Below are 115,343 nucleotides of genomic sequence, written 5' to 3' on the forward strand. Positions count from 1 at the left end.
GTAAAGATTCGCACCTTTTTACCGGATTCTTTAATTGCCAAAAGTTGGTTTCTCACTTCATAAAATTCAGAAAGTGTCCATTCGAGTGGAGGAAGGGAGATATCTAAAGTTTTGATTTTTCCATTCTTTTGGATGAGTTTGAGAAGGATGAGAAGTTCGAGTCTTGTGACTGTTTCTTCCTTACCTTGTAATTTTTTGACAAAATAGGATTTGTAAGAATCTTCAAAAACCGCAGGGAATTCGAGTTCATAGACCTCTTTCCCTGATTGGAAAATAAGGCTTAGACGTAGGTAAATCTGGTACAGAAGGCGAAAGGGTAAGAAAATTACCAAAAAAAGAATTCGAAACACGGGCGAACCTCTTCCGTCATTTCTTAAAATTCTTTCCAGAATGAAAGAGGAAAACAACCTATCCGATGTGGATTCCTTTATTCGTATTCGTGGCGCCCGAGAACATAACCTTAAAAACTTAAACCTAGACATTCCTCGAGACAAACTTGTGGTCATCACTGGACTTTCGGGTTCGGGAAAGTCTTCCTTGGCCTTTGATACCATTTATGCTGAGGGACAACGTCGGTATGTGGAATCCCTTTCTAGTTATGCCCGTCAGTTCCTCGGGCAAATGGAAAAACCGGAAGTTGATCAAATCGAGGGATTAAGTCCCGCAATCTCCATTGAACAAAAAACAACACACAGAAACCCGCGTTCTACGGTTGGGACAGTCACGGAAATTTACGACTATTTACGACTGTTATATGCAAGAGTAGGGAAACCTCATTGTCCTAAATGTGGAACACCAATTTCTAGTCTTTCGGTCGATCAAATCACAGACAGGATCAATTTATTCCCGGAAGGAACCAAACTCCAAATTATGGCCCCGGTCATCCAAGGGAAAAAAGGGGAACACCGCGAAGTTCTCGAACGTTTTAAAAAGGAAGGTTTTAATCGGGTTCGTGTGAACGGAGAAGTTTATTCCCTTGAGGATGAAATTCCCTTAAAGAAAAACTTCAAAGCAGATATAGATATTGTTGTAGATCGGATCGTAATGAAACCAGGAATCCAATCCCGGTTGTCTGATTCTGTGGAAACGGCTCTTAAGACGGCAGATGGAATTGTAGTGGTGGAAGATGGAGAAAAAGACCATCTATTCTCACAAAAACTTTCTTGCCCCAAGTGTGATGATGTCAGCATTCCAGAGCTCACTCCCAGGTTATTTTCTTTTAACTCTCCATTTGGCGCTTGTTCCAATTGTGATGGGCTCGGTGCCCTTCTTGAATTTGATGAATCCCTTCTTGTTACTGATAGAGAGGCATCTCTTGCGGAAGGTTGTATTGAGGCTTGGGGTGGTTCTAAATCCAATTCTTATTGGTACGTGGCCACCATACAAGCGTTATCTAAAAAACTGAAATTCAATTTAAACACCGCTTGGAAAGATTTATCAGAGAAGGTTCGAAACACCATTCTACATGGGGATGCTTCGATTCATATCGACTATGATTTCCGCGGAGCCAATTCTCATTATGAATTTTCCAAAAATTATGAAGGTGTGATTCCGAATCTGAAACGTCGTTACAAAGAAACCAAATCTGATTCGATGCGCCAGTGGTTTGAATCGTTTATGACAAATCATGATTGTGATGAATGTAACGGTCGGCGACTACGACCCGAAGCTCTTGCAGTCAAAGTTCAAGGTGTTGGAATTGATGTTTATACCGGTTATTCGATTGAAAAGGCTTTAGAGTTTACCAAGTCATCGGAATATAAAGGAGCAGAAGACACCATATCTAAACCAATTTTGAAGGAAATCTTACAACGCCTTCATTTTTTAAACGATGTGGGTGTTGGATACTTAAACTTAAGTCGGTCTGCAGGAACACTATCTGGTGGTGAGATGCAAAGGATACGCCTTGCAACCCAAATTGGTTCCCGCCTAATGGGCGTTTTGTACATTTTGGATGAACCATCGATTGGCCTCCACCAAAGAGACAATACGAAACTTGTACAAACCTTAAAAGGGCTTCGTAATTTGGGAAATACGGTTCTTGTTGTAGAACATGATAAAGAAACCATGGAAGAGGCTGATTTTATTGTCGATATGGGTCCAGGTGCTGGAGTCCACGGAGGGGAAATTGTAGCTTTCGGAACACCTGAACAAATCAAAAAAGACAAACATTCGGTCACAGGAAAATTCCTTTCGGGAGAAAAAAGAATCTCCATGCCAGAGACAAGACGTATTGGTAATGGAAAATTCCTAAAAATTACAGGTGCTAGTCACAACAATTTAAAAAATATTGATGTATCGATCCCTCTTGGAACTTTAACGGTTGTTACAGGGGTTTCTGGATCTGGAAAGTCCACTCTAATTAATGAAATTCTCTATAAGGAACTAGCAAGTTCTGTGATGGGGATGAAACTCATTCCAGGAAAACATAAAAAAATAGTTGGGAAAGATCAGATCGACAAAGTTATTAATATTGATCAGTCGGCAATTGGAAGAACTCCTCGTTCCAATCCAGCAACTTACACAGGTTTGTTTACTTTTGTTCGAGATTTATATAGCGGACTCGAAGAGGCCAAAGTCAGAGGTTATGGACCTGGCCGATTTAGTTTTAATGTGGCTGGTGGACGCTGCGAAAAATGTGAAGGGGACGGAATCTTAAAAATTGAAATGCATTTTCTTCCCGATATTTATGTCGAATGTGAGGTTTGTAAAGGTAAACGATACAACCGCGAAACTTTGGAAGTAAAATACAAAGGGAAAAACATAGCTGATATATTGGAAATGACAATTGAGGAAGCTGTTGTCTTTTTTGAAAATATTCCAAACCTAAAACGTAAGTTAGATACTCTTATGGATGTGGGTCTAGGTTATATCAAACTAGGACAAGCTGCCACTACCTTTTCCGGCGGTGAAGCACAAAGGATCAAACTTTCTACGGAACTGTCTAAACGCCCTACGGGAAAAACTCTTTATATTTTGGACGAACCCACAACGGGTCTCCATTTCGAAGACATCGAAAAGTTACTTTCTGTCCTCCAAGTCCTTGTTGATAAAGGAAATTCAATGGTCATCATTGAACACAACTTAGATGTGATCAAAGCGGCCGATTATCTCATTGATATTGGTCCTGAAGGTGGTGACGGTGGCGGTGAGGTGATTGCTACGGGAACTCCTGAAGAAGTAGTTACCGTAAAACGTTCGTTTACTGGTCATTACTTAAAGAAAGTATTGGAAGAAGAGAAGGCACTTGATCTTAAGTATTCTAAAAAAAAATCTAAATAATCCGCTGTGTCACTCGGTTCAGAAAATTTAATTCTAAAATACGGTGTATCTGGTTCTTCTTACCCCAAAGATACTGGTGGACCAGAAACAGGATTCTATCGGAGTTGGAAACCCTATCTCATTCAGGAGGGTTTTTATCATTTCCTTTTGGGCCTTGAGTCCTATTTAGAATTTCAAAAGAAACTTTCATTACTCGCGGAAGAACCAGTGGGAGTATCCTTGGCCCTTTCTTGTATGGTGGAGGTAAATGTGGCAGGGGGGATCCTTCTCCAATCCGAAACTACAAAGCAAAATCGATTCCAAAATGAAAACGCAAAGGATAAGCAAACTCTTACGAATCTGGAAGGTTCCCATTGGGCTGCCTTTCAAAACGAAACACCTACAAGGATTTATGCTGTCGGGGTAAGTGAGCCGGGTTGGGAAACCAAACTTCGAAAGTTGAAGTCCAGACTAGAGAATGGAAAACTCTCCGGGACAAAATCATTTATCACAAACGGTGGAGAAGCAGACGTTATTTTTTGGGTCACCAAAAGAGAAGCTGAAAATCCAGTTTATTCGGTTCGGCGAAACATTGCCGAGAGTAATGTGGCAGTGGAAAATCAAATGATAGAGGAAAGTTTTCATACAGATTTCACACCGTTAGTAAGCCATCTAAAACTGACGTTATGCGAATATCCCATATTAGATTCGGATCTGATTTTAGAAAATTATGGGAAACTGGGTATGGAACTTCGTTTAAAGGAACTTCTATCTTTGGTTTCTTTACTCATAGGAAAAACCAAATCGGTATCTAAAGAAAATAAAAGGATCGCAGAAGAGAGAGAAATCCTGATCCGTTGGAGAGAAACCTTTCTTTCTCCATTGAATGGCAATCCGGAGGCAGAATATTTACTCACTGGATTTCCCTATCCAACAGATGCTTTACTTCTTGCCCTTACATCGCATTGGAATCTGGCTTCCCCAAAAGAACTAAAGTCGATTGATCCTGATTACCAACTTTTTGTTTGGGAAGACTCTTTTACGAATTATTTAGTCCAAAAGAAAAATAGAAAATCTTCTTAGTGGTGGTCGTGTGCATGCCCGTGGCTATGACCATGATGACCAAACTCTCGTTCTGTTTCTCTCACTGAGATTGCTTGTAATTTAGCTTTTAAGTCAGCGGAAAGAATTTCGACTGATACAAAAGGAACTCCAAATTCAGTTTTTAAAACTTGGTGGATTTCCAAAACAATTTTGTCTCTGTTTGCGTCTTGTTTCACTAATATTTGTATTTCTACAGAAAAAATACCGGAAGTGAGTTTGCGAACCGTAATGTTTTGCACCGATTCAATCCCTATTAAAACACGAATGTGTTCGAGTAAATGATCTTTATCAAAATCACTTGTATCCGCTTCTATCAATATCTCAATCGATTCTTTTACAATCCCGAATGAAGTTTTAAGAATGAAGATTCCAAGAATGATACTTAAAAAATGATCTACTTCTCGGTAACCAGTGAACTGGATGATGAGAGCTCCTACGACAACAGAGAAAGTTCCTAGTAGATCACTTAAGACATGTAGGTAAGCTGATTTTAAGTTGAGGCTATCTTTACTCACCCCGGCAAGTAAGGCCGCAGAAACTAAATTGATACAAAATCCAATCAGAGAGTAAGTGAGCATTGTACCTGCTTCTACGTGAGTTGATCCAGAAAATCGGCTTAAACTTTCATAAAGAATAAAGGCCGCAATTCCAATGAGCAGGAGTCCATTAAAAAGGGCCGCTAGAACCTCAAATCTGTGAAATCCAAAAGGGTATTTTGGGGTTGGTTTTTTCGAAGCAATCAGGAGAGCAAAAAGGGAAATTAGATGGGCAAATACATCTGTTATGATATGACCTGCATCGGCAAATAGAGCAAGGCTTCCACTCTCTCTGGAACCAATCCATTCAATGATAAAAATGAGAACTGATAATAAACCCGATAGGCTTAAGAATAACACCAATCGGGATCTTTTCGGTCTGGGTTTAGTCATTATTTGTGTTGAGTGAACCTGTCGCTCTTGGAACCACCACAATATCCACTCGGCGATTTAAGGCTTTGTTTTCCTTTGTAGTGTTTGGAACAATGGGTTGGAACTCACCATAACCCGCACTGGAAAAATTCTTCGGATTTAGATTTTTGTTTTGTAACATATATTCTAAAACGGATAATGCTCGTTCGCTGGAAAGATGCCAATTATTTCTGAACTTTGTTTTGATTGGGACATTGTCTGTATGTCCCTCCACAACTATGTAATTTTCCGGATAAGCAGCCAAAATTTCACGAATTTTTTCAATGGCAGGAAGAATGGCTGGTTTTAATTCAGAAGAACCACTATCAAAAGAAATTTTATCATCAATATTGATAATCAGTTTGTTATGAAATCGTTTGAGTCGGATCTGACCTGAGGTGATTTCTTTTGCTAACTTTTCTTCAAACTCTTTGGTTTGTTCGGCAAGTCGCTCTAATTCTCTTTTTTGTTCTTTGGTAAGTTTACGTAGGTTTCCGAGTTCTTCTTCTAAATTGCGAATCCTCTCTCTCAATTCATCCATTTTTGATTCGTAACTTTCACGGAGTTTCTGTTCTTTTTGAAGGCATTCCCGTTCTCGGTCTTCGAGTTTTTTCTTCAGTGCATCCAAATCAGCTCGATCTTTTTCTTCTCGTTTACGATTTTCATCGGCGAGGAGACGTTCTTTGTCCGTCCCTTTCTTTTCTAAACTACGAAGGCGCATATCATAATCGCGCATCTTATCCGAATACTCGTCCTGTTCTTTGGCACGATTTCGTTTTTCCAATTCCAAATCTTCAGTGAGATTTCGGTTTTGGATTTGAAGTTCCTTTTTTTCTTCTTCTAAACGGTTCAGTTCATTTTGATGTTGTTTGCGAATATCAGCAAGTTCCAATTCCAAAGCATATTTTTCTTTGTAGATTTGGTTGTATTCGTAAGGAAAATAAACCCAGTCCGCCGAGAGCCCGGAAACAAAAACAAAACTGAAAACAAAAAAATAGAAAAAACTGAAATTACTTCGCATCGTCAAAACTATCCTCTAAATTGACTTTTGGCAAACTAGGGGCTTCCGTTTTGACACGTTCCCAATCAGAGACACGCCTGCGAGCATCCGATTTTTTCTCCGCATATTGGGTTTCATAAATTTCTTTTTTGATGTATTCTGGATCTGCAGGTGTTTTTCCTTGGGATTCTTGGAACTTAACGGCAATTTCAGAACGCACTAATTCTAGTTCGGCGATAAGTTCCCCTAGAGCCGCTTCTTTCATTTCTAAATAAGCTTTGTCTTCTTTTTCTTTTTGGATCCAAGTTTTGTATCGGGTTTCTTCTTTGGCACGTTCCAATTCATGACTTTGGCTTTCTTCTAGATAACGTTTGGAAGTTTGTGAGTCTTCCTTCAATACAAAATAAGTTTCTTTGGTCCGGGCCAAATCTCGTTGGGAGCTATGTTTTGCAACTTTTGCCTGGGAGATTTTTATGGCTTGGCCCGTGAGGTTGTTCGCCTTTCTTTGGGCCGAGACCTCATTGTTTAGTTTGATGATTTTATCTGTAAGGACTTTTGTGGCGTTTTTTTGTTCCGCATTCATTACCTCATCACGCACATAGGCATCAGGAACCTTGTTGATCTTTGGTTCGAAGAGGACACATTGGGAAAAAACAAGGAGAAGAAAAAGATTCGTTTTCAAAATTCGAACTCGTGCCGACATAGGATATAGCCTATGCTCCACGTGACATAACCGTCAATTGCAAATTTCAGGAAATCCGCTGATTTATGGAAGAAGAAAGAAAGAAAGAGTCCGAATTCCGTATCAAAATCGACAGGGACAGCGATTCCTATGATGAGTTTGTCGGTCAGATCAAAGACCTGATTGGGGCTGAAGATTCCAAACAATTAAAATCAATGCTCGATGGGGCTCACCCCGCCGATATCGTTACCTTATTTCGTGATTTAGAAAGAGAAGAGGAATTGTATTTATTCCGTCTCCTTCCCGCAGAAGACCAAGCATACTCTCTCATCAAAATGGAAGAGGAAACTCTGGAATCTTTTTTGGAAGAACTTTCTGTAGATGAAATTTCAAATACCCTAAATCATATTGAAACAGATGAAACTACTTATTTATTAGCTTATCTTCCCGGAGCCAAGCGCGAGTTAGTTCTTGCGAATTTAAGTAAAGCCGCTAGTTTTGAAATCAGATCGCAATTGGGATTTCGGGAATATTCTGCCGGCCGATTAATGTCCAAAGACTTTGCAACGGTATCCATTACGGAAAACGTTCGTAAAGGAATTATCAATGTCCGTAAAAAAGCCAAAGAAATCGAAATTTACCAAGTTTATGTTACTGATGAAGATGGTGTTCTTGAAGGTTTTATTCCCCTAAAAGATTTATTCCTCACACCAATTAATACCAAGGTCGCAAAGATCACTAATTTCTCTGTATTTGCTTTTCATTATGATGTGGACCAGGAAGAGGTCGCCAATACATTCAAAAAATACGATTTAGTGAGTGCTGCTGTAACAGATGATTTAGGCCGGATCATTGGCCGAATCACTGTGGATGATGTGCTTGAAATCGTTGAGGAAGAGGCATCGGAAGATATCCTTCTCATGGCCGGGGTATCAGAGGATGAAAGATTATCCACCCCCATTTTACAATCGGTAAAACGCCGGATTGTTTGGTTGAATGTAAACTTACTTACGGCATTTGTTAGCTCCACTGTGGTTGCTTTTTTTGAAGATACCATTTCACAGATTGTGGTCCTAGCCACCCTTATGCCCATTGTGGCAGGGCTTGGTGGGAATGCAGGAACGCAATCAGTAACGGTTGTTATTCGTAATATTGCTACAGGAGATCTTTCTTTTTCTAATTGGTGGGAGGCAGTTCGTAAAGAATGTACCATTGGTGTATTGAATGGACTTGTTCTTGGTACTGTTACTGGATGTATGATATTTTTAGTGAAGGGTAATCTTGTTCTTGGACTTGTGGTGGGAACGGCTATGTTTGTGAATATGATTGTTGCTTCGCTCACAGGTTCTCTTGTTCCCATCGCTCTTAAGGCGATGCGTGTGGATCCAGCCATTGCTTCTTCTATTTTTGTTACGGCAACCACCGATGTTTGTGGATTTTTCTTTTTCCTCGGACTTGCCACAGTGTTTGCAAAATATTTAATTTAGGGATTGTCCTTTCTATTTTAAATTCTTGCCACTCAAGAGAAACCCCCAAATACTGATGTCGAAATGAAATTCTTGCATTTGTTTGTACTGGCTTTTTTATGTTTTCTTCTCATCCATTGCCAATCGACTCCTTCTACAGATACAAAACCTGAAGTCACTGGAGAAATTCTCCCAACAAAGGATGTCCTTCCACCACCAGGTGGTGAAGGGGAAATCATTTTAAACGAAAAAGGAGAAGAGGTTCAAAACCATACAGGGGAACTTCCTTTTTTCCAGAAAAAAAGTGACCAACCAACAGAACTATTCCGAGTTTTCATAGCTTCCGATTCTTATGCCGTAAGGCAAATCCGCCATTCTGATAAAATTCGTAGAAAACCAGATCCAGGTGGTGATGAACTTTCTAAAGAGGAAATGAAGAAGTTTGACCTTCTGACCTTTGTTGACGATGGGATGATCACTATTGGACTGAATAGCGTAACAGGTAAATTGGAATCCATCGCCTTTGACCGCCGGGTACCAAGGATCAACGACATTGCGAAGATCATTCAAAATGACGCTTCTCGTTTTAATTATGAACATTCTTCGAAAGATGGAACTCCTATCATCACGAAGTTTTTGATTAGTTACCAAATTCGTCTCTATCCAGGAAAGACTAGAGATGAAATCAAACAGATGTTACAGAAGAAGAAATAAATTTATCGATTTGGCAAAAGCGGGCGAATTGGAAATTCCTTCGCCCTTTTCTTTCCTAAAACCTCAAACAAATTTCACCACTTAAAGTTCCCTTGTTTTTCGTATTGAAAAGGAATGGTTTCTTGTACGGCAGGAACTTTCAGCCCCGAATCTCCTTTTAAGTCAAACTGTGCCGTTCGTGATTGGATGGTTTTATAGAGAGAGGAGCTAATGGAAGTTATTGGAAACTTTGTCGCTACTTTGACCGTTGAAGTTTTTCCCGAATTTATAATTTCTTTTGGAGTTCCATTTAAGAATTTTTCACCGGCTAGATTTAAGTCATAGGTAAGTCCCGTAAGGTTTAAGTTGGAAGCTGCTTGGTTAGAAAATACAAAATCAAATTCTGTGTTTAGATCCAATTTCAGACCAGAAAGACCAGCTTTGGCTGCAGAAGTAGCAGGTTGTTTTGTTCCTCCTAGAAGTCCCTTTAAAAATCCAGTTGCTGTGTCAGCAAGTGCCCCTGTATTGGATGCACTCAGAATATCAGCTTCGGTTGGCATAAGAATTTTGAAATTTTGAATTTCTACGTTAGGAAGGATGGCTGGGATTTCCCGTTTTTTGACAAAAGGAAAACTAAGGGAATCTTTTCCTAGAAGTTGCCACTGTTTAGGAATGGGAACTTTCATATTTCCTTCGGCACTTACTTCCAACAGAGGTTTGTTTGGAAATTTTTTATAAAGATTGAGTAAGTCTGTATATTTGAGTTTCACTTCCAATGGAAGTTGTTTTGTTTTTTTCCCTTCGATAGCACCAAGGTCTGTTTTGATTTGAGAGAGTTTTAAACCTTCAATTTTAATATCCATATCAAGCAATGAACTCGGAATGGAAACAGGATACGGATTTTCCACGGAAGTCACAACGTTCAGAGTGATGTCCGTGAAAGTAATACTTTTGATCGATAAAGAATCAAATTCAAAGGCAGGCATCGGAATTTTATCTTGGATCACACCAAGAACAGAACACTGAAGAGTTAATAAAGAAAGGATAAGGGGTGCGACCAATTTCATCTTCAAAAATATCCTCTGAAATAAAAACTTTGTCAAGTGAATTGGATTTTCATTACCACAGGTGCATGGTCAGAGAGAACGGGTTCTTTGGCAATATGAACGGATTCAATTTTATACTTAGGGGATTTTGTAATGAAAAAATAATCAATCCTCCAACCTTTATTGTTTTTTCTTGCTTGAAAACGATAGGTCCACCACGAGTAATCATCCCGAACTTCTGGGTTCACCACGCGAAAACAGTCGAGAAAACCTAACTCTAAAAATTTTGAAACCCAAGCCCGTTCCTCTGGCAGAAATCCGGAGCTCTTTTGATTTCCTTTGGCATTGTGGATATCGATTTCGGTATGGGCAATGTTGACATCCCCGCAGACTATCAGTGGTTTTTTCTTTTTAGTATAGGGTTTAGCCATTTCAAAGAAGGAATCTAAAAATTGGTATTTTATCTTTTGGCGTTCTTCCCCGCTGGTTCCGGAAGGGAAGTAGAGATTCCAAAGAAAAAAATCGGGAAATTCTAGAAGTAATGACCTTCCTTCAGATAAATAGATTCCATCACCAAATCCGACAGTGACCGATTTTGGTTTTAGTTTGGTAAGAACTGCCGTTCCGCTATATCCAGGTTTGTCCGCAAGACAACTATGCACTTCATACCCTAAATCGCGAAATTCTTTGCGGTCAATTTCGGTCACAGGGGCCTTGGTTTCTTGAAAACAAATAATGTCAGGATTTTCCTGACAGATAAAATCGAGCAAACCTTTGCTCAAACTGGAACGAATTCCGTTGCAATTTAACGTGATGATTTTCATCTAGAATTGAGATCGATTGTATGGCGTAATAAGTCGATACTAAAAAAGGCATGATAGAAATTTCCGCAGAAATTCCGTTCCTCCGAACGTCCAAACTCGCGTTTCTCTTCTGGGATGAATCTCCTAGTAGTTTAGAAACTTGGGACTGGAACGAGGGGATTACTATATTCTTTCAAACTCGGCGTGCCGGTGAATTGGAGTTTCGTTTTGGGCCTCCTCTTTGGGGAATCCCTACAGAGACAAATCGTCTCGAGTTTCCTTTTGTTTCCATTCATAATATTGCAACAAACAAGTATTTGGCGAATGAACTTGCAGATTTAGGGGAAGATAAAACTGTTTACGTTTTAGTTCCTAAGGGTTCGGAATTAGAGGCGAGATCTGTATTTGCTCGTTTGGAATATCTATGGGATGATAAAATTTCTCCGGATCGGATCACTCATAAATTTGGCCTAACTGGAAAAACAAGTTCGGTGTCCGACTCTACTGTTTCCCATTCCCTTGTTTCTAAAAAAAATAACATTAGTTATCCACCATTAGAATTTGTGGGTAAGTCTGGTCGAAAAAAAGAAAGAGAAGCTGTGTTAGTTTCTGCCAACGATTCGAGGACCCACTTTGAAGAAGTAAATGCGGAGCTTACTTATGAGGAAAGAGAAGAAATTTCTCCTGCCGATGAATCTCCGAACCATCCTTATGATTTGATCGAATCCTCTTTTTCCGAATCGGATGTGATTGAAACAAAATCGCTCAAACCAGAACTGGTTTCGGAACCAAAGTCTGCCGAAACAAAAGAAACACCTGAAGTACAGGTATTCGATGATTCATCGAATACAAAGTTTTCTCTTCAGTTGAAAATGATGGGAGTCATTAGTTTTCTATTTGTTCTTTCTGTATCTGTCATTATCTTTTTTGCTTCTTTTTATTTTAAAAGGTCCATAGAACTTCAGTTACGTGACAATAACATACGAATAGCAGAGATCATCGGCTCAAAAGTAAAATCTGATATTTTAGGTGTTGTTGAAAAAGGTCGCCAAATTGCGATTACACTTACTACTCAAGGACTTCCAGAGACCGAAAGAAAACTTCTTATCAAAACTTTTTTTCAAAATGATAAAGAATTCATTTATTTGGGAATCTTTGAAAGAAGAGAAAACACTCTTGTAATGAAACGAGAAGTTTTTAATGAAGAAGAACTGAAAAAAAGTTCCGTTACCGAAGAAGATTTCCATGCCGTAGTGAATAGAAATAGGGACGCATTGGCGGAAGCATTTAATGGTCAGGCCGTACTTTTGAATTCGAGTCCCGGTTTCCAGGAACCTTCGTTCGCCATCGCCATTCCTACATCAGAAAATGGGGAGAATGATAATGCTCTTGTGATGATTGTCAAACTCGACAAAATCATCGGTGCCTTTTCGAAAAAGGGAATTGAAACTACTTTTATGGTGAATGGAAATGGAATCGCACTCGCTCATCCGAAAGAAGATTTAATTCTTGCGGCGACGGATCTTGCTTCCATGCCTATCGTTAAGTCCATGTTAACTAGTGCACCGAATACGGGGCAGATGAGTTATTTAGATGAAGAACTCGGTGGTAACTATTTAGGATCATTTCAAAAGATTGGATTTGCGGATGCGGGTGTCATCACGATTGTGTCCGAAGAAAAGGCCTTTGCTGACGTTTACAAAAGCCAAAAAACGAATCTATACATTGCTGGGATTGGTCTTTGTTCGGCACTCATCTTTGTGTTTTTCTTTTCCAAAACAATTACAAAACCTGTATTACAACTTTTAACTGCTACTTTAGAGATTGCCAAAGGGAATTTCAAAATTGGAATCAAACCTACTACTCAAGATGAAGTAGGACTCCTTACCAAATATTTCATAGATATGGGTGCAGGTTTGGAAGAAAGAGAAAAGGTAAAAAATATTCTCGGGAGTATGATTGATCCTGTTGTGGTACAAGAAGCTATGGTGGATCTTGCTGCTTTGAAACGAGGATCAGAAACTCATATCACTGCATTTTTCTCGGATGTTGCCAGTTTTTCTACCATCTCTGAACAATTAAAGTCAGCAGATCTCGCAGCCCTTTTAAACGAATATTTATCTGCCATGACCCTTCTCTTAAAAAAACACGAAGGTGTTTTGGATAAATACATTGGGGATGCGATTGTGGGAATCTTCAATGCTCCGGTTCCAGTTATGGATCACGAACTCAAAGCTGCGCGCGCGAGTGTGGACATGGTGATGAAACTGGCTGAATTACGGACATATTGGACCGAGAACAACCTGTATTCCAAAGAAGCCCAAGTGATGGATGCTCGTATTGGACTGAACTCAGGACCTGCTAAGGTTGGTTTTATGGGAACAGATGCACTTGCTTCTTACACTATGATGGGAGATACCGTAAACCTTGCAGCAAGGCTCGAAGCAGCTGGAAAAGATTATGGTGTGAATATCCTCATCACGGACCCGATTCGTGATGCCATTCAAGGAGAGATGGTGACTCGTTATTTAGACCTTGTGAGAGTAAAAGGAAAAAATGAACCAGTCAAAATCCATGAACTTATTGGTTACCGTTCGCTTGTAACACCAAACGCGATAGAGGCGGCAGAAATTTATGAATCGGGTTTCAATGCATATTTAGCTCAAAATTGGAGTTTGGCAATCAAACTATTTACTGATTCCGAAAAAGCTAAAGATAAAAAAGATAAATCCAGTCATATGCTCATCGAACGATGTGAAGAGTATAAATTGAATCCCCCAGGTTCTGGTTGGGATGGTGTTTTTACAAGGACACATAAGTAAAACATATGAGGCTGTTAAACGATACAAGATTTGTGGTTTCTTCTTTGATACTACTCATTCTTTTATTTTCCTTCCTTCTCCATAGGAATTTAAACTATCGTTTTAACGATTCTGCTGGCCCGACCATCGGGGTAATCACCTTTAAAAACAAAACCGTCCTTAGAAAATACAATGATGCTGTGGTTTGGGATTTAATTGAATCCAAAACGGAAGTAAAAAATCGCGACACTATTCGCACCGAAGGTCTATCGGACGCCGTACTTACGTTAAACGATGGAACTAAGATCAATATATCCGAAAACTCCATGATCCTTTTGGATATTTCTGATAAAAATATTAATATCAATTTTGCTTATGGATCTTTTGAAGCGGCCCGTGAAGGAACAGTTTCTGGTGATATGAAAATGAATATTACTGCAGGAGACAAAACGGTCGAGGTTGCGAGTGGTGATGTCAAACTTGATAAAACGAAATCAGAATTAAACATCAAAGTCGATCAGGGAGAAGCAAAACTTACCTCTAACGGAAAAGAAGAAACCATTGCCAAAGACCAAATTGCCAATGTTACCGATTCTGGAGTGAAGGTAGGCAAACCGGTATACCGATTGGCAACGCCGGAAGATCGTAAAAATATACTTTCTGAGTCGGGTACCGAACGGATTTCCTTTTCACTTTCTGGTTGGAAATCCGATTCAGTAAAACAAACAAACCCATATATTGAAATTTCCTTATTTCCTGATTTTTCCAAATCCTTTATTAAAGAAAAGCTAACCTCTGCTAGTTTGTCTAAAAAATTAGGGTCCGGTTCTTATTATTGGAGAGTATCTTATGAAGATCCAACTTCTAAATCCAAACTGACAACCGAAGTTTTCCAATTTAGAATTTTGAGTGATCCCGGACTTCGGATTTTAAGTCCAAAATCGGGGGAAGTCTTTACATATTCTCAAGACATACCTGTGGTTCGGTTTGTTTGGAATCCATTGGATCTTTATTCATCTTATTCTGTACAAATTGCTAAGGATTCTAATTTCACTGAGGGACTCGTATCCAAACAAACCCAGAACCAATCTCTTGCTTTTGATTCCTTAAAAGAAGGCAGTTACTTTGCAAGGATCCAAGCCAAATCCAACCTTCCTGGAATTGCTGAAAAATCGTCCACTGTGGTTAGTTTCCAAGTTTCTAAAAAAACAAATACCACTCCTCCGGAACTATTAGAACCGGTTCGTGGAAAAACATTTGCCGAAGAACAAACCCGATCGCAACTTTTCTTTTCTTGGAAAGATGATAAAGACTTTAGTGGATACGAATGGGAACTCAGTAATGATTCCAACTTTCAGTCTAAGGTAAAATCAGAATCGACAAAAAATAATTTTTTGAAACTAACCGGTGGTCTTAATATAGGAACATATTTTTGGCGAGTGAAAGGTATTGGTTCCAATGGACAGGCCATAGAATCTAAATCAAATACATTTACTGTGATTGCTAAAGAAGAAATGGAACTGGTTGCACCAGCAAACGGAGCTGAGGTGGAAGTGGACGAGCGTTCCCTTGTCGTTCTTAAATGGAGAAAGTTAACAGGTAAATCCAACTATGAAGTGGAGATTGCAAGGCAGTCAGACTTCCAACCACTTGTTTTAAAAGAAACTGTTTCTGGAAATTATTTTGAATTCAAATCAAAAGATTTGGGTAGATTTTACTGGCGGGTTCGGTCTGTAGAAGGAGATGGTGATCTCAGTTCGGTGCGTAATTTTCAGATGATATCTGGTATGGAACCACCAAGTCTTCTAACTCCCGTTCGGAATGAAACAGTGGATTTGTTTTCGAGAAACTCTGTTGTTTTTACTTGGAAACCTGTGGATAAAGCTTCTGGATATCGAATTCATTTGATTGATATATCTGGAATTCGAGAAAAACAAATTTTGAATGAACGCACCAATTCCACCAAACTACAGTTTAGCGAAATTCAAAAATTGAATGTAGGTCGGTTCCGTTGGGAAGTCGCAGCTTTGTACAAACAACCAGATGGAACAGAAAGGGAATCGGCTTATAATAAACAGGATTTTTTCATTTCTGTTCCTGAACTGAAGGTTCCTAAAATCCTAACTCCAGGAAAGATTTATGTGGAATAAGTTTTCATCTTTTTTATTAGTTTTTTTGGTTTTTGTTTTTTCCCTTTCCGCACAGTCCTCAGGTGAAGAACCAACCCAATTCCAACTTCGTTGGATGGATGTAGAAGGTGCCACGGGTTATGTTTTGGAAATCAAAAATTCCAGTGGATACTTAGTGCTTTCCGAACGAGTGAATGGAACTAGTTATGATTTAGTTAATTATACTTCTGGAATTTATGAACACCGGGTAGCGGTAGTTAACAAACTCGGAAAAGTGGGAAGTTATTCCGAGTGGGTAAAATTTGAAGTCGTAGTATCTAAGGTTCCCACGCTGACAAAAGATTCTGTTTTTGCTGTCTCTAAAGAAGAAAAGGAAAAAGTATTTTTACTCGAAGGAAAGGATTTCATTCATCCCATGAAGGTTTATATGGTAACTAGTGGTGGAAAACGAATCCTTGCCAAAAAAGTAATCATAGAATCGGATTCGGTAGCCAAAGCGACATTTGCCGTTGATGCTGATACAGATACAGGAATTTATGATTTGGTATTAGAAAACCCTAGAAACAAAGTTCTGACTGCCAAACAGCGTGTTGTTTTATCTGATTCCAAGGAGAAAGCTGCGAGTTTTGCTGCAAGGCAAGAACGGATTGTTCGTAAAGAAATTCCAGAAGATTATTACGAAACTCCCTATTGGTCTACTCTTTGGCGTTCGACTATTTTACCTGGTTGGGGACAAAAATACATCGATGGCAAAAATTGGAAATTGTATGTATTCCCGTTAGTTGCTGTTTCTGCCACTGCAGCTTATGCGAGTTCTTATAATAAATTTTTAAGTGCAAGATCGGACTACCAATCAGCGGTATTACTTGGTGCTCTGCTAGTGGATAGGCAAGATGCACAACTTCTTTGGTTAGTGAATCGAACGAACGCAGAGGCGAAATTTAATACCGCAAAAACAGAGTTAGGTGTGATTCAGGCCGGCGCAGGTATTTTGGGTGTATTTTTACTATATAACATTGTGGATTCTTATTTTTCTGCAAAACGAAATGTGGCAAACTACGAATCAGGATTTCCCTTGGGTGAATCGGCAAAAAGGGTACAGGCAACGGTGACAACGGATGCCGGTTGGAACCAAACAAAATTGGCTTATGAATATGGGTCAAGGTACCAAATCGAATTCTCTTCTCGTTTCTGACAAAAAGCTTGTTTAGGGAAGGACTTCCCTCCAAGCTGATTTTATGCCGATTCCTATCTTAAACTGTGACAGAAATTCACGGAATCAATTTGATCGTTTTCTCGCAGGAGCTCAAGAAGATTTAAGTTCTGCAACAGAGAGAATTCTTCCGATTTTAGAAGCTGTAAAATCTCGTGGGGACAAAGCTTTAATTGATTATACCGAGAAATTTGACGGCATCAAACTTACCTCGATCACACTCGACCCACAATCCATCCAAACTAATATCGATCCAAAAATCAAAGAATCCTTTCTGCGAGCTAAGGCAAATATCGAAGCTTTTCATGAAGCTCAAAAAAGAGAATCCTGGTCCAAAGTTATTGATGGTAACAGGTTAGGTGTTAAATACACTCCGATTCCTTCTTTGTCCGTATATGCCCCAGGTGGAAAGGCATTGTATCCTTCTAGTGTACTTATGGGTGTCATTCCTGCAAAAATTGCGGGAGTAGGAAATATCCAACTCATCACACCGCCCCAAAAAGACGGACTTCCTGAAATTCTGATCTGGCTTTCCCAAATCCTTGGAGTCAGCCGAATTGTCACTGTGGGAGGTGCTCAAGGGATTGCTGCCACCGCTTATGGAACAGAATCCGTTCCTAAATCAGAATTTGTTGTGGGTCCTGGAAATGCTTACGTAGCTGCCGCCAAATCTTACTTAGCGGGTCAAGGACTCATTGGAATTGATAGCCCTGCAGGTCCAAGCGAAGTTTGTATCATTGCTGATTCTTCTGCCAATCCCAAATGGGTCGCTTGTGATATGTTATCACAAGCAGAACATGGTGAGGATTCCTCTGCCATTTTACTCACCACCGATCCAAGTTTTGCCAATCTTGTGAGTGAAGAATTAGAAAAGGCATTTGTAGAACGACCGAAACGATTGGAAATGAAACAAAATTCCATCTATAAAAATTCTGCCATTCTTGTATTCCCGAATCTTGAAGATTGTATTTGGTTTTCGAATGAACTAGCACCGGAACATTTAGAAATCCAAACTAAGGAAAACGATTTTGTTTTTTCCAAAATCGAACATGCGGGAAGTGTTTTCCTTGGACCTTATTCACCAGTGGCTATGGGTGATTATATCAGTGGCACAAACCATATTCTTCCCACCGCACGTGGTAGTCGGATTTATTCTTCTCTCGGTGTGGATACCTTCTTGAAACGAGTTACTTTTCAAGAAGTCACAAAAGAATCCTTAGAAACCTTGTATCCCTTTGTTAAATTAATGTCTGAATTGGAAGGTTTGGACGAAGAACACGGAACTAGTGTTAAAGTTCGGACAGAGGATTCAATATGATCGTTATATCCGATATATTAGAGTTAAAAAAACAGATTGGAGAATGGAAAAGAGAAGGGTTAAGTATTGGTTTTTGTCCTACTATGGGTAGTTTACATGCCGGCCATATGGATCTTGTAGAAACATCCAAGAACGAAACAGACAAAACCATTATGTCTATCTTCGTGAATCCAACTCAGTTCAACGACCCAAAGGATTTTGCGCAATATCCAATAAAAACGGACGATGATCTACGGTTATGCGAAGAAAAGGGGGTAGACTTGGTTTTTTTACCTGAGGTAAAAACAATGTACCCTGAAACTAAAACTCCCATTAGTTTAAGTATTCCTGAATTACAAAAACATCTTTGTGGTCGGACTAGGCCTGGCCACTTTGAAGGTGTATTACAAATTGTATCTAAACTATTCCATTTGACAGAACCAAATAAAACTTTTTTTGGTTTGAAAGATTACCAACAATACCGAGTGATTTCTGCGATGGTAGAAAACTTAAATTTCCCTTTGGAAGTGATCGGAGTTCCGACACGGAGGGAAAAAGATGGACTTGCCATGAGTTCGCGAAACGTTCGTTTGTCAGAAAAAGATAGAGAAACGGCAAGTTTGATTCCCCGAATGTTTGCTCTAGCCAAAAAAACCATTCTCGGGGGTGAAAAAGACATTCGACTCTGGAAAGAGATTTTAAGAGATTTTTTACTGACCGGATCTTCCCTACGTATTGATTATTTGGAAGTCGTTGATCCAATCCATCTCCAACCAAAAGAAAGATTAGAGGGTGAGGTTCTTTTGGCGATTGCTGTATTTGTAGGTGAAGTCCGCCTCATAGACAATCAAATCATAACCATTCCTAGTTAAACATTCATGTCCAAAGAAATCGAAGACCGTAAATTTAGTCCTAAACAAGTATCCACTGATTCCAAGTCATCTTTAGTCAATCTGAGTGGAATCCCAGAATCGGCCCATTCTTACGTAACTGGATCTTTGTACGAGACACTGAGTGCTGATTCTACTTTTCTTGTTATCCTTCCTACAAATCAAGACGCGGAAAGTTTTTCTCGCGAACTACTAAGTTTTTTACCACAGGATGAGGTTTTCTATTTTCCGGGTCCTGAAAATATTCCTTATGAATATACAAAATGGCAAATGGAATGGAAGAGGGATCGAATTCTTACCATCAATAGAATTTTATCGGGAAATCGTTGTTTGGTGGTTACGTCTGTTTCAGCATTATTACGAAAACTTCCTATTAAAGAAAGTCTTAAAGGAAAATCCATTTCTTTACAGTTAGGAAAGGACTTTCCTTTAGAAAAGTTATTATCCGAATTAGTCCATTTAGGTTATCATCGGGAAGAGGTGTGTGAACAATTTGGTCACTTTAGTTTGAAAGGTGGAATCCTAGATATTTATACACCTTATTTGACAAATCCAGTTCGGATCGATTTTTTTGGTGATACAGTGGATGAAATCAGAACCTTCGATCCTAATACCCAAAAATCCATTGCTAAAATTAAAGAAATTATCATTACAGCTGCTAACGAAACAATTGTTAGTCGTGATGAAAAAACAAAATATCAAGAAATATTGGAACTCAACAAAGAAAAACGACTTCCGATTGATTCTGAGTTAGAGGTCATTGAAGAACATTTGCCTCTCGTTCGTAAACATGAAGGTTTTTTAAAGTTCTTTCCCAAAAAACCAACCCTTATTTTTCCTAGATTTTTTGATACCAAGGAACGCTCCTATGGAATGGAGAGAGAATACAATACTCTCTTTGAGAAAAAAAAGGAAGAGGCTTTTTGTTTAAAACCGGAAGAACTACTATCCTTTGATGAGGAATGGGAAACACTCACTTCTGAGGAGACTCCTGGAATTCGTTTTTCACTTTTACCGGACAACCAAAAAAATTATTCGTATGAACCAATCACAGAGGTGCGAGGATTTCGAGGAAAAATTAGGGAAGCAAAAGAATATTTTTTAGAACTTCTAAACGAAGACTCAGAAAATAAAATTTTTATCACCTCTTCTTTTTCCGCGCAGATGATGCGGCTGAAAGGTCTTTTTGCCGAAGATGAACTTGAAACAGTTCATTCTGATTCGGAAGATCCACTTCCCATTCCTTTTCAGAATGTAAAACCCGGAATCCATCTTGTGATATCGGATCTCAAACGAGGTTTTCATGCTTTAGAAGAGCATGTATATATATTTACAGACAACGACTTATTTGGTCGCCAATACAAACGTAAAACACGTTATAAAAAACAAGCCTCTCAAATGATCGAGTCTTTCATTGATTTGAAAGAAGGCGATTATGTAGTTCATGTCAATCATGGTGTGGGCCGATTTGTTAAAATTGAAAGAACCAAAGCAGACGGAAAAGAAAGAGACTTTCTAAAATTAGAATATGCCGGTGGAGATAGTTTATTTGTTCCCCTCGATCAGATTTCTCTAGTTCAAAAATATATTGGGGGAACCGATTCTCCAAAACTCGACACCCTTGGTAAAAATTCTTGGAAGAAGGCCAAAGACAGGGTCCAGGAATCTGTTGATAAACTTGCCGAAGAACTAGTTTTACTTTATTCTAATCGGATGAAATTAAATGGATTTGCCTTTCCTCCAGATACGATTTGGCAAGAAGAATTCGAAGCTGCTTTTGAATTCGAAGAAACTCCTGACCAAATTTCTGCCATAGAATCGGTAAAACAAGATTTAGAATCGGCAAGGCCTATGGACCGTTTGGTCTGTGGGGATGTGGGTTATGGAAAAACGGAAGTTGCGATTCGTGCTGCTTTTAAGGTGATCATGGCCGGAAAACAAGTGATGCTTCTCACTCCGACTACCATACTTTCCTTACAACATTTTAATACTTTTAAATCTAGATATGAAAACTATCCGGTAAAAATTGCCTTTGTATCAAGATTTCGTTCTGCTTCGGAAATCAAAGAAGATCTAAAGAATTTTTCTGAAGGTAAGATTGATATGCTTATTGGAACTCATGCCATTTTGTCTTCTAAAGTGAAACCAAAAAATCTTGGTCTCCTTATCATTGACGAGGAACAAAAGTTTGGTGTCACTCACAAAGAAGCTATTAAGAAATTTAAAAACCTTGTGGATGTTTTGACTCTGACAGCAACACCTATCCCGCGGACTTTACATATGGCACTGACTGGAATTCGTGAATTGTCTATCATTTCTACGGCTCCTAAAAATAGACAAAGTGTAGAAACGTATGTGTTAGAAGAAGATGACACTCTCATTCAAGAAGCCATTCGGAAGGAGATTGAAAGAGGTGGTCAGGTTTTTTATTTGTACAATCGAGTAGAGTCCATTGAAGAGGAAGCAGCTTACATTCGGTCTTTGGTACCCGAGATATCTGTTGGAATTTTACATGGCCAATTGACTGAAGATGAGATAGAGGAAACGCTTGTTGATTTTTATGAGCGTAAATATGATATTTTAGTAACTACTACGATTATAGAATCGGGTATCGACATGCCAAATGTTAATACCCTTATTGTCAAACGAGCTGATATGTTTGGACTTTCTCAACTCTACCAAATTCGAGGTCGTGTGGGCCGTTCTGACAGAAAAGCCTATGCCTATATGTTCTATCCTTCAAAGAAATTGATGACGGAACTTGCTGAAAAGAGGTTAAATACCATTTTCGAATATCAAGAGTTAGGTTCAGGTTTCAAGGTTGCTATGCGAGACTTAGAAATTCGCGGAGCTGGAAATTTGCTCGGAAAAGAACAATCGGGCGATATTATGGAAGTTGGGTTTGATCTTTATGTGAAGATGTTAGAAGAAGCCATATCTCGAATCAAAGGGGAAGAGGTGCGAGTAGAAGTTCGTACTGCTGTGAACTTAAAAACAAACTTCTATTTACCAGACGATTATATTCCAGATACAAAACAGAAAATTGAATTTTACAAACGATTTGAAGGTTCCGCGAATCTGGATGAAATTGAGGAATTGTCATTGGAAATGGAGGATAGGTTTGGTGAATTGCCGCAAATTGCCAAAACTTTTGTGGAATTAGAAAAGATCCGTACTCTGGCTTCCAATTTAGGTTTTGAATTTGTGACGGAAAAACCAGAAGAGATTTTGTTTAAATGTGGAACCTATTTTCGCGGAAATCCTGACCGAGTGATCCAAGCAATAGCTAAATTTAAAGGACTTCTCATTTCTCCTCAAGAACCATCTGTATTACGTTATACGATTCCTGAACGGGAAGATTTGCAAAAAATCAAGAAATTGCTTTCCCTTTTGGAATTCTTAGCCGCTTAATTTTTAGGCATTAGAATGTAGCACCTTTGGCCAAAAAAGGATAGACATTGCGGGAATTGGCGAAACCATCATCACAAATCCTTTCAGGCACTTAAATAATATGACTAAAATCCTTCCTTTGTTTGTTTTTTTGGCATCCCTTTTCCTCGTTCAGTGTTCGGACTCCTCCCCAGTCATTGAAACTTTGGATAACCATAAAATTACCGTAAAAGACTTTGAAGCGGCTTATGACACCGCTCTTGATTCTATCAGCCGATTACAGAATATCGAAAAAAAGACTCTTCTTGAGTTCATTGAAAAAGATATCAATGAAGTTCCACAAAACTTCCAAGATCTAAACTACCAGTTACAAAAGAAAAATTTCTACCAAACTTACCGTCAAATGATTATGACTCGCCTTGTGGCGGAGAAAAACGGTTATATCTCTCGCCCAGATGTAGCAGAAGTAATCAAACAAGTAGAAATGCAAACCATTGCTCAAATGTATGTTTCTGAACAAGTAGAGAAAAAAATCCAAATCACTGACGAACAAGCGAAAGCTGAGTGCGAAAGACTCAGAGGATTGGATCGAAATATTGCAAACCTAACTATTGATAAATGTCTTACTTTTGCAAAGGCGCAGATCAAACAACTCCAAACTAGAGAACAACTTCCTTTAGTAGTAGAAAGAATCAAAGAAGAAGTAACCATTAAACGAAACGATAAATTTGACTTGGATGCATACCTTGCACCAAAGAAAAAAGTGGAAGAACCAGCCAACCCACAAAAATAAGTCGGAATGGACAATACTTTAAATGCGTTTCTCCGTGGCATCATCGAAGCTGCCACGGAATTCCTTCCCGTATCCTCAACTGGACATCTATTTCTTTTCAGTTATTTTTTCCCCTTTCAAAACCTTAAAATCGATCATGAAGCATTTGAGGATTTGTTCGATATTTTTATCCAAACAGGGGCAATCCTTTCAGTTGTTGTATTGTATTTCCAAGTTTTATGGAAACATACAAAAACAACGGCTTTATTTCTTATAAAGAAATCAGAAGACAAGTCGGGTTTTTCCTTTTATCGTAATTTGATTTTAGGAATCCTTCCAATCCTCGTCCTTGGATTTGTTTTTAAAAACAGTTTGGATCAAATTAAAATGCGTCCGGATTTACTTCTCATCCTTGGCCTTTCCTGGTTCGTTGGTGGACTCATTATGGTTTTTGTGGAAATGAGACAATACGATGAAAGTGAAGGAAAAACAATTGGGATTAAAGAATCAATTCTTGTTGGTTTATTTCAATGTTTTGCACTCATTCCCGGTGTTTCTAGATCAGCCGCCACCATCATTACTGCGAGAATTCTTGGTGTTTCTAAAAAGGATTCTGCAGAATTTTCATTTTTTCTAGCGATTCCGGTTTTAACCTTAGCCGGTATTTATAAGTTATACAAACACCGATCCATTTTGAATTCAGAAACCATCGGTCTTCTTTTTTTTGGAAGTATCGTATCATTTATCATTTGTTACTTTATCATCCGTTTGTTTATGGCATTTATCCGTCGTAGGAGTTTTATCTCTTTCGGAATTTATAGAATTTTACTAGGTATTCTAGTTATCCTATACTTTGTCCGTGTTTAACGAATTCTAAATAAAATTCTTTTTTGTCTATGTTGTTTGTTCTATCAAGCAGATACAAAAATAACTTTGTATTCTGCTGATGGAGTTTGTTTCGTAAAAACAATCTTTCACACCAGATTACAGCTTCAGCAATTTGACCATTTTTATATAAAGCTTTTGCTGCCATATAGAGAATGTCTTCGCTATTTGGATTTTCTTTCGCAGCTAGTTTGAAATAATTTCCGGCGTTTTGCCAATTTTTTAATTGGTATTCTAACTTTCCTGCAAGAGTAAAAAAAGAATGATGAGGATAGTTTTCCATCAGAGGAAGTAGTTTTTCCAATGCGTCTGAATGGTTTCCATTTTTTGTAATTTCTTTGATTTCTAAATAATTGTTTTTAATTTCTTCCGGTAAAGACATCCGTTGGTTGTCCGGCTGGTAAATTATTTTTAAAAAGGAAAGATCATCCGTAATTTCACCGCTCGATTTAATTTCATGGACAAGTTTTTTTAAGTTTCCTTCGGAACGTTCTACAAATCGTAAAATTAATGTTTCATCTTCGTTGATCAAACGAACGGATTCATCTCCCTTACTCAGTTCAATATCATCTCTCCCATCAGAACCAATGAGTAAAATATCACCGACTTCTAAAGCAAAGGTTTTAATTTGAAAGTAATGATCATTTTTGGGAAATCCTAATTTCCGCATAGAGAGTTCTGTTTCAATAAAAGAAGCCACCCCGTCTCTATAAAGAATACTCCAAGGATGTTCTGCGTTGATATAATATACAAAACCATCCTTTGCCATCATACCAAGGACTACACTAGATAACATGGATCCATCAAAGCTAACAAATACCGATTGTAGTTCGACATACAGATCTTTTAGCCAAAGTTCGGGAGGCCTTGACTTGGTATAACTGGATTTAGCCCGGGAGAGGACGGCTTGAAACACAACTCCTAAAACGAGAGCACCGCCAGCCCCTTGAATGGATTTCCCCATAGCGTCTCCGTTGGCAAAAACAGTATAGTTACCTGAATCCAAATGAACAGTTCCTACAATGCAGATATCTCCTCCAATCTCTCCGTCTTTTCCTCTAAATTGGAATTTTTTCTTTTGGTCTAAATAGGTTTCTATTTGAAGTTCATGGATTTTGTTTTCGATTCGCGCCAGCGGTTGGATGAGAAGTGAAGTTAAAAAGTAATCGCCATCCTGTTTTTCCTTTAAGATCTGTAGTTGGTTTAACGATTCGTTTAAGGCGTCAGTTCTTTCTTCTACTTTTTTTTCTAAGTTTTTATTTAAGTCTTCCACTTCTTCATTTAGTTTGACAAATGAATTTGCTAAAATGATCGCAAGGGAAATATTGAATACCAGAAACGTATATCCCATAATACGAGGAAAAACCCAGTAATTTCTGTTAGTCGCTGAGTCAATGAGGGCTGCGATAAGTACAATCGTAATTCCAATGGTGATGTAGACAGCTCTTCGTTCTTTTTTTCTTAAGTTTTTAAATAAAATAGAAAAAATAAGTACTACATAAACAAGCCAGGTAGGTTGAGCAAAATTTGTAAGTAAAAAACTAAAGGTTTCAATATTACGAAAGAAAAGAAAGTAAAGAAAAAAAGCTAATTGTAATCCGTCTAAAATTTTTCCGAAAATATTATAACGATGCTCAAATAATGTACGAAGAAAGTGATACATAAATGGTATGAGAAGTAAAATGACCATATACTCAACCTTCTTCATTTCCAAAAAAGGAAATCCAAATTCGTATTTGAGTTGGTTTCTTAAAAAGTTATAAATTACAAAAGAGAAGGAAAATAAGGCAAAGAAAAAGTTCTCACGATCCTTTTGTCTTCGAATGAAGAGAAATAAGAAATATCCTCCTACAGTGGAATAAACGGTAAGAAAAATTAGTTTAATAAATTCATCTTTATAAAATCTAGAATGAATTTTATCCGAAGGTCCAAATATGGTTTCATCTTGTTCGATACCACCAGAAGATCCGAAGTAAGGTTGGATTTGGATCAGAAGTAAGTTTTTTTTTCCGTATTGAATGGTATGAGATGGAATGTTATAAATTCTGAGTTTGTCATAGGCTTGGGGATCACTTGCATTCCAAACACCTGTGTTTCCAATCAAATGTCCATTGAGATAGGTTCTATCTCGATCATTGATAATCCCCAATCTAAAGCTGTATTGTGTAGAAAAATCTTTTGGAACTTGAATCCATTTAGCTAGAAAGATTGTTTGTTTTTTTTTGTGTTTTTCCTTTTCCTTGTATAGGTTGCCTGGAATAGAAACCCGAACCCATTTCCTATTGAAAAAATTGGATTCTGTGATCGATTGAATTTCAGAATCACTCAGTTCTTCTTCTGTCATATACCAAAAAGAGGAAGGATCGTTTTTCTTTGTATCAAGAGATACAAGTTCTTGGGAGGGAGATTCTGTAGTGGAATCTGGTAAGGTTTGTGCGTGGAGTAGGGAAAAAGAAAAGACAAGAAAAATGAGTACGATTTTTATCATATATAGACGAACCCTTACGTTCTTAACTCTGTTACCTTTCCAAATGGATGTAAAATGGTCATTCGATTAAAAAAGACTAAAGAAAAAGCTGTATTAAATTTTCATCCGTGGATTTTTTCCGGAGCCATTGCTTCGGGAGAATCGGGCCTTGTTTCTGGAGATATTGTCCGAGTCGAATCGTCGTCTGGCGAATTCCTTGCTTGGGGTCATTATGATTCAAAAAGTCAAATTCGCATTCGTTTGTTCTCTTTTGATGCAGCAGAGTCGGGGGATCTAGAATCTTATTGGATTTCCAAATGGAATCTAATTTATGAATCCAAACAAAAATTACTTCCGATAGACACTACGGGATTTCGACTCTTTCATTCAGAAGGCGATTCTGTTCCTGGAATCATTGTTGATTGTTATCACCGAACGGCTGTTATGCAACTTAAAACCCCAGGTGCTATCAAATTACGAAATTGGTTAGTAAACTTTCTTTCAGAAAAAGGGTTTGAAACCATTTTCGAAAAGGGTGAAAAACCGGAAGAGAAATCAGGTGGAGATTCGTTCTTCCATAAAGGAAACCAAACCGAACCCAGTTTTACCGAACACGGAGTTCAATTCATTGCTGATATTACAAAAGGACAAAAAACAGGTTTTTTCCTCGACCAGAGAGACAATCGTGCCTTAGTCTCTCGGTACTCAAAAGGAAAGACAGTTCTTAATACCTTTGCTTATTCGGGAGCATTTTCCGTTTATGCATTATTAGCTGGTGCGAAGACCGTACATAGTTTGGATATTTCTAAGCAGGCAATAGAACTCTGCGAAAGAAATTTGGTATTAAATGGACTCGGCTCTCCTGAAAACTTCGATCGGCATAAAAGTTTGGTTTTAGATAGTTTTGACTATTTAAAAACTATGGATTCTGACTTCTATGATTTGATTATTCTAGACCCACCTGCATTTACAAAGAGCATTGCTACTGTGAATCAAGCCAGTCGGGGTTATAAGGACATCAATATGCGAGCAATGAAAAAAATTCAAACAGGTGGGCTTATTTTTACCTTTTCCTGCTCCCAACATATTTCTTTTGATTTGTTTAAAAAAATTGTTTTCGGGGCGGCAAAGGATGCCAAAAAAAGGGTTAGAATTTTACACCATCTAACCCAGAGCCCTGACCATGGATATTCTGTTTTCCATCCGGAAGGAGAATACTTAAAAGGATTAGTGATTCAGGTTGATGGAGATACATGATCTCGTAAATTGGTGAAATCTTAGAATGAAATTTACATCCCTTAGTTTTCTTTTGTTCTTCCTTGTCGTATATTGTTTCCATTGGATTTTTCGTGGAAGATTACGACTGGGATTCCTATTTTTGGCTTCGTTTGGGTTTTATGCTGCTTGGTCTATCCCGTTTGCATTTCACTTCCTAACAATTGTTCTATTAAATCATTTTTTTAATAAACAAATCCTAAAAAATAAATCCACCTTCTGGTTTCCAGTTTCTCTTTTTGTGAACTTCGGAAATCTTTTTCTTTTTAAGTATTTTTATTTTTTGTGGGGCCATCTCTTTCAACTCACAGGAAGTATTTACTTCGCTCCTGAATCAGTCCAAAGTTTCTTAAATTCTCAATTTGGTGTTTCTTCCATTACTCTTCCACTTGCGATTAGTTTTTATACATTCCAGATGGTAGCTTATACAATTGATATTAAACGTGGTAATGCAGAAGAAAATCCTAACTTTTTTCAATTTGCACTTTTTATCTTTTTCTTTCCTCAACTGGTTGCCGGCCCCATTGTTCGACATGGAGAATTTTTTTACCAATTAGAAGTTTGGAATGCAAAAAAAGAACAACTCTTTGAAGGTTATTACTTAGTTTTTCTTGGTCTTTTTAAAAAAGTAGTCCTTGCTGATAACCTTTCTCCGGTAATCGAACCAATCTTTCAAAACCCAGATTCGTATGATGGAGTTACTAACTTCATTGCCTGGTTCGGATATGCGGCCCGAGTGTTTTGTGATTTCAGCGGTTATACAGATTTAGCACGTGGACTCGGGAAACTTTTAGGAATCAATCTCCCGGAAAATTTCCATGCTCCTTATTTATCTGCTTCTGTTCGAGAGTTATGGACTCGATGGCATATGACCCTTGCCACTTGGATCAAAGATTATATTTATTTCCCGTTAGGTGGATCAAGGGTATCTGAATATCGAGGTTATTTAAATTTAATTGTCACTTTTACTCTTGCAGGTTTTTGGCATGGTGCAAATTTTACTTTTATCATCTGGGGATTTTTACATGGCCTTATGCTTAGTATCGAAAGAAAAATTGAAGTTATCAGAAAACCAGATAAAACACTCAAACCTCCAAAATGGAAAAAATATTTAGGTGTTCTTTATGCATTTGGTTTTTTTGTTTTCACCATTCCATTTTTTAATGCTCCCAGCGTAAATAATGCTTTGACCATGTATAAAAGAGCGTTTTCTGGTGCTGCGGGAGAAAGGACAAATAAACTAGAACTCATTCTTTATAGTTTGATCCTTACCTTTTTACTAAACTATTTACAAACCAAACCGAGTTTTCCAAGAGAAAGTTGGTCAACAAAGACTTCCATAAGTTTTCTTTTAATCTTTTCATTAGCGGTTACAATATTGTTAGGTTATCTTGCTCCGGGAGGAACGGAATTTATCTATTTCCAATTTTAATATGAAATATCAATTTAAATTTCCTGTAGTCCTCTATCCTATTTTATTGGCACTTAGTCTTTTTATTTTGGATAAAATTTTCTTTTTACCCATCATTGTGGAAAACACATATAGTTGGAAAAAGATCGAAAGAAAGTTTTATGAGTTAAAGGAAGATCTTTTTCTTGTTATGCTTGAAGAACATAAGAAGAATCCTTCCAAAGAAATCGGTTTGATTTTAGGAAGTTCTCGTTCAGGAGAATTTGATTCTGAAATGTTAGAATCATTTTTTCCAAATACAAACTCCTTTAATTTTGCGGCACCATTTGGTCCACCGAGTTTTCAAGCTTATTGGCTTGAACGAACATTTGCAGCTAAACTCCCTCTTCGTTATGTGTTAATTGAAGTAGATCCGCTTTTGTTTTCGCAAGCAGCGATAGATTATTCACTCAATGGATCCTATGACATTGCGTATGTTTTAAATCAACTTGATTTTTATAGGACTAAATCTAAGGATCCTTGGGCTGTGGACGCCAAAGGGTTTTCTACCGATGAAGTAGAAATTTATCTTTTAAAAAAGTTATTTGCCTTATATAAATATCCTTTAGATCCGACTGCAATCAAAGCTAACAATAAAGAGATTGAAGTAGGTTTTTTTCCTGGTATGTCTGTGGGAATTACAGGGAAAGATCACAAACGCAATTATATTGATAAAATCAAAATGGTAAACCGAGTTAAATTCGGAGCTTTACCAAATGAAATCAAGTTTGCGAATATGGATGTCTTTTTGGAAAGAGATGCGGAAGCGATGTACAATCAATATCTTAGAGGCCAATCGCTGGCACCAACTCAAATCTTTTTCTTTAAAAAGATGCTTCGTTTATTAGAAGGAACTGGAATTCCTGTGATTATCTATTTCCCTGCAGTTTCCGATGCACTTCGTAGAAGGATGTCCACTGATGGACTCCTTGATAGTTTTAATTTAGAAATTGGAAAAGCTGTGACAGAAGCTCAAAAGACTAAGAATTCCAGATTCATTGTGATCGATCCGAATGTAGACCCACGATGGGTATGTAAGGATTTTGTGGATTCTCTGCATTTGAGCGGGGCTTGTTTTCCCAATCTTTTGCCTATTTTATTTCCAAATAGCGTTCGTTAGTTTCTTCTTTCCTTCCGTTTTTCTAATTCTATTTTTAGAAAACGGAAACGAAAAAATAGATAACCGAGTCCACTTAAGAAGAGAAAGATTCCAGAACCCCAACTAGAGGCGGATTCGGATATGGTTTTTTCCGTTTCCGAGGTTTCATTCCAAAGGGAATGAACGAGAACTAGACCTGAATACAATAGAAGGTTGAGAACCATATAAATGGTGGTTTTTTTTAGGATCCAAAGGGTATCACTCATTTCTTCCCGGAACCTAGTGAATTCACTGATGACCTCTTGGTAGGTTTTTTGATGCCCCAATCGGTAAACATCATAGGCTTCTTCCATTTCCGGATCTTTGGCTTTTCCGTCCAAAAGGACAAATTCAAAGTCCAACTGGGAATCGTAATCTTTTCGCTTTTGAGGATCAACCAAAGTCAAATATGCCCGTGTTAGTTCGAGGATTTTGTCTTTTGCTTCTAAAACTCCGGCTGCCTGTAATCTCTCCCAAAACTCTAATTCTTTGAGGTATATGGCCTCGATTGTCTCTGGAGTGGATTCCTTAGTCACCCCTAAGATTGCGTAGAATGTTTCCCGTTTTGTACGAGCCATATAGTCTGTTTAGTCCCTATCTTCTTTGCTTTACAAGGAAATTTTCTGGAAAAACATATCATTATGAACCCAACCTTGACTGAAAATCCAAACACAGAAACCCCCATCCAATTGGGAAAGGTCTATGTGGAGACCTATGGATGCCAAATGAACGAATACGATTCAGGGATCGTCAAGGAACTGTTTCGAAAAGAGAACTATGAATCGGCAGAATCCATCGAAGAGAGTGATATCATTTTTCTTAATACTTGCGCTGTCAGAGAAAATGCACATGCCAAGATTTATGGTAGGTTACAATCACTAGGATATTTAAAGAAAAAAAATCCCAATTTAGTGATTGGCGTCCTTGGGTGTATGGCGCAGAATTTAGGAGAAGATTTGTTCCACCAGGAACTTCCTTTAGACCTAATTGTCGGACCAGACAACTACAGAACGTTACCTGAACTCATTCAAAAAATCCGAGGAGGGGAACGTGATGTTCAACTAACGCGCCTTTCTCGAACGGAAACTTATGATGAATTGGAACCCAAAGTGGTCAATGGAATCCAAGCCTTTGTTACCATTATGCGTGGTTGTAATAATTTTTGTACCTTTTGTGTGGTGCCTTATACGAGAGGAAGGGAACGAAGTCGAGAACCTGGTTCTATTGTGACTGAAATCCTCCAACTGGAAGCAATGGGTGTCAAACAAGTTACACTACTTGGTCAGAATGTAAATAGTTATTCATTTGAAGAAACAGACTTCTGTGCTTTAGTGGAAAAGATACTTGCGGAAACTACAGTGGAACGGGTTCGGTTTACAAGTCCTCATCCCAAAGATTTTCCTGACCATCTGATTTCTCTTATGGCAAAGGAACCTCGTTTCTCTTCTCAAATTCATATGCCTCTCCAAGCAGGAAGTTCAAAAGTCCTAAGGGATATGAAACGAAGTTATACCAAAGAAGAATATTTAGACCTAGTGGCTAGTATCCAAAGCCGAATCCCTGATATAGGGATTACTTCTGATATCATTGTTGGATTTCCTGGCGAAACAGAAGAAGAGTTTCAGGAAACATTAGAAGTTGTTAAAAAAGTTAAATTTGATATGTCCTATATGTTTAAATATTCGGAACGAGAAGGGACAATCGCCAAACGAAAGTTTATTGATGATGTTCCCGAGGAAATCAAAAGTAAACGACTGATTGAACTGGTCGAACTACAAACAAAAATTTCGCACGAAAAAAACCAATCCAAAATTGGTTATGAATTTTCGGTGTTAATAGAAAACACTTCAAAAAAATCAAAACTTGAGTTATGTGGTCGTTCGCACTGCGGACGTATGATTGTATTTCCAATTCCGGAAGATCAGTCAAAGGATCCTGTTGATTGGATCGGAAAAACAGTTACGGTGAAAGTGGAGTCGGCAACAAGTGCTACTCTAAAAGGAAAACTCGTTGGCTAAACCAGTCGATTTACGAACCGTTCGGGTCTTCTCCAAAGATGACTTACCACCTGGATTTATGGTGGATACGGATCGTTTAGGAAAGTGGAAACGTTTCAAACCTTCGATTCTTAGGATCTATATTCTAAAGGAGATCTTAAGTCCCTTCCTTGTAGCATTATCATTTTTCACTATGATTTATATGGCTGTTGCCATTCAAAAGATGATTGGCCTTTTTGTGGGAAAGGGGGTCGATTTCTTTCGACTTCTGGACTATATGGGTTATGTTTTCGGAAATACTCTTCCCATGACTATTCCTATGGCCTGTCTTATGTCCGGAATTATGGCCGCCGGACGTTTGTCAGGTGATTCCGAGATCACAGCAATGCGAGCTTCCGGGGTTTCTTTTCCTTATATCTACTCCAACTTTCTTGTATTTGGTTTTTTAATGACTTTGATTGTTGGGTATTTGAATTTTTATCTAGGGCCAGAAAACACCCGTAAGATGAAAGATTTTGATAACTGGATTGCCACTTATAATCCGTTACTCGCCATCCAACCAGGACACTTTTCCGGAGATAAAACCCAGGACTTTTTTTCTGAAAAGGGAAGGACTATGTATTCCGGTGGAATCGATGCAGATGGGAACTTAAGTAACGTCCAAATTCGGGAATGGGCTATTTCTGCTGATGGAACTGATTTTATTATGGTAAATAACCTTGCGGTTCCCATGGGGGGATCTCGGATGTTACAGATTATCAATGCGAAAGAAGGTTATCTCGTTGAGAAAAAGAATTTAAACGGTGAGTATGAAAAGTCTGTGCGTCTGCGGAAGGGTTATGTGATTGAATGGGATCCGGAAACAAGTGCCATAGGAATTACAAACTTTATGGACGGAGAGATGGACTATAACACTCCAGCAAAGAAAGAAACAAAGACTTTAAGTATCAATGTCAAACCCGACACTTTTTCTTTGCCGATGCTCATTGAAATTCGAAATGCCATTGAATCGGAAGGACTGGAGAAAATTCCAGGATTAGAAATCTTAAAAGAATATGGGCTTTCCATTAAAGGTGTTGGTGGTTTGAAACAAATGGTGGAGCAGTTTAAGTATGAACTGCTGATGGGAGCAAGTTCGGGAAACCAAGAGGACATGGCTCAGAAATTTGCACTCTTCACCCAACTTTCAGAACTTCTAAATGAATCTAAAAAAACACTCACGGGGTTTAATGTAGAAATCCACAAACGGTTTGCCACTCCATTGTCCTGCCAGATTTTTTTCTTTTTATCCTTTCCCCTTGGTCTTGTTGTAAAACGATCGGGAAAAGGGATGAGTTTTACACTTGCTGTTGTATTTTTACTCATCTATTATACTTTTTTTATCTTTGGTTCCGGAATTTCTTATAAAGAGAATGTACCCGACTGGGTAGGGCCTTGGTCAGCAAATATTGTGATTGCCACCCTATCGATATACATTATGATTTCACGCACTGATGCTAAATTGCCTGAATCCATACGGAGTCGGATTGGATTTTATTTCCGGTTTCGAGATCGAGTCGAAGACCAAATTGAATTGATAAAAAATCGGTTCCGAAAAGACAAATGAGATAAAATTTGCTAGAAAATTCCTCTCGCTACAGTCCAATAGAATCAGTTGAAAATACAGGAGATCTGGTTTGAAAACATCTTATATTTGGAATCTTTCTAAAGGGCGACCTTTTCCGGTAGAGCTCTGGAAACATTCAAAAATCAAGATCCAAGTCAACCAAATGGACTTGAGTGAGCTTGATCGAATTTCGATCACTCCTAGTGACATTCATATATTGTTCGTACAAGTCTCACTTGCAGAGTGGAAACAAATTCAACCAATGATTGTCTCTACTTTTGAAGCGAGTCCTTTTGTATCCTTGATTTTGGTTTCTTCCCCTGACGGGGTCGAAGCCATTCAAGAAATCGTACAGTCCCATCCCAAATATTTGGTTTTGGAAAATCCTCTGCATGTCAGAGAACTTCGTATGATTTTGGATAGAACCATTCAATCGGAATCTTATAAAGCAGCGGCCTTAGATATCGGAAACTCATGTTTAGAAAACGTAGGTTTTTTTGAAGGAGTGTTTTCTTTAGCACACCAAGAATACGAAGAATCTAAGAAAGAAAATGAAGCCTTACGTTCTATTTTACAATATGAAGAATTGGTGAAACGTTCCCAAGCAGGCATCAACACTGCATTAGAAAAAGTAAATGATATGAAAAATCAAGAGTTGATTGAACTTCATGAGAGAGTGAAGGCAAGTCAACAATTGGATGAACTGCGCGAAAAAGAATTAAAACAAGCTCTGGAATTACAAAAAGCAACAGAACAAGTATTAAATTATTCGCGAATTGAAGAGATGAACTTAGATAAAATTTTAAGAGCACAAGATAGGCTATTTGAATACACAGAACAAGAAATTAAGGAACTAGTGGAAGAAAACCGGTCCTTAAAAAAGAAACTGGGTTTAAGTTAGAAGTCTTTTCCTACCTTTTCCTCTATGCTCGCGTATTCTTTGGAATCGCGACCATAGTGAATTTCAGCAAACCGCAATAAATGTTTTTTCTTTAGTTCTTTAAACTCATAATAAAGTTCTTGGTTTTTGGAACGGATTGCAGTTTGTTCCATTTTTTCATAAGATAATGCGAGAAGTCTATGTGGTTCTGCTTCTGCTTCATTTTTAGAAGATAGATCAATGTACTTTTCAGCAAAATCAATGACTTGAAGATAATTTTTAAAAGCCTCTTGGTGTTTGATGTATTCTCTAAAGATTCCTGATTTCAAATCTAAATAAGGAGTGCTTTCCTTAACTTTCGGATTCTCAATTTTTTCGAGAAGGTTCATTGCTTTTACAAGCCTACCAACCGTTTGTGATCTTAAATCAAAGAGTTGTTTTTGAAATTCTTTTTCTTTGTTTTCTTTCCTGATTTGTTTTTGCCATTCATAACGATCTTCATAATAGATTTCTTTTTTTGATTCTTCTTTTCGTTTTTCAATGGTCTTTCTTGCTAACTCAAAGTGGTCAATGGCAGCTGAGTATTCTTTGTTTGAATCTTGCCATCGTTTCTGCGAATTTTTTTCATCGATTAAATTGAGGATTGGCATTGTTTCCAATCTCTCTGAACTATCCCCCCAAGGAGAGCCTGATTCTGGTGTGGTGGGTAGGATGGATTCTACCCGATTTTCTGTGGAGGATACCTGTTTTGTGTCTTTGGAGCTAAGTGACAAAGAACTAAGGAAAATCAAAGAAATCCAGAAAAATAGGATGGGAAATTTCATTTACAGGGAAACTTTCCTTGAATCCTAGATATTGGCAAGAACTATCAATCTATGGTACTAATTCAAAGAAAAATGGAGATCACTAAAAAGATCGTCCTCATTGCTCATGATAACAGAAAGGATGATCTTCTCGACTGGGTAAAATATAATAAAGGAACCTTAAGTAAACATCATTTATCTGCAACCGGAACCACAGGAAAACTAATTCATGAACAAATTGGACTGCCTGTGTTTCGATTCATCTCAGGACCACTGGGCGGGGACCAACAAATTGGATCCAAAATTGTGGAAGATGGAATCGATTTTATGGTTTTTTTCTGGGATCCACTTTCTGCACAACCTCATGATCCCGATGTCAAAGCATTACTTCGTATCGCTGTATTGTATAATATTCCTATGGCCTGTAATCGTTCCAGTGCCGATTTTCTAATTTCTTCACCGCTAATGCAAACTGAATACAATCGTCAATTGATTGATTATGGATCTAGATTACCGGCTAAGAATTGAATATGGTTTGGAATCCCTTTAGAAAGAAGAAACAAAAACTAACCATTTCTAAAGAGACCATCCAAAGATTGGAAGAGGAATCAAAGAAATTAGGAAGGCCTCAGATTTTGGTTTTGGATTTAGAACGAAATCTAAAAGGAATGGGCAATGTGCTCGTTGGATTTGCCGATAAAACACCTACTGATTTTGGTTATATTCGTTGGAAACAGGAAAAGGCAGAAACAATTCTTTCTTTAGGTGAATTACGATTTGAATCAGGAAAATTTTATTTTTTTCCTAACATTGATTTGGAATGGGAGAAAACTCTACGCCCTTATATCCATAGAATTACCGCCAATTATCTGTTTAGTGAAGAACCTATATATTTAGAAGCTAAAGATTTTTTCCGGTTACGTCCGATTTTACATCTTTGTTTTCAAAGGGAAGGTGTGAGCTCCCTCTATTTAAAGGGAACTATATGCCAACTAGAGATTCAAAATCTTACAGAGGATAAAGAAGTAAGAATATCAGAGGATCTTCTTACTTATCTTTCTTCTCTTTACGAGAGTCCATGGGAAGAGTGACATTGTCTCCTGTTGCCAATTCCTTTTCCCATCCACGAACATTTGGCTTCACAGATGAAATGGATTTGCCGAGTTCTGTGATCTCACCTTGAAATAAAGGTTTACCCTTTCTCTTGAATTCTAATTTTGAATTTTTTTGTAATCCGTCGTCTTTTCCAAGAGAGACGATCACTTCATCTTTTTTAACTTTTAAAATTTTCCCTTCTTTGGGGAGTAAATCTTTGATTCGTTCGGAAATTCGATGAATGATGGTTGGTAGGCTATCTCTTCCTTTTTGATTCGTTGACCAAGTAGCAATATCTCTTAAACTATCTCTATCGTAGACAGAAACATCCAAACGAATATCTCCATCTTTAATTTGGTATTTTCCATGAACCACATAGCGGATCTTAGTTGCATTTCTTCGTTTGGAATCCAAAAAATGTAGGTTGTCAATTGCAAATGGTAATGTTTGTGAAAAAGGATGAAAATTGACTTCTTTCAGGAGCCCTCGAATTTCTTTGAACTCATCGCCATCAACAACACGTACTGCTTGTATTTGTTTTAGATTGTAACGAAATGCTTCCGACAAAAGTCTTCCCGCTTGTAAATGGTAAGGAAAAGGCAAACTAGATTCCATATCAAATACATATACTTCAGGACTATAACGGACTGTGTTTTCTTGGATGGAATTGGGATCAATTTGAAGGTAACCTTCCCTAAATTCAATAGATTCCTTTAGATTTTTGATCGAAAATTCTAATTTATTTTGTAATTTGAATGAGTTTGGGTCTTCTTCACGAAGACGGAGTAACAAATTAGTATACTTAACTGCTTCCCCTGTTTGGTTATAGAAATCTAATAGTTCTCTTCGGATGACGGGTGTTTGTGGGCTTAAATCTTTTCCACGTTTCAAATGGAATAGGGAACTTTTGTGGTATAAAGAATGTTTTTCTGAATAAAATCGATCTCTTCTATAGTCTCCTAACTCTCTACGTAGTTTGGATTCCTCTTTTTCCTGTGCAATGGCGTATTCTTCTGCCTCAAATCGCAAAATTTCGTCCAAATCATCTAATTGTAATGCCCTTCGGTAGTGGTAGGAGGCAAATTTTGTTTCTCCCAATTCCCAAGCTAAGTTTGCCTCCAAACTATGGTAAAGTTGGTTTTCCGGAAATTCTCTAGCGAGTTCGTAAATAGATCGAAATGCTTTTCTTTTTACATCCTTATCAGAACTGAAATTTGCTAAAATGATATCATGATATACTGAATAAAACCGTGCTTGTTCTCCTTTGGGATTTAGATTGAGTGAATTTTGAAGAGCATCTTCGGTAAGAGGTAAAACGGATTTTAATTGGCTAGGATGAAAATAGTTTTGATACAAAAGCACCTTGGCTTTAAATGCAAAACCTTCAGGGTCGTTCGGTTCCTTTTTTGTATAGGCATCTATGGAATTAAAAGCTTCGTTATAATTTTCTTTACTAAAATAAAGTTCTGCTAACATTCTTAATAAGTCTGAAGGTTCGGCTAACTTCGCTGATAGGTTTTTTATTTTGTAAATAGCTGAATCTAATTTTCCTTGTTTTTGCAGAGATTTAGCCTCCGCAATGCGAAGACCTGTATTGTTTGGGAATTCTGTCAAAAGCGGTTCAATTAACTTACTTATGGTCGGAAAATCAGAATCTAGCAAATAAATCTCAGTAAGTCCGGTGACAGCAGGAATGTGTTTTGGTTCCCTATCTAAAATTTCTAAATAAAACTTTTTACTTTCTCTATAAGCTCCAAGTTTAAAACTACAATCTGCAACTCCCAATTTGGCATCGATAGAATTTCGATTTTTTTGTAGTGCAGATTGGTAGAGTTGGATGGCCTTTCTGCAATTGTTTTCTGATTGGTATCGTTTTCCCTCAGCAATGTCTTCTAAGGTAGTTGTCTCAGCATTTAAGAGAGACACTGATACAAATAAAACAGTTCCTAAAGTAACAGAACGAAAAGACTTAACGAGGCTCTGGAACAAAATATCCTCCTTCATCTCGACCTTTTACTCCTCTATGTTCCACACCAATGGCTAATTTGATATATCTATTGATGAGTTCGGGGTTTGTATCTGTTTTGTATGAAAGAATGTATCTGTAGTCTACATGTGATTTGAATTTTTTGTATAGTTCTCTTTCTTCACCTTCGCCATCGAGAACAATGTAGCGCCCATTTGTTGGTCCTGTCATATCAGACCAAGAGTCTTCTAATGCAATATTTGGATTTACTGTTAAAACATAAATAGGTATGGAATGTGCTTTGGCAAAGGAAACAATACGTGATTTTTGGTATTGTAAAAAACTATCTTCTCTACCCTCTGATGAAACTAAATAAACTAAAGCTTTGGAGCCCGTTTCTAGGGAAAGTTTTTGTAAGGCGGTAATACTGGCTTTTCCAAAATTAAATTTTTCTTCCGGTACACTGTCTCTGATTTTAGCTAGAATGTCACGAAGGGAAACTGTTTCAGGTAGAATCAAACTACTATCTTTTCCTGCACGATAGAGGGAAATTTTATCTGTATCTCGAAGGGAACGAAAGAAAGGAAAAAGCCCATCCTCTAAACCAAGTTTTCCTTTTTTCAAGCCTTCACTATTTTCATAAACCATAGCCACTGTAAGTTTATCATTTAGTTTGTTTTTGTTAGCCAAGGAAAAAAGTGGGGTCATATTTTCATTTTCAAAAATGCGGAAACTAAGCCTGTCGATACCTACGATTTCTTTACCAGCACGATTACGAACACGAGTATAAATATGGATGTCAGGAAAGCCGGATGTGTCAATGGATTCGATTTTTAAATCTAAGTTAGAGAGTAGGTGGTTCTTCTGGGAAAATATATCAATTCGATGTTTTCCGTAGTCAACAAAATATAGGCTTCCCGTGGAATCCATATTAGTTGCAAAAGGTCTAAATAGAACTCGATAAACACCTTTTTTATCTCGAAACTTACTAAGTTGTTTCCATTCACCATGTAACAATGAGTAGGTCCAAATTCCAGTTAATTCATCTGTTAAAAATATTTGGTTGTCTAGAATTCGAATGCTTCTTGGTTTTTTCCATTCTGGTTTTTCAATGGTATTTAAAGTATTGCCATCACCATCAAAAATAACTACACGAAGATTCTCTTTATCCACAACGTAAATTTTACCGTCGTGGCAGGTAATCCCGGAAGGATTTCCAAGTTTGGAACTTCCCGAGCCTTGAAATTCCAAAACAAATTTTCCGTTAGAATTAAATTTTTGAATTCTTGCATTTCCTGAATCAGCTACAAAAAGATTTCCATTCGGATCTATAAATAAGGAGGAGGGACCTCTAAACTGACCTTGTCCTTTTCCGGAACCACCAAAAGAAGAAATAAAACTTCCGGAAAGATCAAAGAGTAATACTTCATCCCGTGCAAAATCGGCAACATAGATTTTTTGGTTATAATAGGCCAATGAAACAGGGCGATCAAGTTTTCTCGTGATCCCACCTCGCCAATTAGAAATAGGAGTACCTGCTGCATTAAATTTAATGATATTGGAAGTATCAAAACCGGCTACATAGAAGTTCCCATCTTCATCAAAAGTAATGTCTACAGGATTACGAAATCTATAACCACGAATGGAATCACCTTCAATCGTTTTGAAATAAACTTTCTCCTTATCAGTGACTCCGCCAGCAATGGCAAGACGAAGGGCTTCAATTTTATTTATTATGAGAAGGTCATTTTTTGCTTTGGAAGCAAGAATTTCTAGTTCATCAAGGGCTTCTTCCCATTCGCCTAACAGGTAGTAGTTGTTGGCAAGTTCTAATCGAGCTAAATGGAAATCTTTCTTTAAGTTGACAGCTTTTTGAAACCTTTCTTTGGCCGCAGAATATTCTCTTAAATTTTTATAGGTCAGACCTCGTTTGAATTCTTCCTTGGCATTCTCTTCCCCCAAGGAAAAGTTGGGAAAGTCCAGAGGGAAAATTTGTGTGCTCACCAATAGAAAGACAAACGATAGTAACTTTCTCAAAGACACTCCCTCCACCCCCCAATCTAATGGGACATAATCTACAAGTCAACACCTTCCTTAGGATTCGGAATGGGGTTTTCTCTTTATTCTCGACAGAATCCTAAATTTAGACAGCATGGAACTCAAGTTATGTCTCCTGATATTATAGAACGCGAAGTCCTCCGCCGAAAGACTTTTGCCATCATTGCACACCCCGATGCGGGAAAAACAACCCTTACTGAAAAACTCCTCCTGTACGGAGGTGCGATCCAACTTGCTGGAGCAGTAAAAGCCAAAAAGGAAGGAAAGTCAGCTACCTCAGATTGGATGGCCATGGAAAAGGAGAGAGGGATCTCGATCACCTCTGCAGCTCTCCAGTTTGAATACAAAAATAGCATTTTAAATCTTCTGGATACACCGGGTCACGAAGACTTCTCGGAGGATACTTACAGAACTTTAATGGCAGCAGATACAGCCGTAATGGTTCTTGATGCGGGAAAGGGAGTAGAACCTCAAACCATTAAATTATTCCGAGTTTGTCGGGATCGGGGCATTCCTATCATTACCTTTATCAATAAAATGGACAGACCCACTAAGGATCTGTACGCTCTTTTGGATGAGATTGAAAAAGTTCTTGGGATCAAAGCGGTTCCAGATGTTTGGCCACTGGGAACGGGTTTTGATTTTAAGGGAGTGTATGATCTTCGAGACCAACAGTTATATCTTTTTGATAGGACTCCGGGCGGAAAACAAAAAGCTGTTTTCCGTATGGCTGGTCCCAATGATCCAAGCCTTGATGAACAATTTGACTCAGAGATTGTCTCCGCATTTCGAGAACAAATCGATCTGGTAGAAAATGGCATTGGCCAGGTGGACAAAAATAATTTTTTACTGGGAAAGGAAACACCGGTTTACTTTGGTTCGGCGGTGAATAATTTTGGAATCGAACTTTTTCTAAATAAATTTTTAGAATTGGCTCCTGGTCCAGACCATATTCCTCTTCGAGATGGTAATTATTTAGATCCTATCAATGCACCCTTTAGCGCCTTTGTTTTTAAGGTCCAAGCAAACATGAACAAAGCTCATAGGGATAGAATTGCTTTCCTACGTATTTGTTCAGGCGTCTTTGAACGAGGGTTAAACGTAAACCATAATAGATTAGACAAACCAGTGAAACTCTCTTCTAGTTTTGCTTTTTTTGGCCAAGATAGAAATACTGTCGATACAGCTTATCCTGGAGATATCATTGGACTTGTAAATCCTGGTACCTATAAGATTGGAGATGTATTGTCAACGGGAAACACTCCTCCATTACGTCCTCTACCTAGTTTTGCACCGGAACTTTTTGCCACGATCTCTTGTAAGGATACATTACAACTAAAATCTTTTAAGAAAGGCCTTGATCAATTGGCCGAAGAAGGAATTCTCCATCTTTTCACCTCACGAACGATTGGTGGTGGAGTTCCTATCATCGGTGCAATGGGAAAACTGCAATTTGAGGTTTTCCAACGTCGCTTAAAAGATGAATATGGTGCGGAAACTTCCATTCATATCCTTCCTTATGGAATCTCACGTTGGGTGAAAAAGGCAGACAGATCTCAAATTCCTTCGAACGCAAATTTAGTAGAGGATCTATTTGGGAATATGGCCCTTCTTTTTGATACAGAATGGGATATGAATTATTTCCACAAAAATAATGAAGGAATTGAACTTTTAGACAATCCACCTTTGGAGGATTAGCTTAAATCACTTCAATCCCAATCCAAGTGATATCATCAAGGATTGGGATCCCTTCAGAATAGGACCGAATTTTTAGCTCTAATTCTTGTTTGATCAGGGACATATGGTTTAGCCCCATCGTAGAGAAAAAATGAAGGAGCTCAGGTTCCCATAACTTTTGATGTTTAGAGTTTTCCACATCTTTCAATCCATCGGTAAAAAGATAAAACCGATCTCCTTTTTGAATTGGAAACTCTAATATCTTGGGTTCTCTATTAGAAATCATCCCGAACATGGGATTTAATTTTTCCGGGCATTGTACTCCTGAAGGAGATTGATACAACATACCTGGATGCCCAGCATTTCCATAGTAAACTGTGTTTTGATTGAAATCAAATAACAAAAAGATAAAGGGAACAAAAGCATAAGGATCGGGAAGATTTGTTGAAACTCCTTCATTCATTTTGCTTAAGATTTTTTTAGGATCTGATTCTGTTTTTACGATTTGATGAAAGAGTACTCGAAGTACAGTCATCATCATTGCAGCCTTTACACCATGGCCAATTACATCACCAAGGGCAAAAATATAACGATCATTTCCTAAATCAATATAGTCGTAGTAGTCGCCACCAACTTGAATGAGAGGTTTGTATAAAACTTCGTAATCCAAATGTGGAAGAATGAGGATTTTGTTAGGAAGGTATTTTTTTTGTAAATCTTTGGCATAATCCATTTCCTTTTCGAATTCCAAACGTTTTTTTGTTACGTTTTGAACAAGGACGATCGCTCCACTGGTAAATTGATAGTTTTGTTCTAAATACCAAAGTTGGTAAGTGATATCTAATAAGTAAACAGACCCATCCACAGTATAAAACTCTGATTCTTCTTTCCTTAGTTTACTTTGGCCGTCCGGATCAGTGAAAACACCTTCTAAAAATAAACTGACTTCCTTTTCAATCCATTCCTTTACAGAAAGTTGGTCACGAAAGAGTTCGGTCACCAATAGTTTGGGTTCAATTTCTGGATTTTCTAAAAGAATTTTTCCCTTCGGATCAAAGAGGATCGCAGCATGGGGAAATTCTTGTAAAAGAAGTCTGAGTTTCTGTTTGGATTCAATTTCTCTTAGAGAGATAAAAGTCGAAAACAAAAAGGATAAAACGAATAAGGAAAATAAGATAATTACGTTTCTTTTCAAAGATTCTTTAATGGGAACAAGAACCAAATCTTTGGGACTTACAATGAATAAATGGAGAGGTAACCCATACATAGGAAAACTAACAACGAAATAGTTCATTTCCTCTTTCCAAGCCTCATGTAATGTCGGAAGATTGGAATGGATTTGAAGGGAAGGTTTGACTTCATTCCTCCAAAATTCGGAAACTAAAAAATTATCTTCAATGAATCCGGAAATTCCAAAATTCCCATCACCATTAAGGACAAAAAGTCCTTCATTTGGATCACTAAAGGGAGAATCGAGAAGTGCATCTTCTAAAAATTTTGCAGAATGAACAGAAATACGATTTTCATCGATAACAAGTAAATAGGAATTTTTTTCGGAATTCCATTCACAACTAACAAGAGTCAGACCTTCTATTGTTTTTATATTTTGAATTGATGGACTACAATTTATAACAAATTTTGATAATTCTGAAGTCGAAAGTATCCCGATAGTTTTTTTTCCACTTAAGTCCGAATTGATTTTCTCTCGAATTTGATTTTCTAAATCAATAGCAAGGAGTTGGATCCGAATCAATTGAAACCTTTGGTTCCAGTCTAACGCTTCTTTGTACTGGGAATGAATCATAGAAGCTACAAGCAGGAAATACGGGATTATCAGAAAGGTTACAATAGATAAAAATAATTTAAGAAAGGATTTGGTTTTGATTACAAATAAAAAATTGCCATACAATTCTTTAATCCAATTGCCATTGTACACTAGTTAGTTTCCGTAATTTGGCTTTTGAATTTGAATCTTTTTGGGAATTTCTTCATTTCCCAACTTATCTGTTGCGGAAATTTCTACTTCCAAGTTTTGCGAACAGGAATTGATTAGATGAGTCCAAGAACTTTTAGGATCCCAAAGAAACCAATCGGTTTTTGGTCCTGCTCCGCAAAGGGTACGAAAACGAATTGTATCCACACCTGACCCACTGTCTTTCGATTCGATTTGGAGATTGGTTTTAGAAGAAATGTATTGATCGTTTTTATTTTTATGTGTTTGTGGGGCAAAATAGAGTTCTGAATTTGGTGCTGTATTGTCCACACTGAATTCCCAAACCTGCATAGAATCAGAAATTCCGAGTTCATTTGTCACTTGGTATTCCAATTTGTAATCCCCATCCTTAGAAAAAGATAATTCTGGTTCTTTTGTTACTTTCCATGGTCCACCGTTTAAACGGTAACGGACAGAAGTTTTTACTGGCAAAGTAAGAATCGGTCTCACTTGAATTGTATTTTCTGTAAGGAAAAATCTATTATTTCCTTCTGGAGTGAGAATGGGTATGATGACATCCGTTGTATTTGATTTATGAGATACAACCTTTGTCATCTCTTTCTGTTTTGGTTTTCCAAAGGAACTGACAGTATATAAGTCAGTCCAAAATCCACGCACTTGTCGTTTCGCAACGGCCCGAATCCGAAAGAATTCATAACCATTAGGAATGAATAATTGAATTTTTCCTGGATTCGATAAAACACGAAAAGGAATTTCTAAATCAAAATTTGATTCTTTCCATAATTCAAATTCGTACTGAATGATATCATCTCGATCCGGTTCTAAAGTGAATTTGATAGTTTTTGATTCGGAGAATATAGGAATATTCGTAAATAGGAATAAAGAGAGGAATAGACAAAACCGAAAACGAATTAAAGGACTCATTCTTCTTTTGGTTTTGGTGGATCAGGCACCGTAAATGGTTTTAAAGGCGGTTTTCCTTTTTCAACAAAGGTAGCAAAACCGGAAGCCACGTTAACAGTTACATTTTGAGCACTCACTGCAACAGAACCTTCATAACAACTGAGAGTTGTGTTTCCTTGTGCGTCAACTTCTGTAGTAAAGTCCGTACCTTTCACTTCAGAAATAGCAGCATCTGTTTTTAAAAGAAACATTCGTTGATTAGAAGAAGGCTTTTTTTGAACGATAGAACGGATTCGCCCTCTACGCAAATAAAGTTCATCGGGTTCCGATTCCGATTTTCCTTTTTCCATAATTACATGGCTATTTTCTGTAATTTCAAACCGTGACCCTGAAAGTAAAAGAAACTGTGCTTCGGATTCTTTAAAAGTTCGAACCTCATCTTTAGCATAAAGTCCCTCTCCTAAATTGGCACCAGTCCAATCCATTTGTTTTTGAGACACTTTAAGAACTTCAGTTTTCCCTGAATATCGTTGTATATCCGCTAACGGTTTTTTACCCAAACTTTTTGGAATCCATAACTTCATTCCTGGAATGATGAGATTGGGGTTATCGATTTGATTGGATTTTAGAAGTTCTTTCCACTTCCTTGGATCATCCAAATAGGTTTTGGAAATGATACTTAAGGTTTGGCCTTTTTCCACAACGATAGTGATACCGTCGCCTTCGGGCGGATGGATGATTTGTTTGGATTCAGCCGAAATTGAAAAAGGGGATACGTTTGTTAAAATGATAAAAACAAAAAGATAAAAAGGGAAAGGAAACCGGAGTGGTTTCCCAATAAAAAAGGCGGAAGTTTCCTTCCACCTTTTTCTTCGATACAGATTACTAAAGATGAGGAAAATTTGAAAATTCATACAATCCTCATCATTAGACTTGTTAGTCGATGTTTTCAGCAACTAATTCTGCAATGTCTTTTACTTTGACAGAATCAATTTTTTCAGCTGCTTTGACACCATCTGTGATCATAGTGATACAGAATGGACAAGCAGTAGCAATGGTAGTTGCTCCCGTATCAAGAAGTTGTCCTGTACGTTTGCTATTCACACGTGTACTTTCTGGGTTGGTTTCATCCACATGTTCTTCCATCCAGTACTGCGCGCCACCCGCACCACAACAAAGTCCTTTGGAGTGATGGTCAACGGCTTCTTCGATTTTACCACCGGATACTTTTTTCACAACGTCACGAGGGTTATCGTAATTGTTGTTATAACGACCGATGTAACAAGAGTCGTGGTAAGTGTATTTTCCTGTGTTGGCATCATCAGCCACTTTCACATCAATTTTACCATCTTTGGAAAGTTGGTTGATGTACTCCGAGTGGTGGATGACTTCGAAGTTTCCACCAAATTGTGGATATTCGTTTTTGATTGTATTGTAGCAATGTGGACAAGCAGTTACAATCTTTTTGATTCCGTAACCGTTGATTGTGTCTACGTTTGTTTGTGCTAAAGTTTGGTATAGATATTCGTTACCACCGCGGCGAGCCGAGTCTCCTGAACATCCTTCTTCGGTTCCAAGGATACCAAAGTTTACTTCAGCTTTTTGCATGATTTTTACAAAGTCACGAGAGATCTTTTTGTTTCTTTCATCAAAAGCACCCGCACAACCTACCCAATAGAGTACGTCCACGTTTTTGTCTTCTGCTTCTGAAAGAACTTTAACACCAAGACCATCAGCCCAATCTGCTCTTGTATGTGCTCCCACACCCCATGGATTGGAATTGTTTTCCATGTTTGTGAAGGCTTTTTGAAGTTCTGGACTCATTTTTGATTCGGCAAGAACTAAGTGGCGGCGCATTTCAATGATGGCGTTTACTTGGTTGTTTCCAACTGGGCATGCTTCCACGCACGCATAACAAGTAGTACATCCCCAAAGTGCTTCTTCACTTAAACCTTCATGTGAGTTGATGACTCCGGTTTCTAATGCCGCAACAGCCTCTGCACCTTCTTCTGGTGTTTTACCTGCACGAGCCGCAGCAACTTCTGGCATCTTCTCTAACATTTGGTGTTTGAGTTCAACAATGATGGCTTTTGGATTTAAAACTTTTCCTGTTCTGTTTGCAGGACATTCCACTTGGCAACGACCACATTCAATACAAGACATACCATCAAGTAAGTTTGGCCAAGGGAAGTCTTCTACACGATTGGATCCCCAAACTGCATTTTCATCATCTAAATTGAGTTTAGAAAGTTGTCCTTTGGGAGTATCTGTTGCAAGGAAGTAGTTGAATGGAGCAAAAATTAAGTGAGCATGTTTTGATGTAGGAACATACAACATAAACGAGAATACAGTGATGATATGACCCCACCACATAATTTGGAAAACGACGTCTGCAGAAGAGTTTGCAACACCGATCGATTCCCAAACACTACCGATGGCTCCATCAATGAGACCGGCATGTGTAAAGTAAGTCGCTGCAACCGTTTTAGCACCATTTCCAAGTAAGGTGGTCACCATAAGGGTAGCGATCATACTGATCACAACAGCAGAAGCTGGAGAGTGAACATCCAAACCTTTTGCTTTTTTGATCCAACGTCTCCAAGCAAAAAAACCAAGACCGGTTAATACAAGTATGGAAACATAATTCACTGCTTGTTCATAAATATGATTCGCAGCTTCACCCAAAAGAAATTCAGGAAGAGCAAATTTGTAAGGGTCATCCATTACATAACCAAACACACCAGCAACCATTTGGCTTGTTGTGTGGATGGTATACACGAGGAATCCGTAGAATACAAATGCGTGCATGATACCGCGCACTGGTTCACGAAAGTTTTTCTTTTGGAGGACTACGTTTATAAGAAAACTCTTTAAACGGAATCCGATATTTAGGTTCTTTTTAGCATCTTCATTGAAGAAAGCAGGACGACCATTGAAGATCAATCCGAGCCTATAAAGGATGGCGCGGACAAAGACAATGTTTGCCACGACGAAAAATGCTGTGAATAATAGGTGAAAGAGTATTCTTCCGATATCCATTTATGTTTATGCCCTTAAGGTGTTTGGTATTTCCTAGGATTTGTATAGAAAAATGAATGTCCAGGAAAATTCGGTTTTTACAGGGATCTATAGGCAGATTTCCTGTCCAAGTAGGTAGAGATCATGAACTTAGACTCGTTTTCATTTAGCCCGAAAGACCCCGCAGATGCCGTTCTTTTGAACGCTGTCCAAGGCAAACGAATCTCCCCGGAAGAGGCCCTCATCCTCTACAAGAGTGGTGATTTTTTAAAGATCCAAATGGTAGCGCGTTTCCTTCGAGAGAAGGTCAGACCTCACTCGGAAGCCAGTTACACAATGTTCCGGGTTGTGAATTATACCAATTATTGCAATGTCGAATGTAGTTTTTGTTCCTTTATGGATGAGATTGGAAATGGCAAGGGTTATGTTCTCTCGAAAGAAGAAATCCTACAAAAAATGGATTACGCTGTGGAAGAAGGAGCCGACCAAATGTTCCTCCAAGGCGGTGTGTATCCCGATCTTCCTTTTGATTATTATCTAGATGTGATTCGTTCTGTAAAAGCAAAATATCCGAAGATGCATATCCGAGCCTTTTCACCTGTGGAAGTCATCAATTTAGAAACAATCACGGGAAAACCATTACGTGAAGTATTACTGATTTTAAAAGAAGCAGGTCTTGATTCTGTCCCGGGTGCTGGAGCCGAAATCCTCACAGAAAGGATGCGCCAAATCATCTCTCCGAAAAAAGCAACCGTATCAGAATGGGTACGAGCTATGGAAACTTGCCATGAAGTGGGACTTCTTGGATCAGCAAATGTGGTCTTTGGTTCTGAAGAAACAGAAGAGGAAGTGATCGAACATTTGCGTGTGGTTCGTGATCTTCAGGACCGAACGGGTGGATTTTTATCATTTATCCCTTGGACTTTCCAACCGCAAACCAAGAGGTTCAAAGTCAGACCGGTTCCCACACATGAATACCTAAAGGTTTTGGGAATTTGTCGGATCTTTCTAGATAATATCAAACATATTGAAACCTCTGTGATGGTTTTAGGAAAAGGAGTGGGTCAGCTTGCCCTTTATTCCGGTGCTGATGATATTTCTTCTGTCGTGATCGAAGAAAATGTCCTACGTTCTTTTGGTTTAAAAACAGAAAAAGAGGCGCGTAAATTTCTCACAGAAGGTGGGTTCCAACCTGTCCGTAGGAACTTACTTTACGAAGAAGAATATGACTGCAACCAAGTGGGGGTTGACCAGACCTAACGCAAGCAGGCTTTTTCTTCTCTCGAGTGATTTCCTTAGGTAAAAAAAAAGATGGGGCTTTCACACCCATCTTTCGAAATTTTACACCTTATCCGTAATGGACATAAACTGAGAATCAGTCTCAATTTCAACGATAATGATTTTCTTAAAACTTGTCTATCATTTTTTTAAGATTCAATGAGAGTGATTCGGTTTCTTCCCTCGTTTTTAGAGGTATAAAGGGCCGTATCAATTTTGTGGTAGAGTTCATCAAAACTAGGATCGTCTTCGGGACGGAATAGTGTGGCACCGATCGAAACGGTTAAGGTCAAAGATTCCCCTGGTTGGTTGTAAATGGGGATTAACAATCGCTCCAATTTTTCCCGGATGGATTCTGTGAGGATTTGTAGTCCTTCTTTATCAATCGGTGAAACAAGCAAACAAAATTCATCTCCTCCAATCCTTGCCGCGATGTCTGTTATCCTTGTCCTCGACTTAACTGTCCGGGCAAAAGCTTGGATGGCAAGGTCTCCCTGTTTGTGTCCATATTTATCGTTGATTGCTTTTAGCCGGTCTAGATCCAAAATGACAAGACCAATGATGAAACCTTCGCGGTTGGATCTTTTTTTATAGAGGTCAAACTGTTCTAACAAATGACGTCTGTTAAAAAGTTCAGTCATCGAATCCACTCGAGACAAATCTTCAATCTTTTGATTGATACGAAGGAGTTTTCCCACGGTAATTCGTAGCCTTGATTTAACTCGGTATTCTTCAAACCTCCAATAGTTGATTAGAAGGTTCGCAACAAATCCAAAAGCAAGTAAAAAGGAAACAATGAGTACGTCTTGGTAAAATACAAAACGATCAAAACCCTGGATTCGCGAGAAGTTTAAATGTAAGGGAATAAAAACAGCAACATATAAAATGGATAACAATAAAATTCGAATGGGTTCAATCCATAATAAGATGGAAGCACTCGCAATGACTATAGCAGATCCAAATAGATAATAAGCATGGTTTGGTTTATCATAAACCATCATAGGAATATAAATTAAGATTAAACCGGTGAGTACAACACTTGTAATTCCATAGATATGTCTTTCATATAATTTGATTCTCTTTTTTCCAAAGAGATAAACAAAGAAACAAATGGCAAGGGAAGAAATTCGAAAAAAAGCAATCCAGAAACTTGCTTCTTTGGTTCGAACAAGCGAATCTACAAAAAGAAGAGAGATGATGGAGGTAAAGGCAGTCATCACACTGAAAATTTGTAGTGAGGATCCAATGTCGGAAAGATTGGTGGACGTGAAGCTAGGATGATAGGTTCGTAAAAACAATTTACGAAATACAAAAAAATACCTTTTGAATGTATACCTACGCATGGGGAGCCGGAATTCAGAATACAGGAAAAATCCTGTCTGTAAACCATTTACTGGGCTAGAAAATGATTACCTTTCTTTGGGTTTTGGCCAGGACTTCAGGAATTGTCAACCCATCACTTCCTAATGTGCGAATGCGTTCTCCGTTGGTATAAAGGATCACACCTTTGATTCCAAAATTTCCAACCAAGGTAAAGGAAATTTGGTCCAAACGGTCTTTTAAGATTTCTATACTCCCGCCGTAACTTAAGTCTTCGGAAACAGAAATATGAAGGATCCCATTTTCCAATCGGTAGTTTGGTTCCATTCGAATTCGTTTAGAAAGGGCAGAAAGAACTCCCTTTCCTTTTTCTTCTGCATTCGGACCTTTGGTGAGTTCTTGGAACAAAAAGGGAATCGGATCTCCCCCTGGAAATTCTCGAGATAGTTTTACCAGTTGGGACTGGCTATTTTTTCCCGTTCCATAAAATTTTAAGAAATAAACAGGTAGGTATCCCGCATCCGCTTGCAGACGTTTGCCGGCGCCAGGAAACCGATCTTCGGGAAGAGTGATTTCGGGAATGGTTTCATCTATGAGTTTTGTGCGTGATTTTTGTTTGGATTCTGTATCAGGGAATGTTTGCGTGAGGACTTCTTCTTCCCAATTTAAGTCATCTTCCCAAGTTTCTTTAGCAAAAGGATCGGAGGGTTCCGCAAATTTTGTTTTTTCTTGGGTTTTTCCGATGTTTCGAAACCCTTGTTTGGGAATTAGATTTCCTGCGGCTTTTGGATCAAACCCCATAGACTTTTCAATGAGAACGAGTACAAGGAAAATCCCGCCAAGCAAATAGCGTAAAGATTTCCATTTATCTTCTTGGATTTGGGGAAGTACCGCCACACTATAAATGTCGGAGAAGGTAGGAAAAGGGAATTTAAAAAAACTCTTTTAAAGTCGGTAAATCGTCAAATTTCCAATGGAAATCTGGAATTTCACCAGGAACTCCGTGGCCATAAGTGCAAAACCCAAAAGGGCAACCATTTTGTTTGGCGGCTTCCCAATCACTAAACCGGTCCCCAATCATGGCGATGGCGGTTGGTTCTAAATTGTATTTGCGAACATACTCAGCTAGGATTTCTCCTTTCGTATGAATGGTGTCTTGGTTTATGACTACGATGGGTTCAAAGTATTGCAAAACACCTGCTGTGTCTAAAACCGTTTCGATATATGCCTTTCTACCATTGGAAGCACAAGTGATGGTATAACCTTTTTCTTTGAGGTAATGAATGGTAGAACCTACACCGGCGTAGAAATCTCCACCGCCACTACGGATGGCATCACAAAGGAGATCCAGGACTCGTGCGGAAATGGTATCGCGTTCTATTTCCGGCAAACTGGGGAACAGGTTGGCAAAGATCGTTCGCACCGGTTTTCCAATTTCATTCATAATCTGGTCATGGGTTGGTAGGGACGTGATTTTTCCCGTCTTGGCAGCAAACTCTTCGATTGCCTGCACATAGGTCTTAAAGATTATGGATTCTGAGGAAAATAAGGTCCCGTCGACATCGAAGGCGACCATGCGGATTTCCCCCAGGCGGTTTTCTTGCATTACCACCAGAAAAGAATTTGGCGGTCTCTTGGCAAGTAAGGAATTGGAAGTTATGCTCGTGCAAAGCAGTTTATCAGAAGTTCTTCGGGCGCGTGAAGAGTTGTTTTCCCGGACAAATTGGACGGATCCAACCTCCCAACTGCAAAACCGAGTGAAGGGAGAAGATCTTTCCCCGTATTTTGTACTCACTGAATCCGAAATCATTGGAATCAGGGAAACCATTCGTTTGCATGTATCCACAACCCCGTATTACCTTTCTCTTTCCGACCCGAGTGACCCCAATTGTCCCATTCGCCGAATGATTGTTCCAAGGTCAGAAGAGGCTGTTCTTTCTTCCGAAGAAAGTTCGGATCCTCTAGAGGAAGAGCGTCTTAGTCCTGTTCGTGGGCTCACCCATATGTATCCCAATCGGGTACTTTTATTTTCCAACCATTCCTGCAGTGTGTATTGTAGACATTGTATGCGCGGTCGTAAGGTTTCTTCTAATGAAGAAAGAATGGAAAAAGGAGATTTGGAAAAAGCATTCGAATACATTCGAAACCATTCCGAAATTGAAGACGTTGTAATCAGTGGAGGTGATCCTCTAAATTTAGCTGATTCTAGGTTAGAATGGATTCTTTCGGAACTAAATTCTATCCCTCATGTAAAAATTTGCCGGTTGGGAACAAGAAATCCTGTGACACTACCGTTTCGTATCACAGATACATTGTGCAAAATCATCGAAACATATAATAATGACAATCTTTCTATTTTTTGTAATACGCAGTTCAATCATCCTAAAGAATGTACTAAGGAATCCAAAGAAGCCATTCTTCGATTGTTAAAAGCCGGAGTTTCCGTCGGCAACCAATCTGTCCTTCTGAAAGGAATCAATGATGACGAAGAGATAATGCTTACTCTTCATAAAAAACTATTAGAAATGAGAGTCCGTGCCTACTACTTATATGATCCAGAACTCATTCCTGGTTCCAGAGGTTTTCGAACACCGCTTGCACGAGGGATTGAAATTGTAGAATATATGCGAGGAAAAATTGGCGGAATGGGAATCCCACAATTTGTAAACGATTTACCTGGAGGTGGCGGCAAAATTACAATTGCACCTAACTGGTATTTGGGGTATTATCCAAAAACACGACAACATGTATTTCGTTCTGCACTGACAAAAAAAATTCACCTATCTTTTGAACCTGTTGGATCAGATAAGGAATCTTATTATCCCATCCTCAGCGAATCCGATTGGGAGAAATTCCAACTATGAAACGTACTGCAATTCTTGCATGTGATCTCTATGATCCGAATACACCGGAGCTTTGCCAAGAATGGGAATCGGAAGAGACAATTCAAAATATGGAAAAGACCATATCAGAGTTAGGTTATGATGTAGCCATTTTATCTCATCCAACTGAAATCACTTCAGTTCTATCGGCTATCCCTAGCAAAAAAAGGGGAGATTGGATCGTATGGAATTTGGTTGAAGGTTATCATTCCCCAAACAGAGAGGCCTACATACCAGCGTTATGTGAATATTTAGCCATTCCTCATACTGGTAGTTCAGCCGCCGTCCAAACTTTAACTTTGGATAAATATAAAACCAAGTTATTTTTAAACTCCTTTGGTATACCTACAGCCGATTCCTGGTTTATCGAAGATCTAGACTTTATGCCAAAGGATCAGTTCCCTTTATTTGTCAAACCCAATGGAGAAGGTTCAAGTTTGGGAATTGGGGAAGGGAACCGGATCGACTCCCTTTCTGATTGGGCACGGGTGGCCCCTCCGCTTTTAGATAAATACAAAAGTTTACTTTTAGAAACATATCTTTCAGGAAGAGAATTGACCATTGCCGTGATAGGAAACCAAGGAAAGTATCAAGTCACACCACCAGCCTATGTAGAATACCCAGGTACTGTTTATAGCGATTCTGTAAAATCCAAGGATAGTTTTGTCGAATCTTTAGATTTCTCTGTATCTAAAGAATTATCGAATTTATTAGAGGACTATTCCTTAAAAGTAGCAAAACTCCTTGGTAGTTCCGGTTATATTCGATTGGATTTCAAACTTGAAAAAAATTTACCATTCCTTCTAGAAGTTAATGCCACTCCGGGATTTTCAAATATCTATTCCACCTTGCCCTTGTTATGGGAAAAAACCGGGAAAAACTATTCCGAACTTCTCAATTATTGTTTGGACTTGGGTTTTGAAGAATACCATCATCATTTTCGTTATCAATATGCAAAGGACCGAAACATATGAACTTAGTGAACACTTTAAAAACGGATGTCGAAACTCACCCAGTCCTCAAGTCGCAGTGGTTATTGGAACGAAACAAGTCGATGAGTTTTAATGATTTAATTTTATGGCTCAGCCAAGAATACTTTGTGTCCATTGGATTTGTGGACTGGTTTTTACAAGTAGCCGCAAAAACTAGAGATCAGAATGCTAAAATAATTCTCGTCGAAAATATTTGGGGGGAACTTGGAGAAGGGAAAATTGAGGACACTCATGTATCTATTCTCACCGAATTTTTAACTAAATTAAACTTTGACTTTGTTAACCATACTCTGTTACCAGAAACAAAAACCTATTTGGATAAAATGGAAACTATTATTGGAAAAGGTTTTTTCTATGGGCTTGGGGCTTTAGGGCCTGCAAATGAATACCTTCTGAAACTGGAATACTCACAAATCTCCGAAGCTTATCAAAAACTTAAAGCCGAAATGACACTTCCCGAGGGAAAGTTTTTCCAAGTAAATTTGGATGCAGATGAGGGTCACAGCCAAAAAATGTTTGAGCTAATTAACCAAACTGCTGTTACGGATGAAGCCAAAAAACAGGTCATTGAAGGGAATTTGTTGGCCCTTGCAGCTCGGGAAGATTTTTATACTGGGCTCACTCGACTCGACAAAGAACGACTGACTACAGTTTAGTTCGCAAACGTTTCAATAAGTACATCGTTGCCATACCGAAGAAAGGAACTAAAGGCAAATACAAAAGAAACGCAAAATATTTGTATTTGTCCATTTTCCAAAGGATTTGTCGTACTGCAAAAAATCCAGGATATCTGTTTCCTTCCGTGATGAACTGGACTTCTCCAACACAAAGTTCTTTTGATAGTTGTTTGTGTATAGATTCGAGTTCTATTTTTGAGAGACTATGATAGGAAACAATGACAACCTTGTCCTTTGTTTTTTCCCGAATGGATTTGGCAAGTCGCGTACAAAAGTCGCAGTTCCCATCATAAACAAGGATTGAATTTTGGTTCTGCATTGATTTTTTTATTTTGGGAAAAAATCTTCCGGTTGGTCTTTTAAAATTTGTATGGTTGCGGGAATTAAGGACTGGTTAAGCCCCAACCAATAATAATACCAACTTTCGTCCTTTTCGATTCCTTGTGCCACTGACATATACCATTTATTGATATTGTTATCCGGTTTACTTCGCCAAAATAGTGGACGACAATGTTCGAGAATTTGATCCCAAATATCACGTCCCACTCCCGCACCGCGTGCTACACCGTTCACCGCAAATTTAGAAAGTAGGTATCCGTGTTCTGTTTTTTGCATCCAAGCACAAGCCCTGTAAGACTCTTCTAAAAACAAAACATCAAATTTTGTATTGTAGAACTCTGGTTTTAAAGGTTTGCCAAAGGATTCTTCTATGAGTTGGAATACTCGTTTCATATCCACTTCCGCAGGGGAATAACAAACCTTAATTTTATTTTTTCGCTTAACTAGAGTTCCACTTCCCTTTACGGTAAAAAGTTCCGTAAGTAAGGTGAAAGGGGACGTAAGTACAATACTGAACTTCGGATCTTCTATTTTAGAAAGTAAACCTTCTGATAAATGAACAAACTCCTCTTGTGATCGGGACAGAGATATTCCTTCCGGTAAAGAAAATGATTGGTCTCTTTGTAGAATAGATTTTACTTTGCCTGTGTTTGGATCCTTCAGTGGTCCATCAATGGATACGTAAATGACTTTGGAAGAATGTAAAATAGATCTACATCTGTCGAGGAGAGCCGAAAGTTTTTCCGAATCATCATCCCAAAGTAGGATGGGAATTTTTTTTTGACGGATACTTTCTGTGACTTCCTCTTTGAGTGGAAGGTTACGATCGACTACTTGGTAAGAAAAACCAAGACTTCTTTCTCCTTCGGAATTCATTTGTTCCAGTGGAAAAAAGAGTTTTAGATATTGGAAACTATCCACTTCCAAAACAACAAATGGAAATAAATCCAATTGATAGAGTAATTTTAAATCTGAAAAAAGGGCTTCGGAACTATTAAAAATCGTTTCAGAATCCGCATAAAGAATGGCGAACGATTCCGGAGAAAGAGATTGGAATTCCTTTAAAAATAGAAGTCCATCTCTTGGATCTCTCGTGATTTCAAAGACTCGACTGAGTACGTCTTTGGAATTCATTTCCCCCCTCGGATTTCATAGTCCACGATCTTTGCTTTTAGGTTGGCATGTTTTAGACTTAAATGAGAATTTTCTTTCAAACCAAACTTTCCTAAAAGAGAAAAATCAGCGGAAAGAACGGTAAACTTCCAACCACCAAACTCGTTTTTGATGACCCTACCGAATTGAAAGTACATCTCTCTCAAATCTTCCATTGGTTTTCCAATTCTGTCCCCGTAAGGTGGATTTGTGACAACGTGACCATTTTTACCAAAATTGTTTTTTAATTCCAAACAATTTCCGACTTCAAATTGGACAAAGTCTTCCACTCCAGCCTCGTAAGCGTTTTCTTTTGCTATGCGAACGGCTTCTGGATCGATATCAAATCCGAATAAATGTGGTGCATCGGGTTTTTCCTTTTTTCTTTCTGAGAATACGTAAGTAGGAAAAAGAATTTGAAAAACGGGTGATTCAGCAAATAAAAACCGATTGATTTCCCCATAGAGACGTTCTCTAAGTGCCGCTTCAATCAGAATGGTTCCCGATCCACACATAGGATCTACTAAAGTGTTTCCTTCTTTCCATCCAGAGGTTTCTAACATGGCTTGGGCAATGGGTTCCCGTACAGGGGCATTTCCTGCAAACAATCGATACCCACGTCTTCCGACAGGATCACCGGAGAGGGAAATCTCAATACTAAACCTATCTGTATGGGAACGAACCACGATTGTGATGTCTGCCATTCGTTTTTCAATTTCAGGAAGGGGGATTTTTTTACTACGAAGTCTATCGAGAACAGCATCTTTCATCCGATGCATGGTGAATTCTGAGTTTCTTAGTTTGTCTTTGGTCTCTGCATCAATGCGAAAACTGACTTCCGGGCCAATGTATTTTTCCCAGGGAAGTTCACTTGCTTTTGCATAAAACTCATCATAATCATCGGCATTATCATGTAGCAGCTGTAAATTGATACGAGATGCAAATTTTGTATGAATGGCAAACTGAATGACATCTTCTTTTTTTCCGGAAAAGAAGACACCACCTCGATTTGAACTATCAATTTTGAGATGGTGTGTTTTTAATTCGGATTCCAAAAGCGGAGAAAGACCTTCTCCGCAAATGGCATGGTAAGTGGGGTGAGTAGGTTTTATTCCGAGTCTCCTAATTTCTGTGCCAAGTAGTTCTGGATACTGATGGATTCAATGATGGATTTTTGAGTTTCAATCCAATCAATATGTTCTTCTTCGGAAACCAGGATTTTTTCTAATAACTCTCTTGTTCCGTTGTCTTTTGCGGCAACACAAATATCGATTCCTCGATTGAGTCTTTCCACAGCACCATATTCCAACTGTAAGTCATGATCCAACATTTCCGGAACTGATTTTCCTACATTGATTTTTGAGTATTTTTGTAGATCGGGAATTCCATCGAAATATAAGATTCTCTCGATGATTTCGTCCGCATGTTTCATTTCTTCTATGGACTCTTTCCTGAGGTAGTCTGCAAGTTCCAAATATCCCCAGTTTTTACAGAGTTTTGCATGAATAAAATACTGATTGATGGCTGTGAGTTCTGCTGTGAGAACTTCCGCTAAAATGTCGATTACTTCTTTCTTTCCCTTCATATGGGTGGCCTCATTTTATTGCGTTCAAATGGAAAGATAATTGGTTTTCATAGAATAGGCAAGCTTAAACTATATTCGTATGAATAAAGTTTACATTCACAATCCTGCATTGAGTGTATTCGGAAAACACAAAGGATCACAGTTAGATTTATCCTTTGCGACCGCAAAACAATCTGTACATGAGTTTCAATCTCACAAAATTCAGTTCATTATCTACGCTAGTTTCTCACCGGATTCTTATAATAAAGAATACCATTTATCTGCAAAACTTCCTAATCGTCTTGGCCTTCGTGATTTGTATTCAGTAAGAATGGAAACAGCATCCTCTTCTGGTGCTGCAGCGTTTCAATTGGGAGTGAATTTAATTCTCAGTGGCAGATTTGATCACGGTTTGGTTGTTGCGACGGAACTCATGTCAGAGCTTAGTCGAGAAGAAAGTAATCTATTGTTAGGTTCCGTTTTATCTGATTCACAAAGGTTACTTGGGATGTCTATGGCACAAGGTGGTGCCATGATCACTCGTAAATATTTAGATGACTATGGTTATAAAGAAGATGATCTTTATGCGATTGCAAAAAAACTTCATGACAATGGACTAAAGAATCCGAAGGCCCATATCAAAAAGAATTTAACTTGGGAAGATTATAGTAACCAACCAAAAATTGCGAGTCCCTTGGGGCTCTATGATATCTCTCCACTATCGGATGGTTCTGCGGCTCTAATCCTTTCCAAAGATCCTAGCTCCGTTGTTGTGAAAGGAATGGGTTCGGGTACGGCTCCCTTCCTATCTTCTGCTGAATCGAGTTTTCTTGCCAACCGCATTGCTTTTGAAAAAGCATACAAAGAAGCGGGAGTGAGTCCAATGGATATCGATTTTGCCGAATTACATGATGCCTTCACTCCTTTTGAGCTGGTAGGTGCCGAAGATGCTGGTTTTTTCAAACGAGGAGAGGCCTTATTCCAAGTGAAGGCAGGTCTCACTCATCCCAAGGGTAAAATCCCTATCAATTCTTCTGGGGGCCTCAAATCAAGGGGCCATCCGGTGGGTGCCTCGGGTCTTGCACAAATCGTAGAACTTTGCCGCTTCTTTGAGGAATGGCCGGAAAAGCGGTTGGCAGTAGCACAAAGTATAGGTGGACTTGCTACAAACAACTTTGTGTCGATATTAGAAAGAGAGTGATGCCCGAAAAAATACTGATCATCCAAACCGCCTTCCTAGGAGACCTGATCCTTTCGACTTCGTTTTTTCATGCAGTCAAAACAGAACATCCGGGAGCAGAACTTCATGTGTTAGTAAATGCTGGCACAGAGACTGTATTGGATCATAATCCTGATATAACAAAAGTTTGGTCTTTAGATAAAAAGAAGATTAAGAAAAATCCATTTGCTTTTTTACACTTTGCTAATTTGTTAAAAAAGGAAAATTTTAATAAGGTATACTCTGCGCATTTTTCTTTTCGATCGAGTTTACTTTCTTACCTGACAAAGGCTCCTATCAGGATAGGATACAAAGAGTCAGGATTTTCTTTTTTACATACAAAGACCGTCCAAAGGCCGAAACAAGGTCCACACGAAGTCGAAAAACTTTTTTCACTATTATTTGAAGAATATGATTATCCAACTGGTAGAGAAAGAAGACCTTATCTTTTTCCTGGTCCAGTAGAGGAAGGATCTTTTACCAATAAAAAAAAGGAGATCCTTTCCAACGATGAAGGTTATATACTAATTGCACCATCATCTCTTTGGGAAACCAAAAGAATGCCTGAAGAAAAATTTGTCAGTGTCATCACTCAAATCCTTCGTAAACGAAAAGAGACGGTGATTCTTATTGGAAGTAAGGCTGATTTAGAAATAGAAAGTAATATATTCCGTCTGATGAAAACGGAACCATTACAACTTCGGGAACGGGATCGTCTTTTATCACTTGTGGGAAAAACAAATTTAAAAGAATTAATGGTTTGGATTCGCAACGCAAACGCGATCATTTCTAATGATTCAAGCCCCATCCACTTTGCTTCCGCATTCAATACACCGACGGTTATGTTATATGGTGCTACCATTCCTGCTTTTGGTTACGGAAGTCTTTCTGATAGACATAAAATTATGGAAGTCCAAGGTCTAAATTGTAGGCCTTGTGGAATCCATGGGGGGCGGATTTGTCCCGAGGGACATTTCCGTTGTATGATGGACCAAAACCCAGTCCGTATCTTTGAAGCCCTAGAGGAAGTTATCAAATTATGAAATTGCCTGATAAAAAAATAAGAGAATACAACGGAAAGTTATACCAAAGCCGAATCACGCATATCCAAAAGAAGTTAAAAAAAGGGGAGATTTTTTTACTCTTTGCTGCAAACCATAAAATTAGAAATCGAGATGTAGAATATAAGTTTCGTCAGAATTCAGATTTTTATTACCTAACGGGAATCACAGAAGAAGATTCAATCCTTGTCCTGACAAGTGAGGTTTCGGGAATGTTCTGTTTGCCGAAAGATAAAGAGAAAGAAATTTGGACAGGAATTCGTTTAGGAAAAGAAAAAATTAAATCAATGTTAGATTTAGATTTTTCTTATGACTTAAGTGATTGGGAAAAAGAAAAACCGGCCATCCTTATTGGAAATCATACTCTTTATTATTTTTTTGGAGAAAATCCTGATCGGGACCGGGAACTCATTACAGAATGCCGTAACCTTTCGGAACGAGCTCGGGAAGGAAAATTCGGTCCGCAGCGCATCGAAAATCCTAACTTCCTACACGAAGAAAGGTTAATCAAATCTAAAGAAGAAATTACGCTTTTAAAAAATGCAGCTGAAGTAACTAAACTTGGTCATATGCGTATTATGCGAGAAAGTAAACCGGGAATGTATGAATACGAATTAGAAGCACTCCTTGACCAAGAATACTTAAAATATGGATCCATTGGTGGAGGGTATGGCCATATTGTTGCTGCCGGAAAAAATGCCTGTATCCTCCACTATGTGAGCAATGACGACATTTTAAAGGATGGTGATTTGGTTCTAGTCGACTCAGGAGCCGAGTGGAATTATTACACTGCCGATGTGACCAGGGTTTTTCCTGTTGGGAAAAAGTTCACTGAAGCTCAAAAAACAATTTATGAAATTGTTTTATATGCTCAAAAAAATGCCATCAGAAGTTCTGTTGTAGGAACCCCATTCAATGAAGTGCATGAAAAAACCGTTCGATTTCTTGCTGATTGCTTAAGAGAAATGGGGTTTTTGAAAGGAAGTTTAGAAGAGATTATCGACAAGGGTACTTATCGAAAGTTCTATATGCATCGTACGGGCCATTATTTAGGAATGGATGTACACGATGTAGGTCGCTATTTTTTAGAAGGAAAGTCTAGACCACTTAAGGATGGTCAGGTGGTGACAGTAGAACCAGGTTTGTACTTTGATCCCACAGACGATTCCATTCCAAAAGAATTTAGAGGGATTGGAATCCGTATCGAAGATGATATTTTGATTCATGGAAAAAATCCGATCAACTTAACAGAGTCTATTCCCAAAGAAATTTCTGATATTGAAGCCCTAAAGGTCTGATCTTTATTGATGACTAGAGAACTTCCTAAACGTTTCCGCTCGGTTCGTTATTTCGATCGAATCAGTTCAGAAATTGCTGAAATCGTACGTTGGGAAATGGAAAGGTTAGGGTATCCAGGACTTACCACTTCCCATTTTGAAATTCTCACTTTTCTTTTGCGAAGTTCTGTCCCCATCAATATGACTCAAATTGCAAAAACGATAGAGAAAACAAAACCAACTTGTACGGTGCTTGTGAATCGTTTGGTAAAAGAAGGTCTTGTGGAAAGAAATCCTTCACCAAGTGATGGAAGGGAATGGGCCTTACTATTGTCGAAAGATGGAAAAAAAATACGAAAGAAAATTGTTACCATTTCGGCAAAACTCCTTTCGTTACAAACATGGGGAATTTCAAAAGAAAACGAGGACATTTTGTATCCTATCCTCGATGAAATTTACAAACACATACGAAAGAAAAAAGAAAGTTAGGATCTCTTTCTTAGGAAGTAAAGACGGGTCTTCTGACTTGGACCGAAGCGGAAATACCTTCCTGTGCATCTTTGGATTGAATGCTTTGGATGGTAGCTTTGATATCTGTTTCGACGAGTGCCAAAAGATTTTTTTGAACATTCAAAATTCCAGCCTTTGTATCTTTCATTGCAGAGAGAGAATTTTTTTTCAGTTTTGTTTGTAAGGACTTGGATTTTTTCTTCAAGTCTTCTTCGTTTGAGGCAATTTCTTCAAACAACGTTGGCATTTCTTTTGCTTTAAAGGCATCACCTAACAAAACGTGTCGTTTTGCCGCATCATTTCCAACAGCTTCGCCAAGAAGAGCATAAATAAAAGAAGGAACTTGGATTCCAATTTTTACTTCCGGAAGCCCAAAACGAATGTCTTCTAGAACATAGCGGTAATCGCAGACAAGAGCAAGCATTGCTCCATAACCTAGTGCATGACCAGAAATTTCGGCAATGGTTGGAACAGGAAGTGTGAAAAGGTCTTTTAAATTTTCATAGAATAAATTTAAGAAAGGTGCCAGATCTTTTGACATATCCATTGTGCTTACGGTGGTTAAATCAAGACCTAAAGAGAAGGTCCCTGGTGAATCACTTTTTAAAACGATAACTTTGGAATTAGATTCCTTTGCAGATTGGATTGTTTTTTTCAAAGCCAAAAACGATTCGTTAGAAAAACTGTTCTTGTCATTGATTCCCAATCGGATAAACCCGATTCCGTCTACTTGTTCGAATGAAATCATTTGGATCCTCTGAATTTGGTTAGATATCTAACTAATAGGAAAAGTGGAAAAAACGGCAAGAGGAATTTTTTTATTTGGAGGTTAAAAGGTAGGTTTTAATGACTTCTTTCATCACCGAAAGCCCAATGGGAAGAGCGTCTTCATCAAAATCAAAAAAGGAACTGTGATGTGGGTGAACGAGGCCCTTGGATTCATTTCGCGAACCTATAAAAAAATAACACCCAGGTCGTTCCATAAGGAAGGCCGAAAAATCTTCCCCACCCATGGTTCTAGTATTTTCTTCCGTAAGTGAGTCCTCTCCAAGAACATTTTTTGTCGCCACTCTCACTATATCTGCCATTGCCGGGTCATTGATTGTGGGTTTGTCGATTCTGTTGTATTCGAAGTCAATGGTTGCACCGAATCCAGAAGCCACTTGTTTTACGAGTGCCTCCATTCGTTTCGGAATCATCTCATAAACTGATTTGGAATAAGTTCTAACAGTTCCATGTAAAACCGCAGTTTCGGGAATCACATTGAATGCGTTTCCCGAATGAAAAGAACCAACAGTCACCACACAAGGTTCTAAGGGGTCAACATTCCTAGAAACTAGGGTTTGGAGAGCTGTGACTAAATGAGAACCAACAACAATGGGATCCACTGTATGTTGAGGCATTGCCCCATGGCCGGAAGTTCCCTTGATATAGATTTTGAATTCATCTACAGAAGCCATCATGGTTCCGTTCACAACTCCCACTTTTCCAAGATCGATATGATTCCAGACATGAAGGGCAAATACAGAATCTACTTGGTAACGGTCCAAAATCCCCGAGGCAATCATACGATCAGCGCCAGAACCGCCTTCTTCTGCAGGTTGGAAACATAGAAGAACACGACCTTTGGGAACAAATTCGGAAAAGGATGTCTTTAGTTCGGAAGAAAGGGCCATAAGAATGCTGGTATGACCGTCGTGGCCACAGGCATGCATTTTCCCTGGTGTTTTACTTTTGTAGTCGTGGGTGTTTTCTTCATGAATGGGGAGAGCATCCATGTCGGCTCGGACAAGGACAGTTTTTCCTGGAATTCCAGAATCAAAGAGGGCAACAAGACCGGTTTCTGCTATCCCTGACTCCACTTGAAATCCAAGAGATTCCAAGTGGGCTTGTACAAAAGAGGCAGTTTCCTTTTCCTCATACTTGAGTTCTGGAAACTGGTGGAAGGTTCGCCTGTAACGAACCATCTCCTCTTTGCGTTTCGTGGGATAAATTTTCATAATTTGTCAGTTTCTAATTTGGCTCTCTTTTCGACTTCTTCCAAAATGGAATAGAGATCGAGTCCATATTTCTCAAAAAGAGAATTTTTTGCCAACTCATAACGAACTAAATTAATATTAAAATTGATTTTGGCTTGGGTTACTGCCAGTTCCACATTTGCTAAACTATCTAGAGCATTTTTGACGTTAACAGCGGTATAACGGCCTTGGCGAAACCTTTCCATGAGCCCGTTGTAGAAAATCTCCGTTTCCTTTCTTGTTTTCAACAGATCTTTGAGAAGAGCATGGCTCGATTCTAATGCTTCATGGCGATTGTCAATTTCCTGGGAAATTTCCTGTTCCAAGTTTTGGATTTTCATCTCATTTACTTTGAGATTGGTTTCCGCATCCCGAATTCCAGCTTTGATTCCTAAATCCCAAAGTGGATAAGACATCTTTAATTCAGCAAGAATTTGTGGGTGGTTAAAGGAAGTGATTCCTCTTTGGCGTGCAATGAAATTGTCCTGAGGAGAAATGAAATTTTGTCCAATCGAACTATAAGAAAAAGTTGCGAGTAAGGAAGGATCATCTTCGGCAAGTGCTGTACTCAAAGCAAGTTTTGCGATCTCTCTTTCTCTTTTTAAGATTAGATAGTCGGTTCTGCGACTGAGTGCATATTCTTTATCAGCTTTTAAGTTGATTCCTGTGGGTAAGGTTTCGCTTAAGTCAGTAATTCCCTCTATAGAAGATCCCGTATCAACGTTTAGAATTCGAACTAGGTTTCTTTCTGCTTCTATCCGATCTACTTTTGCTTTTTCCAAAAGAGATTGAGTTCGTAAATAAGCCTGATTCCATTGATTGACTTCGAAACCTTCTGAAAGCCCAAGTCCTGTTTTACGTAAGGTCAAACGGCGGATCTCTTCGGTGTTTTTGGAAACCTTTTCGTAAGTAGCAATTCGTGAATCTACAATGCTGAGTGACCAGTAATCGACGAGAATCTTAACCACAAGTTGAGTTAGGATATTGATATAGTTTTCTCGAACGAGTAAGGTTTGGTTTTTCAGAAGTTTTTCTTTGTCTTCTTCGTTTTTACCAAATCCATATTTGAGAAGTTCTTGGGAAAGAGTCGCAGAAACGGCTCCCGTATACATCGGAGGAGCAGCGAGCAAACTTCCAAATCCAGATTGTGCACTAGGATCTTCGAATGCGTTCACGTCATAACGAATGGTGCTGATTTCTGTTTTGAAATAAGTCCCTGTTCTGAACTGTTTCTCTATCCCCGCTGAGATTTTATCTTGAGAACGAATTGTTCCGGCAAAGATGTTGTTTCGGTTACTTGGAAAAAGTTGTTTGGAGGATTGGATACTCGCCAGTGCTTTCCAAGTGTATTTCGATTCGTTTTTCCACTCGGGGCTGTCAGCCTTTACAATCTCCAATTTGGCATTTTGAACAATGGTATTGTTTTCAATAACCTGCTCGATTGCCTGAGAAATGCTTAGGCGGAGCTTTTTTGGGCCATTTCCCGATTGGAGAGAATCTGGAATTGTATTGCCGTTTTCCCACTGGGAAAGCTGCATACGTTTTACATCCTCTTCAAAGTCAGATTCCGCAAAAATAGGGAAACTGAGGAGACTAAAAGATATTAACCAACTGGTCAACTTTCGAGGATTGATGCTAAAAAGCGGGGAAGAAATATTGTGACTGTTCAATGGAAACTTCTTAAACCCCTTACTCAGACAAGATGAAAAAATCAATGTTGTCAATCAACCTAAAATGTAAAAAGCTACGTGGAGAAACCTTAGTTTCTGGGAGTGCATTGTGGCAAATATGTCGAAAAAACCGAATCGTCTGGTTCATGAAAAAAGTCCTTATCTGTTACAACATGCACACAATCCCGTGGATTGGTTTCCCTGGGGAGTGGAAGCTTTCGAAAAAGCCAAAAAGGAAGATAAAATCATCCTTTTGTCCATTGGCTATTCGACCTGCCACTGGTGCCATGTAATGGAACGGGAATCATTTGAAGATGATTCTACAGCAGAAGTCTTAAACCGTGATTTCGTATGCATCAAGTTAGACAGGGAAGAACGCCCAGACATAGATAAAATTTATATGGATGCACTCCACGCAATGGGAACCCAAGGTGGTTGGCCCCTAAATATGTTTCTCACTCCAGTCAAAGAACCCATCCTTGGCGGAACTTACTTTCCTCCCGAAAATCGCTACGGAAAACGAAGCTTTAAAGAGGTCCTTCGTTTGGTTTCGGAAGCTTGGAAGAACCAAAGGGATGAACTCATTCAAGCTGCCGGCGACTTAACCCAATATTTACGAGATAATGAAACAAGAACCAATGCCGGAAAAGTTCCGGGAGTGGAAATCATTGAAAGAAATTTTGAACGTTATCTCCAAGTGTACGATAAAGAGTTCTTTGGGTTCAAAACAAACTCAGTGAATAAATTTCCGCCTAGTATGGCCCTTAGTTTCCTTGTGGAATACAGTTTGCGAAAAAAAGAACCAAGGGCTCTTGAGATGGCTTTTAACACAGCTTATGCCATGAAGTTTGGAGGGATATACGACCAGGTGGGTGGTGGAATTTGTCGTTATGCGACCGACCATGAATGGCTCGTTCCCCATTTTGAAAAGATGTTGTACGACAATTCGTTGTATGTTGAATCTCTTTCTCAACTGTTCAGAGCCACAAAAGATCCGTTCTTCTTGGATGTAATTCGAGAGATTGTCACCTATATCCGAAGAGACATGTCTTTGGAAGCTGGTGGGATTGCGAGTGCTGAAGATGCAGATTCCGAAGGTGAGGAAGGAAAGTTTTATATCTGGAAATATTCGGAATTCCAAACCGTCGTTCCGGAAGAGGAAGTCCATGGGTTTTGGAATGTCACGGAAGAAGGAAATTTTGAACACCAAAACATCTTAAATTTTTATTGGAAGGGAAAAAATCCCTTTGTCGACGGAATCCAATTCAAATCGGAATTCCTACAGAAACTAGACTCGGTAAAAGAAAAGTTACTCGCCGAAAGAAACAAACGAATTCGCCCCTTACGCGATGATAAAGTTCTCACTTCCTGGAATTGCCTATGGATTCGTGCTCTCCTCTCCGCTTATGAAGTCTCTGGGGATAAGGAATATCTTTTAGATGCTAAAAAAGTCTATCAGTTTATCAAGACACAACTAATAGGTGAAGACGGATCCATTCTCCGAAGGTTTCGGGAAGGAGAAGCAAAGTATTTTGGAACACTTCCTGATTATGCAGAATTCATCTGGGTTTCTTTCAAGTTGTTTCAATTAGATGAAGATTTGGAAGCTTACAAAATGGGAAAACGTTCTTTGGAATATTTGTTTTCTCATTTTGCTTCTACAGTGGGTCCATTTTACGAATCTTTTCATGGAAATGAGGATTTGATTGTGAGAACCATGGAAGGTTATGATGGAGTGGAGCCATCTGGAAATTCTACCATCTTACATTTGTTTCATTTTCTGCATTCCTTAGGTTATAAAAACAACAATTTGGAATCAAAAGCCAATGCGATCTTTGCTTACTTTCTCCCGGAACTAACAGAAAACTCTTTGAGTTATCCTTCTATGATTTCTGCTTTCCAAAAATTTCAATACCCTTCAAAGGAAGTTTTGGTGGTTTATAAAGACAAAACTGTTTCTGAAGTCCAATCCATCAGAAATAAATTAGGGGAAATCAAAGATCCAAATCTTGTTTGGTTGGTCTTAGAAGAATCTAAAGTGAAGGTTTTGGCACCGGAACTAGAGTTACTTATGGGAAGGAGCGCCGGTTCCGGAATGATGATTTATGTATGTCGTAACTTTACTTGTGAATTACCAAAAGACAATTGGGAAGACGCAGTCGCTCTTATACAACAATAGGAGCTGCGTCACCCCAAAGACGATCTAATGAGTAGTAGGTTCTCATTTCGTCAGTCATGATGTGAACACAGATTTCACCGTAATCCAAAAGGATCCAACCAGTGGCATCTTTGGGAAGATCGGCGAGGTTTTGTCTTTTGACAGCTAGTTTCAAAGGTTTCATGTACTTATCAATATCCTTAGCACAAGACCTTCCTTGTGTTTCCGTTTTTACTGTTGCGAGCACAAATAAAGAAAGATAACTATGGACATCTTTTAGATCCAAAAACTGGATGTTTTCACATTTTTTGTCAATTAACGTCTGTTTTATTTTTTTGAGATGTTCTAATGTCTCGGCACTGATATTCGGCATTTTAGTCCTTGGAATTTTGAAAATCTTCCCCGAGGATCACAGTGGCATCAAGCCCCAGATCTTTCCTAAGTGCGAAGTAAACTCTTCGTCCTTGGAAGGTATCGGAGATAATATCCGTGTACTGCGTGTTTCCGGAGCGGTTTAAGATGATACTGGATTTAAAACTAGAGTCCCAGGCATTGTCAACGGAGAGAACTTTCAGACCCTTATCATTCAGAAGCACCTTCCCATATCTGGCAAGCCCATTTTTTGGGGTTCCATTCAGGACTTCAATTCGAGCTCGTTCTCCCTCACTAAACGAAAGAGATCGAAGTTCACTGGAAAATTTATGAAAGGCAACCTTTACTGTTTCTTCATTTGCCTTTAAAATTTCATCTTTGAATTTGGGTCGCCCAATGGGTTCTCCTGGGACTTCCGATACTCCAAAGTTGATCTTTTCTTTTTTTAGAAAGTCAACTAATGTCTCCCATTCCTTAAGAGATAGGTTTGTTGTCATTTGTGAATGGAGGAAAGCGACTCGTTGTTTTCCTAGTAAATCTTTTTTTTCATGAATCGCTTCTAGTATAGTCAACAAAACTGTTTCCTGGATTTCCAAACGACGAATATGAGATATCATGGAATCATCAGCAAGTGAACTCATCCAATCAAAAGTATCTTCCCCATCTAAAATATAAGTTTGTTTATTTCTCGCGTAATTCTTTGTTATGTGGAGAGATTTTGGTTCAAAAAAAAGATTGAGTCCGCCAAGCAAATTAACCCAATTTTGAAATTGTGTTTTAGTCCAAACAATTTTAAAAGGGATGTTGGAGTCTAAAGTATCTTCTAAAACAGATTCCACATAAGATGGGGCAGAACTCCCTTTTTCTTTTAGAGATTTGTCTCCATCATCAAAACTTGTTTTGGGGTTAACAAAGAAAAGAGCCGCTTTTTTTTCATTGGGATAAAATTCAGCATATAGAGAAAATAAATATTCATCCTTCTCTCCTAATACAGAAAAGAGGATAGGTAGGCGTTTGCTTTGTGAAAACTTTTGGTCTAAAGAAAACCCTGCTTTGGAACGAAAAATTAGGAATAAAAGCGCAATCAAAAAGAAAGAACCTGCCGCAATTAAAAGAGTTTTTGCAGGTATTGTTTGTTTTTTCGGAGCTTCACGTAACATCTATTTGGTTTCCTTTAGATTATTCGCAGATTGGTTATACGTATAAAACGTATAGGGATGAATGACTTCCTTTTTTTCCATAAGAAAGAAAATGGTTTGGAAGGCTTTCATAAAAACACCATAATCAAGTTTTTCCTCTGTTTTCTGAACCCACAGGGAAAGTTCCGGTTGCCGTAAAGCATAGTCAGAGCCCAAAAAATCAGCTGCATAAAGAATTTTGTCCAAAAGTGTAGGTTCTGGATTCCCGAGTGTATGAGAGGAGATGGCTTTTGCTATTTCGACATCTTGAAATCCGTATTCTCTTTGAAGCCAGAGTGGTGCCGAAAAAGCATGGAGGGCTTGCACGGGAATTCCATCCGTGTCTACAGAATAATTTCGAAATAACTCATAGTGGATTTCCATTTTTTTCTGTTTTGTGATGTCATGACAGAGTCCTGCGAGATAGGCCTTTTCAGGGAAAGGATAACCATGAATTTCCGCTAGGGATTCGGCATAACCAGCAACGCGCAAGATATGTTGGAAACGAGTTTCCGTAACATGAACGGGTACTTCGTTTTTAAAAAAAATCGTCCAGTCTTGTAAGGATGCCGAAGGGGAAGGGATCATTCGGAACTCCTCTCCTGTCTAGCCTTTAAAAACTGCATTGCTAGAACTCTTGTTTTGGGTAAAACAAATTGGCTGTCCCAGTCTCCATTCGAAACCTTGCGGATTTCCCTACTGCTCATAGGAAGAATAGGATTTTCCAAAATGAGAATTTGTGATTTGGGTAAAAATGTAGGGATACTAATTTCTTTTAGGGGAGGTGTATCTCTTCGGACGATGATGATTTTTTTTGTGGCCTTTAGAATTTCTAAATAGGATTTCCATTTATCAAAAGAATCTAAATTATCTTCTCCAATCACAAGAGAGATTTCAGAATTTGGATGGAGAGACTTCAGGGTATTTATGCTATCGATCGTATAACTAATATTCGTCTTTTTAATTTCCTCATCCCAGAGGATGACATTCTTCGAAAGTAATCCTTCAAATTCAGCCAAACAAAGATTCCAAATTTCGTCTGGTGTAAAAGATTTTTCCCCAAGTTTGAAAGGGGAAACATAATTTGGACAAATATAAAGTAGGTCCTTCGGATATATTTTGGAAATGGTTTCTATCACATGGCGGTGACCCCGATGAGGGGGGTTGAAACTTCCTCCAAAAAAGAAAACTTCCATTTTAACCGCGGACTTGTCCACTTCCTGTTACATAGGTAGTTGTAGTGGTTAGGTGAATGAGGCCCATCGGTCCCCTTACATGGAGTTTTCCTGTAGAAATACCCACCTCAGCACCAAGGCCATACTCACCACCATCATGGAACCGAGTGGAACAGTTTACAAAAATTGCTGCACTATCCAGTCCCTTTTGGAAAGTTTGGATCTCCGTTACGTCTTCTGATAGAATACATTCTGTATGACCTGAACTGTATTTCTGAATGTTTTCCATAGCTTCCGAAACAGAGCCAACTAATTTGATGCTGAGTCTTGTATCCAAAAATTCTGAATAAAAATCTTCTTCTGAGGCTAGTTTTGCGGAAGGAAGAAGTTTCTGAATCGATGTATCACCCAAAATTTGAATTCCAGAAGTTTCTAATTGAGAGAGTAAACCTGCGATATTCGGATAATCTTTATGGATAAATAAATTCTCTAGTGCATTGCAGACACCAGGTCGTTGGACTTTGGAATTTACAAGAATCGGCATTACAATCTTTTCGTTTGCAGAGTTCGATAGATAAAGATTGGTCACACCTTTGTCATGTTTGATGACAGGGATTTTACTATTTTCAGAAACAAAACGGATGAGTGCTTCTCCACCACGGGGAACAATCACATCAATTAAATCATCTAATTGAAAAAAAGGAACCATTGCTTCTCTGTTTGTATTCTCTACGAAGGTAACGACATCTTTTTCAACTCCAGGAATTTTAGCTTCTTCGATAGCCCTGTGGAATAAAGAAGTAAGTATCAAATTCGAATGAAAGGCTTCGGAACCACCTCGTAAGATACAAGCATTCCCTGATTTAAAAGACAATGAAGCTATGTCGATGATCACATTCGGTCTAGATTCAAAAATAGTCATGACCACGCCAATGGGAACACGTTTGGTGAGAAGTTCGAGTCCATTGGGAAGGATGGTTCCCCGAACCACTTCGCCTACGGGATCCGGAAGATTTCGAATTTCTTCGATACTTTTGGCCATCGACTTAATTCGTTTGGAATCAAGGAGGAGGCGATCCATCATCGAAGAGGATAAACCTTTCTCCTGACCATTTTTCATATCGATTTGGTTTTTTTCGATGATCGCAGATTCATTTGCCAAAAGTAGTTCTTCCACACGTTTCAGAACTGAGTTTTTTTCTAAAGTGGTTAAACCTTTTAGGCCTCTACTGGCTAACTTGGCTTTCGTTGCCAAAGATTTTGCATAGTTTTTGTTTTCATCTGCCATAGTTTACTCCGTAGGAAAAGAAAAGAAATGGGACTGGATTTCAGAAGCAGTGGGAACACGATGAGCTGAAGTCTGATCCGCAATTAAAGTTCCAAAGTTTTCAACTTCAAAAAACTGAGAGATAGCATGTTTTTTCTCACCATTCACGATTCCCGTTTTGATTCCGTAGGGTAATAAAAGTTTGGCGGCATTGATTTTAGTAAACATACCACCCGTTCCAGGACCAGAAGGACCTGTTGCCAATTTCTCTGTCTCTTCTGTGATCTCGGTAAATAAATCGATTTTAGAATTTTCTTTTAAAAATCCATCTACACCTGTTAGGATAAGAAGAAGGTCTGCTCCCACAATGGAAGCAACAATGGCAGATAGAATATCGTTATCTCCCAAATTAATTTCTTCTGTGGAAACGGAATCGTTTTCATTTACAATGGGAAGGATTCCCCAACCGAGTAACTGACGAAAAGTTTGTTTTAAGTTGGTAAAACTTTTTTCCTCATTCAAATCCTTTCTTCCAAAAAGAATTTGGGCGATTGGTATATTAACACGGCTAAAAAAGCTTTCATAAAGATTAAGGAGTTTGTTTTGACCCATGGCAGCAAACGCCTGTTTTTCGGCAAGAGTGGTTTTTCCATTGAATATAGACCCTGATCCACTTTGTTCCGAAAGAAGTTTTTTTCCTTGGGCAATGGCACCGGAGGAAACAAGGATCACTTCTTTTCCTTGGTCACGTAACATTCGAATGTCACCGACTAAATCATATAAAAAATCATTAATTTTAGATTCTTCACCGGAAACTCGAGCACTTCCGATTTTGATCACAATGAGTTTGGCCTTCTTTATGGAGTCTAAAAATTCCTTACGTGTTTTCATAAACTAACTTTGCTTTTTCAGGGAAAAATACTTTGTCAATGCGTTCGAGTAAGTATTCTAAATTGGATTCTTTGTCGGCAGAAATACAAATGATTTCTCCTAAATGGGAATAGTTTTTTTTGATCTCTTCTGTAAACGTAGGATCATTATCCCAAATATCCATTTTGTTGATGACGATGAGATATTTTTTGTTTAAAAGAGTTTGGTTGTAATTCCCAAGTTCACTTCGTAACATTTCTAATTCTTCTTCGAGTTGTAAATTCCCACCGTCAAAAAGAAAAAGAATCCCTTGGACTCGTTCGATATGTTTGAGAAAACTAATCCCAAGGCCGACACCTCGAGAAGCCCCCTCAATGATTCCAGGAATGTCTGCTACCGTATAACGAAATAAATCTTCATGTCTATGTACCACACCAAGGTTAGGGGAAAGGGTAGTAAAGGCATAACCAGCAATTTTAGGGTGAGCATGGGTGATTTTTGCGAGTAGGGTCGACTTACCGGCGTTAGGAAGTCCTACAATCCCAATGTCTGCGAGTAATTTTAATTCTAATAATAAAGAAAGCTGGCCACCATCTTCTCCGGGTTGGCTGTAGCGAGGAGCTTGTTGGACAGATGTTTTGAAAAATGTATTTCCTTTTCCACCACGCCCGCCCGTAGCAATGGTAAAACTTTCGCCGTCGTGATTGAAATCATAGATGAGTTCCATGGTAACGGAATCAATGATTTGGGTTCCTACAGGTACTTTTAGGATTAAATCCTCACCATTTTTCCCATTTCGATTTTGGCCAAGTCCTGGTTCGCCGTCTTGGGCTGCATACATACGATCGGGAAGGTAGTTTTCCAAAGTCATCATCCGACCTTCAGCAATAAAGATGACATCGCCACCTTTGCCACCGTCACCACCATCCGGGCCACCAAATTCTACAAATTTCTCTTTATGGAAATGGACAGAACCTGCCCCTCCGTGTCCGGCTCGAATTTGAATGGGTACTTCGTCGATAAATCCGCTCATAGTTTCCTTTGGTCAAAAAAAAACCCGTTTAAGGAGATCCTAAAACGGGTTTCGCCTCTCAAATGTATGAGAGGATTACACTTTCGGGTAAACGGAGATTTGTTGTCTTTCTTTAGTTACATGTTCGAAAGTCACAACACCGTCAACAAGTGCATAAAGAGTATGGTCACGACCAATCCCTACATTTTTTCCGGCTTTGTATTCAGTTCCTCTTTGGCGAACAATAATGTTTCCAGCAATTGCTAGTTGTCCACCGTAAACTTTTACACCAAGTCTCTTCGATACCGAATCACGACCGTTCTTTGTGGATCCACCACCTTTCTTTGTAGCCATTGTTTACCCCTTTATTATTTCGTCTTGGATGGAAATCGCTTGGGAATGAGACTGTTCTAAAGATTTTAATCCAAACTCCACCATCGAAAGTAGGCTTTGGTAGCCATCTCTTTGGTGTTTTTTGACTAAAAACGTTACGTATCCGTCTCGTTTTTCTTCCGTTTCCAAACTGTCCTGTGATGCTAAGTAAGAGTGGGCACTCTGAACCAGAGTGGAGACCCCTGCACACAAAAGATTTTCACCTTTCGAACCTAAGTCCTTGGGAGAATGTCCTTCCAGTTGGATTCCTGCGATTTTCCCTCCTAAATCTTTAAAAATCTTACTATAAATCAATTATCCGTTGATGGATACTACTTGGAGTTTTTGGAGTTGTTGTCTGTGACCCCAAGACTTCTTGTAGTTTTTTCTTTTTTTGTATTTGAAACCGTGGATTTTTTCACCCTTGCAGTCTTCTAATACTTTCAAAGTAACTTTGGCACCGGAAAGTGCTGGTGAACCAATGTTCACTTTGTTATTATCGGAAAGGAGTAGGACTTTCGTTTCTACTGTGCTTCCAACCGAGTTTCCTGTTTTTTCTGCGACGAATACCTGGTCAGGAGACACTTTAAATTGTTTGGCTCCAAGTTCAATGATGGCGAACATATAACTATCCTAATCTCTTTCTCGAATGTAGTTCTTACCAGGATTTCTGATGGCCACCTCTTGTCAAACTGAAATCCCCATTTACAGCCTAACTGGATTAGAATTTCTGGTAAAAACAATGGAAATTCGCAACATCGCCATCATCGCACACGTCGACCACGGTAAGACGACACTAACAGATTGTATCCTTCGCCATACGGGCGCCGTAACTGCAAAAGAAGACCGAGAGAGACTCATGGACTCCAACGCATTGGAGCAAGAAAAAGGGATTACCATCCTTGCCAAGAACACTTCGGTAAAATACAAAGGCACTCGCATTAATATCGTAGACACTCCAGGTCACGCGGACTTCGGAGGAGAAGTAGAACGAGTTCTGTCCATGACAGACTGTACACTATTACTTGTCGATGCTTTCGACGGACCGATGCCACAAACTCGATTTGTGCTTGGAAAATCACTCCAACTTGGTCACAAACCAATTGTGGTTGTGAACAAAGTAGACAGAGAGGGTGCAAGACCTGGTTATTCCGTAGACAAAGTTTTTGATTTATTCAGCGACCTTGGTGCAACAGAAGAACAGTTAGACTTTCCTATTGTTTATGCTTCTGCAAAACAAGGTTGGGCGGTAAACCAACTTTCCGAAGTTCCAGGATCAAACATCGAACCACTTCTTGATAAAGTTTTGGAACATGTTGCTGCGGTAAAAAGTGAAAGTGATAAAGCACTCCAATTCCAAGTCACAGCCCTTGATTACAATGAATACGTAGGTCGTATTGCCATTGGTAAAATCTACCAAGGGACAATGAAAAAAGGTGCTGACGTAACACTCGCAAAAACTAACGGAACAACTGCTAATTATAAAATCACAAAACTTTATGGTTACGAAGGACTCACTCGTTACGAAATTGATGAAGCAGGTTCCGGAGACATCGTAGCTATGGCCGGGATTCCAGATGTGTTCATCGGGGATACTGTTTGTGATCTTGGAAATCCACTTCCACTACCTGCGATCCAAGTAGAAGAACCAACCGTTTCCATGTTCTTTATGGTCAACAACTCACCGTTTGCTGGTAAAGAAGGGAAATTTGTTACAACAAGAAACCTTCGGGAACGTTTGGATAGAGAACTTGAAACCAACGTAGCACTTCGTTTAGAAGAAACAGAAGACAAAGATCGTTTTAAAATTTTAGGACGTGGGGAACTCCACTTATCGATCCTCATTGAAAACATGAGAAGAGAAGGATACGAACTCCAAGTATCTCGCCCGGAAGTGATCATCAAACAAAATGAACTTGGTGAAAAAATTGAGCCATACGAAACTCTCGTAATGGATTTACCTGACCAATACTCTGGTGCTTGTATCCAAGAATTGAATCGCCGTAAAGGTGAATTAACAGGAATGGATGCCCATACTTCCGGAATCACTCGTGTGGAATATGTCATTCCGACAAGAGGTCTTATCGGTTTTAGAGGTCATTTTATTTCTGAAACTCGTGGGGAAGGAGTAATGTCTAGCCGTTTCCTACGTTTTGATAAATACAAAGGTGAAATTCCTGGCCGTAAAAATGGTGCTCTCATTTCTATGGACTCTGGCGATTCTACTGCCTATGCTCTTTGGAAGGTTCAGGAACGTGGAGAACTTTTCATTGAACCACAAGTTGCAGTCTATCCAGGGATGATCCTCGGAATGAACAGCCGTGATTCGGATTTAGAAGTAAACCCTGTACGTGAAAAGAAATTAACCAACGTACGTGCTTCTGGTTCTGATGAAGCGATTCGTCTCGTTCCGCCAAAGAAACTGACTTTGGAACAATCCATTGAATTTTTAGATGATGATGAACTTTTGGAAGTGACTCCACAAAGTTTACGTCTTCGTAAAAAGGTTTTGGATGCAAGTATGAGAAAAAGATCGGGTGGTGGTCGTTAGACTTTACCAAACCAAAATCTTTTGAAAGCAAAAAGGGACTAAATTTTTAGTCCCTTTTTTTATGTAATTTTGGTATTTAGAAACCGAGACCTTTGAGTGCATCTCCTGCACCGGGAATCTTTTTTAAAGCGTCTCCAGCTTTTCCTTTAATCACTTCTTTCACCGCACCGCTAACAAGGTCGGAAATGGTTCCAAGACCCACACCAAGTTCCACATTGGGGTTACGAATGTCACCGTAAGTGCGAAATGGTATAAACAGTCTTTCGTTTTTGACAAGGTTTCCTACAATTTTGTTACGAAGGGCTTTTGTGTCTCCTTGACCTTTAGTAACTTGTTTTATTTTTTCATCCACAGAAGCTAAAGATTTTTTGGATTCATCTTCATCATACAACATACCCATTTTCATCTCATGATAGTTCGTTGTTGTAACGATATAAGAACCCTTAGTAATTTGTAAGTCGTAGTTTTTAGTTGGGAACGTTGGTTCATCTAAAAAGGTCACCTTTCCATTGCTATACTCAACTTTGAAGGATACATCTTTTTTAAGTTCTGCTTTTTCCTTCAATTTATCCAGTTTTAGTCCCGCTTGGTTCATCATGGGAAGTTCCCCGGCAATGGCATCAAATGCAGCAAATCCAGAAACAAAGGAATCCTCCTTCATTGTGACTTCATAAATGACTTTTGGATTTACAAGTCCTGTTTTGACAACAAAGGGAACAACTTTCCCTTCCGTTTCTAATAAAAACTTAGCTGCTTCCTTTTTGTTTCTGCCAATGATTGTGACATCGGCGTCAAAATTCACATTCACATTGTTATGTGACTCGAGATCACTTCCATCAATATCAATGTCTTTTAGCTCTAAATCCAATTTTTGAATTTGAATGATCTGTCCTGTTTTGCGCATACTGACTTGAATATTTCCATCTTGGATTCCGACAAGACCCATCTTGATAGCAATCGGAATGTCTTTGATCGAGAATGGTCCAGAAGGTGGGGCACTTGCCTTTTCTTTAGCTTCTTCTTCCTCAGCTGCTTTTTTTTCTGCTAGTGCTTCAGGGGAAAGAGCAGGGTTCTTTTCGCCATCTACAATTTTCGGTGTTTTGAAAAGTGAAGTTAAATTGTTCCCACCATCTTCATTCATAGTCAGCGAAATCTCTGGTTGTTTTAGAACAATTTTATTTACTTTTAAGGTTTTGGTCAGAAGGGCTAAAAAAGAAATTTTAACATCTGCTTTTCCAAGTTGAATGAGACCTTTTGGTTTGGATTTTCTTTCATCGAGAGGTGTACCTTTGTTCGCCACTTCATCCCTTGGTGCAAGGATGATACCTTCAATCTCTATTCCGGAAAGGACATTGACAAGGTTGATATTGACGGATTCTACATGGGCTCGCACATTGATTGCAGATTCGATTTGTTTGACAAGAAAACTGGGAGTGATGAAACTCCCGGCAAATACTAACGCAATGATGACCATGAGAAGGATGCTTGCGAAGACTGCACCAATTCCGTAACCTATCTTTTTCATACTGTCTCCTAATTCTGACACTAAAGAGTGGAATTGAGACTAAGGGGAAATTGGACTCTGTAAAGTAAAAAAGGGAAATAAATTAATTCAGAAAACGAACCGAACTGATAATGTTGGTTAACTGTTGGAAAAGGTCATCTCCCACTTCTTCATCTGAATTGTAAGTGACTAGTAACATTCTAGACCGATTGGCAACCATATAGACCATCCAAACTCGATCTTCCTTTAAAAATTCACAAGCGCGGATGGAAGATCCTTCATTGTTTTCAAAAACAGCTACATTTTCTGCATCATAATCAATTTCATGGATTTTTAAATAGTTTTCTAATTCTTGGTCAACATTGAAATCTTCTAATTTAGATTCAAAAGCATAAACTTGTAAGGCACCACCACCATCCGGATGGAAAAAGGCAGGTATTTCCTCGACAACCATATGTTCCCAAGTCGCAGGAAACAGAAAAGAATACCATCCTTGAGGTGATCGAAATTGTTTGTACATGGGTTTTGTCATCGGAAATCCCTTTTCTTTCCAATAAATCTTTGGAGTAATGGCAGTAAATGATTTTCAAAAGAAAATGGTATTTCCTATTATTTAGTCTTCTCATTTCCACCAGCTTTTTTGGAAGTCTTTGGGCACAAGTTTCGGGATATGAATCGGCTTACCCTTCAGCGTATTTGTTGGGACTTTCTTCGTCGGGAGTGGTTACAAAAAATTCAATGGGAAGTATTTATGGAAATACTGCATTTCTTTCCAATCAAACTAAACATATCGTAGATGCGGGCGTAAACGGAAGTTATGCGAATCCAAAAGTATCTCCATTATACCTCTCGGGTGCTCTTTACTTTTCTTATTCTGATTCCTTAGGGTTTGGATTTCGCGGTAAACCTGTTTTTTTACGATCCTTTCCTGCGGATGAAAGATTTTCTAATTATGCCTTTCAAGGTTTTGTTAGTTGGAAATGGAACGAATATCTATCCTTTGCTTTAAATTTAGGACCAGGAATTTCTGGACGTATCGGAGGGTATAGTTCCTATTCTTGGAATCTATCAGCTTCTACAGCCATTCAATATGGAAACTTCCGAATGGGGTTAATATTAGAATCACCGGGAAGTTACCGTTTTGACAAGTATTTGGGATCAGAAAAACTAAAAGAACGCCTCCCGGAACGACTGCTAGTGGGCGTCGGATATAAAATTACGGAATCCATAGATCTACAAATGGAAATACATCGTACTTTTTTTGAACGATCTCAGATTTCTGTAAATGGGGGAGATAACTCTTTTCATTACCCGATTCGCACCATGTATGCAGGTAACGTCGGTTTAGCGATCGGTAAAATCGAATCCTTCCAGGTTCTCACGGGTTTTGGACGTGAGTTTCGGGCGGACTCTGCCCTTAGAGGATTTTATACGGCTTCCATTGGAATTGCCGGTTCCTTCTTTCCTTCCGAGTTAGGGGAAGGGTATTTGTATTCTGTTTCTCTCCAAAGATCAGGTTTAAGTGTGCCTGAAAGAGAGGGAGCAGAGACCCGAGCTGCTGCTCAAATCCAAATTCAGTTCCAATGAAGAACACCATTTGTCTAGATTATAAGCAATATGGATGGTTTCCATAAATGCTTTCTATCCCTTTCGCTGAAGTTTGGAACAAAATGTAGAGAATTATAGGATATTCTGACTTCTTTAGGCGAGATGCACTGTCGGTACGATACTTGCATCTAAATCAGAAAGGTATCCTATATGGTTGATTTCAAAGTTTCCAAACGAATGCTCGTCAACTTCCGCGGACAAAACAAAGTCGTGGGAGGATTAACAGACAAAGATAAAATTGCGATCCTTCTCTACATATCCAAAGAATTTGCTAATTTAGATAGAGAAGACCAACTCTTTTCCAAAGTCATCCTGATCTGTCAGGAGATCTTTGAATCAGATAATACAACACTCCGACTTTGGGATGGAGAATATCTAGTCCCCGTTAAGTTTGTCAAAGAAACAGAACCTCCTCGTCGCAATCTGGTGATGGGCGAAGGTTATTCTGGTTCTGTATTTGAAACCAAAGAACCAGTGCTTGTTAATGATCTCACTCGTTCCGCCCATTTTTTTGATGAGGGAGAAAAAACAAAATCGGTTATGTGTGTTCCGATTATGCAAAAGGAAGAAATTCTTGGAACACTGGCTGTAGAAAGTGAACGAGAAAATTTTTATATCATCGATGACTTAGAAATTTTAGAAGCACTTACTTCTCAGCTAGCACTTGCCCTTTATGGGGTAAGGCTGATTGAAGGGCTTGTAACTGCAAGAGCTAGAGAAGCTGCCATCTTAAACCAACTAGAATGGGATTTGAAAATGGGTCGCAATGTCCAAAGCCAAATCCTACCTCAAGATCTAAGTGCTTGGAATGGAATCTATTTTGCCAGCCATTATGAACCTATGGCGGAAGTGAGTGGAGACTTAGTTGATATTGTAAGACAAGGTCATTCCTTAACAGCAATTAACATCGATGTTTCGGGACATGGAATCCCAGCTGCTCTTGTGACTATGGCCATCCACCACCAATTTCGTAGGTCGGTTATGGCAGGTCTTGGGCTTACAGAAATTATGGAAGAACTGGGTGAAAAACTAAGAGAACAACTCCCCGAATCTACATATTTCACCGCTTTTATGGTTCGAATTTTTAGTGATTATACTTTTGGATACGTGAATGCAGGCCACCAACGGATGTTACATTATAAAGCAGCTGATGATACCTTCATTCAGTACGATACCAAAGGTGTACCTCTAGGAATTCTTCCTGTTAGAAAAATTGATTATGAAGAAAAACAAGGTAAGTTGGAACCAGGTGACTTTTTACTACTGATCTCCGATGGATTTAGCGAACAGAGAAATCATTTAAAGGACGAGGTAGGAGTCGATCGAATTTTAACTTGGTTACAGGATGAAAGGGAACGCCTGGTTATGGAAGGTCGTGGAAAAGTAGATCTTAAAAAACTGGCTAATTCTTTTGTAGAACGATTTAGAGCTTACCAAGGGGAAGTTCCCAATGGGGATGATTTAAGTTTTCTTTTTCTTTATTGTGGGGATTCAATTCCAGAGGCTTCGCATTACATACAAATGGCGAAACAGTCCAATTCGAAGATGAAAATGGAAGAGGCATATGCCCAAGCCCTCAAAGCCTTTAGTATAGATTCCTCTCTCAAAGAAATTCTGGTATTTTTAGGGAAAATGTATTACCGAGACGGAAAATACCACGAAGCCATTCGGTATTTAGAAGAGTATTTACGAACCTCGGGAGATAATACAGCCGCGTCACACTTTATGATGGGGCGAGCCTATTACAAAGCAGGGATGATTTCGGAAGCAAAACGCGCGTTAAAGATGGCTCTTTCGAGTGATCATAGTTTTGCAAAAGCTAGTATCTTACTAGCACAATGTTATTTGAAAGAAAATGCGAAACCAAAAGCAATCAAAGTATTGCAACAAGGCGTAAAAAATACACCTCAAAGTTTGGAATTAAAAACCTCTCTTTTAAGGTTAGAATCACATTCGCAGAAAGTCGGTTAAGGAAAATATATGAAACAGTTTGGAAAATTACTACTTATTTTGATTCTCCTAATTGCCTCCAATATTGGGGCAGAAGAATCCACAAACGCAGAGAGTTTGGAAACCTTGGCAAAGGAAATGGCAAGTATCAAATCTTCCCTTGCAGAAACAAAACTTGCACTTGAGACCACCAAACAAGAAGCAAATTGGGTATGGACTTGTATTGCAGCTTTTCTTGTGTTTTTTATGCAAGCTGGTTTTGCCTATGTAGAAGCCGGATTTACAAGAGCTAAAAATGCAGTGAATATTCTAATGAAAAACTTCTCTGATTTAACGGTGGGAGCGATTGCTTATTGGGTAGTTGGTTTTGGGATTATGTTCGGCCCACAAGTTCTCACAGGATTTGGAGTGGGAGTTCCCTCCTTCGCAGAGAGTTTGATCAATACGGAAGATGGAAATATGGATCCTTCTAAGTATACCTTCTTTATCTTCCAAATTGTTTTTGCGGCGACGGCAGCAACGATTGTTTCGGGAGCGATGGCAGAGCGAACTAAGTTTTCAGCTTATTTGTTATTTTCCATTGTCATCACTGCCTTTATTTATCCAATCTTTGGATCATTTGCCTGGGGAAGTCTCTTTGGAATTTCTAGCGGATTTTTAGAAACCCTCGGACTTGGTGGTGGAGAAGGAGTTGGATTTCATGATTTTGCTGGATCTACTGTGGTACATAGTGTAGGAGCTTGGGCAGGTCTTGCTGGTGCACTTGTGGTGGGGCCGCGGATGGGAAAATTCCAAACAGATGGAAGAGTTTACCCGATTTTAGGACACAATATGTCTATGGCGGCTCTTGGAGTTTTTATCCTTTGGTTTGGTTGGTTTGGGTTCAATCCAGGTTCTACTACTTCTATTGAGGGTGGTAGTTTTGCTCGCATAGCAGTAGTTACTCATATGGCTGCTTGTGCTGGTGCGATTTCCGCCATGGTTCTCACTTGGCTTCTGTTTAAAAAACCAGAGATTGGTCTGACCCTAAACGGTGGGCTTGCTGGTCTTGTGGCTATCACCGCTCCTTGCGATGTTGTGAGTATCACGGGAGCAGTTTGTATTGGAGCAGTCGCCGGAGTCCTTGTGATTGTTTCCGTTCTCTTTTTAGACAAAATCAAAATTGATGACCCTGTAGGTGCGGTTTCGGTTCACGGGGTTTGCGGCGCTTGGGGAACACTTGCAGTGGGACTTTTCAGCTTAGACACAGGCCTTTTTTCTGGTGCTGGATTTGCTCAATTTGCGGCACAGGCCATCGGTGTTGTGACTGCCTTTCTATGGGCTTTCCCGACAAGTTTTGCCGTATTTTATATCATCAAAAAGACAATTGGACTTCGAGTTTCTGAAGAAGAAGAATTGTTAGGTTTGGATATTTTAGAACACGGAAACGAGGCTTACCCCGTTTCCAAATAGTCCTTGACCCTGGGCTTTCTGTATGGGAAGCCTAGGTTGTGTTTCGTTTTCTCCCACTAACCTGCCTTCTTTTATTTTTCTTTGGTTGTTTTGAATATGAAGAGACCATTCTTTTCCGAAAACAAAGTTCGGGAACAGTCGAAATCTCCTATACAGTCCCCCTAAAAAAAGATTCCAAAGACTCCCTCATCAAATTCCTTCCAACTTCTAAAGAAGAAATCATCACCTCTGTCAAAAAAAAATCGAATAACAATTTGCAGGTTAGGGACTTTACTTTTCGTGAATTAGAAAAATCAGAAACAACGGATATGTATTTCAAACGAAAGGGAAAGGTTTCTTACAAATTGGATTTTGAAGATCCAATCCATTTGGAAGGTGTTCTCATTGGAACTTTTTCTATCAAATCGAAACCAAGGTCCTTGGTTGTGAAAAGAGATTTCCTCAACCTAACAGACAGTACAACTATCGATGCGGGTGCTGGAGAAAAGAAAATCATTTCGGAAACATCTCGACTCCTACGCGAAGGTCGAATCCAATTTAAAGTTTTGTTTCCAAAGGATTCGGAATGTAGTTCGAATCGAGGGTTTATTGGTCTTGGAAATTTAACTTACCAAATACCCCTTCAAGAAACCTTAGAAAATCCTGACTTTAAAACATGGGAATACAAAATTCGATTTTTCTAAACGAGTTTGAGTTCTCTTGCGGTTTTGATAAATAGTTCAAAACCATCTAGGTTCCTTTGTTCGGGAATATAGTGTAACTCTTGTTTGAGGTAACGATCTGTTACTGCAATCGGAAGACGTTTTTCCTCTTTGATAATAGAATCCAAATCCTTTAATCCAAATTCCAAAGCGGAAAGGAAAAGTCTGTCATCCCAAACCTTTCCTTTGGGGAAGGCCCAGAAGGCGAAACAGAAATAAAGTCCTGTTGACTGGTTCCACCATTCCGCAAGGTCTACCACTTGGTATCCGGGAACTGGGGTTTGTAATAGTGCATGGTCTCCAAATAAAAGATGAGACCCCTGACCCTTGGCCATCATCTCTGAAATTTCGGATGCAGGAGTGGGTATGACTTCCACCAATTTTCCGAACTCGCGAAAGAGTAGGCATTGGAGAAGGGCCACACTGGAACGGGAACCTTTGTCTGTATATACAACCCTCGGAAGTCCAGGTTCAGATTCATGTCGAAAGAAAAGTACAGAACGAACCACATCTCTTGCACAGACTCCGACTACTTTTGTGTAGTCTAAAACCTCATGATTTCTTTCACATTCAATAGAAGATACGAGGGCACAGTCCAATTCTCCTTGTTTTAGGAGTTCGATGAGGACACTAGGGTTCTCATAAACTGGTATAAATCCGGAAGTTCTCTCAAAATAGAGGGTTAGGGGGCGGGCATTCAGGTGTTTTACGATGCCTATTTTCATTATCTAGTATCCCTTATAAAAAACAACTTGTCAGAACGAGAAAAGAGTGTCGAATCACTTACGAGGACAAATTGGACTTTCGAACATCTTTAAACACAATCGGTGATGCCGAATTTGAATTCATTAAAAATTTAGTGTACAAACAAGCTGGGATTTTTTTAGCACCACATAAAAAAATCATGGTCCAGTCTAGGCTCAATGCACGCCTCCGTACTTTGGGAATTGCTAGTTTTGAAAACTATGTAGCTAAACTTAAACTAGACCCTAAATTTGCGACGGATGAGATGCAAGAGCTCATCAATCGCATAACAACAAACAAAACGGATTTTTTTCGAGAGAACCACCATTTTGAATTTTTAAAAAACCAATACTTTCCTGCCCTAGAACAAGCAAGTGCCAATGGTGGATCAAAAACTTTGCGTATATGGTGTTCAGCTTCTTCCACCGGGGAAGAACCGTATTCTATCGCCATCAGTGTTTATGATTATTTCAATTCGAAACCCGGTTGGAATTGTAAAATCTATGCCTCTGACATCGATACACAGGTGATCGCCACGGCAAAAAAAGGACTCTACCGAGACGAGAGACTGGAGCCGGTATCAGAAGCTCTCAAAGCAAAACATTTTATCAAAACGATAGAAAAGGACCACGTTTTCTACGAGGCAAAACCACATCTAAAAGCGCTGATTGATTTTAGACAAATTAATCTTTTGCATTTTCCTTTTCCCATTACGGATAAGTTGGATTTGATTTTTTGTAGGAATGTGGTGATTTACTTTGATAAACAAACCCAAAAAACGCTATTCCAGAATTTTGAAGTGAGTCTGAAACCAAAGGGATATTTAATCCTTGGTCATTCGGAAACTATGTTTGGAATCTCAGATAGTTTCAAATTCTTAGGACATACAATCTACCAAAAGAAAGACTAAAAAATTTAGTCTTCTATCTGCCAAAGTTTTTTTAGATCATCCCACATTTGGTAGGGTTCATAGATTACGATCCTTGTATTGGAAAGTACATCTAAGAATCCTGCCTCATTGGGAAACCTAGGAACAATATGTTCATGGATATGGGGAATGGATCCGCCACTATTTTTTCCTAAGTTATAACCAATATTAAACCCTTGAACCCGCCATTGTTTCTCTAGTATCCTCATTGCTTTTTGGGTGAGTTTATGGATGTCGAGTGCTTCTTCTTCTGTCAGCTCTAAGTAGTGGATGATATGACGTTTGGGAAAGATGATGATGTGACCCGGATTGTAGGGGAAAAGATTGACTGATACAATCGAAAGGTCTGTCTCTGCGATGGTAAGATTGGGAACAATTTCGTTTTTATCGCGAACACCACAAAGAATGCAGTCCACGTTGGGTCTGTCCCCTTTAGCATAACCCAATTTTCCTATGCTGAACAGGTTTTTTCTAATAGAATGTTCTTCATAGGAACTCATTTGTACTTTCAATCTCCCTAAAGGATTAAAGGATTGCAAGGATTTTGGCAAGTATACAGTAAGAAAGTAACAGTGTCAGAATCTCCTCATATTCCCGTACTTCCTGGCGAAGTCATCGATTTACTCCAAAAAACGGATTCATCCGAGCCCCAGTGGTTTCTGGATGGAACTGCAGGTGAAGGTGGTCATTCCAAACTGATCCTAAAAACATTCCCCAAGGCCCACCTGATTCTGATCGATCGTGATGCAATTATGTTGGAAAGGGCGAAAAAAGAAATCCTTTCCGTTGTTGGCTCTCTCGACCGGGTCCATCCTTTTCAAATGAATTTTTCAGAAGTAGACAAAGAACTTTTGGATTCATTAGAATGTCCGGGCCTTGATGGAGCCCTTGTGGATTTAGGAGTTTCGCTCTTTCATTTCCTGCATTCAGGAAGAGGGTTTACTTTTAAAAATGATGAACCACTCGATATGCGACTCGAACCCCAAGTAGGACAAAAAACTGCAGCCGATGTTGTGAACTACAGTACCGTCCTCCACTTAAAAAAAGTATTTTGGGAATACGGAGAAGAACGTTGGGCTTTAAAAATAGCAAATAACATTGTACAGTCGAGGCATAAAAAAAAATTCGAAACGAATACAGATCTTGTCAAACTTGTCGAAGCTTCCATCCCGAGAAAGTTTTGGCCCAAAGAATCCCACCCAGCCACTCGGATTTTTCAGGCTCTACGGATTGAGGTCAACGAAGAACTGTTACATGCTGAAAAGGGAATTCGAGCTCTTTCTGAAGCCTTAAAAATAGGGGGAGTTCTTACCTGTATTTCTTTCCATTCGTTAGAAGATAGGATTGTAAAATGGACCTTTCGCGACTTAAAATCTACAGATAATTTTGAAATCCTGACCAAAAAACCCATCCTTCCTACAGACACAGAAATCAGGGAAAACAGGGCTTCTCGATCTGCAAAATTACGGGGTATTCAAAAGATAGAACCGATATTGAATAAGAGATGGGAAAAATGAAAGGAAACATACGTAACATTCCAAATCAAGTTTTGGGTTTTTTTTCACCCTTAAAACCTCTTGTGGTTTTATTTCCTTTCCTTATGTTTTTTTACTCCATTGTTTGGCAAGGATTGGCAAAAGCAAAACTGAACCGACAAATCCATGAACGAACTTCTACCAAAGAAGAACTGAAACGTAAAAATGATGAATTAAAAATTGGAATTGTTGCTTATACTTCCGCAGAACGAATTGAAACCCTTTACCGTAGAACTTACCAATTCCTTCCCATTAGTTTGGGCAATCGCACAGTGACGATAGAGCTTCCTCCGATTCCTGAAGAGGGGCAATCAGAAAAAAAATGAAATTATCAGAAATCATCAAACGGATTCCCGATGTAAAACTCATCAAAGGGGAAAATTCTCTAGAAGTGGAATATATTTGGGGAGATAGTCGCAAATTAAAACAAAATGATATCTTCGTTCTTCCTGAAGATACAATAGAAAACCAAGAATCCTTTCTTAAGATGGCAGCAGAATTTGGCTCTCAAGTGGTTCTTATTTCTAAACGCCACTTAAAATTAAAGGGTCTAGAATTATTTTCTGCGATCCTTGAAACAGAGGATTCTGTGGGAGAAGCACATGGTAAAATTGCTTGCCTACTTGCTGGAAACCCAGCCAAAAAAATGAAACTAGTTGCCATAACAGGAACTAACGGCAAAACTTCTTTAACATTTATTCTTTTTCACCTAGCAAGAAAAGTTGGTAAAAATGCTGCTCTTATCGGAACTGTACAAATCCAAATTATGGATCGGGTTTTAGAATCGGGATATACAACACCGGATGCTTCTTCTTTGAATCTTCTCCTCAAACAAATGTTAGAAGAAGGAATTGAATACGTATTTATCGAAATGAGTAGCCATGGTTTGAAACTGGGACGAGTGGCTGGACTTGAAATCACTTGTGCAGGTTTTACAAACCTAACACAAGATCATTTGGATTTTCATTCAAATATGGATGATTATTTTGAAAGTAAGTTTAAAATTTTCCAACTCTTAGAACAATCCTCTGTGAAAAATAAATTTGGACTTGTGGCAGGGGATGTTCCTTTCGGAAAAGAAATGGTCCAAAAGATTGCCGATGCCAAACTAAAATCACCAATTTATATCTTTGGAAAGTCGGGAGAATTCAATTTCTCTAACACAAAACTTTCTCTTTTAAATAGCGAATACAGATTTCATAAAAAAGCAAAAAATTTACCTTTTATAGAAGTCCGTAGTATCAAAACAAACTTACTTGGAAATTTTAATGTTTTTAATACTTCCTTTGCTTTAGCCATTGCATATGAATTAGGATTTCCATGGGAAGAAGTGATCTCTTGTTTAGAAAAAATCCCTACAGTTCCCGGTCGATTCCATGTGGTTCCTTTTCCTGATCGTTCTCGGATTGCAGTTGTGGACTATGCACATACACCCGATGCTTTGGAAAATATATTAAAAAGTTGTGTGGAAATTGCTCCCAAACAATTGATTTGTTTATTTGGTTGTGGGGGAGATCGCGATCGCACCAAACGACCGCAGATGGCACGGATTGCCGAAACTTTTGCAGATTTTGTCATTCTCACTTCTGATAACCCAAGAACCGAAACTCCAGAATCCATTTTGGACGAAATCGAATCTGGGTTTTCTCGTGGATTCCAAAGGTATGAAAAAATCACAGACAGAAGAGTGGCGATCCAAAGGGCTGTTGGACTCCTCGAACGAGATGGAATTTTGGTGGTTGCCGGAAAAGGCCATGAAACTTACCAAATCGTTGGCAAAGAAAAAACGAAATTTGTAGACTTCGAAGAGATAGAGAAAGCTTTTCAAAATTTAGGACTTTAGGTCGATAGGGGAAAACAATGTTCCAGTGGATTTATGAATCGTTCGGAAACGATTATGGTTTTTTACGAGTTTTTAGTTATGTTACCCTTCGTGCCATGATGGCGGGTCTTACTTCTATGTTTATTACCTTTCTTTTCGGAAAGGCTCTGATTTCCTTTCTTCTTTCCTTAAAGTTTCGGGAATCAGTTCGTAACGATGGTCCGCAGTCTCATGCTGCCAAATCAGGCACTCCAACGATGGGAGGGCTTATTATGATTCTCTCACTTACCATCTCTACTCTGTTATGGGGGAATCTATCCAACTTTAATGTTTTATTACTTCTTGTGTCAGCCATCTTATTTGCAGGCCTTGGCTTTACCGATGATTACATGAAGTCGGTAAAAAAAATCAAAGGAGGGATGAGAGCTAGAACGAAATTTCTTGTGACCATTTTCTTTGCAGTTTCCATAACCACTCTTTACTTTTACTTTACCGGTAAATCAAACTTGATTGCTACCAAAGGTGTAGTTTTTACCATCACCGATTTGTTTTTACCTTTTGTCAAAGGCCCTGTTTGGAATTTAGGATATTTAGCGGTTCCTTTTGCTATTATTGTGCTAATTGGAAGCTCTCATGCAGTCAACCTAACTGACGGACTGGATGGACTGGCCTCGGGAACGGTTGTGATTGCAACTGCAACCTTTGCATTAATTTCCTATGTCTCAGGAACCCCATCGGCTGCAAATTATTTACACATTCCTTACCTTCCTGGTTCTCATGAATATGCGGTTTTCCTTGCGGGACTTTCTGGTGCTTTACTTGGATTTTTGTGGTTCAATTGCCATCCTGCTCAAGTTTTTATGGGCGATACAGGATCCTTATTTCTTGGATCCACTCTTGGCCTTGTTGCTATTATGTTAAAAAAAGAAATCCTTCTTGTGATCCTTGGTGGAATTTTTGTCGCAGAAGCTGTGAGTGTAATTTTGCAGGTAGGTTCATTCAAACTCACTGGAAAACGAATTTTTAAAATGGCTCCACTTCACCATCATTTTGAATTGTCAGGTTGGTCCGAAGAAAAAGTTGTGATTCGTTTTTGGATCATTGGAATCATACTTGCCATTGTTACCTTGTCTACGTTGAAAATCCAATAACCAAATACACCAAACGACAGTTATGGAAATTTACCGGTCAATACAAAACCTCTTTCGCTTTGGAAACTCGAGGTTTGATGGGCCAGTGCTTTATGGGATTTTTTTTCTTTTTGGAATGGGAATTGTCATTATGTACAGCGCTTCTGTCATTCCCGCCGAACGAGAGTTTTCGGATTCTAATTATTACCTAAACAAACAACTTATTTGGGGAATACTTGGAATTTTTAGTTTTTTAGTTTTTAGCCAAATTCCCTATCAATTTTTAGTGCGTTGGTCTTTTGTATTTTCTGTCCTTAGTTTGTTATTGTTAATTTCTGTTTTTATTCCAGGCCTTGGAAAGTCTGTGGGAACTAGTTATGGAAGAAGTTTCAATCGTTGGATCCAAATTGGGGGAATTCAAATCCAACCCTCTGAATTTTCAAAGATTAGTATTTTACTTTTTTCTTCTTATTTCTTTTACAATTTTGATTTTAAAAAAGTAAAATGGGATAGAAAGAAGATTGTTTCGGTATTATTGATTTTTGCTACTTTAGTTCTTATTGTCATTGAACCTGCCTTTGGTACTACTATCGAACTTCTTCTCGTATTATTTTTCTTTGTCCTACTCGCTGGATTTCCGATGAAACGTCTTTTCATTCTTGGAGTATCGGTATTGCCGCTACTTGTAGTTCTTGTGACCCAAGTAGGATACCGTAAAAAACGTTTAGAGATTTGGCTTGATCCCTATAAATTTCGATTTGATGAAGGCCACCAACTGGTTACCAGTTTTCGAGCTTTTTTTGATGGCGGAAGTTTTGGGCGTCCCGTAGGTTCCGGTTATGCTCATCGGTATTTAGCCTATAGTCATACTGACTTTGTGATGGCATCCTTTGTGGAAGATTTTGGATTTTTAGGATTTTTATCTTTTCTTCTTGTGGTAATTTTTCTCCTGGTTCGCATCTATTTTTTACTGAAGCGTACAAAAGATAAACTTGGGTTCTTCTTAGGATCCGGGATTCTTATTTTATTTGGATTCCAAACGATTTTGAATCTTTTTGTTGTGACTGGAATTGTTCCTGTCACAGGTATTTCTCTTCCTTTTTTAAGTTACGGAGGATCCTCACTCATAACAATTTTTATCTTGTTCGGAATTCTTGCCAACATCACGAGTAAAGAGAATTTGGTATTATGAGTGGATCTGTTTTAATTGCAGCCGGCGGAACCGGTGGTCATATATCTCCCGGAGTTGCCCTTGCTGAAGTTTTGGCAGAAAAAATTTCTAACTTTGGGTTTGAGGCGGTCTATCTGCATTCCCTTGTGCGTAACAAAGACAATCCCGATCTTTTAAATCCACCCTGCACAGTACTTTGGCATAATGTCCCACAGTTAGGTGGTCTAAAAACCATTATTTATCCGTTTTTATTTCTGTTTCCTTTCATTAAAACCATTCTACTATTTCATAAATTAAAAGTTCGGGCCGTGATCGGAATGGGTGGGTATTCGAGCCTCCCATCCATCCTTTATGCGATTCTATTCAGAAAACAGTTGTATCTTTGTGAACAAAACTGTGTTCCAGGAAAAATCACTCGGATTTTTGCTAAGTTTTCTAAAAAAATTGCCTTTAGTTTTCCTTTGACTGAAGAGTATTCTATTTCCGGAAAAACCATTGGGAATCCAATCCGAAAACGTGTGATCCCTGAAACCTTAAACATCCGCCAAAATGAAAATCTACATGAAGGAAAAAAGAATACGGTTAATGTTCTTGTTCTCGGTGGATCCCAAGGTGCCAGACAACTAAACCAAATGATTCTCAAGACCATGGAAAATCCGGAAATTGCTTCCAAATATAAATTTCGACTCCTCACAGGTACTTCGTTATACGAAGAAACCAAAAATAAATCTGATGGAAATGCTGAAATTATATCCTATGCGAATGATATGAAACCCAATTACGAATGGGCCAATATCGTTGTGGCCAGATCAGGAGCAGGTGTTCTTGCGGAATGTTTAGTTTTTGGTTTACCGATGATTCTCATTCCTTATCCTTATGCTGCAGACAACCACCAAAAAGAAAATGCCAATTATATAGAATCACAAGGAGCAGCGGTATCTATCCATTCCACTTCGGATGATCCGACAAGACTTGTACAAATTCTACTCGGGTGGAAAGACCATTCAGAAATCCTCAGAGAAATGGGACATACATCTTTATCTCTCTCTAATGTGAATGCAGCTTACCAAACTGTTTCTTATTTTTTTTCTGACAAAGTTTGAAGTTTTAAACTGATGAAAGGTCCGATTTTATTTTTAGGAATTGGTGGAAGTGGGATGTCTAGTCTTGCGCATATGGCGCTTGATTTAAATATTCCGGTTCTTGGTTACGATCAAAAGAATTCAGAAACAACGGCATTTCTTGTAGAACGGGGAGCATCACTTCAGAATGATATTTCCAAAATTCCTTTAGACGGAATTGAAATGGTGGTTTATAGTTCTGCCATCAATGATAAACACAAACAAGTGTTTGATGAAATTAAGGGAAAGAACATTCCTCTTAAACATAGATCAGAGTTTATGCACCTGTTGGTTTCGAACCAACAATCCATATCTGTTGCGGGAAGCCATGGCAAAACTTCTACTACCACCATGGTCTCTCAAATCCTCTCAGAAGTCGGAATGGATCCCACAATTATGATTGGTGGTGATACAAGCCTTCTCGAAAAACGCGGAGGAAAAATCGGGAAGGGAACGTTTGCGGTTTATGAATCGGATGAATCGGATGGTACTTTCTTAAAACACAAAGCTTCCATTCGACTTTTAACAAATATTGACAATGACCATCTTGATTATTATAAAACAAGAGAACGTTTAGAGGACGCATTTTTCGAATATATGGCATTCGACAGCGATGGAATTGCTGTTTTATATGCCCATGATCCTGGAATTCGGGATGTGCTTTTACATAAAACTAAAAATATTTCCTTTTCGCCTAACTTTCATCTCTATCTTTGTATGGAAGAACCAGATACAAAATCCGACTGGTTTCTGAAACTCAAATCCAAACTAGCAGACCAACTCATTCCCGTTGTCTATCGAATTAAAGATGACACCTTAGAGTTTAATTTCGCTGAGTTCGGATTTCTTTCTTTAAACTTACCTTATCCAGGTATTCATTATCTGACCAATGGACTTGTTGCTGTGATCGGCGCTTATGTTTCGGGTGTTTCACCGAAACTGTCCACTGAAATTCTATCCCGTTATATCGGGGTGAAACGTAGACAAGAGGTTTTGGGGAATTGGAAAGGAATCACTGTTATGGATGACTATGGCCACCATCCCACAGAAATTGCCATGGTGATCCGATCTTTGCAAAACAAATTGAAATCGAAGGGAAGGCTTGTGGTTCTTTTCCAGCCACATCGTTATACCCGCACACAGTTGTTATTGGAAGATTTGGCTAAGTCTTTGGCAATAGCAGAAATTCTATTTTTGCTTCCTATCTATTCCGCAGGGGAGAGTCCGATACCGGGAATCTCTCATGAATCTTTTATTCCCTTCTTAAAGAAAGAAAACACCCAGTTTTTAGACGGAGTGATCGAAAAGGATTTGGTCTCCATCAAATCCAAATTAGAAACAGGAGACATGTTACTTTGTTTAGGTGCCGGAAATGTAAGAGATTGGGGACTTCAGTTACTAAAAAACTAAAAATCGCTGTTATTAAAGATCATGGAAGAGGGAACTTACATCTTCTAAAGTCCCCTTAAAATTCATATGCCCCATTTTCCTTCCCGGCTTAGCTTCCATTTTTCCATAAAGATGGAGTTGGTATCTATCATCTTTTAAAAGAGAACGAGCGATGGACAAACTTTCCGCATATTCATTTCCTAAAATATTTTTCATTAAGGTTGGCTTTGGCCTAACATCCGTTGGAGGTAGATTTCCCGTAATCGCCAAAACGTGCAATTGGAACTGGGAAAAACTTTGGCAGTCTTGAGTGAAATGGCCCGTATTATGGGGTCTTGGAGCAAATTCATTTAGATAAATTTGGTTCTCTTTTAAAAAGAATTCCACACCCATAGTGCCAACGTAACCCAATGATTCGGCAAGTTTGGAGGCCATCTTAATGGCTTCTAAATTAAGGCCAGTTGGAATTCTTGCTGGATAAATAGAAAGATCTAATATATGGTTTTTGTGTTCATTTTCCACAGCACCATAACAAACGATTTCACCGTTTTGAAAACGTGTGAGGATGATACTGATTTCTTTTTGAAAAGGAATAACTTCTTCTACAAGATATTCTTCCTCTCCTTTAAGAAAGGCATTTTCTAAAAATACTTTGTAATCTGTTTCATCCTTAATCTTCACCTGACCTTTTCCATCATACCCAAAACGAAGTGTTTTGATAATCCAGGGATAGGAAATGGCTATGTTAAATTTTGACGTTTCCTTCGTTAGATGAAAAAATTCTGCTGTTCGAAAACCTAATTTTCGAAAGTGAGACTTTTCCAAATACCGGTCTTGGGCAATGACAAGGGCCTTTGGTGGTGGGAAAATGGAGACATTTTTAGTCTCTGATTCCAAATATTCCAAGGTAGATTTAGGAATGTTTTCAAATTCAAAACTCAAAACATCAATTTTAGAAAGAAATGTTTTTAAGTCAGAGAGTGATTCGTAAGAACCAACTGTGGCAACTGCCCCCGCTTTTTCAGAAGGGGAATTTTTATCAGGAGAGTAACAAAAAAATTCATAACCGAGTGGCAGAGCTTCTAGACACATCATCTGACCCAACTGGCCTGAACCCAAAACGCCAATTTTTAAATTTTGAATTTCTTTAGAGGAGTTGGTCATTTTTAGATAGTGCTAACCTACGATTGTTGTCTGCATAAGATTCTAATTTTTGATGTAAAGAGGAATCAACTAAAGAGAGGATACGAACGGCAAGTAACCCTGCATTTGCGGCTCCACTGGTTCCAATGGCCAAGGTGGCAACAGGAACTCCTTTGGGCATTTGTACTATGGAAAGTAAACTATCCATTCCATTTAAAGCCTTAGATTGAACTGGAACACCTAACACGGGCAATGTTGTAAGAGAAGCAGTCATTCCTGGCAAATGGGCAGCACCTCCGGCACCAGCAATGATCACACCAAATCCATTTTGTTTTGCTGTTTTTGCAAACTCTACCATCCGTTCGGGAGAGCGGTGTGCTGACACAATTTCTTTTTCAAAAGGAATTCCAAACTCGGTCAAAATATCACAGGCTTCCTTCATGGTGTCCCAATCAGAATGTGATCCCATAATGACAGCTACTTTTGGTAGATTTGTAGGCATACGTTGAATCTAAGAATAGCCATTTCTTCATCAACCCTTAAATGTTTCTAAGGCCAACACAATTCTTTCCATTTTCATAGACCTTGATCCTTTCACAAGTATTACCGATTTTTTGGGCACATTCACTTTTACAAACTGAATGAGGTCTTCGACTTCAGTAAAACATTTGGCTCCGGTAACCTTTTTTACCATAGGTTTTGTCTCTTCGCCAAACCCAAGTAAGATTCCTTTTCCCATTTTCTGAATTTCCTTTCCCACTTCTTCATGGTAGTATTTTGAAAATTTCCCGAGTTCCTTCATAGAACCAAGAATCCAAACGATATTTTGATTTTTAGCAAATTGATCGGCTGCTCCGATACTTGATAACATTGATTCCGGATTGGCATTATAACAATCATCGATGATAGTAAAATATCCCTTGTTTAGATTTAATCTTTTGTCTGGACTTTTGTAATTTTGAATGGTCTTTATGATTTGTTCTGGTTCAATTTGGAAATGTTCTCCAACAGAAAGCATTCCTCGAACATTACTCAGAAGTTTTGATCCAGGAAGTTTCCAATGGATTTCCGTTGTTTTCCATTCCAGTAGAAATCCATTGGGTTCTACTTTCTTAACCTTTAACTCCGGTTTTTCTTTATGTTTCCAAATCACAAGATTGGTATTTTGTTTTTTTGTCCGTAGTTTCGCCCGATTTAAAAACTCTAAATCATCTGGTACAAAGAGAACGGATTTCTCTTTCATTCCATTGATAATATCGATTTTTTCTTCTGCGATTGCTTCTCTTGATTTAAGGTTTTCGATATGTGCTGAGCCAATATTGGTAATGAGCGCATGTGTAGGTTCTGCAATATGAGAGAGTCTTGCGATTTCACCTCTATGATTCATTCCCAACTCACAAATAACAACACGTGTTGATTCGGTAATACGAAACAAAGTAAAAGGAAGGCCAATTTCATTATTATAATTTTTTTCTGTAACTACAATGGATTTCGAATTTAAAAAACCAAATAATCCACCTAACAAATCCTTTGTTGTTGTTTTGCCGGAAGATCCTGTGACAGCAAGGAGAATAGGGGAAAATCGATTTCTGTGGTATTTTGCCAAAATACCGAGAGCTTGCAGAGTATCAGAAACCAAAATAGCTTTTTTCTTATCTAACTCAGACAAACGTTTAAGAATGGGATGATTTTTTTCACATAAAAATGCAAGGGCTCCTTTGGAAAGAGCATCGGGGATAAAATCATGTCCATCTCTTGTTCCCCTTAAAGGAATAAACAATGACCCCTGTTTGGTTTCAGCCGATGAGGTAGTGATCCACCGAAAGGTAGGATTTTCTCTCCGTTCCCAATGTGCATCCTTGGAAAACAAACTTAGAATAGTTGACAGGGAATATTCAAATGTTGCGATCATAGCTTCTACGCCAGTTTCTTTCAGAAAGAAAGATTTGGAAGAAAAAGATAAATGAAACGATCCAAAATCAAAACCATCCTGATCGGCCTAGGACGGATTTGTTCCGGTTTGGAATCGGACCCATTTCGAAAAAAACCCTGTACCCATATGGGAGTTTTACAATCCGAATGGGGAAAGGATCGGTTTGAATTGGTCCTAGGTTTGGATACAAAAGAAGAAAAATGCCAAGAATTCCAATCCCTCTGGAAAGCCGAAACAAAGCAGGTTTCTCCTGACCCTTCAAAGTCAGAATTTCCAAAGAATATTCAATTGGCAGTGATATCCACTCCAAGCGCTTTCCATGAAGACTGGGCCAAACACTGCATTCGTTCGGGAATCCCAAATCTACTCATAGAAAAACCAGTGGCACTGACAAAAGCCGGTGCAAAAAGAATCCATACACTTGCCAAAAAACACAAAACTCGGGTTTGGATCAACCATGAGAGGCGTTACCATCCAAGTTACCAATATGTCAAAGACCAACTAATCAAAGGAAATTTGGGAAACCTAAAGTCCATCCGTGCATCTGTTTTCACTTCCGCCAAAAACCCTGGGTTTGCTTTTTCCAAATTGGGTGGCGGACCACTCCTACATGATGGGACCCATGCAGTAGACCTCATCCATTGGTTTCTCGGAAAACCGAAGTTAGTGGATGCAAAATTGGAACGACCAAAAAAAGGGTCTGTAGAATCAAGAGCCGTGGCTTGGTTACAAACCAAAACAGGTGTGGAAATTTTTTTAGATGTATCTGGTGGGCGCGACTATTTTCAATTTGAGCTCGATCTACATACCGATACACACAGGATCATTTGTTCCAATGATGGGTTTCAGTTTTATTTATCCGAAACTTCGAAGTTATACAAAGGGTTTCGTAGTTTGGTTCCTTACGAACCTAAACAATTTCCAAAACCGGAAACTTCGAATGCATTTTTAGGTATTTATGAAGAAATTTCTCAGGTGATTGCAGGGAAAAAACAAACGTTAGAAGGAACTTTATCTGACAATATCGAGATTCTAGATTTGATAGAATCTATTTATAGGCGAAAACAATGAACTCTAAACAAAATCGGTCTGTTTCTATTTATTTTTTTGTATTACGAACTTGGCTTGAATATCTGGTCATTTCCAAAATCAAAAAAAAGTTCCAAACAAAAAGTCGATATGAAACAAGTCGAATTCAGTTTCTAAAACGAAAAGGAAAGGAAACAAAAAACCTTTTTTTTCAACTAGGTGGTGTTTATATCAAAATCGGACAGTTTGTCAGTAACTTGTTCCATGTTTTACCTGAAGAGTTTTTATGGGAACTCCAAGATCTCCAAGATAAAATCCCACCTAGAGAATTTGAAGACATCAACAAACGTTGGCTTAGTGATTACAAAAAATCCATGACGGAAATTTTTACGGACTTAGATAAAACCTCCTATGCCAGTGCTTCCACAGCCCAAGTCCATATTGGTTATTACAATGATAAAAAAGTCGCAATCAAAACTCTTTACCCAGGCATTGAAGAAGATGCTTCACGGGATTTAAAAACCATATCCAGGATCCTTTGGCTCATCGACCGTTTTGTATTTAAAATTTCCGCAAAAGAAGTAAATGAACAACTACATTCCATGATTCGGTCGGAGCTTGATCTTCGAAGCGAACTTAAAAATCTCAAATATACCAAGCAACTATTTGCTTTGGAAAAGGATTTTTTCTTTCCTAATCCCATCGACGAACTTTGTAACAAACACACTCTGGTTACCGAGTTTGTAGAAGGAAAAAAAATATATGAGCTGGGAAATTTTGAATCACATACAAAAAAGAATCCAAATTTAGAAAAGTTGGTTCGTGCTTATATCTTAATGATTTTTGAATACCGATTCTTTCACGCAGATCCACATCCTGGAAATTTAATTTTTATGGAGAGTGGAGAACTTTGTTTTATCGACTTCGGTGCAGTCCAATCCATTTCAGAAGAAGAAACTCGCATTTTAGAAAGAATATTAATTGGTGCTATGCGAAAAGATTACCACTTAATTACAGAATCATTATTTGAACTGGGAGCTGTTACTGAGTCCTTATCTAAAGAGGAACTTATTCAAATTGTTAAATATTCCTTAGAGAAACTCAATCGAATTCTAGATTCCACAAACCACTTCCGTAATATTGGTTTAGATACTCTTCGTCCAGCAGAAGACTTACGATTTCTAAAAGAAATCCAAGTAAGCTTAAAACGACTGCTTTCTAGTCTCAAACTACCACCAAATTTTTTAAGTCTCCACCGCGTACTCGCTTTGTTACTTGGAAACTCCTCCTATTTAGATCCAACACGTTCCATGATTGATTACGCAGAGAAACCATTTTCCCAAATTGTTTTAAAAGGCAGTTCTTTAAAAAAACTTTGGAAAGATGAAGGAGAAGAATTCATTACAAGTCTTTTTTCCTTACCAAAAGAATTCAATGAGTTCCTATACAAATGGAACCGAGGAGAGTTTCAAACCCCTGATTCTACCAGGAAAGAGGAACTTCGGTTGAAAGAGATTTTTACCTTTGGAGCCCTGGGTTCGATATTTTTCTTTTTCGGAATGTATTATTCTGAAAAATTATGGAAAGAACCAAGCATATTATTTTATATACTATCAGGACTTAGTTTTTGGACTTTAGCCAAATCAAGTCTAAGTTATTGGAAACAAAAATAAACGGACTTTCTCTAATTTATGAATCTACCTAAAACCCCATTTTTTTCGGTCTTTAAACCAAGATATCTTGCCTTCGTTGCTTTTGGACTTTTTTTAGATTTGTCATCCAAATACATCATCATCACTAAAATGTTTGCTCAGGAAAGTATCCCCGTGTTAGGTGATTTTTTTAGACTTTCTTTAACCTTTAACACTGGGTTTGTTTTTGGACTTTTTCAAGACAATGCACTCCCATCTCTTTTTGCTACAGGTTTTGCGATTGTATTTTTAATTTTCTATCGTTGGCAAAATGCTGATTTAGGAAACGCATGGGGTTGGAATTTTGTTATGGCAGGGGCCTTTGGAAACTTTTCCGATAAGTTCTTTGTTAAAATTCCTGGTGTTGGTTTTCGATTTGGATTCACCCCTGAAAAACCAGGAATTGAATACATTGGAGTGGTCGATTTTTTAGACTTTGAATGGCCTGATTTTTTACTTTTTGATCGTTGGCCAGCATTCAATGTTGCAGACTCTTGTGTTTCTATTGGAATTGTAATCCTTCTTTTGACTATGGATTGGAAAGAATTAGATAAAAAGTAAAATCAAATCTATTGGGGCCTTTTAAAACAAAAGGTCTCTTTTCGAGAAGTTATTTATAATAAATAACTTCTCATCACATTTACTGACAAAGTTTTTAATACATCTTTGTCTTCTTCACTTTTCCCAACTTTCCAATTGATCCCCGACGGAGAAGCATAAAGGCTTCTTGCAGGTTTTCCATCCGATGGCCCACAAACACGAATTAAATGAACAGATTTTTCTTTTGCAAGTGATTCAAAATAGGTCAAATCTTCTTCATAAGATCTTTTTTCATCAGCATAGGATAAATAAAAAATAATTTCGATATCTTCTTTTTTAAATTCTTTCCAGATCGATTCATTTTCTAAATCTTCACCGACAAGAAGTCCAAAACGTAGCCCACCCATAATAAAAATAGATTCTGTTTTTCCCGGTACAACACCTGGTTCCTTCGATGTGGATGGAGATTTTTTTTCATAAAAATCAACTAGGACTAGAGATTGAACAATTGGCAGAGCGGATACAAGATGACCTTCTTCATTTTTACGATAATGACTTCCACCAAGAATCACTCCTGGAAAACTTTCAGAAATTTCTAATATCTGGTCTTGGTATTCCTTTTCATGTTTGGTTGCATTTTCTGGCGATTCACTTTGAAAGAAATGGGGAAATCCTTCGGGTAAAAGTAAAAAATGTGCCTTACTTTGTTGGATTTTAGAAATTTCCTCAGGACTAATGCGTTTGTGAAGGTTCTTTTGATAAATTGCGATTTTGATGACTGCCATTAGAAAGGATCCCCGGCTGGTAATATGTCATCATCCAGAGGATCATCCGAACTGTCATTTTTTTCATTAGAAGCAGAACCGTTACCATTTTCTAAACTTTCTGAATCATCATTCGTTTTTGTGGAAGTTGGTTCCAAAGCTTCTTTTTCCAAATCGGCAAGTTCTGTTCCATTAGAATCCGGAGTATCATTTCCAAGTTCCACACCAAATGAAGATTTCATTTGTTCGGGAGTGAGTTCAACAAGCCCACCAAATAAATCCCCAGTTTCAATACGATCATAAAGTGCCATTAGGTAACAATACGCTTCCATAATGCATTGTTTGACTGGTTTTTTATTGAGTCGTTTTCGTGACTCCATAGAATCTAAAGTCAAAACATCATTCATGTTGGCCACGATTTCCTTTTTGCTTTTCATATCTTTGATAAGCACGAGTAGAGAATCTCTGGACTTCAAACTGAATTCTTTAATGGCCATCCTGACCGTCCTAGATTGGCCAGTTCGTTTTTGTTCGATTCCCGTCAGTTTTTTAGATGCCTCAATGTAGTTGGCACCTGGATTTGCTTTGTGTTTATCTAACTCTCTAAGGATATCGTTATAAATTCGAAACTGGTCGATGATGGTTCTTGTACCTTCATATATATCTAACATCTTTTGACGATAGTCGACCTTCACTCCATTCACTGACCCCGGTTTGATGTCGATTTTCTTTGTTGTCATTACAAAGGAATATTCATCATCAAATTCAAAAAAATAAAACAATGCCAACAAGGCTTTGTCCGAATCGGGAATATTTGCATATTCATTTTTCGGATCAAATTTTTTGCGAAGTTTGGGAAGAGAATACATCTGCATCAGACGAAGACCATATGCTTGTTCTTTAGAAAGAGGAATTTCATCCTCTTTTTTATCCTCATCTTTCGTTTCGTCTTCTTTTTTGTCTTCTTTGGTTTCTAATTGTTTTCCACCAGGAACGTTTTCCCCAGATTTTCTTTGTCCTGGTCGTTCCTCTGGAAGAATTCCAAGTAAATTCTCCATATAACGGGAGATTAGTGGTATGTTCTTATTTTCTGCACGAAGAACAACAAGATATAGTCTGTCAAAAAAACCATCAAAGAGAGTATCAATTTCTTGTGTTACCTTTCTCTTCTTATTGGCATAAATCATAGAAGGTTTGCCTTCTAGTTTTTGTAATTCATCGTAAGCCTGGGAAAAAGATTTTTTCAATGTCTCTTGGTAAGGATAAAGGATATACATTCTTTTAAAAAGAGCATAAATAGGGTTACGTACTCTTTCAATCGCAACAGGGGATTCTGGTGCTACCATGATGGGATCTGTGATATCTGTTAGTTCAGGGCCATTGTAGAGTTTTTGTCCCATCGCAAGAAGTTCTACAAGAAGTGGATTGATTCGATCTAGAGCTTTACTAAGTTGAGGAGAGTATTGTTGGTTGGCTAAAAGTTCATTTCCGCTATATTGTAGTTCAATTAAGGCCTGTTTGGCGCGGATACTGAAATCATGCATAAACTTGGGAGTGAGATCACTGGATCCAAAAGGAGTAACACGAGCGAGCCAACATTTGAGTTTGATTCCAAATCGTGCGGAAAAACTGCTAATTTCTTTTTCATACTGAGCTTTTGAATCTGCTTGTGATTTTGCATTTCCCGAATCAGATTTGTTTTGGTTTCCACCTCGGTTTCCTGACCGGCTATCATCCCCACCACGAGATACTGTGCTTTGACGCACCTTTGGTTCTGGGCGGTTCTTTTTGCTATCGTCTTCTTTCTGTGGTTGTTTTTCTTTTACAATTTCCCCACCGGCACTGACAAACTTATTGAACATATCCTTTCTTGCAGAATCATCCAGTTTCCCAACGCCAATTGCCCGTTTCGTATTATCAAAATCGCCCATAATTTACTATCGTTCCAATTCCTCAATATGGGAATTCAATTTCTTACAAAAAGCAATTTTTAGTGGATTCCCCGGTTTTTCCCAAAAGATTGGAGTCCAAAAGGGAAATACACCATGGCTGAATACATCCTGTCCGAAGATCTGAAAGAAGCGGTCCAAGTGGCGGAAATTACAAAACGACCACTCCTCCTGAAAGGGGAACCGGGAACTGGGAAAACCCTTCTCGCAAGTTTCCTTGCGGAAACCAAAAAACTCCCGTTCTACCGTTGGCATATAAAATCCACAAGTTTGGCCAAAGAGGGTTTATACTTTTATGATGCAGTTTCCCGGCTCAACGATTCTCGATTTCCGGAAGAAGAAGCCATGCTCCGAGTGAGAGAAGTCAAAAATTACATTCGGTTGGGAGCCCTAGGGGAGGCCTTTTCCCAAAAGAATAAAGCCGTCGTCCTTATCGACGAAATCGATAAAGCAGATATCGAATTTCCGAACGACTTACTTTTGGAATTAGACAAAATGGAATTTTTCATTCCCGAAACCAAAGAACATATCGTTGCGGAGGAAAGACCGATTGTCATCATTACTTCCAATAATGAAAAAGAACTCCCGGATGCTTTCTTAAGACGTTGTATCTTTCATTATATCGAATTTCCAAAAAGGGAAGCTATGAAAGAAATCATAAAAGCCCATTATCCCTCTATCGAAACCGAGTTTATGGAAAAAGCTTTGGCGATGTTTTATTCCATTCGTAAAATAGAGAGCCTTAGAAAAAAACCTTCCACAAGTGAACTTTTGGATTGGATTCAAGTTTTGCTTGTTTCTGGAGAAACTTTGGATTCTAGTAAAATTCCTTTTGCAGGAACCTTATTTAAATCCGAAGAAGATTATCGAGTCCATTTGAACTAATATGTTTTTAGATTTTTTTTATAATCTACGAAGTGAGTCAGTTCCTTGTTCTACGGGAGAGTTGATCGCCTTTCTTGCGAGTCTGCGAAAACTAACAGACCCTTCCGGTTATATGAATTTGGACAAACTTTACCGAGTGGGTCGACTCAACTTTGTCAAAGATCTAAAATTTTATGATAATTATGACCTTGCTTTTTCCAAAACCTTTGGGAGTTGGAAAGAAGAAAGGATTCAGTTTAGAGACACACTTTTCGAGTGGTTAGAAGAAAATATTCCCAAACACCTCAGTGATTCCGAAAAATTAAACGCACCTCATTTGAGTATGGAAGAGGTGATTGAAGAATTAAAAAAACGTTTAGCAGAACAAAAAGAACGACATGACGGCGGAAACAAATGGGTGGGAACTTCCGGAACTTCCCCCTTTGGTAACTCTGGTTTCAACCCAAATGGAATCTCCATTGGTGGAAATACCGAAGGAGAAGGAAGTCGTTCCGGAGTGAGTTTGTGGAACGAAAGAAAGTACAAAGCCTACCGTGAGGACCAAATCCTCGATACAAGATCAATACAACTTGCTCTCAAAGAACTTCGGTTTTTAAAAAAAGAGGGGAGGCGCGAACTTCATGTAGACAAAACCATTGATAGAACTTGCGAAAATGGTGGTGAAATCGAACTGGTCGAAGAAAGGGAACGCAAAAACTCACTTCGTTTAGTACTCATTATGGACATCGGGGGAAGTATGACCCCACATTCCGACCGCGTGAGTAAACTATTCAGTGCCAGCCGCGGACTTTACCATTTCAAAGAAGTTCATAATTACTTTTTTCATAATATCTTTCATGAATATCTATATGCCGATCATGAATTCCAAACGAGAATATCCCTAAAACAGTTTGAAGAAAAATTTCGTAAAAATACAAAACTCATTTTTGTGGGAGATGCCTATATGGCACCTTACGAACTGATGGGAACACCTTACAATCCTTATGCGTATAACCGGGCAAATCCAGATGAAAAACAGAGAAAGGCCAAAAGTGGGCTTGAATCGCTAAAGGAACTTATTGGATATTTTCCAGAATCCGTTTGGCTCAATCCGGAACCCAAACGGTTTTGGGGAGCACCAACCATTGAAGCCATTGAAGATGTAATTTCTATGTTTCCTCTCACCATTGAAGGTTTGCGAAAGGCAGTAAAAACTCTGACTTGAAATCGAATTCCGTAGCAATTCTCATTGATTTTCAGAGCCTTTTAACCGTTAATCATACCAAATGATCAACCAAATATCCCTGTCCAGTGTGGTCATTTTTCTAATCAATATTCTAACTCTAGGTTTTTATTATTCTTTCTACCGATTTCACTTTTACCGATTTACTGAATCCTTTTTACAATATACCGCCTTTGCCTTTTCATTTTTTAGTGCCGGTGTGGCGATTGGATTACAAGCCCTATTAATTAATGGCCTTCCGTTTAATGGACCCTATTGGAATGCATTTATTTTATCATCGTTTATTGAAGAATTTGCAAAATTACTTGGGATTTATCTTTTTTTCCGGAAAAACCAAGATGAGTTTACTGTCACAGATGGAATCTTTTATGGTTTAGTGTTAGGTGGTGGATTTGGGTTTGTTGAAAACATTTTGTATTTTATCAATACTGGTCTTTGGTCCCAAGTGCTCCGTTCGATTACCGCATTACCCATTCATATGATGAATGGAGGAATCATTGGAGCTTATCTAATGATGTTTCTGTTTCATAAAAATCCAATTTTTAAATGGGGAAAATTATCCTTTGGATTTTTTGTTTGTGTTGGCATTCATGGTTTGTACAACCTTGCGATTTCACAAGAACTCAACTTACTTTTGATTCTTCCGATTTGTATCTTATCTCTTTTCTTTTTATTAGAACTGACGATTGCGAAATCGAGAATCCTTGTTCCTGGACATATTTTAAAACTGATGAATATGAATATGGAACAATATGAAATTCTGAGCCGCCATAATAGGCACGAAGGTTGGATTCAAAACATTCAAAAACATATATCCACTTCGGGAATCAAACTTTTACAATACCCAAACCTTCGTCATTCGATCTTGACAATTTTCTTTTTGGTTCCCGGGATATTATCCCTATTTCTATTGTACAATTCTCCAGGATGGATTTCTCAAAAATTTCCAGACTTAGCACTACAAGATTATTTTGCTCTTTTTTTTATTTATCCTTCCATACTTTCTTTGATGTTTTTCTTTGCTGGAATATTAAATCCATATTTTTTTCGAGATCGAATGCTCGCTGTCCCTTTGTTTAGTTCCGTTGATTTACACACAGACGGAGCTGAAGAAAACTCAGCTATCTTTCATATCCAAGCCAATATGTTTTATCTTCCGACCTCACAAATGTACCCGGACGATACAAAAGTAAAATTTGACCTTTGGATTGGTTTGGATTGTTTTGTCGGACTTTCAGGTACGATTATTTGGTGTAAAGAAAACGAAGAAGGAAACTGCGGGGCGATGTGTCAGCTAGATCAAATTCCATTTTTGTTTTTAATCAAATGGCACTATCTAAGATTTAGACAAAACTTCAAAAACCTATTCTTACGAAGAGCTATGGTTTGATTTTGAAAAACTAAAACTTGGACTCGAAACTAAATCCATAAAATAAACTTTCATTTGGCTTTTGGAACTGATTCCAAGATCCGAAGGTATTTATATTTGGTTTCATATCGAGTATTGGTTTTAGATAAACTCCATTTGCATTTTCCTTTTTGGTTTCCATTGGTCCCAAATAAAAACTATCAATCAAACTATAGGTGATGATCGAAGTGAAAACAGCAGAATAAATGAGAAAACGTTGTCTATGGAAATCATAACGATCGGTATTTAAGGTATTAGCAAAAATGAAAACACGTCCATCTCCAGTTGGAATGTATTCCATATCGTTATTAATTGCATTTACAGAAGCATTATACTCATATAACATTCCTAAGCCGGAAAGTAAGGCTCCCCCAAAAATAAACGCAGCTTTTCCATATTTTCTTTCCGTTATGGGAGCATAACCTGGAATGACTTTGGGTGTTTCTTCTTTAATTACTTTTACGATTACCGATTTATTTTGAATTTCAAAAGAACGAAACTCTAGAATGTCTACTGACTCAAGAGTTTTTGTTTCGGTTTCAATGATGATTCTGCCACGTTCAAGAGTTTTAAAATTTCCTACGAGTTCCCGATCTCCAAAAACCCATTTTCCCTTAACCCCAGGATCAATGTAACGTTCCATGGGAAATCCAGATTCGGCACTGACTTTTAACGTTGCGATTTTTTTTAAGGGAATGGTTTCCAATTCCAAAGGGCTACTTTTTTTGGAAAAACTAGCATTTGTTTTGTTCAGTTTGGTAAGAATCAAATCACAGTCTTCGACTCCAAAGGTTTTGTAATCGGCGCAAGCCGGGAGCCCGTCGTAGCCGACATCGATCCCTAAAACGTCCGCATTTAAGAATTTATATCGTTTTCCTTGGTCTTGCCATTCCACATGTGTTGCCGTCACATTCACAACCTTCCCATTCAGTACTTCCCCTGATTTCAATCGGATCTTGTCCGCCCAAAGAGAAGAGGAGGTAAAAACCAAAACCAGAAGGAGAAGGGATGCCCGAAATCGGGAAGGGAAGGATATGTAAGTGACTAAAACCAATGGGAAAATCTCAATTTTGTGATAGATTTCTATCACTTGATTATCGACAATACTAGTAATTGCCGTGAACAAAAGCAAAATCAAAACGACGAATTCCTTACGATTTAAGATTGGACTCTTTTATTCCCTTCTTGCCTTACTCAATATCATCTTTTTTACAGTGATGATCTTCGAAAATCAATCTGATTTGCTTCTCAAGAACTTCCAATTTCAGTCAGAAAACCTTGCCAATACCATTCTAGCCGATATCCAAACCATTGGCCTTTCGGGAGAGAAGGATGAAAGTTTTGAGGTCTTCCGAAAGACTTTGAAGTTATACGAAATCGCAAAGTTTTCGATATTTGATGCCGATGGCAAAATTATACTCTCCGAACCAGAATCAGGCGCTGGTGTAAAAGAAATCACAGAATCTATCTTAAAAAAAACAAAAGAAGTATCTTCGGATAAAGAAGGAAACCTCTTCAAAGCCCGTTACAATTTGGATCTAAACGAATCTGACTTCACCGTAGATTTTCTTTTACCGATTCGCCTTTCCGATAACCGGGAAGTATTTTTATCCACCCATTTTAATATTTCATCCATTCAAGACCGACTAAAACAACTTTATATCCAAGTTGGTTATGCAGTTCTTTGGGGAATTGTATTTCATATTATTTTTGCTATTCTTGTTTATCGGGCTATTTTCAAACGTGTTGGATCTTTAGAGGTTGCTTCCAAAGGAATGGCTACCGGAAATTTACAGTCGAGGGTTGACTGGAATTTTAAAAGTAATGATGAATTGGATAATTTGGGAAAATCTTTCAACTTGATGGCAGAGGAAATTCAAAATAAAGTAACAACAATTACACGACTAAACGAAGAAATCAACCAAGAACTTCAAATCGGTAAAGAAGTTCAGGAATTGTTTTTACCATCTGTTAAGAAATTTAAAAAATTTAATATTGGAAAACTTTATCGCCCGATGCGAGAGGTATCCGGAGATTTATACCAATACTTTCAAATTCCAGAAAAAGATTATTATGGGTTCTTTTTGGCTGATGCTTCTGGTCACGGAGTTTCTGCGGCTTTAGTAACAGTCGTTATGGCGATGTCTTTACAAGCTATTATGAAAGATAATCATTCTGCAATCGAAGCCATAAACCGACTGGGAGAAGTGATTGCCAATCGTTTACAGGCTTCTTTTTTTGCGACAGGAGTATTTGTTGTTTTTGAAGAACCTGGTGTGGTTAAATTTGTAAATGCCGGACACAATGCACCTTTTATCATTCGTCCATCCACAAAAGAAATTACTTATATCGATAGTTCGGGGCCTCCTCTTGGAATGGGTGATGACATTCAATACTCGTTAGATTCCTTTCCCGTACTTCCTGGTGATAAAATTGTTCTATATACTGATGGGGTTGTAGAAACTCCGATAAAAGAGGGAGGACTTTTTGGACTCGAACGATTCACTGAAATTGTCCTTGAGAACATTCACCTTTCCAATGCTGAAATCGTAGAAAAGGCGATGGAATTACTCGAAGAAAAACACGAGGAATATAAGGATGATGTCACTATGATTATCCTTGATGTGCCGGAATGAGAAAATTTTTCTTATTTTCGCTTTTCTTTGTTCTGTTTTTTTTCTTCGCGTTGGCTTCCCAATCCATCGTCAGTGTTAAGTTACAAGAACTTCGTTTTGGAATTCTTAGAGACCAGCTGATGAACTATCAGCTCTCTTCTCAGACTTTAAGAGAAAGACTAAAACAAATGTTTCTTTCCAAAGATGACTATATGTCTGAGGTAAAGGTCAACATTTTAGAATCGGGGATTATGAACTCCGAGACAGAAGGTTTGGATTTAAAAATGGGTTGGCAAGACAGGTTTGGGTTATATGTCATCAACTCTGTTCGATTTTTGAATTTCAAACCGGCTCTAGAACTGGAAGAACAACAAAATACAATCATTCGATTGCAGTTTGCTTTTTATATGGAAAGGACAAGAAAGTATCCAATAGCTTCCAAAAAGTACCAAGAACTAGAAGATTCCATAACTTCCGCCCTTTCTGATGAAATGGCATTCACACTCCTTCATCATGGCTATTGTTTGGTGATGATGGGGGAGAGAGAAAAAGCCTTTGTCAAACTAGCCAAAGCCATTGATTTATTTCCAGGCAGCCATTACGCTGAAAACGCAGGCCTTCTCATTAGTTTTTTAGAAGAAGGGGAAAGGAAAAAAGAAGAATTAAAAACAAAAAAGAAATCTCCGGAAGAACTAGCTTATTCGCTCTTTCAAAGTGGAGATTATGAAGAGACTCTAAAAACTTTAGAAAACCTTCCTGTCCTCTCTAAAGACCAGTCCTATATCAAAGCACGTGCTATGGAAGAACTTGGAAAAACTTCTAATGCAGTTAAAGAATACATCCAACTTGTAAAACAAAAGGACAATAAAGAAGTTGCAATCCGCGCCAACAGACGTTTGTTACTCATTGGAAATTTTTACCAAGAGAACAAATCACTTGTTGCTTTCTCTAAAGAAGAAGCAAACAAACTGGGAGACACAAAAGCGGCTGAGAATATAGAAGAGGGTAAAAGTTTAGTTTTAAAACCTGTTATCATTGAGAAGGTACTCAAAGCAGAAACCTCTTCCAATCTATCTGCAGAAGAAACAAAAGAACTCAATCAAATCAAAGAAAACATTCGCGAATCTTTAGAAGATTCCAAAGCAGAAACAACGAAACTAGCAGCGGTTGTTTCAGAAGAAAAAATTCCTCTCATTCCGGAAAATCCACCAGAAACAATTACAAAAACGACAGAAGTCATACCTCCTGTGGCAGTAAAAAAACAAATACCAGAAGCTCCTTTGAAACTCAAAGTGAAGTTACGTGATGGTCGGGAAGTGGTCTGTGATGAAGTGAAAATTGAAGGAAATTTGGCTACTCTGCAACTCGGTTCCTTTGGGCTAAACCTTCCTTATGATCTGGTGGTTTCTGTACAAACTTCCGGTGAAAAGGCAGGAAAGCTCATCAAACTTGTAACTGGTTCTGGGGTTCAAGGAGAATCAAATCGTTGGATTCAAACCAACTCTGGAGACTGGACAAAACCAAAATCAGCAGAGGAGCCGGTAGTACGGGGAGAAGTGAAATCCTTCCGGCTCTAAGGAGAAAAAGGAGTTATGGAAGTTCCGATTCTCCGCCGAGGATCGTGAAAAACTTGTCCAAACTAGACAGTTTCAAGATCACCATGACATCTTGACTCACATTGAGAAGGAAAAACTGTCCTTCTTCCGATTTGAGTTTCTTTTGCAGGTTGGCAAGAAGAGCAATTCCAGAGGAATCCAAGAGTTTGATATTGACCATATCAATTGCTACAGATTCAGCCCCGTCATCAATGATTTTGTGGAGTTCTTTCTTAAGTGCGGGTGCAGAATAAATATCGAGGGAACCCTCTAGAGTAACAACTGTATGATTTTTAACTTGTTTTGTTGTGAAATTCATTGAACTTCCTACTGGCACGTATACAATCTGTTTACTTGCCAATTTTGTAAAGAATTTTTGTGGAAACTGATTCTTTGCAACTATGTAGCCAAATTGATTAGAAAAAACCCTAGTTTTGTAGCTTTTTTAAAACTAAGGTGATGGCTTGGTTGAAACCATCGTAACCACCCTTGTCGTAATCGTTGAGTTCTTTATAATCCAAATCGCTCATGTCTAGGAGTAATTTCCTTAACTCATGCTCTAAATATTCTTTTTTAATATAGCTCGTTTCGAATGTCTTAGGATGCACGCCTTCAATCGGACGAAATTTCTAAAGAATTTCGAATCTTTTTTAGGTTGAGATTTTAGGAAAAATACGAATCCTTAGTGGGAGAGAAAGCCGACCTCGGCAAAAACAATGGGAAGTCCAATCAGCGTTCTAATACTCGAAAACGATTCTAACAGCGTATTTGATCTCGTCAGAGAAATGAAGGCAAATGGCCTAAGTCCTCTTTACCGAGTGGTTGAGTCATTCCAATCATGGGAAACCACAGTCCACGAAGAAGATTGGGATGCCATCATCTGTAGCACAAGAGAACCCTTTCATTCAGAAATTCCCGTATATTTACAATACCTAAATGATAAAAAGTTAGACATTCCGGTGATTTTACTCAGTGACCCGGATGAATTTACGAAAAACTTAAGTTATATGAAATCTGGGGTCAACGATCTTATCGATCGAAAAAATCTCCTCCGTTTAACGGAGGTTCTAGAAAGAGAAAGAAGAGAATTAGTCTACCGAAAAGAAAAAAATACCACAGAAACTTTTTTATACCAATCCTTAAAAGAAATCCAACTCCAAAAGTTTGCATTAGACCAAGCTAATATTGTTTCTATTACTGATGCCAATGGCATCATTACTTATGTCAACGATGCTTTTTCCAAAGTAACTGGTTATAGTGTTTCTGAACTCATTGGCCAAAATCATCGAATTATGAAGTCAACAGACAAAACCAAAGAGGATTGGACAAAAATTTGGGAAACCATTCAAAAAGGAAAAGTTTGGCGGGGGGAAATTCGAAATATAAAAAAAGACGGTAGTGATTACTGGGCGGATACAACCATTGTTCCTTTTACTGGCCAAGATAAATCGGTATTCCAATACATTGCCATTCATCATGATATTACCGACAGAAAACTTGCCGAACAACAGTTAACTCATGATGCTTTTTACGATAACTTAACAGGATTACCTAATAGGGCACTCTTCCTTGCAAGGATTGAGCAAAAAATATTTGCTTACAATGCAAAGAACTTAGGATATCCCATTTTATTTTGTATTAATATTGATAACTTTAAACGAATCAACCATTCCCTCGGAAACGATGCAGGAGACCAAGTCCTCATCATTTTTTCGGAAAGATTGAAACAGTTTTCGGATTCTGATGCCATCATTACGAGACTTGGAGCCGACAATTTTGCCATTTTACTTTCTCATATTCTTTCTATTGATGAAGCAGTGAACTATGCGAATCGACTTTTAGAAAGATTGGGAGATCCTATTCCTATTGGAGGATATGAAATTTATTTAACAGCTTCTTCCGGGATCTCCGGTTTTGGACTTGGTGGAAAAGAAGCAGATGTACTTTTACGAAATGCAGAGATTGCGATGTTCCATGCGAAATCTCAAAAAGTGGGAACTGTATCTGTTTTCAACCAAGCGATGCAGGAAAAAATCCATTTCCAACTCGAAATCCAAAATGATTTAAAAAAAGCTCTCCTTCAACAGGAAATTTTTGTCTACTACCAACCTATACTAGATATCAAAGAAAATAAAATCGGACACTGGGAAGCCTTAGTTCGTTGGCGTCATCCACAAAGAGGGATGGTATCTCCTGGAGAGTTCATTCCTCTTGCCGAAGACTCTGGTCTCATCGTTCCCATTACCAAATTTGTTTTGGAAAGGGCTGCTGACGTAATTGAAGAAGTCCAACTCAAACAAGGATTACCAATCTCCATCGCTGTCAATTTAAGCCCCCAAGTATTTTTTGATCAAAATATCTTTCATTGGATTGTGGATCTACACAACCGCAGAGGGATACCTTATACCTCATTGCAAGTGGAAATTACAGAAAGTTTGGCGATGAAAAATCTATCGGAAACTGTTCCGATTCTTTCCAATTTAATTGATATTGGTGTAAAAGTTGCCCTTGATGATTTTGGAACAGGATTTTCTTCTCTTTCGTATTTAGAAAAGTTACCATTATCGATCTTAAAAATTGATAAATCATTTTTAAATAATGTAGAAGAAGGCTCTAAGGAAAGTTTTTTACTCGTATCCATAATCAATATGGCGCATGACTTAGGTTATTCGGTCGTTGCTGAAGGAGTCGAAGAATTTGAACAATTAGAGTTACTCAAAACCTATGAGTGCGATAAAATCCAAGGGTATTGGTTGTCCAAACCCATTGGAAGTGAAGATGTCATACCATTTATTAACCAATTTTATTTAAAACAGGAAAAAACATGATTCGAATTTTTAGCTTTTGTTCAGTGGTAGTTTTTTTAATCCACTGTAGTACTTCCCCAACGGGAAGAAGACAAATCCTTCTTGTAAAAGATGCAGAAATGAATGAGATGGGTAACACTGCATTTTCCGAATTAAAAACAAAAACACCAACCGATTCCAGTACTTCTGCCAACTCCTACGTAAACTGCATTGTCTCTGCAGAACTTGCCGTAACTTCCGATACAACGGGAGTCGAATCATGGGAAGTAGTTGTTTTTAAAGATAATACCCCTAATGCCTTCGCTCTTCCTGGCGGGAAAATAGGGGTCCATACAGGAATGTTCGCGGTAGCAAAAAACAAAGACCAACTAGCAGCCGTCATCGGACACGAAATAGGTCATGTGATTGCTCGCCATGGAAATGAACGTGTCTCTCAAAACCAATTGGCTGGTGGTTCTGTAAAAATTTTAGAAAGTCTGGGAAAACCAACTGTGGCAGGCGCTCTCGGAATGGGTGCAAAATTTGGAATCCTCTTACCGTTTTCTAGAGAACATGAATCGGAAGCAGATTTGATTGGACTCGAACTGATGGCAAAATCTGGATTTGATCCGAGAGAGAGTGTTACACTTTGGAAGAATATGAGTGCTCTTGGTGGATCAAAACCTAATGAATTGTTATCCACTCATCCGTCTGACGCAACGAGAATGAAAAATCTGAATGCAGCAATGGCAAATGCTATCGCGTTATTTGAAGCAGCTAAGGCAGAAGGAAAAAAACCCAACTGCCATTTGTAAGGTGAACTTTATTCGCAGAGAAGTTTTCTTCCTGCGATTTTACAATTTCGGGCTTTACCATCGTCAGTAAGGACACCGATTCCTTCTTGACCATCGGAAGTGAAGTCACCAGATACAGACTTGCCATCTTTGAAACTATAAGTTCCTTTCCCATTGATTTGTCCGTTTTGAAATTCGCCTACGTATTTGTCCCCGTTTTTGAAATTGTATTCTCCTGGGCCCTGTTTTTTGTCTTCTGCATAAGTTCCACTAAACTTCTCACCATCTGTGTAGAGAAAACTTCCAGTACCTTCTCTTAGGTCATTTTTAAAAGAACCAGTATAGGTGTCGCCA

Annotated in this window: 100 protein-coding genes (2 of these 100 cut by a window edge); 53 read left to right on the forward strand and 47 right to left on the reverse strand. The window is 38.6% G+C overall.

The window, feature by feature from the left end:
- Positions 1-350, reverse strand: the start of a protein-coding gene (locus EHQ49_RS13630; RefSeq protein ID WP_135580214.1) for a S49 family peptidase. Its footprint begins 1,285 nt before the window's first position; the window shows 350 of its 1,635 coding nt (coding positions 1-350); its start codon is at positions 348-350; the stop codon falls past the left edge of the window.
- A 40-nt stretch (positions 351-390) separates the two neighbouring features.
- Here EHQ49_RS13630 and uvrA point away from each other — a divergent pair, with 40 nt between their 5' ends.
- Positions 391-3,282 (forward strand): excinuclease ABC subunit UvrA, encoded by a 2,892-nt coding sequence (gene uvrA, locus EHQ49_RS13635; protein WP_135580215.1) that lies wholly within the window; start codon positions 391-393, stop codon positions 3,280-3,282.
- A gap of 6 nt (positions 3,283-3,288) precedes the next feature.
- Positions 3,289-4,344, forward strand: a complete 1,056-nt coding sequence (locus EHQ49_RS13640) for an acyl-CoA dehydrogenase family protein (RefSeq protein ID WP_135580216.1) — start codon at positions 3,289-3,291, stop codon at positions 4,342-4,344.
- Here EHQ49_RS13640 and EHQ49_RS13645 read toward each other — a convergent pair.
- The 3 genes from EHQ49_RS13645 to EHQ49_RS13655 are packed head-to-tail and all read right to left on the reverse strand — an operon-like array spanning position 4,341 to position 7,015.
- Positions 4,341-5,294 carry a cation diffusion facilitator family transporter gene (locus EHQ49_RS13645; protein ID WP_135580217.1) on the reverse strand — a complete coding sequence of 318 codons (954 nt, stop codon included), beginning with the start codon at positions 5,292-5,294 and terminating at the stop codon, positions 4,341-4,343. The two genes, EHQ49_RS13640 and EHQ49_RS13645, sit on opposite strands and share 4 nt — an antisense overlap.
- Positions 5,287-6,333 (reverse strand): OmpA family protein, encoded by a 1,047-nt coding sequence (locus tag EHQ49_RS13650; RefSeq protein WP_135580218.1) that lies wholly within the window; start codon positions 6,331-6,333, stop codon positions 5,287-5,289. Before EHQ49_RS13650 ends, EHQ49_RS13645 begins: the two co-directional genes overlap by 8 nt.
- Entirely contained in the window at positions 6,323-7,015 is a 693-nt protein-coding gene (locus EHQ49_RS13655; RefSeq protein WP_135580219.1) for a hypothetical protein, read from the reverse strand. Before EHQ49_RS13655 ends, EHQ49_RS13650 begins: the two co-directional genes overlap by 11 nt.
- A gap of 65 nt (positions 7,016-7,080) precedes the next feature.
- Between EHQ49_RS13655 and mgtE the strand changes: the two genes are divergently transcribed.
- Both mgtE and EHQ49_RS13665 read left to right on the forward strand, forming a co-directional pair.
- On the forward strand, positions 7,081-8,481 hold the full coding sequence (gene mgtE, locus EHQ49_RS13660; protein ID WP_135580220.1) for a magnesium transporter: 1,401 nt from the start codon (positions 7,081-7,083) through the stop codon (positions 8,479-8,481).
- A 63-nt stretch (positions 8,482-8,544) separates the two neighbouring features.
- Positions 8,545-9,174, forward strand: a complete 630-nt coding sequence (locus tag EHQ49_RS13665) for an LA_2219 family laminin/E-cadherin/plasminogen-binding protein (RefSeq protein ID WP_135580221.1) — start codon at positions 8,545-8,547, stop codon at positions 9,172-9,174.
- A gap of 74 nt (positions 9,175-9,248) precedes the next feature.
- Here the strand turns inward: EHQ49_RS13665 and EHQ49_RS13670 are convergent, their stop codons facing one another.
- Both EHQ49_RS13670 and EHQ49_RS13675 read right to left on the reverse strand, forming a co-directional pair.
- Positions 9,249-10,220, reverse strand: coding sequence for an LEA/WHy family protein (locus tag EHQ49_RS13670; protein WP_135580222.1), 972 nt, complete (start codon positions 10,218-10,220; stop codon positions 9,249-9,251).
- Between the two features lie 32 nt (positions 10,221-10,252).
- Entirely contained in the window at positions 10,253-11,023 is a 771-nt protein-coding gene (locus EHQ49_RS13675; protein ID WP_135580223.1) for an exodeoxyribonuclease III, read from the reverse strand.
- Between the two features lie 50 nt (positions 11,024-11,073).
- Here EHQ49_RS13675 and EHQ49_RS13680 point away from each other — a divergent pair, with 50 nt between their 5' ends.
- The 8 genes from EHQ49_RS13680 to EHQ49_RS13715 all read left to right on the forward strand — a co-directional run bounded on the left by EHQ49_RS13680 (position 11,074) and on the right by EHQ49_RS13715 (position 24,361).
- A complete protein-coding gene (locus EHQ49_RS13680) occupies positions 11,074-13,824 on the forward strand; it encodes an adenylate/guanylate cyclase domain-containing protein (RefSeq protein ID WP_135580224.1) in 2,751 nt (916 codons plus the stop codon).
- 5 nt (positions 13,825-13,829) lie between these two features.
- Positions 13,830-15,953 carry a FecR domain-containing protein gene (locus EHQ49_RS13685; protein WP_208732224.1) on the forward strand — a complete coding sequence of 708 codons (2,124 nt, stop codon included), beginning with the start codon at positions 13,830-13,832 and terminating at the stop codon, positions 15,951-15,953.
- The gene (locus EHQ49_RS13690; protein WP_135580225.1) at positions 15,943-17,127 is read left to right on the forward strand and encodes an LIC11435 family protein; all 1,185 of its coding nucleotides are present in this window, start codon (positions 15,943-15,945) and stop codon (positions 17,125-17,127) included. The genes EHQ49_RS13685 and EHQ49_RS13690 overlap by 11 nt, the downstream gene beginning before the upstream one ends.
- A gap of 43 nt (positions 17,128-17,170) precedes the next feature.
- Positions 17,171-18,463, forward strand: a complete 1,293-nt coding sequence (gene hisD, locus EHQ49_RS13695) for a histidinol dehydrogenase (RefSeq protein WP_135580226.1) — start codon at positions 17,171-17,173, stop codon at positions 18,461-18,463.
- Complete coding sequence (gene panC / locus EHQ49_RS13700; RefSeq protein WP_135580227.1) at positions 18,460-19,314, forward strand: pantoate--beta-alanine ligase; 855 nt, start codon at positions 18,460-18,462, stop codon at positions 19,312-19,314. The genes hisD and panC overlap by 4 nt, the downstream gene beginning before the upstream one ends.
- A 6-nt stretch (positions 19,315-19,320) precedes the next feature.
- The gene (gene mfd / locus EHQ49_RS13705; protein ID WP_135580228.1) at positions 19,321-22,743 is read left to right on the forward strand and encodes a transcription-repair coupling factor; all 3,423 of its coding nucleotides are present in this window, start codon (positions 19,321-19,323) and stop codon (positions 22,741-22,743) included.
- Positions 22,744-22,843: 100 nt separating this feature from the next.
- Complete coding sequence (locus EHQ49_RS13710; protein ID WP_135580229.1) at positions 22,844-23,515, forward strand: lipoprotein LipL31; 672 nt, start codon at positions 22,844-22,846, stop codon at positions 23,513-23,515.
- Between the two features lie 6 nt (positions 23,516-23,521).
- Positions 23,522-24,361 (forward strand): undecaprenyl-diphosphate phosphatase, encoded by an 840-nt coding sequence (locus EHQ49_RS13715; protein ID WP_135580230.1) that lies wholly within the window; start codon positions 23,522-23,524, stop codon positions 24,359-24,361.
- Here the strand turns inward: EHQ49_RS13715 and EHQ49_RS13720 are convergent.
- Positions 24,336-26,867 carry a SpoIIE family protein phosphatase gene (locus tag EHQ49_RS13720; protein ID WP_135580231.1) on the reverse strand — a complete coding sequence of 844 codons (2,532 nt, stop codon included), beginning with the start codon at positions 26,865-26,867 and terminating at the stop codon, positions 24,336-24,338. The genes EHQ49_RS13715 and EHQ49_RS13720 overlap by 26 nt on opposite strands.
- Positions 26,868-26,921: 54 nt before the next feature.
- Here EHQ49_RS13720 and EHQ49_RS13725 point away from each other — a divergent pair, with 54 nt between their 5' ends.
- Genes EHQ49_RS13725 through EHQ49_RS13735 form a run of 3 tightly spaced genes read left to right on the forward strand, consistent with a single transcriptional unit; the run spans position 26,922 to position 30,691 of the window.
- Positions 26,922-28,103 carry a class I SAM-dependent rRNA methyltransferase gene (locus EHQ49_RS13725; protein ID WP_135580232.1) on the forward strand — a complete coding sequence of 394 codons (1,182 nt, stop codon included), beginning with the start codon at positions 26,922-26,924 and terminating at the stop codon, positions 28,101-28,103.
- Positions 28,104-28,128: 25 nt separating this feature from the next.
- Entirely contained in the window at positions 28,129-29,553 is a 1,425-nt protein-coding gene (locus EHQ49_RS13730; protein WP_135580233.1) for an MBOAT family O-acyltransferase, read from the forward strand.
- A 1-nt stretch (position 29,554) separates the two neighbouring features.
- Positions 29,555-30,691 (forward strand): DUF1574 domain-containing protein, encoded by a 1,137-nt coding sequence (locus EHQ49_RS13735; RefSeq protein WP_135580234.1) that lies wholly within the window; start codon positions 29,555-29,557, stop codon positions 30,689-30,691.
- Here the strand turns inward: EHQ49_RS13735 and EHQ49_RS13740 are convergent.
- Positions 30,688-31,287 (reverse strand): J domain-containing protein, encoded by a 600-nt coding sequence (locus EHQ49_RS13740; protein WP_135580235.1) that lies wholly within the window; start codon positions 31,285-31,287, stop codon positions 30,688-30,690. The two genes, EHQ49_RS13735 and EHQ49_RS13740, sit on opposite strands and share 4 nt — an antisense overlap.
- Positions 31,288-31,350: 63 nt before the next feature.
- On the opposite strand from EHQ49_RS13740, the gene miaB reads away from it, so the two are divergent.
- The 3 genes from miaB (at position 31,351) to EHQ49_RS13755 (ending at position 35,213) form a co-directional block, all read left to right on the forward strand.
- Positions 31,351-32,727 (forward strand): tRNA (N6-isopentenyl adenosine(37)-C2)-methylthiotransferase MiaB, encoded by a 1,377-nt coding sequence (gene miaB, locus EHQ49_RS13745; RefSeq protein ID WP_135580236.1) that lies wholly within the window; start codon positions 31,351-31,353, stop codon positions 32,725-32,727.
- Entirely contained in the window at positions 32,720-34,312 is a 1,593-nt protein-coding gene (locus tag EHQ49_RS13750; RefSeq protein WP_135580237.1) for an LptF/LptG family permease, read from the forward strand. The genes miaB and EHQ49_RS13750 overlap by 8 nt, the downstream gene beginning before the upstream one ends.
- 70 nt (positions 34,313-34,382) lie before the next feature.
- Positions 34,383-35,213 (forward strand): hypothetical protein, encoded by an 831-nt coding sequence (locus EHQ49_RS13755; protein WP_135580238.1) that lies wholly within the window; start codon positions 34,383-34,385, stop codon positions 35,211-35,213.
- On the opposite strand, the gene EHQ49_RS13760 is transcribed toward EHQ49_RS13755, so the two are convergent.
- Positions 35,210-36,016 carry an FcpA-related putative periplasmic flagellar protein gene (locus EHQ49_RS13760; RefSeq protein WP_135580239.1) on the reverse strand — a complete coding sequence of 269 codons (807 nt, stop codon included), beginning with the start codon at positions 36,014-36,016 and terminating at the stop codon, positions 35,210-35,212. The genes EHQ49_RS13755 and EHQ49_RS13760 overlap by 4 nt on opposite strands.
- 51 nt (positions 36,017-36,067) lie before the next feature.
- Between EHQ49_RS13760 and EHQ49_RS13765 the strand changes: the two genes are divergently transcribed.
- Both EHQ49_RS13765 and EHQ49_RS13770 read left to right on the forward strand, forming a co-directional pair.
- Complete coding sequence (locus EHQ49_RS13765; protein WP_208732225.1) at positions 36,068-36,523, forward strand: methylglyoxal synthase; 456 nt, start codon at positions 36,068-36,070, stop codon at positions 36,521-36,523.
- Between the two features lie 2 nt (positions 36,524-36,525).
- Positions 36,526-37,086 carry a hypothetical protein gene (locus EHQ49_RS13770; protein ID WP_135580240.1) on the forward strand — a complete coding sequence of 187 codons (561 nt, stop codon included), beginning with the start codon at positions 36,526-36,528 and terminating at the stop codon, positions 37,084-37,086.
- On the opposite strand, the gene EHQ49_RS13775 is transcribed toward EHQ49_RS13770, so the two are convergent.
- Both EHQ49_RS13775 and EHQ49_RS13780 read right to left on the reverse strand, forming a co-directional pair.
- Positions 37,043-39,079 (reverse strand): tetratricopeptide repeat protein, encoded by a 2,037-nt coding sequence (locus tag EHQ49_RS13775; protein ID WP_244241488.1) that lies wholly within the window; start codon positions 39,077-39,079, stop codon positions 37,043-37,045. The two genes, EHQ49_RS13770 and EHQ49_RS13775, sit on opposite strands and share 44 nt — an antisense overlap.
- Complete coding sequence (locus EHQ49_RS13780) at positions 39,060-41,093, reverse strand: 6-bladed beta-propeller (RefSeq protein WP_135580242.1); 2,034 nt, start codon at positions 41,091-41,093, stop codon at positions 39,060-39,062. Before EHQ49_RS13780 ends, EHQ49_RS13775 begins: the two co-directional genes overlap by 20 nt.
- 129 nt (positions 41,094-41,222) lie before the next feature.
- Between EHQ49_RS13780 and EHQ49_RS13785 the strand changes: the two genes are divergently transcribed.
- Positions 41,223-42,812: a peptide chain release factor 3 gene (locus EHQ49_RS13785; protein WP_135580243.1), complete on the forward strand. Its 1,590-nt coding sequence runs from the start codon at positions 41,223-41,225 to the stop codon at positions 42,810-42,812.
- A 1-nt stretch (position 42,813) separates the two neighbouring features.
- On the opposite strand, the gene EHQ49_RS13790 is transcribed toward EHQ49_RS13785, so the two are convergent.
- The 4 genes from EHQ49_RS13790 to EHQ49_RS13805 all read right to left on the reverse strand — a co-directional run bounded on the left by EHQ49_RS13790 (position 42,814) and on the right by EHQ49_RS13805 (position 48,687).
- Positions 42,814-44,595 (reverse strand): PP2C family protein-serine/threonine phosphatase, encoded by a 1,782-nt coding sequence (locus EHQ49_RS13790; protein ID WP_244241490.1) that lies wholly within the window; start codon positions 44,593-44,595, stop codon positions 42,814-42,816.
- A gap of 135 nt (positions 44,596-44,730) precedes the next feature.
- The gene (locus EHQ49_RS13795; protein WP_135580245.1) at positions 44,731-45,669 is read right to left on the reverse strand and encodes an LBF_2017 N-terminal domain-containing protein; all 939 of its coding nucleotides are present in this window, start codon (positions 45,667-45,669) and stop codon (positions 44,731-44,733) included.
- Positions 45,666-46,562 carry a FecR family protein gene (locus tag EHQ49_RS13800; RefSeq protein WP_135580246.1) on the reverse strand — a complete coding sequence of 299 codons (897 nt, stop codon included), beginning with the start codon at positions 46,560-46,562 and terminating at the stop codon, positions 45,666-45,668. The genes EHQ49_RS13795 and EHQ49_RS13800 overlap by 4 nt, the downstream gene beginning before the upstream one ends.
- A gap of 22 nt (positions 46,563-46,584) precedes the next feature.
- Positions 46,585-48,687, reverse strand: coding sequence for a (Fe-S)-binding protein (locus EHQ49_RS13805; protein WP_135580247.1), 2,103 nt, complete (start codon positions 48,685-48,687; stop codon positions 46,585-46,587).
- 123 nt (positions 48,688-48,810) lie between these two features.
- Here EHQ49_RS13805 and mqnC point away from each other — a divergent pair, with 123 nt between their 5' ends.
- The gene (gene mqnC, locus EHQ49_RS13810; protein WP_135580248.1) at positions 48,811-49,926 is read left to right on the forward strand and encodes a cyclic dehypoxanthinyl futalosine synthase; all 1,116 of its coding nucleotides are present in this window, start codon (positions 48,811-48,813) and stop codon (positions 49,924-49,926) included.
- A 167-nt stretch (positions 49,927-50,093) separates the two neighbouring features.
- Here mqnC and EHQ49_RS13815 read toward each other — a convergent pair whose 3' ends face one another.
- From EHQ49_RS13815 to EHQ49_RS13825, 3 genes are read right to left on the reverse strand one after another with little or no spacing between them, the layout of a single operon-like run.
- Positions 50,094-51,287 carry a GGDEF domain-containing protein gene (locus tag EHQ49_RS13815; protein ID WP_135580249.1) on the reverse strand — a complete coding sequence of 398 codons (1,194 nt, stop codon included), beginning with the start codon at positions 51,285-51,287 and terminating at the stop codon, positions 50,094-50,096.
- 55 nt (positions 51,288-51,342) lie between these two features.
- Complete coding sequence (locus tag EHQ49_RS13820; protein ID WP_135580250.1) at positions 51,343-52,161, reverse strand: GerMN domain-containing protein; 819 nt, start codon at positions 52,159-52,161, stop codon at positions 51,343-51,345.
- A 34-nt stretch (positions 52,162-52,195) separates the two neighbouring features.
- Entirely contained in the window at positions 52,196-52,840 is a 645-nt protein-coding gene (locus EHQ49_RS13825; RefSeq protein ID WP_244241491.1) for an HAD family hydrolase, read from the reverse strand.
- Positions 52,841-52,922: 82 nt separating this feature from the next.
- On the opposite strand from EHQ49_RS13825, the gene EHQ49_RS13830 reads away from it, so the two are divergent.
- The 3 genes from EHQ49_RS13830 to EHQ49_RS13840 are packed head-to-tail and all read left to right on the forward strand — an operon-like array spanning position 52,923 to position 55,794.
- Positions 52,923-54,128, forward strand: a complete 1,206-nt coding sequence (locus EHQ49_RS13830; protein WP_135580252.1) for a KamA family radical SAM protein — start codon at positions 52,923-52,925, stop codon at positions 54,126-54,128.
- Positions 54,125-55,120 (forward strand): D-alanine--D-alanine ligase family protein, encoded by a 996-nt coding sequence (locus tag EHQ49_RS13835; protein WP_135580253.1) that lies wholly within the window; start codon positions 54,125-54,127, stop codon positions 55,118-55,120. Before EHQ49_RS13830 ends, EHQ49_RS13835 begins: the two co-directional genes overlap by 4 nt.
- On the forward strand, positions 55,117-55,794 hold the full coding sequence (locus EHQ49_RS13840; protein WP_135580254.1) for an iron-containing redox enzyme family protein: 678 nt from the start codon (positions 55,117-55,119) through the stop codon (positions 55,792-55,794). Before EHQ49_RS13835 ends, EHQ49_RS13840 begins: the two co-directional genes overlap by 4 nt.
- Here the strand turns inward: EHQ49_RS13840 and EHQ49_RS13845 are convergent.
- From EHQ49_RS13845 to bfr, 4 genes are read right to left on the reverse strand one after another with little or no spacing between them, the layout of a single operon-like run.
- Positions 55,784-56,134, reverse strand: coding sequence for a DCC1-like thiol-disulfide oxidoreductase family protein (locus tag EHQ49_RS13845; RefSeq protein ID WP_135580255.1), 351 nt, complete (start codon positions 56,132-56,134; stop codon positions 55,784-55,786). The genes EHQ49_RS13840 and EHQ49_RS13845 overlap by 11 nt on opposite strands.
- Before the next feature lie 8 nt (positions 56,135-56,142).
- A complete protein-coding gene (locus EHQ49_RS13850) occupies positions 56,143-57,288 on the reverse strand; it encodes an acetylglutamate kinase (protein WP_135580256.1) in 1,146 nt (381 codons plus the stop codon).
- Entirely contained in the window at positions 57,285-58,466 is a 1,182-nt protein-coding gene (locus EHQ49_RS13855) for a THUMP domain-containing class I SAM-dependent RNA methyltransferase (protein ID WP_425269880.1), read from the reverse strand. Before EHQ49_RS13855 ends, EHQ49_RS13850 begins: the two co-directional genes overlap by 4 nt.
- A complete protein-coding gene (gene bfr / locus EHQ49_RS13860; protein ID WP_135580258.1) occupies positions 58,415-58,891 on the reverse strand; it encodes a bacterioferritin in 477 nt (158 codons plus the stop codon). Before bfr ends, EHQ49_RS13855 begins: the two co-directional genes overlap by 52 nt.
- Positions 58,892-58,970: 79 nt before the next feature.
- Between bfr and EHQ49_RS13865 the strand changes: the two genes are divergently transcribed.
- The 4 genes from EHQ49_RS13865 to EHQ49_RS13880 are packed head-to-tail and all read left to right on the forward strand — an operon-like array spanning position 58,971 to position 62,916.
- Entirely contained in the window at positions 58,971-60,071 is a 1,101-nt protein-coding gene (locus EHQ49_RS13865; RefSeq protein ID WP_135580259.1) for a thiolase family protein, read from the forward strand.
- The gene (gene waaF / locus EHQ49_RS13870; RefSeq protein ID WP_135580260.1) at positions 60,071-61,132 is read left to right on the forward strand and encodes a lipopolysaccharide heptosyltransferase II; all 1,062 of its coding nucleotides are present in this window, start codon (positions 60,071-60,073) and stop codon (positions 61,130-61,132) included. The genes EHQ49_RS13865 and waaF overlap by 1 nt, the downstream gene beginning before the upstream one ends.
- The gene (locus EHQ49_RS13875) at positions 61,129-62,448 is read left to right on the forward strand and encodes an aminopeptidase P N-terminal domain-containing protein (RefSeq protein ID WP_135580261.1); all 1,320 of its coding nucleotides are present in this window, start codon (positions 61,129-61,131) and stop codon (positions 62,446-62,448) included. Before waaF ends, EHQ49_RS13875 begins: the two co-directional genes overlap by 4 nt.
- A 9-nt stretch (positions 62,449-62,457) precedes the next feature.
- Positions 62,458-62,916, forward strand: coding sequence for a MarR family winged helix-turn-helix transcriptional regulator (locus EHQ49_RS13880; RefSeq protein WP_135580262.1), 459 nt, complete (start codon positions 62,458-62,460; stop codon positions 62,914-62,916).
- 10 nt (positions 62,917-62,926) lie between these two features.
- Here the strand turns inward: EHQ49_RS13880 and EHQ49_RS13885 are convergent, their stop codons facing one another.
- From EHQ49_RS13885 to EHQ49_RS13895, 3 genes are all read right to left on the reverse strand, one after another.
- Positions 62,927-63,685: an enoyl-CoA hydratase/isomerase family protein gene (locus EHQ49_RS13885; protein ID WP_135580263.1), complete on the reverse strand. Its 759-nt coding sequence runs from the start codon at positions 63,683-63,685 to the stop codon at positions 62,927-62,929.
- Between the two features lie 70 nt (positions 63,686-63,755).
- Positions 63,756-64,937 (reverse strand): M20 metallopeptidase family protein, encoded by a 1,182-nt coding sequence (locus EHQ49_RS13890; RefSeq protein WP_135580264.1) that lies wholly within the window; start codon positions 64,935-64,937, stop codon positions 63,756-63,758.
- The gene (locus EHQ49_RS13895; RefSeq protein WP_135580265.1) at positions 64,934-66,493 is read right to left on the reverse strand and encodes a TolC family protein; all 1,560 of its coding nucleotides are present in this window, start codon (positions 66,491-66,493) and stop codon (positions 64,934-64,936) included. The genes EHQ49_RS13890 and EHQ49_RS13895 overlap by 4 nt, the downstream gene beginning before the upstream one ends.
- A gap of 250 nt (positions 66,494-66,743) precedes the next feature.
- Between EHQ49_RS13895 and EHQ49_RS13900 the strand changes: the two genes are divergently transcribed.
- A complete protein-coding gene (locus EHQ49_RS13900) occupies positions 66,744-68,804 on the forward strand; it encodes a thioredoxin domain-containing protein (protein ID WP_135580266.1) in 2,061 nt (686 codons plus the stop codon).
- Here the strand turns inward: EHQ49_RS13900 and rsfS are convergent.
- From rsfS to rplU, 10 genes are all read right to left on the reverse strand, one after another.
- A complete protein-coding gene (gene rsfS / locus EHQ49_RS13905; protein WP_135580267.1) occupies positions 68,791-69,156 on the reverse strand; it encodes a ribosome silencing factor in 366 nt (121 codons plus the stop codon). The genes EHQ49_RS13900 and rsfS overlap by 14 nt on opposite strands.
- Position 69,157: 1 nt before the next feature.
- Positions 69,158-70,315 (reverse strand): LytR C-terminal domain-containing protein, encoded by a 1,158-nt coding sequence (locus EHQ49_RS13910; protein WP_135580268.1) that lies wholly within the window; start codon positions 70,313-70,315, stop codon positions 69,158-69,160.
- The gene (gene yqeK, locus EHQ49_RS13915; RefSeq protein ID WP_135580269.1) at positions 70,316-70,921 is read right to left on the reverse strand and encodes a bis(5'-nucleosyl)-tetraphosphatase (symmetrical) YqeK; all 606 of its coding nucleotides are present in this window, start codon (positions 70,919-70,921) and stop codon (positions 70,316-70,318) included. It abuts the gene before it with no gap.
- Positions 70,918-71,529: a nicotinate-nicotinamide nucleotide adenylyltransferase gene (locus tag EHQ49_RS13920; RefSeq protein ID WP_135580270.1), complete on the reverse strand. Its 612-nt coding sequence runs from the start codon at positions 71,527-71,529 to the stop codon at positions 70,918-70,920. Before EHQ49_RS13920 ends, yqeK begins: the two co-directional genes overlap by 4 nt.
- 1 nt (position 71,530) lies before the next feature.
- Positions 71,531-72,796: a glutamate-5-semialdehyde dehydrogenase gene (locus EHQ49_RS13925; RefSeq protein ID WP_135580271.1), complete on the reverse strand. Its 1,266-nt coding sequence runs from the start codon at positions 72,794-72,796 to the stop codon at positions 71,531-71,533.
- 3 nt (positions 72,797-72,799) lie between these two features.
- Positions 72,800-73,666, reverse strand: a complete 867-nt coding sequence (proB, locus tag EHQ49_RS13930; protein WP_135580272.1) for a glutamate 5-kinase — start codon at positions 73,664-73,666, stop codon at positions 72,800-72,802.
- Positions 73,653-74,678 carry a GTPase ObgE gene (gene obgE / locus EHQ49_RS13935; protein ID WP_135580273.1) on the reverse strand — a complete coding sequence of 342 codons (1,026 nt, stop codon included), beginning with the start codon at positions 74,676-74,678 and terminating at the stop codon, positions 73,653-73,655. The genes proB and obgE overlap by 14 nt, the downstream gene beginning before the upstream one ends.
- Before the next feature lie 75 nt (positions 74,679-74,753).
- Positions 74,754-75,011, reverse strand: coding sequence for a 50S ribosomal protein L27 (gene rpmA / locus EHQ49_RS13940; RefSeq protein WP_135580274.1), 258 nt, complete (start codon positions 75,009-75,011; stop codon positions 74,754-74,756).
- A gap of 3 nt (positions 75,012-75,014) precedes the next feature.
- Positions 75,015-75,344, reverse strand: coding sequence for a ribosomal-processing cysteine protease Prp (locus tag EHQ49_RS13945; protein ID WP_135580275.1), 330 nt, complete (start codon positions 75,342-75,344; stop codon positions 75,015-75,017).
- Positions 75,345-75,653, reverse strand: a complete 309-nt coding sequence (rplU, locus tag EHQ49_RS13950) for a 50S ribosomal protein L21 (RefSeq protein WP_002974492.1) — start codon at positions 75,651-75,653, stop codon at positions 75,345-75,347.
- Between the two features lie 118 nt (positions 75,654-75,771).
- Here rplU and typA point away from each other — a divergent pair, with 118 nt between their 5' ends.
- Positions 75,772-77,580: a translational GTPase TypA gene (typA, locus tag EHQ49_RS13955; protein ID WP_135580747.1), complete on the forward strand. Its 1,809-nt coding sequence runs from the start codon at positions 75,772-75,774 to the stop codon at positions 77,578-77,580.
- 76 nt (positions 77,581-77,656) lie between these two features.
- Here the strand turns inward: typA and EHQ49_RS13960 are convergent, their stop codons facing one another.
- Together EHQ49_RS13960 and EHQ49_RS13965 are read right to left on the reverse strand one after the other, a co-directional pair.
- On the reverse strand, positions 77,657-79,105 hold the full coding sequence (locus EHQ49_RS13960) for an AsmA family protein (protein ID WP_135580276.1): 1,449 nt from the start codon (positions 79,103-79,105) through the stop codon (positions 77,657-77,659).
- 82 nt (positions 79,106-79,187) lie between these two features.
- Positions 79,188-79,616, reverse strand: coding sequence for a hypothetical protein (locus EHQ49_RS13965; RefSeq protein WP_135580277.1), 429 nt, complete (start codon positions 79,614-79,616; stop codon positions 79,188-79,190).
- 47 nt (positions 79,617-79,663) lie between these two features.
- Between EHQ49_RS13965 and EHQ49_RS13970 the strand changes: the two genes are divergently transcribed.
- The 4 genes from EHQ49_RS13970 (at position 79,664) to EHQ49_RS13985 (ending at position 84,777) form a co-directional block, all read left to right on the forward strand.
- The gene (locus EHQ49_RS13970; protein WP_135580278.1) at positions 79,664-80,671 is read left to right on the forward strand and encodes a hypothetical protein; all 1,008 of its coding nucleotides are present in this window, start codon (positions 79,664-79,666) and stop codon (positions 80,669-80,671) included.
- Between the two features lie 171 nt (positions 80,672-80,842).
- Positions 80,843-82,663, forward strand: coding sequence for a GAF domain-containing SpoIIE family protein phosphatase (locus EHQ49_RS13975; protein WP_135580279.1), 1,821 nt, complete (start codon positions 80,843-80,845; stop codon positions 82,661-82,663).
- Positions 82,664-82,672: 9 nt separating this feature from the next.
- Complete coding sequence (locus tag EHQ49_RS13980; protein WP_135580280.1) at positions 82,673-84,094, forward strand: ammonium transporter; 1,422 nt, start codon at positions 82,673-82,675, stop codon at positions 84,092-84,094.
- Between the two features lie 38 nt (positions 84,095-84,132).
- On the forward strand, positions 84,133-84,777 hold the full coding sequence (locus EHQ49_RS13985; RefSeq protein ID WP_135580281.1) for an LIC11874 family lipoprotein: 645 nt from the start codon (positions 84,133-84,135) through the stop codon (positions 84,775-84,777).
- Here the strand turns inward: EHQ49_RS13985 and EHQ49_RS13990 are convergent.
- Positions 84,774-85,520, reverse strand: coding sequence for a menaquinone biosynthetic enzyme MqnA/MqnD family protein (locus tag EHQ49_RS13990; RefSeq protein ID WP_135580282.1), 747 nt, complete (start codon positions 85,518-85,520; stop codon positions 84,774-84,776). The two genes, EHQ49_RS13985 and EHQ49_RS13990, sit on opposite strands and share 4 nt — an antisense overlap.
- 71 nt (positions 85,521-85,591) lie before the next feature.
- On the opposite strand from EHQ49_RS13990, the gene EHQ49_RS13995 reads away from it, so the two are divergent.
- Positions 85,592-86,449 carry a CheR family methyltransferase gene (locus EHQ49_RS13995; protein WP_135580283.1) on the forward strand — a complete coding sequence of 286 codons (858 nt, stop codon included), beginning with the start codon at positions 85,592-85,594 and terminating at the stop codon, positions 86,447-86,449.
- 5 nt (positions 86,450-86,454) lie between these two features.
- Here EHQ49_RS13995 and EHQ49_RS14000 read toward each other — a convergent pair whose 3' ends face one another.
- Complete coding sequence (locus EHQ49_RS14000) at positions 86,455-86,967, reverse strand: HIT family protein (RefSeq protein ID WP_135580284.1); 513 nt, start codon at positions 86,965-86,967, stop codon at positions 86,455-86,457.
- Between the two features lie 72 nt (positions 86,968-87,039).
- Between EHQ49_RS14000 and rsmH the strand changes: the two genes are divergently transcribed.
- From rsmH to murC, 7 genes are read left to right on the forward strand one after another with little or no spacing between them, the layout of a single operon-like run.
- Positions 87,040-87,984, forward strand: a complete 945-nt coding sequence (gene rsmH / locus EHQ49_RS14005; RefSeq protein WP_135580285.1) for a 16S rRNA (cytosine(1402)-N(4))-methyltransferase RsmH — start codon at positions 87,040-87,042, stop codon at positions 87,982-87,984.
- Positions 87,972-88,328: a hypothetical protein gene (locus tag EHQ49_RS14010; protein ID WP_135580286.1), complete on the forward strand. Its 357-nt coding sequence runs from the start codon at positions 87,972-87,974 to the stop codon at positions 88,326-88,328. Before rsmH ends, EHQ49_RS14010 begins: the two co-directional genes overlap by 13 nt.
- Positions 88,325-89,845 (forward strand): UDP-N-acetylmuramoyl-L-alanyl-D-glutamate--2,6-diaminopimelate ligase, encoded by a 1,521-nt coding sequence (locus EHQ49_RS14015; protein ID WP_135580287.1) that lies wholly within the window; start codon positions 88,325-88,327, stop codon positions 89,843-89,845. Before EHQ49_RS14010 ends, EHQ49_RS14015 begins: the two co-directional genes overlap by 4 nt.
- Positions 89,846-89,862: 17 nt before the next feature.
- Positions 89,863-90,975, forward strand: a complete 1,113-nt coding sequence (gene mraY, locus EHQ49_RS14020) for a phospho-N-acetylmuramoyl-pentapeptide-transferase (RefSeq protein WP_135580288.1) — start codon at positions 89,863-89,865, stop codon at positions 90,973-90,975.
- A 22-nt stretch (positions 90,976-90,997) separates the two neighbouring features.
- Entirely contained in the window at positions 90,998-92,146 is a 1,149-nt protein-coding gene (locus EHQ49_RS14025; RefSeq protein WP_135580289.1) for an FtsW/RodA/SpoVE family cell cycle protein, read from the forward strand.
- Positions 92,143-93,228 carry a UDP-N-acetylglucosamine--N-acetylmuramyl-(pentapeptide) pyrophosphoryl-undecaprenol N-acetylglucosamine transferase gene (locus EHQ49_RS14030; protein WP_135580290.1) on the forward strand — a complete coding sequence of 362 codons (1,086 nt, stop codon included), beginning with the start codon at positions 92,143-92,145 and terminating at the stop codon, positions 93,226-93,228. Before EHQ49_RS14025 ends, EHQ49_RS14030 begins: the two co-directional genes overlap by 4 nt.
- A 12-nt stretch (positions 93,229-93,240) precedes the next feature.
- The gene (gene murC / locus EHQ49_RS14035; protein WP_135580291.1) at positions 93,241-94,656 is read left to right on the forward strand and encodes a UDP-N-acetylmuramate--L-alanine ligase; all 1,416 of its coding nucleotides are present in this window, start codon (positions 93,241-93,243) and stop codon (positions 94,654-94,656) included.
- A gap of 12 nt (positions 94,657-94,668) precedes the next feature.
- Here the strand turns inward: murC and EHQ49_RS14040 are convergent, their stop codons facing one another.
- From EHQ49_RS14040 to EHQ49_RS14050, 3 genes are read right to left on the reverse strand one after another with little or no spacing between them, the layout of a single operon-like run.
- Positions 94,669-95,799 (reverse strand): 5-(carboxyamino)imidazole ribonucleotide synthase, encoded by a 1,131-nt coding sequence (locus EHQ49_RS14040; RefSeq protein ID WP_135580292.1) that lies wholly within the window; start codon positions 95,797-95,799, stop codon positions 94,669-94,671.
- Complete coding sequence (gene purE / locus EHQ49_RS14045) at positions 95,783-96,280, reverse strand: 5-(carboxyamino)imidazole ribonucleotide mutase (RefSeq protein WP_135580293.1); 498 nt, start codon at positions 96,278-96,280, stop codon at positions 95,783-95,785. Before purE ends, EHQ49_RS14040 begins: the two co-directional genes overlap by 17 nt.
- Before the next feature lie 30 nt (positions 96,281-96,310).
- Entirely contained in the window at positions 96,311-97,690 is a 1,380-nt protein-coding gene (locus EHQ49_RS14050; RefSeq protein ID WP_135580294.1) for a UDP-N-acetylmuramoyl-tripeptide--D-alanyl-D-alanine ligase, read from the reverse strand.
- A gap of 51 nt (positions 97,691-97,741) precedes the next feature.
- On the opposite strand from EHQ49_RS14050, the gene EHQ49_RS14055 reads away from it, so the two are divergent.
- The 3 genes from EHQ49_RS14055 to EHQ49_RS14065 are packed head-to-tail and all read left to right on the forward strand — an operon-like array spanning position 97,742 to position 100,992.
- Entirely contained in the window at positions 97,742-98,782 is a 1,041-nt protein-coding gene (locus EHQ49_RS14055) for a Gfo/Idh/MocA family oxidoreductase (RefSeq protein ID WP_135580295.1), read from the forward strand.
- Positions 98,779-100,413 (forward strand): ABC1 kinase family protein, encoded by a 1,635-nt coding sequence (locus EHQ49_RS14060; RefSeq protein ID WP_135580296.1) that lies wholly within the window; start codon positions 98,779-98,781, stop codon positions 100,411-100,413. The genes EHQ49_RS14055 and EHQ49_RS14060 overlap by 4 nt, the downstream gene beginning before the upstream one ends.
- A gap of 18 nt (positions 100,414-100,431) precedes the next feature.
- The gene (locus EHQ49_RS14065; RefSeq protein WP_135580297.1) at positions 100,432-100,992 is read left to right on the forward strand and encodes a lipoprotein signal peptidase; all 561 of its coding nucleotides are present in this window, start codon (positions 100,432-100,434) and stop codon (positions 100,990-100,992) included.
- Positions 100,993-101,045: 53 nt separating this feature from the next.
- On the opposite strand, the gene EHQ49_RS14070 is transcribed toward EHQ49_RS14065, so the two are convergent.
- Together EHQ49_RS14070 and EHQ49_RS14075 are read right to left on the reverse strand one after the other, a co-directional pair.
- Positions 101,046-101,756: a carbon-nitrogen hydrolase family protein gene (locus EHQ49_RS14070; RefSeq protein ID WP_135580298.1), complete on the reverse strand. Its 711-nt coding sequence runs from the start codon at positions 101,754-101,756 to the stop codon at positions 101,046-101,048.
- Entirely contained in the window at positions 101,756-103,666 is a 1,911-nt protein-coding gene (locus EHQ49_RS14075; RefSeq protein ID WP_135580299.1) for a hypothetical protein, read from the reverse strand. Before EHQ49_RS14075 ends, EHQ49_RS14070 begins: the two co-directional genes overlap by 1 nt.
- A gap of 114 nt (positions 103,667-103,780) precedes the next feature.
- Between EHQ49_RS14075 and EHQ49_RS14080 the strand changes: the two genes are divergently transcribed.
- From EHQ49_RS14080 to EHQ49_RS14090, 3 genes are all read left to right on the forward strand, one after another.
- Entirely contained in the window at positions 103,781-104,569 is a 789-nt protein-coding gene (locus EHQ49_RS14080) for an AAA family ATPase (protein ID WP_135580300.1), read from the forward strand.
- Position 104,570: 1 nt separating this feature from the next.
- Positions 104,571-105,773, forward strand: a complete 1,203-nt coding sequence (locus EHQ49_RS14085) for a VWA domain-containing protein (RefSeq protein WP_135580301.1) — start codon at positions 104,571-104,573, stop codon at positions 105,771-105,773.
- 61 nt (positions 105,774-105,834) lie between these two features.
- On the forward strand, positions 105,835-107,181 hold the full coding sequence (locus EHQ49_RS14090) for a PrsW family glutamic-type intramembrane protease (RefSeq protein ID WP_135580302.1): 1,347 nt from the start codon (positions 105,835-105,837) through the stop codon (positions 107,179-107,181).
- Positions 107,182-107,191: 10 nt separating this feature from the next.
- On the opposite strand, the gene EHQ49_RS14095 is transcribed toward EHQ49_RS14090, so the two are convergent.
- Positions 107,192-108,289: an LB_137 family protein gene (locus EHQ49_RS14095; RefSeq protein ID WP_244241492.1), complete on the reverse strand. Its 1,098-nt coding sequence runs from the start codon at positions 108,287-108,289 to the stop codon at positions 107,192-107,194.
- A 28-nt stretch (positions 108,290-108,317) separates the two neighbouring features.
- Between EHQ49_RS14095 and EHQ49_RS14100 the strand changes: the two genes are divergently transcribed.
- Positions 108,318-109,835, forward strand: coding sequence for a SpoIIE family protein phosphatase (locus EHQ49_RS14100; RefSeq protein WP_135580303.1), 1,518 nt, complete (start codon positions 108,318-108,320; stop codon positions 109,833-109,835).
- A complete protein-coding gene (locus tag EHQ49_RS14105; RefSeq protein ID WP_135580304.1) occupies positions 109,832-111,391 on the forward strand; it encodes a tetratricopeptide repeat protein in 1,560 nt (519 codons plus the stop codon). The genes EHQ49_RS14100 and EHQ49_RS14105 overlap by 4 nt, the downstream gene beginning before the upstream one ends.
- A gap of 13 nt (positions 111,392-111,404) precedes the next feature.
- Here the strand turns inward: EHQ49_RS14105 and EHQ49_RS14110 are convergent, their stop codons facing one another.
- Complete coding sequence (locus EHQ49_RS14110) at positions 111,405-111,728, reverse strand: STAS domain-containing protein (protein WP_002974097.1); 324 nt, start codon at positions 111,726-111,728, stop codon at positions 111,405-111,407.
- Positions 111,729-112,125: 397 nt separating this feature from the next.
- Here EHQ49_RS14110 and EHQ49_RS14120 point away from each other — a divergent pair, with 397 nt between their 5' ends.
- Entirely contained in the window at positions 112,126-114,237 is a 2,112-nt protein-coding gene (locus EHQ49_RS14120) for an EAL domain-containing protein (protein ID WP_135580306.1), read from the forward strand.
- Positions 114,234-115,010 carry a M48 family metallopeptidase gene (locus EHQ49_RS14125; RefSeq protein WP_135580307.1) on the forward strand — a complete coding sequence of 259 codons (777 nt, stop codon included), beginning with the start codon at positions 114,234-114,236 and terminating at the stop codon, positions 115,008-115,010. The genes EHQ49_RS14120 and EHQ49_RS14125 overlap by 4 nt, the downstream gene beginning before the upstream one ends.
- 8 nt (positions 115,011-115,018) lie before the next feature.
- On the opposite strand, the gene EHQ49_RS14130 is transcribed toward EHQ49_RS14125, so the two are convergent.
- Positions 115,019-115,343, reverse strand: partial view of an MORN repeat-containing protein gene (locus EHQ49_RS14130; RefSeq protein WP_135580308.1) — the 3' portion only. Its footprint extends 212 nt past the window's final position; the window shows 325 of its 537 coding nt (coding positions 213-537); its start codon lies beyond the right edge, outside the window; it ends in the stop codon at positions 115,019-115,021.

Source organism: Leptospira perdikensis (genome assembly GCF_004769575.1).
Lineage (GTDB): Bacteria > Spirochaetota > Leptospiria > Leptospirales > Leptospiraceae > Leptospira_A > Leptospira_A perdikensis.

Bases quoted from the DNA above. Each gene is read 5' to 3' on its own strand.
- uvrA (WP_135580215.1), top strand. From the start codon at position 391: ATGAAAGAGGAAAACAACCTATCCGATGTGGATTCCTTTATTCGTATT.
- EHQ49_RS13645 (WP_135580217.1), bottom strand. From the start codon at position 5,294: ATGACTAAACCCAGACCGAAAAGATCCCGATTGGTGTTATTCTTAAGC.
- EHQ49_RS13650 (WP_135580218.1), bottom strand. From the start codon at position 6,333: ATGCGAAGTAATTTCAGTTTTTTCTATTTTTTTGTTTTCAGTTTTGTT.
- EHQ49_RS13655 (WP_135580219.1), bottom strand. From the start codon at position 7,015: ATGTCGGCACGAGTTCGAATTTTGAAAACGAATCTTTTTCTTCTCCTT.
- mgtE (WP_135580220.1), top strand. From the start codon at position 7,081: ATGGAAGAAGAAAGAAAGAAAGAGTCCGAATTCCGTATCAAAATCGAC.
- EHQ49_RS13665 (WP_135580221.1), top strand. From the start codon at position 8,545: ATGAAATTCTTGCATTTGTTTGTACTGGCTTTTTTATGTTTTCTTCTC.
- EHQ49_RS13670 (WP_135580222.1), bottom strand. From the start codon at position 10,220: ATGAAATTGGTCGCACCCCTTATCCTTTCTTTATTAACTCTTCAGTGT.
- EHQ49_RS13675 (WP_135580223.1), bottom strand. From the start codon at position 11,023: ATGAAAATCATCACGTTAAATTGCAACGGAATTCGTTCCAGTTTGAGC.
- EHQ49_RS13680 (WP_135580224.1), top strand. From the start codon at position 11,074: ATGATAGAAATTTCCGCAGAAATTCCGTTCCTCCGAACGTCCAAACTC.
- EHQ49_RS13685 (WP_208732224.1), top strand. From the start codon at position 13,830: ATGAGGCTGTTAAACGATACAAGATTTGTGGTTTCTTCTTTGATACTA.
- EHQ49_RS13690 (WP_135580225.1), top strand. From the start codon at position 15,943: ATGTGGAATAAGTTTTCATCTTTTTTATTAGTTTTTTTGGTTTTTGTT.
- hisD (WP_135580226.1), top strand. From the start codon at position 17,171: ATGCCGATTCCTATCTTAAACTGTGACAGAAATTCACGGAATCAATTT.
- panC (WP_135580227.1), top strand. From the start codon at position 18,460: ATGATCGTTATATCCGATATATTAGAGTTAAAAAAACAGATTGGAGAA.
- mfd (WP_135580228.1), top strand. From the start codon at position 19,321: ATGTCCAAAGAAATCGAAGACCGTAAATTTAGTCCTAAACAAGTATCC.
- EHQ49_RS13710 (WP_135580229.1), top strand. From the start codon at position 22,844: ATGACTAAAATCCTTCCTTTGTTTGTTTTTTTGGCATCCCTTTTCCTC.
- EHQ49_RS13715 (WP_135580230.1), top strand. From the start codon at position 23,522: ATGGACAATACTTTAAATGCGTTTCTCCGTGGCATCATCGAAGCTGCC.
- EHQ49_RS13720 (WP_135580231.1), bottom strand. From the start codon at position 26,867: ATGATAAAAATCGTACTCATTTTTCTTGTCTTTTCTTTTTCCCTACTC.
- EHQ49_RS13725 (WP_135580232.1), top strand. From the start codon at position 26,922: ATGGTCATTCGATTAAAAAAGACTAAAGAAAAAGCTGTATTAAATTTT.
- EHQ49_RS13730 (WP_135580233.1), top strand. From the start codon at position 28,129: ATGAAATTTACATCCCTTAGTTTTCTTTTGTTCTTCCTTGTCGTATAT.
- EHQ49_RS13735 (WP_135580234.1), top strand. From the start codon at position 29,555: ATGAAATATCAATTTAAATTTCCTGTAGTCCTCTATCCTATTTTATTG.
- EHQ49_RS13740 (WP_135580235.1), bottom strand. From the start codon at position 31,287: ATGGCTCGTACAAAACGGGAAACATTCTACGCAATCTTAGGGGTGACT.
- miaB (WP_135580236.1), top strand. From the start codon at position 31,351: ATGAACCCAACCTTGACTGAAAATCCAAACACAGAAACCCCCATCCAA.
- EHQ49_RS13760 (WP_135580239.1), bottom strand. From the start codon at position 36,016: ATGAAATTTCCCATCCTATTTTTCTGGATTTCTTTGATTTTCCTTAGT.
- EHQ49_RS13765 (WP_208732225.1), top strand. From the start codon at position 36,068: ATGGTACTAATTCAAAGAAAAATGGAGATCACTAAAAAGATCGTCCTC.
- EHQ49_RS13770 (WP_135580240.1), top strand. From the start codon at position 36,526: ATGGTTTGGAATCCCTTTAGAAAGAAGAAACAAAAACTAACCATTTCT.
- EHQ49_RS13785 (WP_135580243.1), top strand. From the start codon at position 41,223: ATGTCTCCTGATATTATAGAACGCGAAGTCCTCCGCCGAAAGACTTTT.
- EHQ49_RS13790 (WP_244241490.1), bottom strand. From the start codon at position 44,595: ATGATTCATTCCCAGTACAAAGAAGCGTTAGACTGGAACCAAAGGTTT.
- EHQ49_RS13795 (WP_135580245.1), bottom strand. From the start codon at position 45,669: ATGAGTCCTTTAATTCGTTTTCGGTTTTGTCTATTCCTCTCTTTATTC.
- EHQ49_RS13800 (WP_135580246.1), bottom strand. From the start codon at position 46,562: ATGAATTTTCAAATTTTCCTCATCTTTAGTAATCTGTATCGAAGAAAA.
- EHQ49_RS13805 (WP_135580247.1), bottom strand. From the start codon at position 48,687: ATGGATATCGGAAGAATACTCTTTCACCTATTATTCACAGCATTTTTC.
- mqnC (WP_135580248.1), top strand. From the start codon at position 48,811: ATGAACTTAGACTCGTTTTCATTTAGCCCGAAAGACCCCGCAGATGCC.
- EHQ49_RS13815 (WP_135580249.1), bottom strand. From the start codon at position 51,287: ATGCGTAGGTATACATTCAAAAGGTATTTTTTTGTATTTCGTAAATTG.
- EHQ49_RS13825 (WP_244241491.1), bottom strand. From the start codon at position 52,840: ATGGTCGCCTTCGATGTCGACGGGACCTTATTTTCCTCAGAATCCATA.
- EHQ49_RS13830 (WP_135580252.1), top strand. From the start codon at position 52,923: ATGCTCGTGCAAAGCAGTTTATCAGAAGTTCTTCGGGCGCGTGAAGAG.
- EHQ49_RS13835 (WP_135580253.1), top strand. From the start codon at position 54,125: ATGAAACGTACTGCAATTCTTGCATGTGATCTCTATGATCCGAATACA.
- EHQ49_RS13840 (WP_135580254.1), top strand. From the start codon at position 55,117: ATGAACTTAGTGAACACTTTAAAAACGGATGTCGAAACTCACCCAGTC.
- EHQ49_RS13845 (WP_135580255.1), bottom strand. From the start codon at position 56,134: ATGCAGAACCAAAATTCAATCCTTGTTTATGATGGGAACTGCGACTTT.
- EHQ49_RS13850 (WP_135580256.1), bottom strand. From the start codon at position 57,288: ATGAATTCCAAAGACGTACTCAGTCGAGTCTTTGAAATCACGAGAGAT.
- bfr (WP_135580258.1), bottom strand. From the start codon at position 58,891: ATGAAGGGAAAGAAAGAAGTAATCGACATTTTAGCGGAAGTTCTCACA.
- EHQ49_RS13865 (WP_135580259.1), top strand. From the start codon at position 58,971: ATGAATAAAGTTTACATTCACAATCCTGCATTGAGTGTATTCGGAAAA.
- waaF (WP_135580260.1), top strand. From the start codon at position 60,071: ATGCCCGAAAAAATACTGATCATCCAAACCGCCTTCCTAGGAGACCTG.
- EHQ49_RS13875 (WP_135580261.1), top strand. From the start codon at position 61,129: ATGAAATTGCCTGATAAAAAAATAAGAGAATACAACGGAAAGTTATAC.
- EHQ49_RS13880 (WP_135580262.1), top strand. From the start codon at position 62,458: ATGACTAGAGAACTTCCTAAACGTTTCCGCTCGGTTCGTTATTTCGAT.
- EHQ49_RS13885 (WP_135580263.1), bottom strand. From the start codon at position 63,685: ATGATTTCATTCGAACAAGTAGACGGAATCGGGTTTATCCGATTGGGA.
- EHQ49_RS13890 (WP_135580264.1), bottom strand. From the start codon at position 64,937: ATGAAAATTTATCCCACGAAACGCAAAGAGGAGATGGTTCGTTACAGG.
- EHQ49_RS13895 (WP_135580265.1), bottom strand. From the start codon at position 66,493: ATGCAGCTTTCCCAGTGGGAAAACGGCAATACAATTCCAGATTCTCTC.
- EHQ49_RS13900 (WP_135580266.1), top strand. From the start codon at position 66,744: ATGTCGAAAAAACCGAATCGTCTGGTTCATGAAAAAAGTCCTTATCTG.
- rsfS (WP_135580267.1), bottom strand. From the start codon at position 69,156: ATGCCGAATATCAGTGCCGAGACATTAGAACATCTCAAAAAAATAAAA.
- EHQ49_RS13910 (WP_135580268.1), bottom strand. From the start codon at position 70,315: ATGTTACGTGAAGCTCCGAAAAAACAAACAATACCTGCAAAAACTCTT.
- yqeK (WP_135580269.1), bottom strand. From the start codon at position 70,921: ATGATCCCTTCCCCTTCGGCATCCTTACAAGACTGGACGATTTTTTTT.
- EHQ49_RS13920 (WP_135580270.1), bottom strand. From the start codon at position 71,529: ATGGAAGTTTTCTTTTTTGGAGGAAGTTTCAACCCCCCTCATCGGGGT.
- EHQ49_RS13925 (WP_135580271.1), bottom strand. From the start codon at position 72,796: ATGGCAGATGAAAACAAAAACTATGCAAAATCTTTGGCAACGAAAGCC.
- proB (WP_135580272.1), bottom strand. From the start codon at position 73,666: ATGAAAACACGTAAGGAATTTTTAGACTCCATAAAGAAGGCCAAACTC.
- obgE (WP_135580273.1), bottom strand. From the start codon at position 74,678: ATGAGCGGATTTATCGACGAAGTACCCATTCAAATTCGAGCCGGACAC.
- rpmA (WP_135580274.1), bottom strand. From the start codon at position 75,011: ATGGCTACAAAGAAAGGTGGTGGATCCACAAAGAACGGTCGTGATTCG.
- rplU (WP_002974492.1), bottom strand. From the start codon at position 75,653: ATGTTCGCCATCATTGAACTTGGAGCCAAACAATTTAAAGTGTCTCCT.
- typA (WP_135580747.1), top strand. From the start codon at position 75,772: ATGGAAATTCGCAACATCGCCATCATCGCACACGTCGACCACGGTAAG.
- EHQ49_RS13960 (WP_135580276.1), bottom strand. From the start codon at position 79,105: ATGAAAAAGATAGGTTACGGAATTGGTGCAGTCTTCGCAAGCATCCTT.
- EHQ49_RS13965 (WP_135580277.1), bottom strand. From the start codon at position 79,616: ATGACAAAACCCATGTACAAACAATTTCGATCACCTCAAGGATGGTAT.
- EHQ49_RS13970 (WP_135580278.1), top strand. From the start codon at position 79,664: ATGATTTTCAAAAGAAAATGGTATTTCCTATTATTTAGTCTTCTCATT.
- EHQ49_RS13975 (WP_135580279.1), top strand. From the start codon at position 80,843: ATGGTTGATTTCAAAGTTTCCAAACGAATGCTCGTCAACTTCCGCGGA.
- EHQ49_RS13980 (WP_135580280.1), top strand. From the start codon at position 82,673: ATGAAACAGTTTGGAAAATTACTACTTATTTTGATTCTCCTAATTGCC.
- EHQ49_RS13990 (WP_135580282.1), bottom strand. From the start codon at position 85,520: ATGAAAATAGGCATCGTAAAACACCTGAATGCCCGCCCCCTAACCCTC.
- EHQ49_RS14000 (WP_135580284.1), bottom strand. From the start codon at position 86,967: ATGAGTTCCTATGAAGAACATTCTATTAGAAAAAACCTGTTCAGCATA.
- EHQ49_RS14010 (WP_135580286.1), top strand. From the start codon at position 87,972: ATGGGAAAAATGAAAGGAAACATACGTAACATTCCAAATCAAGTTTTG.
- EHQ49_RS14015 (WP_135580287.1), top strand. From the start codon at position 88,325: ATGAAATTATCAGAAATCATCAAACGGATTCCCGATGTAAAACTCATC.
- mraY (WP_135580288.1), top strand. From the start codon at position 89,863: ATGTTCCAGTGGATTTATGAATCGTTCGGAAACGATTATGGTTTTTTA.
- EHQ49_RS14025 (WP_135580289.1), top strand. From the start codon at position 90,998: ATGGAAATTTACCGGTCAATACAAAACCTCTTTCGCTTTGGAAACTCG.
- EHQ49_RS14030 (WP_135580290.1), top strand. From the start codon at position 92,143: ATGAGTGGATCTGTTTTAATTGCAGCCGGCGGAACCGGTGGTCATATA.
- murC (WP_135580291.1), top strand. From the start codon at position 93,241: ATGAAAGGTCCGATTTTATTTTTAGGAATTGGTGGAAGTGGGATGTCT.
- EHQ49_RS14040 (WP_135580292.1), bottom strand. From the start codon at position 95,799: ATGACCAACTCCTCTAAAGAAATTCAAAATTTAAAAATTGGCGTTTTG.
- purE (WP_135580293.1), bottom strand. From the start codon at position 96,280: ATGCCTACAAATCTACCAAAAGTAGCTGTCATTATGGGATCACATTCT.
- EHQ49_RS14050 (WP_135580294.1), bottom strand. From the start codon at position 97,690: ATGATCGCAACATTTGAATATTCCCTGTCAACTATTCTAAGTTTGTTT.
- EHQ49_RS14055 (WP_135580295.1), top strand. From the start codon at position 97,742: ATGAAACGATCCAAAATCAAAACCATCCTGATCGGCCTAGGACGGATT.
- EHQ49_RS14060 (WP_135580296.1), top strand. From the start codon at position 98,779: ATGAACTCTAAACAAAATCGGTCTGTTTCTATTTATTTTTTTGTATTA.
- EHQ49_RS14065 (WP_135580297.1), top strand. From the start codon at position 100,432: ATGAATCTACCTAAAACCCCATTTTTTTCGGTCTTTAAACCAAGATAT.
- EHQ49_RS14070 (WP_135580298.1), bottom strand. From the start codon at position 101,756: ATGGCAGTCATCAAAATCGCAATTTATCAAAAGAACCTTCACAAACGC.
- EHQ49_RS14075 (WP_135580299.1), bottom strand. From the start codon at position 103,666: ATGGGCGATTTTGATAATACGAAACGGGCAATTGGCGTTGGGAAACTG.
- EHQ49_RS14080 (WP_135580300.1), top strand. From the start codon at position 103,781: ATGGCTGAATACATCCTGTCCGAAGATCTGAAAGAAGCGGTCCAAGTG.
- EHQ49_RS14085 (WP_135580301.1), top strand. From the start codon at position 104,571: ATGTTTTTAGATTTTTTTTATAATCTACGAAGTGAGTCAGTTCCTTGT.
- EHQ49_RS14090 (WP_135580302.1), top strand. From the start codon at position 105,835: ATGATCAACCAAATATCCCTGTCCAGTGTGGTCATTTTTCTAATCAAT.
- EHQ49_RS14105 (WP_135580304.1), top strand. From the start codon at position 109,832: ATGAGAAAATTTTTCTTATTTTCGCTTTTCTTTGTTCTGTTTTTTTTC.
- EHQ49_RS14110 (WP_002974097.1), bottom strand. From the start codon at position 111,728: ATGAATTTCACAACAAAACAAGTTAAAAATCATACAGTTGTTACTCTA.
- EHQ49_RS14120 (WP_135580306.1), top strand. From the start codon at position 112,126: ATGGGAAGTCCAATCAGCGTTCTAATACTCGAAAACGATTCTAACAGC.
- EHQ49_RS14125 (WP_135580307.1), top strand. From the start codon at position 114,234: ATGATTCGAATTTTTAGCTTTTGTTCAGTGGTAGTTTTTTTAATCCAC.